The organism is Actinomyces timonensis, assembly GCF_040702965.1.
Taxonomy (GTDB): domain Bacteria; phylum Actinomycetota; class Actinomycetes; order Actinomycetales; family Actinomycetaceae; genus Actinomyces; species Actinomyces timonensis_A.
This window is the reverse complement of record NZ_CP159989.1, coordinates 1-115343: the sequence shown is the minus strand read 5'-3', so window position 1 is coordinate 115343 and position 115343 is coordinate 1. Positions and strand designations below refer to the sequence as shown.

The 115343-nt window shown below is 70.2% G+C and carries 90 protein-coding genes and 8 pseudogenes (1 of these 98 running past the window's edge); 57 read left to right on the top strand and 41 right to left on the bottom strand.

The genetic code is table 11. From position 1 onward, the window contains the following. The 10 genes and pseudogenes from ABXS69_RS00490 to ABXS69_RS00445 all read right to left on the bottom strand — a co-directional run. Positions 1-289 carry the beginning of an ATP-grasp domain-containing protein gene (locus ABXS69_RS00490; protein WP_366180685.1) on the bottom strand. Its footprint begins 665 nt before the window's first position, so 289 of the gene's 954 nt are visible here — the first part of the coding sequence; it begins with the start codon at positions 287-289; its stop codon lies beyond the left edge, outside the window. Positions 290-298: 9 nt separating this feature from the next. Beyond that, a complete protein-coding gene (locus tag ABXS69_RS00485; protein ID WP_366180684.1) occupies positions 299-1606 on the bottom strand; it encodes a PLP-dependent aminotransferase family protein in 1308 nt (435 codons plus the stop codon). Between the two features lie 246 nt (positions 1607-1852). Next, a complete protein-coding gene (thrC, locus tag ABXS69_RS00480) occupies positions 1853-3286 on the bottom strand; it encodes a threonine synthase (RefSeq protein ID WP_366180683.1) in 1434 nt (477 codons plus the stop codon). A gap of 299 nt (positions 3287-3585) precedes the next feature. Then, on the bottom strand, positions 3586-3912 hold the full coding sequence (gene trxA / locus ABXS69_RS00475; protein WP_366180682.1) for a thioredoxin: 327 nt from the start codon (positions 3910-3912) through the stop codon (positions 3586-3588). Between the two features lie 47 nt (positions 3913-3959). Beyond that, positions 3960-4886, bottom strand: a complete 927-nt coding sequence (gene trxB / locus ABXS69_RS00470) for a thioredoxin-disulfide reductase (protein WP_366180681.1) — start codon at positions 4884-4886, stop codon at positions 3960-3962. Between the two features lie 182 nt (positions 4887-5068). Continuing rightward, positions 5069-9028 carry a murein biosynthesis integral membrane protein MurJ gene (locus tag ABXS69_RS00465; RefSeq protein ID WP_366180680.1) on the bottom strand — a complete coding sequence of 1320 codons (3960 nt, stop codon included), beginning with the start codon at positions 9026-9028 and terminating at the stop codon, positions 5069-5071. Continuing rightward, a complete protein-coding gene (locus ABXS69_RS00460) occupies positions 9025-9630 on the bottom strand; it encodes a DUF6049 family protein (protein WP_366180679.1) in 606 nt (201 codons plus the stop codon). Before ABXS69_RS00460 ends, ABXS69_RS00465 begins: the two co-directional genes overlap by 4 nt. A 160-nt stretch (positions 9631-9790) precedes the next feature. Further along, positions 9791-10990 (bottom strand): annotated as a pseudogene (locus tag ABXS69_RS00455) (DUF6049 family protein); the annotation flags it as partial. Next, a complete protein-coding gene (locus ABXS69_RS00450; RefSeq protein ID WP_366180678.1) occupies positions 10872-11531 on the bottom strand; it encodes a DUF6049 family protein in 660 nt (219 codons plus the stop codon). The pseudogene ABXS69_RS00455 and the gene ABXS69_RS00450, both read right to left, overlap by 119 nt. After that, positions 11528-12037, bottom strand: coding sequence for an NUDIX hydrolase (locus ABXS69_RS00445; protein WP_366180677.1), 510 nt, complete (start codon positions 12035-12037; stop codon positions 11528-11530). Before ABXS69_RS00445 ends, ABXS69_RS00450 begins: the two co-directional genes overlap by 4 nt. 173 nt (positions 12038-12210) lie before the next feature. Here ABXS69_RS00445 and ABXS69_RS00440 point away from each other — a divergent pair, with 173 nt between their 5' ends. The 7 genes from ABXS69_RS00440 to ABXS69_RS00410 all read left to right on the top strand — a co-directional run bounded on the left by ABXS69_RS00440 (position 12211) and on the right by ABXS69_RS00410 (position 20886). Further along, on the top strand, positions 12211-13746 hold the full coding sequence (locus ABXS69_RS00440; RefSeq protein ID WP_366180676.1) for a CCA tRNA nucleotidyltransferase: 1536 nt from the start codon (positions 12211-12213) through the stop codon (positions 13744-13746). A gap of 116 nt (positions 13747-13862) precedes the next feature. Further along, on the top strand, positions 13863-14009 hold the full coding sequence (locus ABXS69_RS00435) for a hypothetical protein (RefSeq protein WP_366180675.1): 147 nt from the start codon (positions 13863-13865) through the stop codon (positions 14007-14009). A gap of 224 nt (positions 14010-14233) precedes the next feature. Beyond that, on the top strand, positions 14234-14374 hold the full coding sequence (locus ABXS69_RS00430; RefSeq protein WP_366180674.1) for a hypothetical protein: 141 nt from the start codon (positions 14234-14236) through the stop codon (positions 14372-14374). 181 nt (positions 14375-14555) lie between these two features. Then, the gene (locus ABXS69_RS00425) at positions 14556-15344 is read left to right on the top strand and encodes a restriction endonuclease (protein WP_366180673.1); all 789 of its coding nucleotides are present in this window, start codon (positions 14556-14558) and stop codon (positions 15342-15344) included. After that, entirely contained in the window at positions 15227-19543 is a 4317-nt protein-coding gene (locus tag ABXS69_RS00420; RefSeq protein WP_366181600.1) for a type ISP restriction/modification enzyme, read from the top strand. Before ABXS69_RS00425 ends, ABXS69_RS00420 begins: the two co-directional genes overlap by 118 nt. Positions 19544-19616: 73 nt before the next feature. Further along, complete coding sequence (locus ABXS69_RS00415) at positions 19617-19910, top strand: type II toxin-antitoxin system RelE/ParE family toxin (protein WP_366180672.1); 294 nt, start codon at positions 19617-19619, stop codon at positions 19908-19910. Between the two features lie 28 nt (positions 19911-19938). Next, on the top strand, positions 19939-20886 hold the full coding sequence (locus ABXS69_RS00410) for an ImmA/IrrE family metallo-endopeptidase (protein WP_366180671.1): 948 nt from the start codon (positions 19939-19941) through the stop codon (positions 20884-20886). Between the two features lie 325 nt (positions 20887-21211). On the opposite strand, the gene ABXS69_RS00405 is transcribed toward ABXS69_RS00410, so the two are convergent. The 4 genes and pseudogenes from ABXS69_RS00405 to ABXS69_RS00390 form a co-directional block, all read right to left on the bottom strand. Next, positions 21212-21397, bottom strand: a complete 186-nt coding sequence (locus ABXS69_RS00405; protein ID WP_366180670.1) for a hypothetical protein — start codon at positions 21395-21397, stop codon at positions 21212-21214. Positions 21398-22505: 1108 nt separating this feature from the next. After that, the gene (locus tag ABXS69_RS00400) at positions 22506-22955 is read right to left on the bottom strand and encodes a TipAS antibiotic-recognition domain-containing protein (protein WP_366180669.1); all 450 of its coding nucleotides are present in this window, start codon (positions 22953-22955) and stop codon (positions 22506-22508) included. Positions 22956-23040: 85 nt separating this feature from the next. Then, positions 23041-23316: pseudogene (locus ABXS69_RS00395) on the bottom strand (MerR family transcriptional regulator); the annotation flags it as partial. Between the two features lie 104 nt (positions 23317-23420). Next, complete coding sequence (locus ABXS69_RS00390) at positions 23421-23555, bottom strand: LuxR C-terminal-related transcriptional regulator (protein WP_366180668.1); 135 nt, start codon at positions 23553-23555, stop codon at positions 23421-23423. 90 nt (positions 23556-23645) lie between these two features. Between ABXS69_RS00390 and serC the strand changes: the two genes are divergently transcribed. The 15 genes from serC (at position 23646) to ABXS69_RS00315 (ending at position 40080) form a co-directional block, all read left to right on the top strand. Next, a complete protein-coding gene (gene serC / locus ABXS69_RS00385) occupies positions 23646-24734 on the top strand; it encodes a 3-phosphoserine/phosphohydroxythreonine transaminase (RefSeq protein WP_366180667.1) in 1089 nt (362 codons plus the stop codon). A gap of 43 nt (positions 24735-24777) precedes the next feature. Continuing rightward, positions 24778-25959, top strand: coding sequence for a phosphoglycerate dehydrogenase (locus ABXS69_RS00380; RefSeq protein WP_366181599.1), 1182 nt, complete (start codon positions 24778-24780; stop codon positions 25957-25959). A gap of 179 nt (positions 25960-26138) precedes the next feature. After that, positions 26139-26861, top strand: a complete 723-nt coding sequence (locus ABXS69_RS00375) for an FCD domain-containing protein (protein WP_366180666.1) — start codon at positions 26139-26141, stop codon at positions 26859-26861. Between the two features lie 193 nt (positions 26862-27054). Further along, entirely contained in the window at positions 27055-27300 is a 246-nt protein-coding gene (locus ABXS69_RS00370) for a hypothetical protein (protein ID WP_366180665.1), read from the top strand. 259 nt (positions 27301-27559) lie between these two features. Then, positions 27560-28297, top strand: a complete 738-nt coding sequence (locus ABXS69_RS00365; protein WP_366180664.1) for an aspartate/glutamate racemase family protein — start codon at positions 27560-27562, stop codon at positions 28295-28297. Positions 28298-28378: 81 nt separating this feature from the next. Next, entirely contained in the window at positions 28379-29320 is a 942-nt protein-coding gene (arcC, locus tag ABXS69_RS00360) for a carbamate kinase (RefSeq protein WP_366180663.1), read from the top strand. A gap of 93 nt (positions 29321-29413) precedes the next feature. After that, positions 29414-30910, top strand: a complete 1497-nt coding sequence (locus tag ABXS69_RS00355; protein WP_366180662.1) for an NCS1 family nucleobase:cation symporter-1 — start codon at positions 29414-29416, stop codon at positions 30908-30910. A 107-nt stretch (positions 30911-31017) separates the two neighbouring features. After that, positions 31018-32376, top strand: coding sequence for an allantoinase AllB (gene allB, locus ABXS69_RS00350; protein ID WP_366180661.1), 1359 nt, complete (start codon positions 31018-31020; stop codon positions 32374-32376). 92 nt (positions 32377-32468) lie between these two features. Further along, entirely contained in the window at positions 32469-33464 is a 996-nt protein-coding gene (locus ABXS69_RS00345) for an aspartate carbamoyltransferase (protein ID WP_366180660.1), read from the top strand. 68 nt (positions 33465-33532) lie between these two features. Next, complete coding sequence (locus tag ABXS69_RS00340; RefSeq protein ID WP_159624225.1) at positions 33533-33943, top strand: DUF3830 family protein; 411 nt, start codon at positions 33533-33535, stop codon at positions 33941-33943. Positions 33944-34003: 60 nt separating this feature from the next. Next, a complete protein-coding gene (locus ABXS69_RS00335; protein WP_366180659.1) occupies positions 34004-34825 on the top strand; it encodes a transketolase in 822 nt (273 codons plus the stop codon). Then, the gene (locus tag ABXS69_RS00330; RefSeq protein WP_366180658.1) at positions 34822-35775 is read left to right on the top strand and encodes a transketolase C-terminal domain-containing protein; all 954 of its coding nucleotides are present in this window, start codon (positions 34822-34824) and stop codon (positions 35773-35775) included. Before ABXS69_RS00335 ends, ABXS69_RS00330 begins: the two co-directional genes overlap by 4 nt. Positions 35776-35835: 60 nt before the next feature. Next, positions 35836-36759, top strand: a complete 924-nt coding sequence (locus tag ABXS69_RS00325) for a TIM barrel protein (protein ID WP_366180657.1) — start codon at positions 35836-35838, stop codon at positions 36757-36759. A 31-nt stretch (positions 36760-36790) separates the two neighbouring features. After that, entirely contained in the window at positions 36791-38581 is a 1791-nt protein-coding gene (gene gcl / locus ABXS69_RS00320) for a glyoxylate carboligase (protein ID WP_366180656.1), read from the top strand. After that, positions 38578-40080 carry an NCS1 family nucleobase:cation symporter-1 gene (locus ABXS69_RS00315; RefSeq protein ID WP_366180655.1) on the top strand — a complete coding sequence of 501 codons (1503 nt, stop codon included), beginning with the start codon at positions 38578-38580 and terminating at the stop codon, positions 40078-40080. Before gcl ends, ABXS69_RS00315 begins: the two co-directional genes overlap by 4 nt. Positions 40081-40182: 102 nt before the next feature. Here the strand turns inward: ABXS69_RS00315 and ABXS69_RS00310 are convergent, their stop codons facing one another. Continuing rightward, complete coding sequence (locus ABXS69_RS00310; RefSeq protein ID WP_366180654.1) at positions 40183-41493, bottom strand: hypothetical protein; 1311 nt, start codon at positions 41491-41493, stop codon at positions 40183-40185. Between the two features lie 825 nt (positions 41494-42318). Between ABXS69_RS00310 and ABXS69_RS00305 the strand changes: the two genes are divergently transcribed. From ABXS69_RS00305 to rplI, 5 genes are all read left to right on the top strand, one after another. Next, on the top strand, positions 42319-44736 hold the full coding sequence (locus tag ABXS69_RS00305) for a transglycosylase domain-containing protein (protein WP_366180653.1): 2418 nt from the start codon (positions 42319-42321) through the stop codon (positions 44734-44736). A gap of 223 nt (positions 44737-44959) precedes the next feature. Then, entirely contained in the window at positions 44960-45247 is a 288-nt protein-coding gene (rpsF, locus tag ABXS69_RS00300) for a 30S ribosomal protein S6 (protein ID WP_017177877.1), read from the top strand. 23 nt (positions 45248-45270) lie between these two features. Then, complete coding sequence (locus tag ABXS69_RS00295) at positions 45271-45852, top strand: single-stranded DNA-binding protein (protein WP_366180652.1); 582 nt, start codon at positions 45271-45273, stop codon at positions 45850-45852. Positions 45853-45937: 85 nt separating this feature from the next. Further along, the gene (rpsR, locus tag ABXS69_RS00290) at positions 45938-46174 is read left to right on the top strand and encodes a 30S ribosomal protein S18 (protein ID WP_017177879.1); all 237 of its coding nucleotides are present in this window, start codon (positions 45938-45940) and stop codon (positions 46172-46174) included. A 15-nt stretch (positions 46175-46189) separates the two neighbouring features. Continuing rightward, positions 46190-46645 carry a 50S ribosomal protein L9 gene (rplI, locus tag ABXS69_RS00285; RefSeq protein WP_366180651.1) on the top strand — a complete coding sequence of 152 codons (456 nt, stop codon included), beginning with the start codon at positions 46190-46192 and terminating at the stop codon, positions 46643-46645. A 352-nt stretch (positions 46646-46997) separates the two neighbouring features. Here rplI and ABXS69_RS00280 read toward each other — a convergent pair. After that, positions 46998-48408: pseudogene (locus ABXS69_RS00280) on the bottom strand (MATE family efflux transporter). Positions 48409-48885: 477 nt separating this feature from the next. On the opposite strand from ABXS69_RS00280, the gene dnaB reads away from it, so the two are divergent. Next, positions 48886-50307 (top strand): replicative DNA helicase, encoded by a 1422-nt coding sequence (gene dnaB / locus ABXS69_RS00275; RefSeq protein ID WP_366181598.1) that lies wholly within the window; start codon positions 48886-48888, stop codon positions 50305-50307. A gap of 69 nt (positions 50308-50376) precedes the next feature. Here dnaB and ABXS69_RS00270 read toward each other — a convergent pair whose 3' ends face one another. From ABXS69_RS00270 to ABXS69_RS00225, 10 genes and pseudogenes are all read right to left on the bottom strand, one after another. Then, positions 50377-51354, bottom strand: a complete 978-nt coding sequence (locus tag ABXS69_RS00270) for a siderophore-interacting protein (RefSeq protein ID WP_366180650.1) — start codon at positions 51352-51354, stop codon at positions 50377-50379. Beyond that, on the bottom strand, positions 51351-52220 hold the full coding sequence (locus tag ABXS69_RS00265; protein ID WP_366180649.1) for an ABC transporter ATP-binding protein: 870 nt from the start codon (positions 52218-52220) through the stop codon (positions 51351-51353). The genes ABXS69_RS00270 and ABXS69_RS00265 overlap by 4 nt, the downstream gene beginning before the upstream one ends. Before the next feature lie 8 nt (positions 52221-52228). After that, positions 52229-53272, bottom strand: coding sequence for an iron ABC transporter permease (locus ABXS69_RS00260; RefSeq protein ID WP_366180648.1), 1044 nt, complete (start codon positions 53270-53272; stop codon positions 52229-52231). Then, a complete protein-coding gene (locus ABXS69_RS00255; protein WP_366180647.1) occupies positions 53269-54312 on the bottom strand; it encodes an iron chelate uptake ABC transporter family permease subunit in 1044 nt (347 codons plus the stop codon). The genes ABXS69_RS00260 and ABXS69_RS00255 overlap by 4 nt, the downstream gene beginning before the upstream one ends. Then, complete coding sequence (locus tag ABXS69_RS00250) at positions 54309-55352, bottom strand: iron-siderophore ABC transporter substrate-binding protein (RefSeq protein WP_366180646.1); 1044 nt, start codon at positions 55350-55352, stop codon at positions 54309-54311. Before ABXS69_RS00250 ends, ABXS69_RS00255 begins: the two co-directional genes overlap by 4 nt. 196 nt (positions 55353-55548) lie before the next feature. Then, positions 55549-56545: pseudogene (locus ABXS69_RS00245) on the bottom strand (ROK family protein). Between the two features lie 203 nt (positions 56546-56748). Next, positions 56749-57600: a thioredoxin domain-containing protein gene (locus ABXS69_RS00240; RefSeq protein WP_366180645.1), complete on the bottom strand. Its 852-nt coding sequence runs from the start codon at positions 57598-57600 to the stop codon at positions 56749-56751. Positions 57601-57671: 71 nt separating this feature from the next. Next, complete coding sequence (locus tag ABXS69_RS00235; protein WP_366180644.1) at positions 57672-58139, bottom strand: CrcB family protein; 468 nt, start codon at positions 58137-58139, stop codon at positions 57672-57674. After that, on the bottom strand, positions 58136-58606 hold the full coding sequence (locus ABXS69_RS00230) for a CrcB family protein (protein ID WP_366180643.1): 471 nt from the start codon (positions 58604-58606) through the stop codon (positions 58136-58138). The genes ABXS69_RS00235 and ABXS69_RS00230 overlap by 4 nt, the downstream gene beginning before the upstream one ends. Position 58607: 1 nt before the next feature. Continuing rightward, a complete protein-coding gene (locus ABXS69_RS00225) occupies positions 58608-60203 on the bottom strand; it encodes a DUF2079 domain-containing protein (protein ID WP_366180642.1) in 1596 nt (531 codons plus the stop codon). 165 nt (positions 60204-60368) lie between these two features. Between ABXS69_RS00225 and ABXS69_RS00220 the strand changes: the two genes are divergently transcribed. From ABXS69_RS00220 to ABXS69_RS00200, 5 genes are all read left to right on the top strand, one after another. Beyond that, positions 60369-61796, top strand: coding sequence for an amino acid permease (locus ABXS69_RS00220; RefSeq protein WP_366180641.1), 1428 nt, complete (start codon positions 60369-60371; stop codon positions 61794-61796). Between the two features lie 369 nt (positions 61797-62165). Then, positions 62166-63026 (top strand): hypothetical protein, encoded by an 861-nt coding sequence (locus tag ABXS69_RS00215; RefSeq protein ID WP_366180640.1) that lies wholly within the window; start codon positions 62166-62168, stop codon positions 63024-63026. Between the two features lie 442 nt (positions 63027-63468). Next, a complete protein-coding gene (locus ABXS69_RS00210; RefSeq protein WP_366180639.1) occupies positions 63469-64299 on the top strand; it encodes a thiopeptide-type bacteriocin biosynthesis protein in 831 nt (276 codons plus the stop codon). Between the two features lie 82 nt (positions 64300-64381). Then, entirely contained in the window at positions 64382-65242 is an 861-nt protein-coding gene (locus tag ABXS69_RS00205) for an ABC transporter ATP-binding protein (RefSeq protein WP_366180638.1), read from the top strand. Positions 65243-65244: 2 nt separating this feature from the next. Beyond that, complete coding sequence (locus tag ABXS69_RS00200) at positions 65245-66030, top strand: ABC transporter permease (RefSeq protein WP_366180637.1); 786 nt, start codon at positions 65245-65247, stop codon at positions 66028-66030. A gap of 24 nt (positions 66031-66054) precedes the next feature. On the opposite strand, the pseudogene ABXS69_RS00195 reads toward ABXS69_RS00200, so the two are convergent. The 3 genes and pseudogenes from ABXS69_RS00195 to ABXS69_RS00185 form a co-directional block, all read right to left on the bottom strand. Next, positions 66055-68949, bottom strand: a pseudogene (locus ABXS69_RS00195) (lysylphosphatidylglycerol synthase transmembrane domain-containing protein); the annotation flags it as partial. A gap of 49 nt (positions 68950-68998) precedes the next feature. After that, positions 68999-71494, bottom strand: a complete 2496-nt coding sequence (locus ABXS69_RS00190) for a heavy metal translocating P-type ATPase (RefSeq protein WP_366180636.1) — start codon at positions 71492-71494, stop codon at positions 68999-69001. Further along, complete coding sequence (locus ABXS69_RS00185; protein WP_366180635.1) at positions 71491-71760, bottom strand: heavy-metal-associated domain-containing protein; 270 nt, start codon at positions 71758-71760, stop codon at positions 71491-71493. The genes ABXS69_RS00190 and ABXS69_RS00185 overlap by 4 nt, the downstream gene beginning before the upstream one ends. A gap of 198 nt (positions 71761-71958) precedes the next feature. Here ABXS69_RS00185 and ABXS69_RS00180 point away from each other — a divergent pair, with 198 nt between their 5' ends. Both ABXS69_RS00180 and ABXS69_RS00175 read left to right on the top strand, forming a co-directional pair. Then, positions 71959-73563 (top strand): TrkA C-terminal domain-containing protein, encoded by a 1605-nt coding sequence (locus ABXS69_RS00180; RefSeq protein WP_366180634.1) that lies wholly within the window; start codon positions 71959-71961, stop codon positions 73561-73563. Between the two features lie 184 nt (positions 73564-73747). Next, on the top strand, positions 73748-74734 hold the full coding sequence (locus tag ABXS69_RS00175; RefSeq protein WP_366180633.1) for a CAP domain-containing protein: 987 nt from the start codon (positions 73748-73750) through the stop codon (positions 74732-74734). Here ABXS69_RS00175 and ABXS69_RS00170 read toward each other — a convergent pair. After that, on the bottom strand, positions 74706-74879 hold the full coding sequence (locus ABXS69_RS00170) for a hypothetical protein (RefSeq protein WP_366180632.1): 174 nt from the start codon (positions 74877-74879) through the stop codon (positions 74706-74708). The genes ABXS69_RS00175 and ABXS69_RS00170 overlap by 29 nt on opposite strands. 280 nt (positions 74880-75159) lie before the next feature. Here ABXS69_RS00170 and dcm point away from each other — a divergent pair, with 280 nt between their 5' ends. Continuing rightward, the gene (gene dcm, locus ABXS69_RS00165) at positions 75160-76389 is read left to right on the top strand and encodes a DNA (cytosine-5-)-methyltransferase (RefSeq protein WP_366181597.1); all 1230 of its coding nucleotides are present in this window, start codon (positions 75160-75162) and stop codon (positions 76387-76389) included. A 200-nt stretch (positions 76390-76589) separates the two neighbouring features. Here the strand turns inward: dcm and ABXS69_RS00160 are convergent, their stop codons facing one another. The 4 genes from ABXS69_RS00160 to ABXS69_RS00145 all read right to left on the bottom strand — a co-directional run bounded on the left by ABXS69_RS00160 (position 76590) and on the right by ABXS69_RS00145 (position 79718). Then, on the bottom strand, positions 76590-77402 hold the full coding sequence (locus tag ABXS69_RS00160) for a hydroxymethylpyrimidine/phosphomethylpyrimidine kinase (RefSeq protein WP_366180631.1): 813 nt from the start codon (positions 77400-77402) through the stop codon (positions 76590-76592). 74 nt (positions 77403-77476) lie between these two features. Continuing rightward, the gene (gene mtnN / locus ABXS69_RS00155; RefSeq protein WP_366180630.1) at positions 77477-78304 is read right to left on the bottom strand and encodes a 5'-methylthioadenosine/S-adenosylhomocysteine nucleosidase; all 828 of its coding nucleotides are present in this window, start codon (positions 78302-78304) and stop codon (positions 77477-77479) included. Between the two features lie 9 nt (positions 78305-78313). Then, a complete protein-coding gene (locus ABXS69_RS00150) occupies positions 78314-79210 on the bottom strand; it encodes an alpha/beta fold hydrolase (protein ID WP_366180629.1) in 897 nt (298 codons plus the stop codon). A 52-nt stretch (positions 79211-79262) separates the two neighbouring features. Beyond that, positions 79263-79718, bottom strand: coding sequence for an S-ribosylhomocysteine lyase (locus ABXS69_RS00145; protein WP_366181596.1), 456 nt, complete (start codon positions 79716-79718; stop codon positions 79263-79265). Positions 79719-79815: 97 nt separating this feature from the next. On the opposite strand from ABXS69_RS00145, the gene ABXS69_RS00140 reads away from it, so the two are divergent. From ABXS69_RS00140 to ABXS69_RS00095, 10 genes are all read left to right on the top strand, one after another. Further along, complete coding sequence (locus ABXS69_RS00140; protein WP_366180628.1) at positions 79816-80670, top strand: alpha/beta fold hydrolase; 855 nt, start codon at positions 79816-79818, stop codon at positions 80668-80670. Between the two features lie 44 nt (positions 80671-80714). Next, positions 80715-81968 (top strand): AI-2E family transporter, encoded by a 1254-nt coding sequence (locus ABXS69_RS00135; protein WP_366180627.1) that lies wholly within the window; start codon positions 80715-80717, stop codon positions 81966-81968. Positions 81969-82070: 102 nt separating this feature from the next. Further along, positions 82071-83603 (top strand): DUF3375 domain-containing protein, encoded by a 1533-nt coding sequence (locus tag ABXS69_RS00130; RefSeq protein ID WP_366180626.1) that lies wholly within the window; start codon positions 82071-82073, stop codon positions 83601-83603. Positions 83604-83740: 137 nt separating this feature from the next. Further along, complete coding sequence (locus ABXS69_RS00125; protein ID WP_366180625.1) at positions 83741-84511, top strand: DUF4194 domain-containing protein; 771 nt, start codon at positions 83741-83743, stop codon at positions 84509-84511. Beyond that, positions 84508-86799 (top strand): ATP-binding protein, encoded by a 2292-nt coding sequence (locus ABXS69_RS00120; protein WP_366180624.1) that lies wholly within the window; start codon positions 84508-84510, stop codon positions 86797-86799. The genes ABXS69_RS00125 and ABXS69_RS00120 overlap by 4 nt, the downstream gene beginning before the upstream one ends. A 140-nt stretch (positions 86800-86939) precedes the next feature. Next, positions 86940-88052 carry an SbcC/MukB-like Walker B domain-containing protein gene (locus tag ABXS69_RS00115; protein ID WP_366181595.1) on the top strand — a complete coding sequence of 371 codons (1113 nt, stop codon included), beginning with the start codon at positions 86940-86942 and terminating at the stop codon, positions 88050-88052. Beyond that, positions 88049-89254 carry a DUF3322 domain-containing protein gene (locus ABXS69_RS00110; RefSeq protein WP_366180623.1) on the top strand — a complete coding sequence of 402 codons (1206 nt, stop codon included), beginning with the start codon at positions 88049-88051 and terminating at the stop codon, positions 89252-89254. The genes ABXS69_RS00115 and ABXS69_RS00110 overlap by 4 nt, the downstream gene beginning before the upstream one ends. A 21-nt stretch (positions 89255-89275) precedes the next feature. Beyond that, the gene (locus ABXS69_RS00105) at positions 89276-89881 is read left to right on the top strand and encodes a methylated-DNA--[protein]-cysteine S-methyltransferase (RefSeq protein WP_366180622.1); all 606 of its coding nucleotides are present in this window, start codon (positions 89276-89278) and stop codon (positions 89879-89881) included. Between the two features lie 71 nt (positions 89882-89952). Continuing rightward, complete coding sequence (locus ABXS69_RS00100) at positions 89953-91998, top strand: alpha-amylase family protein (RefSeq protein ID WP_366180621.1); 2046 nt, start codon at positions 89953-89955, stop codon at positions 91996-91998. A gap of 383 nt (positions 91999-92381) precedes the next feature. Further along, on the top strand, positions 92382-93518 hold the full coding sequence (locus ABXS69_RS00095; RefSeq protein WP_366180620.1) for a CAP domain-containing protein: 1137 nt from the start codon (positions 92382-92384) through the stop codon (positions 93516-93518). A gap of 469 nt (positions 93519-93987) precedes the next feature. Here ABXS69_RS00095 and ABXS69_RS00090 read toward each other — a convergent pair whose 3' ends face one another. Continuing rightward, a complete protein-coding gene (locus ABXS69_RS00090; protein ID WP_366180619.1) occupies positions 93988-94335 on the bottom strand; it encodes a cyclophilin-like fold protein in 348 nt (115 codons plus the stop codon). Positions 94336-94540: 205 nt separating this feature from the next. Then, on the bottom strand, positions 94541-95536 hold the full coding sequence (locus tag ABXS69_RS00085; RefSeq protein WP_366180618.1) for an alpha/beta hydrolase: 996 nt from the start codon (positions 95534-95536) through the stop codon (positions 94541-94543). A gap of 94 nt (positions 95537-95630) precedes the next feature. On the opposite strand from ABXS69_RS00085, the gene ABXS69_RS00080 reads away from it, so the two are divergent. From ABXS69_RS00080 to ABXS69_RS00065, 4 genes and pseudogenes are all read left to right on the top strand, one after another. Beyond that, positions 95631-96086: a MerR family transcriptional regulator gene (locus tag ABXS69_RS00080; RefSeq protein WP_366181594.1), complete on the top strand. Its 456-nt coding sequence runs from the start codon at positions 95631-95633 to the stop codon at positions 96084-96086. 255 nt (positions 96087-96341) lie between these two features. Beyond that, positions 96342-97874: pseudogene (locus ABXS69_RS00075) on the top strand (DUF262 domain-containing protein); the annotation flags it as partial. A 192-nt stretch (positions 97875-98066) separates the two neighbouring features. Continuing rightward, complete coding sequence (locus tag ABXS69_RS00070; RefSeq protein WP_366180617.1) at positions 98067-98759, top strand: HipA domain-containing protein; 693 nt, start codon at positions 98067-98069, stop codon at positions 98757-98759. A gap of 35 nt (positions 98760-98794) precedes the next feature. Further along, complete coding sequence (locus ABXS69_RS00065) at positions 98795-100657, top strand: glycoside hydrolase family 13 protein (protein ID WP_366180616.1); 1863 nt, start codon at positions 98795-98797, stop codon at positions 100655-100657. 124 nt (positions 100658-100781) lie between these two features. Here ABXS69_RS00065 and ABXS69_RS00060 read toward each other — a convergent pair whose 3' ends face one another. Together ABXS69_RS00060 and ABXS69_RS00055 are read right to left on the bottom strand one after the other, a co-directional pair. Next, positions 100782-101639 carry a polyphosphate polymerase domain-containing protein gene (locus tag ABXS69_RS00060; protein ID WP_366180615.1) on the bottom strand — a complete coding sequence of 286 codons (858 nt, stop codon included), beginning with the start codon at positions 101637-101639 and terminating at the stop codon, positions 100782-100784. Between the two features lie 62 nt (positions 101640-101701). Continuing rightward, positions 101702-102394, bottom strand: coding sequence for a DUF4956 domain-containing protein (locus tag ABXS69_RS00055; protein WP_366180614.1), 693 nt, complete (start codon positions 102392-102394; stop codon positions 101702-101704). A 592-nt stretch (positions 102395-102986) separates the two neighbouring features. On the opposite strand from ABXS69_RS00055, the gene nrdH reads away from it, so the two are divergent. The 3 genes and pseudogenes from nrdH (at position 102987) to nrdE (ending at position 105799) form a co-directional block, all read left to right on the top strand. Then, positions 102987-103232 carry a glutaredoxin-like protein NrdH gene (gene nrdH, locus ABXS69_RS00050; RefSeq protein ID WP_366180613.1) on the top strand — a complete coding sequence of 82 codons (246 nt, stop codon included), beginning with the start codon at positions 102987-102989 and terminating at the stop codon, positions 103230-103232. A 14-nt stretch (positions 103233-103246) separates the two neighbouring features. Beyond that, positions 103247-103657, top strand: coding sequence for a class Ib ribonucleoside-diphosphate reductase assembly flavoprotein NrdI (gene nrdI / locus ABXS69_RS00045; RefSeq protein ID WP_366180612.1), 411 nt, complete (start codon positions 103247-103249; stop codon positions 103655-103657). Next, a pseudogene (gene nrdE, locus ABXS69_RS00040) lies at positions 103642-105799 on the top strand (class 1b ribonucleoside-diphosphate reductase subunit alpha). Before nrdI ends, nrdE begins: the two are co-directional and overlap by 16 nt. Before the next feature lie 222 nt (positions 105800-106021). On the opposite strand, the gene ABXS69_RS00035 reads toward nrdE, so the two are convergent. Continuing rightward, complete coding sequence (locus ABXS69_RS00035) at positions 106022-107512, bottom strand: RNA-binding domain-containing protein (protein WP_366180611.1); 1491 nt, start codon at positions 107510-107512, stop codon at positions 106022-106024. Between the two features lie 175 nt (positions 107513-107687). On the opposite strand from ABXS69_RS00035, the gene ABXS69_RS00030 reads away from it, so the two are divergent. Together ABXS69_RS00030 and ABXS69_RS00025 are read left to right on the top strand one after the other, a co-directional pair. Beyond that, positions 107688-108278 carry a DUF1349 domain-containing protein gene (locus ABXS69_RS00030; protein WP_366180610.1) on the top strand — a complete coding sequence of 197 codons (591 nt, stop codon included), beginning with the start codon at positions 107688-107690 and terminating at the stop codon, positions 108276-108278. 120 nt (positions 108279-108398) lie between these two features. Then, entirely contained in the window at positions 108399-109514 is a 1116-nt protein-coding gene (locus ABXS69_RS00025; RefSeq protein ID WP_366180609.1) for a hypothetical protein, read from the top strand. Between the two features lie 5 nt (positions 109515-109519). Here the strand turns inward: ABXS69_RS00025 and ABXS69_RS00020 are convergent, their stop codons facing one another. Next, positions 109520-109840, bottom strand: coding sequence for a thiamine-binding protein (locus ABXS69_RS00020; protein WP_073452474.1), 321 nt, complete (start codon positions 109838-109840; stop codon positions 109520-109522). A 75-nt stretch (positions 109841-109915) separates the two neighbouring features. Next, positions 109916-110618: pseudogene (locus tag ABXS69_RS00015) on the bottom strand (phosphoribulokinase). Positions 110619-110963: 345 nt separating this feature from the next. Here ABXS69_RS00015 and ABXS69_RS00010 point away from each other — a divergent pair. Together ABXS69_RS00010 and nrdF are read left to right on the top strand one after the other, a co-directional pair. Continuing rightward, positions 110964-114158, top strand: coding sequence for a glycoside hydrolase family 2 TIM barrel-domain containing protein (locus ABXS69_RS00010; RefSeq protein WP_366180608.1), 3195 nt, complete (start codon positions 110964-110966; stop codon positions 114156-114158). A gap of 163 nt (positions 114159-114321) precedes the next feature. Continuing rightward, positions 114322-115296, top strand: a complete 975-nt coding sequence (gene nrdF / locus ABXS69_RS00005) for a class 1b ribonucleoside-diphosphate reductase subunit beta (RefSeq protein WP_366180601.1) — start codon at positions 114322-114324, stop codon at positions 115294-115296. Positions 115297-115343 lie beyond the last annotated feature (47 nt).

The window sequence follows — 115343 nt, the reverse complement described above, 5'->3', positions numbered from 1 at the left end:
CGTCCGAGTGTGTGCCGATGTAGGGAAGCTGAAGCCCGATGAGCACATTCTGGAGTCCGCCATCCTCCCCGTGTCCACCGTGAACCAGCGGCCACACAACATCGGGGCTGAAGGCGCGCAGGGAGGAGATCATGCGGGCATCCACGTCGAGGACGATGACGCTGTGGCCGAGGTGGCGGAGCACCTGCGCCACACGGTTCCCTGAGCGCTGGGACACTTCTCTCTCATGGCTGAGGCCGCCAGCGAGGACGGCGATACGCAGGGGCTCGGGTGATGTCGCGATTGTCATGGAACTACCTCAGATCTGGTCGGGGGCGGGAGCGGATACGCCGGGGCTCGGCTCAGAACGCGCCGGGCCGAACAGCTGGACGAGTTCAAGATCGCGGGCCACGACTTCCGAGAGTCGGCGGACCCCTTCTCTGATCTCCTCCGGTTCGGGATAGCAGAAGGAGAGCCTGAGGTGATCCTCGCCGGATCGGCCACCCGCGAAGAAGGCGGTCCCGGAGACATAGGCGACGAGATTCGTGACGGCCCTGGGAAGCATCTCCTTCGCATCGAGCCCCTCGGGCAGACCGAGCCAGACATAGAAGCCGCCGTCGGGAGTGTTCCACGTGCAACTGGGGAGATACTCCTCCAGGGCTGAGATCATGGCGTCCCTGCGACGGCGGTACATGCCGCGGAACTCGGAGATCTGCGCACGCCAGTCGAACTGCTCGAGGTAGGTGGAGATCGAGTACTGTCCCATGGAGGAGGGGCAGAGGATCGCTGCCTCTGAGGCGAGTTTCATCTTGTCTCTCACTGCCGGCGGGGCCACCGCCCATCCCACGCGGTAGCCCGGGGCAAAGATCTTCGAGAAGGAACCGAGGTAGACCACATCATCCGGTGCGATCGTCTTCAGGGCCGTATAGGTCTGCCCCTCGAAGCCGAGAAGGCCGTAAGGATTGTCCTCGACGATGAGTACATGGTGGCGACGGCAGATCTCGATGACCTGGGGACGCCTCTCCTCCGAGAGCGTGACTCCTGCGGGGTTGTGGAAGTTGGGGAGGCAGTAGAAGAACTTCACGGTGCGCCCCTGGCGCTTGAGCGATTGAATGCGCTCCTCCAAGGCCTCGGGGATGATGCCCTCGGCATCGATGGGTACCTGTTGCACGTCCGCCTGGTAGGTGGCGAAGATGGACAGGGAGCCGACATAGGTGGGTGCTTCCGCGAGCACCACGTCTCCCGGGTCGATGAACAGCTCGGTGATGATATCGACGGCCTGCTGGGAGCCGGTGGTGATGATGACATCCTCGGGATCAGCGTCGATCCCCTCCAGCGCCATCACCTCGGGGATCTGCTCCCGAAGACGGGGTAGGCCCTGCCCGTTGCCGTACTGCAGGGCCTTGCCACCGTCCTTGCGGAGCATGGTCGCGGTGGCGTCGGCGAGCCGTTCGAGGGGCAGGTCTTTGAGATTGGGCATGCCGCCGGCGAGTGAGACGACCTCGGGGCGGGCCGCCACGGCGAACAAGGAGCGTGTCTCTGAGGCGCGCAGACCATGGGCGCGCGCTGCGTAGTTGTCGAGCCAGGGATCGAGCCGGTTCCCTTTCACATGCTGCGGGTCAGTCACGTCATCGTCCTTTCCGGGCGGGCAGCCCTGCTGTGCTCCAAGTCTGCCACGCCCGGTGTTGACCTCAGATTCCCTCCTCCGGATGAGCGACGGGGCGGTGTTTCACGTGAAACACCGCCCCGAAGTGAGAGCGCGACGGACTGAGTGCTCGAAAGTGAATCGACTCGGAGGAATCGCCGTGTTTCACGTGAAACACCGCCGGGCGTTTCACGTGAAACAGGTCCCTTAGAACTGGGTCCTCCGGGCTCAGCTTCGATGAAGCGCTGAGCGCGTGATCAGCGCGCGCAACTCCTCCTCGCTGTTCGGGATCTCGATGACGTGCTGCTCCTTGCTGAGGAGCTCCCGCACGGAGACCGGTGGTTCAGGCGCCTCACCGAGGGCCTCTTCCACGGTCTCGGCGAACTTAGAGGCGAGAGCGGTTTCCATGACGAGCGTTGGGTATCCCTGCTCCATGTGGCGTAGAGCCACCGTGACGCCGTCAGCGGTATGAGGATCGATAAGCGCACCGGCCTCCGCATGGACGCGCGCGATCGAGGCGAGACGATCCTTGTGCGTTGACGTGCCAGAGACGAAGCCGAAGACCTCATGCATGTCCCCGAGGCGGTCGGTGAGATCGAGGGAGCCGGACTCCTCCAGCGAGGTCCAGCGAGCGATGAACTCCTCAGGACCAAGCAGCTGCCACACGAAACGCTCCAGGTTCGAGGCCCGTGAGATGTCCATGGAGGGGCTCGAGGTGGCCAGGGTCTCGGCGGCCGAGCGAGGGCGGTAGACGCCGGAGGTGAAGAGCTCATCAAGGACATTGTTCTCATTCGTCGCCAGGATGAGCCGGCGGATCGGGAGGCCCATGCTCCTGGCGAGGTGACCGGCGTAGATATTGCCGAAGTTCCCAGACGGCACTACCACGTCCACGTGGAACGCCCTCCTCTCCTCTGCCACAACGCCGTCGGAGGATCGCAACCACGTCCAGACGTAGTAGACCGCCTGGGCGACAATACGGCCGATATTGATCGAGTTCACCGCGCCGAGGCTGTGCTCAGCCTTGAAGGCGGCATCGTTGCTGAGGGCCTTGACGAGGGCCTGACAGTCATCGAAGACCCCGTCCACCGCGATATTGTGGATATTTGGATCGACTAGGGAGTACATCTGCGCGCGTTGCACGTCGCTCATCCTCCCCGCGGGCGAGAGCATGAAGACGGAGACTCCCTCCCGAGCGCGGAACGCGTGCTCGGCGGCCGAGCCGGTGTCGCCGCTCGTCGCACCGAGGATGTTGAGAACTCTCCCATCGCGTTCGAGCACGTAAGGGATCGCTTGCCCTAGGAACTGCATGGCCAAGTCCTTGAACGCCATCGTGGGCCCCTCGGACAGCCCGACCAGGGCGAGGCCGGGAGCGACGCCGTCGAGCGGTTTCAGCGGAACCACGGGACTCGGGAAGCGATCCGCTCCATAGGCCGCCGAGACGATCGCGTGCAGATCGGCCTTCGGGATGTCGGTCGCGAAGAGACCGATGACGGTCGCTGCCAGCGCGGCGTAATCGAGAGAGCGCCACTCCTCGAGGATGTCCGCGGTGATCGTGGGAATCGTGGCGGGAACAGCCAGCCCACCATCGGGTTCGAGTCCCATGAGGAGAGTTTCAGTGAAACTGGTGGAAGGTGCCTGGCCGCGGGTGGAGATGAACTGCATGCTGCTCCTCGCTGGTCGGAGTGGGATGGAAGTCGTGCTCATCGTAGGACGACGGCGCTCGTCGAGGTATCGGCGCCCATCGCGCAGGAGGTGTTTCACGTGAAACGCCACGATGCGGCAAAAGAACAGTGCTCTCAAAATAATAGGTAGCACCAATTAATATAGTGTGGAAAAGATGCTCCGTATCGACAATAGAACCGTGCCCCCCACCCCACGAGGGGCGGAGGGCACGGCACTGGATCGCGTGATGCTGAGACGACGCGCAGCCGGAGCGGTGAGCTCTCCTGCGCGCCCGGTCGTCAGCCGAGGGCCTTCTCGATCTCCTTGAGGAAGGCGGGCTTGGGACGGGAGCCGGAGAACTGGTGGACGGTCTGACCACCCTTGACGACGGCGAAGGTCGGGATGGAGGTGACGCCGAAGGACTGGGCGACCGACGGGTTCTCGTCGATGTCGACCTTGACGACCTTGAGCTTGTCACCGAGCTCATCCGCGACCTTGTCCACAACCGGGGCCATCTGGCGGCAAGGACCGCACCAGGGCGCCCAGAAGTCGATGAGGACGGGAAGCTCGGAGGCGGCGACCTCGGCCTCGTAGGTGGCGTCGGTGACGGTGAGTGCGCTGGACATGAAATCTCCTAATGAATGGTCGATGAGAATGGAAAGAAAGTAGATGGTCAGGCGGTGAGTGACGCGATGTAGTGCTCAGCGTCCAGCGCGGCGCGGCAGCCCGAGCCAGCGGCGGTGATGGCCTGCTGGTAGGTGGCATCGGCGACGTCGCCACAGGCGAAGACCCCGGGGATGGCCGTGCGCTGGCTGGGCGCGTCGACGACGATGTAGCCGGCGTCGTCGAGCTCGAGGACGTCCTTGACGAGCTCGGAGCGCGGGATCTGGCCGATCGCGACGAACAGGCCCTCGGCGGGGATCTCGCGGCGCTCCCCGGTGACGGTGTCCTCCAGGGTGACGGACTGAAGAGCATCCTGCCCGCCCAGCGCGACGACCTTGGAATTCCAGGCGAAGGAGATCTTCGGGTCCGCTTCGGCGCGAGCAACCATGGCGGCGCTCGCCCGCAGCTGGTCGCGGCGGTGGACAATGGTGACGGAAGAGCCGAAGCGGGTCAGGAACGTGGCCTCCTCCATCGCGGAGTCGCCGCCTCCAACGACGACGATCGGCTTGTCCTTGAAGAAGAAGCCGTCACAGGTGGCGCAGTAGGAGACCCCGTGGCCGGAGAGCCGGTCCTCGTCGTCGATCCCGAGCTTGCGATACTCCGAGCCCGTGGAGATGATGACGGTGCGAGCCTCGTAGACGGCGTCGTCCGTGGTGACTCGCTTGATGTCACCGGTCAGGTCCAGCGCGGTGACGTCCTCGTAGCGGATGTCCGCGCCGAAGCGCTCAGCCTGCTCCTGCATGTGATTCATGAGCTCGGGACCCATGATGCCCTCGTCGTACCCAGGGTAGTTCTCCACCTCCGTGGTGTTCATGAGGGCGCCCCCGGCTGTCACGGAGCCAGCGAGCACGATGGGGCTCAGCTGTGCGCGCGCGGTGTAGATGGCGGCCGTGTAACCGGCGGGTCCGGAGCCGACGATGACGACGTCGTGGATCATGACTCTCCTGTGTGCGAGAAAGTGGGCAGCGTCAGCCGTTGCAACCAACGATGAAAACCGCTTGTTCCCGCCCTGTCGCCTATCGAAGGGTGATCTCGGTGATAGTGGCCTTGTTCTTGCCGTCGTCGGGGGCCACCGGCAGCTCGGTGATGACGATGACGACCGTGTCCGTCGTGGTGGCGTTAAAGGAGAAGGACGTGGCGCCCGAGGTGAAGGGGCCCTCCGCCAGCAGGGTGCCCCCCTCGGGGTCCTGCGCGCTGGTGGCGCGGATCTGGACGTGACCGCCCTGACCGGTTCCCTGGAGGTTGATCCCGGAGACGGGGGTGGCCTGCTTCAGGGTGACGGCGATGCTCACATTGCCCAGTCCTGTGGGCTGGTTGGACCACTGGGTGTACCAGTCCTTGGAGGTGTCCCCGTCGACGAGGCGGCCCTCGAGCTTCCGGATGCTGGCCGCTCAGGCTCTTCGCGCCGGTGATGGTGATCGGAGCCCGGGAGCGGGGCGCGTCCCCTGCCTGGCCACCAGCGCCGGGGGCGGCCGCGGCGGTGGATGGCACCGTCCGCGCGGCGGGCACCTCCTTCTCCACGAGGGGCACGCCCAGGAGCTGGAGGATATTGGTGATCGCGAAGTAGGCCACGACGAGCACGACGGCGAGCAGCCCGACGATGATTCTCGTCGAGACGCGGCTGTTGGTCTCCGAATCCTCATCGTCCTGCGAGCCGTCATCGATGTCGTCGATGATGCGGGGCAGTGAGCCGGAGGTGTCGAGGGGCTCCAGGAGCGTCGGCGCGGGGCGGGCTGGCGGGATCGCCTGGGTGGGTGGCGCCACCGCGGGGGGCGGCGGGGCGGCCGCCGCACTGGCCGATGCCGCCGGGACCGTCGGCGGGGGCGGGGCCGCGCTCGCGGCGGCCGGCGTGAGCGGCGCCGCCGTGGAAGTGGCGGGTTCTGGCGCGCTGGAGGCGGCCTCCGCGGAGGCCGCGCTCGCCGCCGACCTCGCGGCCAGGGCGCGATTGGCGGACAGGCCGCGCAGGCGGCCGAGAACGGTCTTGGCGGCCTCGGCCGGCGCGGGAGGCGTCGCGGACCGGGCCGATGACGCGGGAGCGGCAGAGGAGGCCTGCGCGGGAGCCTGCCCCAGGGCCGTGGGCGCCTGCGGAACGAGGCCCAGGAGATTGGCCGTGTCCCAACGGCCGAGCTGGTGGGCGACCTCGGAGGCGGAGATCGGCGCCTGGTCGGTGAAGGACCTGGCGGCGAGATCGTCGAGCTCCTTCTCCGAGGCGAGCGCGGGAACGAACGACGAGGGGCGGGCGGGCACGCCCTCGGAGGTGGGCGCGGGCGCGATGCCGGCGCGCTTGCCCGGCCAGCGGCGCGTCAGCCCGAAGTAGAGGAGCTCGACGAGCGAGCGGGCGTCGGCGCGATCGCAGTCGAGCGGATCACCGCTGGACTTCTCCAGGTCGAGTGCCGCGGCCTCGATGCCGACGCCGGAGATCCGTACAGTGCCATCGGGCAGCACCCGCACGGACTCGGGGGCGAGGTTGAGGTGGTGCAGTCCCCTGCGGGAGGCCGCTTCCAGCGCCTGGGCCGCCTCCCCGACGATGGCGCGGACCTGGGCGGGGCTCAGGCCCTCGCGCACGAGCGAGCCGAAGGAGCGGCCCGCCACGGACTCGGTGACGATGAAGGCCGGATTACCGTGCTCGACGTCGTAGACCCGCTGCAGGCGGGCATCCTCGATGAGGGCCGCGCGGGAGGCGGCATCGAGGATCTCGTCGCGATGCGGTGTGGCGCCACTGAGAGTCAGGACTACGACCTCGCGCCCCAGGATCGCGTCGCGGCCGAGATGCCGCACGATACGGGGCAGGGTGGCGGGCATCGCGGCCGTCAGCGCGTAGCGCCCCGACCCGATGGGCTTCGCCTGATCCATGCCGTCCATGCGGACACTGCCTCCCGTGCTGTCGGCTATCTGTGTGTTTGAACTTATCGTAGCGGCCCCCGGGGTGCTGACAGCGAAAGAATCGGGACCAGATGGGGAGGCCTGCCCTGCCGGGGCTCCGGATTGCGGGATCGCCGCGGGCGCTAGCGGGCCTGGGAAGGCGAGCGCTGGTCCGGTGGCGAACGCGTCGGCGCTCCCCGCCGGGGCGATGGACGGCGGGAGGGCGGCGGGGGGCTCGCTCGCGGCGGGCGCGCCCCCCACGGGGATGATGGGCGGCTGGACGTGGGGCTGGTCCTGCGCGGGAGCCGCGGGGGTCGGTGCCGCCGTGACGGGCGTGGGGCGCGCCGGGGCCATCCTCAGTGACCCGCCCAGGCGGGTGAGGGCCCGGCCGGCGCCACCGGGGAGCACGCTCCCGGCCTTGGTCACGATGCCGGCCACCGGGTTCATGAGGATCGAGAGCTCATCAATCCGCAGGGCGCGGGCCGCGGCGAGGTACGCCAGGGTCATGATCGCCCCGACGGTGAGGACGACGAAGATGGCGTCGAGGGCGGCGGCCCCCATGAGGTGCCCGTCGGCGTCGCCCAGGAGCTCGCGCACCCCGATGCCCACGACGACCGCGGGGATGACCGCGGCGATGAGTCGCAGGTGCGTCGAGATGACCCGCGGGCTGTCGAGGTCGGGCAGGTGGCGGCGCATGAGCGGAACCACGACGGCCACCGCCCCGGCCTGCGCGACCGGCGACGAGATCGCCGCCCAGAGCATCCAGTGCTGGGGCTCGGCCAGGAAGTACGTGAGGAGGCAGAAGACCACCGGGATGACGCCCACGGTGATGTCCGCCCGCACGAGGCGGCGGGTGTCCCCGTAGGCGAGCAGAACCCGCTGCGTGGTGAACCAGATCCCCTGGACCACGATGCCCATCGCCAGGGCCACGAGGATCGGCGCGGCCGCGCGGGCCTGCGCCAGGGATACCGAGGGCACGAAGGCCTGGAGCGCGGGCGTGGCCAGGACCGCGATCCCGGCGCTGGCCAGCACCGTGAACACGGCCACCGAGCGCAGCCCCAGGGAGAGGTCATCGCGCACGCCGGCGCCGTCGCCCGCCGCGGCCTTCTCGCTCATGCGGGTGAACAGCGCCGTGACCACGGAGGTCGTCACCAAGGACTGCGGGAGGATGTAGATGAGGAGGGCGTTGTTGTACATCGTCGTCGAGGGGACGATGACTCCCTGGTCGGCGATCTTCTCCGCCGCGGACACGGCCCGTGACCCCAGGTTCATGACGGCCCAGTCGCCCAGGGCGGCGACGATGATCCCGATGAGCGCCCACCCGGCGATCTTGGAGGTGTCACCCAGGCCCAGGCCCCGAACCCCGAAGATGATGCGCGGGGTGAAGCCCGAGCGGCGCAGTGGGATGTAGAGGACGAGCGCCTGGATGACGATGCCCAGCGTCGTCGTTCCCGCGATGAGCGTGATGCGCATGGCGTCCCACTCGGCGGGGCCGCCGTCTGATCCCGCGTAGCGGCCGTAGATCGCCATGTAGGCGATGAGCGAGGCGATGGAGATGACGTTGTTGACCACGGGCGCCCACATGTAGGGCCCGAAGACGTGGCGGGCGTTGAGCACCTGCCCCCACAGGGCGTAGAGCCCGTAGAAGAAGACCTGCGGCATGCACCAGAACGCGAAGGCGTAGCCCACTGGGAGCCACCGCCCCAGACCGCCGCCGTAGAGGTAGATGATCAAGGGCGCGGCGAGGGTGAGCAGCGCCGTGACGGCCAGGATGAGGGCGCCGGCGGCGGTGAGCAGCCGGTTGACGACCTCCTCGCCGTTCTCGCGCCGTAGCGCCCGCACGATCTGCGGGACGAGGACGGCGTTGAGGATGCCTCCTACCAGCATGTTGTAGAGCTGGTTGGGCAGGGTGTTGGCGATGTTGAAGGCGTCGGCGGCGCCGGAGGCCGTGGCCCCCAGGGCGGCGATGAGCAGGGCGTTGCGCACGAGCCCCAGGAGGCGGGAGGCCATGGTCCCGACCATCATGACCACCGAGGAGCGCATGATCGACGTCGGCTTGGGGGCCTTCCGGCCCTGGCTCGGCTCAGGGGCGACCTGGGGAGCCCGGGCCCGCCCGCCGGGCCGATCCGGCGCGACCGGCCCGGTGACCGCGATCGGCCGGCCCCCCTGGCGTGGTCGGGGCGCCGTCGGGGCGTTCTGGGCGTGGGCGGGGGTCATGCGTCTCCCTCCAGCTCGGGGTCGCCCGCGAGCGGGGCATCGGGCACAGCGCGCCTGCCGCGCCGGACGGTTCGGTAGATGCCGGCGGCCAGCAGGATCACGAGGACGCCTGTGACGATCCGGGTGCCCCGGCCCTCCCAGTCGGCGCGCACCCGCATGCGCAGTCTCGCCGAGGTACCGACCTCGGTGCCGTCCGAGGACAGGATCCTCGCCGTGAGGCTCGCGTTACCCGAGCCGACGGCGGTCACGGGCACGGAGGCGACGGCCTGGCCCCCGGCGGGGACCACCACGGAGACCGTCTCCTTGGTCTGGAGCCGTGGTGAGCCGGAGATGACCTCGACCACCACGGTGGAGTCCTGCGTGAGGGACGAGGAGACGCGGATCGGCAGCTGCGCCTTGTCGCTGATGAGGTTGATCGTTGAGGTCGGGGTGATCTGCAGGGCGTTGACCACCGAGTTCGCGGCGGCGTCGGCGCCGGCGATGAGCGCCGCGCGGCCGGCGGTGTCCGACCTCCAGGCTGCGGCGGACACGGAGGAGACCAGTTGGGCGCGCGTGCCCATGATCGCCGCGGGGTCTTGGAGGACGGAGCTCGTGGCGCTCACGCGCTGCGCGGTGGCGCGGGCCTGGGAGAAGCTCGGGATCGCTCAACTCGGTGTCGGTGATCTTGATGTCCGGTAGCGCGGCGCGGCCGGGCTCATCGTCCTGGGCGGCCTGATGGTCGGCGTCGGCGCTGAGATCGGCCAGGCCGGCGGGCGTCGTCCAACTGCTCTTCCTCAGCGCGTCGACCCGGGCCCCCAGGACCGTCGGCGAGGTCGTCGAGGCGGTCCGGCGGTCAATGGCGATCACCGCGTCCCTGCCCAGGTTCGGGGCCTGGCGAGTGAGGATCGCCGTCTGGGCGCGCAGGTACTGGCGGGTGTCGATCTCGCTCAACGACTGCGTGGAGGACTGCGTCTCCAGGCTCCCCGCGATCCCGGCGCTCAGCGCGGCATCCGGCAGGAGGACCGTGCGACCCCCCAGCGAGGCGATGCCCGACGGCGTGTAGGTCAGCGGCTCCGTGACGCTCATATCCCCCGGGGAGGCGACGACGACGCTCGTCGACTCCGGCAGGGCTGACAGCGTCTGGGCATCCAGGGGGCCCGCGGGCCAGGCCAGGGAGGTGCTCGCGCTCGCGCCGGCCAGCAGCGAGCCGCTCGCCCGGGTCGTGGCGGTGGTCATGAGCTCCGTGGCGCCCAGATGGGTCAGGGCGGAGACATCGGCATCGCCCCAGGGAAGGGCGACGACATCGCCCTTGCCCTTCGCTCCCGATCCTGTCAGAGCCCGGTACAGGGAGCCGGCGAGCTCGGTGAGGTCGTCCTCCGCCAGATCCCGCGGGGCCGCCGATGGCGAGGCCGTGGGGCTCGGCGAGCCACTGGGGCCGGCGGACGCGCTGGGCGCGGGGGCTGGCGGCGGCCCCGATCCCCCGGAGCCCGCCGTGGCGGCGGCCTGGAGGCGCTCAGGAGTCATTCCGAGCGCGTCGATGAGGGCCGGGTCGATGGCCAGGACGACGCCCTCGCCGGCGAGGTTGAGCATCCCCGTCACGCGCTGGCGCAGGGCGTGGATGGAGGGCCCGGAGCCCGGCGAGGCGACCGGGGGTACGGAGTCGGGCCCGGCGGAGGGGCTCGGCGAGCCCGTCGCGATGGGCGCGGCGCTGGAGCCCGGGTCTCCCGACGGGGCGGCGGAGGCTGAAGCGATGGGGCTGGCCGTCGGGGTGCTCGTCGCCTTCGCGGCGTTCTCAGCGGCGTCCTCAACGGCCTGCTCCGCCTGACGTTGCTCGGTGGTTCCCAGGTCCGCCAGGAGCGCGAGCTCAGCGGGGCTGGCGGTGACCGGGATGACGACGGTGACGCGGCTGGGATCCACGGACGCGCCGCTGTCCCACAGCGAGATGGCCCGGTCCTGGGCGAGCGTTGAGCCGTTCTGCGCCAGGGTCACCTGGATGCCGCGAGGGCCCCATTGATCGGTGTCCGCCAGGGGGAGGTCGGAAGCTCTTGACGGTCACGGAGAAGCGCTGGGAGGTGCCGGGGGCGACGTCGGAGCCGAGCGCCTCATCCATCGCGGTGACGAGCGACGTGCTGCGCTCACCGGCGAGCCAGGAGCTGAGGCCCCTTGTGGAGACCTCCGTGGAGCGCTGCGCCTGGACGACGATCGAGGCGCCGGACAGGTTCGTCGTCGTGCCGTTGGCGATGGTCCCGGTGATGCGCAGGTCCTCCCCCGAGTGCAGGATCTCAGGGGCCATGGCGTCCACCGTGAGGGTGATGGCGCCGGCGGTGATGGCGGGGGCGGTCGGGCTGGGGGCGCTGGGAGCGTGATCGGCGGGCAGGACCTTGACCGCCTGGGCTCCTTCCCGCGCCAGCGGCCCCGCCGGTGACACGGGCGCGGCGAGGGCCGGCCCGGCGATGATCATGGCCGCGCTGGACAGGACGGCCGCTGCTGAGGCCAGCAGGCGCCGCGCGCGACGCGGGCTCATCCATCCCCCACGAGGATGTCGCGGGCGGCGGCAACGATCCTGCGCTCATTGGGATAGGCCAGGCGCTTGCCGACGTCGTCGAGCGGCACCCAGGCGACGTCCTCGGCCTCATGATCGGGGTCGTTCTCCGTGGTCAGGTCACCGCCGACGGCCTCGAGCAGGAAGTGGTGGACGACCTTGTGGACCCGGTGGGCGTCGCCCGCGAACCAGTAGTCGATCGTCGCCAGGTGGCGCAGCACGCGGCCTGTGATTCCCGTCTCCTCGGCGATCTCGCGAACGGCCGCCTCCTCGGCGGTCTCCTCACCCTCCAAATGCCCCTTGGGCAGGCACCACTCCAGGCGTCCGCCGCGGTTGCGGCGCGCGATGACTGCGGTGAAGGCGCGCCCGCCCTGGACGTCGACGACGAGCCCGCCGGCGCTCGTCTCATCGACGACGGGCAGGCCGCGCGCGCTCGAGCGCCGCGACGAGGAGCCGGCGCGGGGCTTGCGAACGCGGTGAGAGGGCATGGGGACACTCTAGGCTGTCCGGGCCTCTCGGTCGGCGCAGTGCGCGCCGAGGCGGGCCAGGTGCTCCTCACACGGATCTCACACGGGCTTCCGCGATCGGCCTGGGGACGGCCCTGCCCGCCCCGGGGCTTCCACGGGAGCCGGCCGGGCGGGCTCATGGCAGGCTTGTCCCGATGACTACCTCCCCAACCAGCGCCTCCTGTCCGGCCCACCCCACCCCCTCCCTGACGCCCACCGCGCGCGACGCCCTGGCGGGCCTGCCGCCGTCGCTGGCCGCCCTCGGGCACGCCTTCTCGCGGGCCGGCCACGAGATCGCGCTGGTGGGGGGGCCTGTGCGCGACGCCTTCCTGGGCGTGGCCCCCCATGACCTGGACCTGACCACCTCAGCCCGCCCCGAGCAGACCGAGGAGCTCCTCAAGGCCTGGGGGGATCAATGCTGGGACGTCGGCCGCGAGTTCGGCACCATCGGGGCGCGCAAGGGGGGCGTCGTCGTCGAGGTCACCACCTACCGCACCGAGGCCTACGAGGTGGGTTCGCGCAAGCCCGCCGTCTCCTACGGGGACACGCTGGAGGGGGACCTCACGCGCCGCGACTTCACCGTCAACGCCATGGCTCTGCGCCTGCCCGATCTGGAGCTCGTCGACCCCCACGGGGGCCTGGCGGACCTGGAGGCCGGGATCCTGCGCACCCCGGTCACGGCCGTCCAGTCCTTCGACGACGACCCCCTGCGCATCATGCGGGCTGCCCGCTTCGCCGCCCAGCTCGGATTCGACGTCGAGCCCGATGTCATGAGCGCCATGGAGGAGATGGCCCACCGCCTGGAGATCGTCTCCGCCGAGCGCGTGCGCGCCGAGCTGGAGCGCCTGCTGCTCGCCCCCGCGCCCCGCCGCGGCCTGGAGCTCATGGTGCACACCGGCGTGGCCGACGTCGTCCTGCCGGAGCTCGCCGCGCTGCGCGATACAGTTGATGAGCACAAGCGGCACAAGGACGTCTACGAGCACACCCTCGTGGTCCTCCAGCAGGCCATGAACCTGGAGACCGGGCCCGACGGGCCCGTGCCCGCCCCGGACCTCGTGCTGCGCCTGGCCGCGATCATGCACGACATCGGCAAGCCTGCCACCCGCCGATTCCTGCCCGACGGCACCGTCACCTTCCACGCCCACGACATCATCGGCGCGCGCATGGCCAAGAAGCGGCTGACCGCCCTGCGCTTCGACAAGCAGACCATCAAGGACGTCGCCCGCCTCGTCGAGCTGCACCTGCGCTTCCACGGCTACGCCGACGCCGCGTGGTCCGACTCGGCCGTGCGCCGCTACGTCGCCGATGCCGGGCCCTTGCTCACGCGCCTGCACCGCCTCACCCGCGCCGACGTCACCACCGGCAACCGCCGCAAGGCCGCCATGCTCTCCCACGCCTACGACGACCTGGAGCGTCGCATCGACGAGCTCGCTCAGGCCGAGGAGCTCGCTGCGATCCGCCCGGACCTGGACGGTGGTCAGATCATGGCCGAGCTCGGCCTGCCGCCCGGGCCCATGGTCGGCAGGGCCTACCAGTTCCTCATGGATCTGCGCATGGAGAGGGGGCCGCTCGGCGAGGACATGGCGCGCGAGGCGCTCCACGCCTGGTGGGCCGCCGTTCCCGCCGAGGCCGGGCGCCGGGACAGGGGCCGGGACGCCAAACGGGGGAAGAAGGGCGAGAAGGGCTCATAGGGCCCGGAATGCGGGGAGCTACAATGAGTTGTGACGGCGCTCATGGACGGAAGGTGAATCCCATGGAACCTCGGCCCACTCCCCGCTCGCGCCCGAGTGCCTGGCGGGAGCCGCAGGTGAGGATGCTCGTCGCATGGTGCCTCGTCAGCTCTCTGTGCTACGCGTTCCTCCCGCACGGCTGGCTCGACTCCGTCCGGTGGCTCCTCATCGCCGCGCTCGTGGCCATCATCGGCTGGATCGTCGCTCTGCGGCTGCGCCGCTGATGCCCCGCCGCGCCTCGGCCGCAGTGGACTGCTCAGTGAAACCGACGCGCGCGTGCTGGCCCACGACCCCACTGGGGGAGGGGCACCCTCCTGCCAGCGCCTGTTCCCGAGCTCGCTTGCCGGTGCCGCGGGCGGGTCGCGGCTCGGGACGGCGCGTCTAGTATTGAAACGTCCTTTATGCGCAGGCCGGGGAACGCGGCTCGCGCACTGGCGAGCGGAACCTCATGAGCACTGACTCCCCCTACAACGACAACGGGGGCCATCCGCGCCGGTACGACATCGATCCCTGGCGCAAGTGGGCCTACTACGGCGGTGTGGCGCAAGGGCCTGGCCGGTGCGGGCATCATCCTGTCTCCTCAGGGTGAGGTGCGTGACGCCGAGCCCTGGAACCGCTCGAAAGGAGCTCAGGACCAGCAGCGTCATGAGGAGGTGCCCGCTTTGGGTGGGCTGGGTGCTGGCCGTGGTGCCGGAGGTGAACCGCAGATCCGCGTGAGCCAGCCTGGATGATCGGCGACGGCGCCTCCGCCGCGACCGTATGCTCCCGCTGTGAGCACGCAGAGCATCGATGCGATCCTGGACGCCCTGTACTACGAGGCCAGGACCGAGCGCGGTAAGGGAACGAGCTTCGAGCGGCTGGTGCGCCAGTTCCTCCTGACGGATCCGCGCTACGCCGAGCGCTTCGACGAGGTGTGGATGTGGACCGACTGGCCCGAGAGGGGTAGCCGGCCGGACCGCGGTATCGACCTCGTCGCCCGCGAGCGGCAGACGGGCGAGCTGTGTGCCGTCCAGTGCAAGTTCTACGACCCCCAGCACTCGGTGACGAAGGCGGACGTTGACACCTTCCTCGCGGAGTCCGGCACCGGCGAGTTCTCCTCGCGCCTGTTCGTCTCGACGACGGAGCGCTGGAACCGGGCGGCAGAACAGACCATCGCTCACCAGGCTGTCCCGGTCTCACGCATCGGACTTCAGGATCTGTTCAACTCGACAATCGACTGGGACTCCTTCAGCCTTCAGACGCCGGAGGTCATGGTCCGCACCGGGCGCAAGAGCCTGCGCGAGCACCAGAAGCGGGCGCTGACCGCTGTGACTGAGGGGCTGCGGGCGGCCGACCGGGGTAAGCTCATCATGGCCTGCGGCACTGGAAAGACCTTCACCTCGCTGCGTATCGCTGAGGCAGTTGCGGGCGCCGGGGGGGGGTGCTGTTCCTTGTCCCTTCGATCGCGCTGCTGTCGCAGACGCTGCGTGAGTGGAGCGCCGAGGCTGGGGTGCCGTTGCGCTCCTTCGCGGTCTGCTCGGACGCGAAGGTCGGCAAGGGGCGTGGCGCTGACAGCCTAGGCGAGGACATCTCGGTGGTGGACCTGGCGATCCCAGCCACCACCGACGCTGACGCCCTCGCGCAGCGCCTGACCCGGCCGGCGGCGAGCGTCGACGGCACCGACGCGATGACGGTCGTGTTCGCGACGTACCAGTCGATTGATGTTGTTGCGCGCGCCCAGGAGGCGGGTGCCCCAGCCTTCGACCTCATCATCTGCGACGAGGCGCACCGCACCACCGGGGCGACCCTGGCCGGCACGGATGAGTCCGCCTTCGTCCGCGTCCATGATGACGCCTACGTTCGCGGGGCTAAGCGCCTGTACATGACGGCTACGCCCCGCATCTACAACGACTCCACTAAGGCTGAGGCCAGCCGCAAGGACGCGGTGCTCGCCTCCATGGATGATGAGGCGACGTACGGGGCTGAGCTGTTCCGCCTCGGCTTCGGTGAGGCGGTCTCACGCAGTCTGCTCACCGACTACAAGGTGCTGGTCCTCACGGTCTCGGAGGACCAGGTCGCGTCCCGGCTCCAGTCCTGCCTGGCCGAGGACGGCCAGCTCAAGCTCGACGACGCCGCCCGCATTGTCGGCTGCTGGAACGCCCTGGCTAAGCGCAGTGTGGAGGCGGGGGACTTTGGGGCCGATGCCCAGCCGATGCGCACGGCAGTCGCCTTCGCGCGGGACATTGCCACGTCCAAGCGCTTCGCCTCCTCCTTCAACGGGGTGGCTGAGGACTACCGGCGCACCCTGGAGGAGCCCGGTGGTGGTGCCGCGTCCGGGCTCGCCTCGGTCGAGGTGCGTCATGTGGACGGCTCGATGAACATCCTGGAGCGCACGGGCCTGCTGTCGTGGCTGTCCGACGGCGATGGTGGTGCCGGGCGAGCTGGCGTGGGGACCGATGGTGCGGGTGATGAGGCGCCCACCGGATGCCGGATCCTGAGCAATGCGCGCTGCCTGAGCGAAGGGGTGGACGTGCCGGCGCTCGATGCCGTGATGTTCCTGTCCCCGCGCAAGTCACAGGTGGACATTGTCCAGTCCGTGGGGCGGGTGATGCGCCTGGCTCCGGGCAAGAACTACGGCTACATCATCCTGCCGGTGGCGATCCCGACTGGGATGGCGCCCGAGCAGGTGCTGTCGGACAACGATGTCTTCCGGGTCGTGTGGGAGGTCCTTCAGGCGCTGCGTGCTCACGATGAGCGCTTCGACGCCATGGTCAACAAGATCGACCTCAACCGCTCCAAGCCGGACAAGATCGCCATCATTGACCCCTTCGCGGACGGCGGTGCCGACGGCGGTGCCGGCGGCGGGGCGGACGGGGCGTCGCCGTCGGCCGCGGTGCAGGGGGCCTTCGATCTGGACTCACTGGGCCAGTGGAAGGAGGCGATCTACGCCAGGCTCGTGCAGAAGGTGGGCTCGCGCCAGTACTGGGAGCAGTGGGCGACGGATGTCGCTCGGATCGCTGAGAGGCATCGCACGCGCCTGGCCCAACGGGTGGTGGACCCGCGGGTGGCCGACGAGTTCGAGGCTTTTGTGGCGGCGCTGCGGGCCAATCTCAATGACTCGATCACCCCGGACGCGGCGATCGACATGCTCTCCCAGCACCTCATCACCAAGCCGGTCTTCGACGCCGTGTTCGACGGCTACGACTTCGGTGCCGAGAACCCTGTGGCCCAGGTGATGGGCCGGATGCTCACGGTGCTTGACGGCTCCCACCTTGAGGCTGAGACCGAGGCGCTTGAGGGCTTCTACGCCTCGGTGCGTGAGCGCTGCGCCGGCATCGACAATGCTGAGGGCAAGCAGCGGGTCATCACCGAGCTGTATGAGAAGTTCTTCTCCCTGGCCTTTAAGAAGACCGCCCAGTCCCTGGGCATCGTCTACACGCCGGTTGAGGTCGTCGACTTCATCCTGCGCAGCGTGGACTGGCTGTCACGTCAGCACTTCGGGCGCGGCATGACTGATGAGGGGGTGCATGTGCTCGATCCCTTCACGGGGACGGGCACCTTCATTGTGCGGCTGCTGCAGTCGGGGCTGATCCGTCCCGAGGACCTGGCGCGCAAGTACGCATCCGAGCTGCATGCCAACGAGATCCTCCTGCTGGCCTACTACATTGCGACGGCGAATATTGAGGTGGCGTACCGCGACCTGGCCGGCTCGGGCGGCGCGGGTGAGGCGGACGGCGGCGGGTATGTGCCCTTCGATGGCATCGTCCTGACAGACACCTTCCAGATGGGTGAGGACGACGACGTCCTCGACCGCAGCATCTTCGTGGCCAACAATGACCGCGCCGAGGCTCAGAGGGCGCTGGATATCCGTCTCATTGTGGGTAATCCGCCCTACTCGGTGGGGCAGGCCTCGGCGAATGACAACAACGCCAACCAGCCCTGCCCCTGCCTGGACCGGCGTATTGCCGCCACCTACGCTGCGCGCTCAACGGCCACGAACAAGAACTCCCTGTATGACGCCTACCTGCGGGCGATCCGTTGGGCGAGCGACCGGGTGGGTGACGCCGGGGTGGTCGGTTTTGTCACCAACGGTGGGTTCATTGACGCCAACACGGCCGACGGCGTGCGGCTGAGCCTGGCGGAGGAGTTCGCGCATGTGTATGTCTTCAACCTGCGGGGGAACCAGCGCACCGCGGGCGAGCTGTCCCGCAAGGAGGGTGGCAAGGTCTTCGGTGCGGGCTCCCGGGCCACGGTGGCGGTGACCTTCCTCGTCAAGGACCCCGCCCACACGGGGCCGGCCGTCATCCACTACCGGGACGTGGGCGATTACCTCAGCCGTGAGGACAAGCTTGCCATCGTCGCGGGCTCGCACGTGGAGGCGATGGACTGGGACGAGCTGGTTCCGAATGAGGCTGGCGACTGGGTCAACCAGCGCGACCCCAGGTACGCCACCTGGCAGCCCATCGGCGGCGACAGGGAGAGCAATGGCGTATTCCAAATGCGCAGTCGCGGTCTCGCAACGGCAAGAGACGCATGGGTCTACTCCTACTCTCTCCCTCAGCTGTCGCAGCGTGTCTCCGACATGGTGGAGTACTACAACGCCCAGGCGCAGGCCGGGGTTGAGCCGGACTTCCTCGACCCCACCCTGTTCTCCTGGAACCGGGTGGACAAGGCGAACGTCAGAAAGCATCGCACCTACCGATTTGATGCGGGGCGCCTGTACACCTCGGTCTACCGGCCCTTCGTCAAGCAGCACGTCTGCTTCGATCGGCAGCTCAACGACATGGTGTACCGGCTCTACGAGTGCTTCCCCACGCCGGCGCACGACAACCTGGGGTTCTACGTCGTCGGTTCAGGTTCTGATGTTCCTTTCTCCGCACTTGTGACAGATCTGGTTCCGAATCTGCATGTGACGGGTGCGGGGAGTGGAGGCCAGTTCTTCCCGCGGTGGCGATGGGAGAAGGTCTCGGGCCGCCACGCCGCCACGGGCGACGCCTTCGACCTCGACGCCCTCAGGCAGCCGCAGGGTGGGGCGGGCTCCGCCGTCGGACAGGAGGGTGAGGTCATGGGCAACTACCGGCGCGTGGACAACATCACCGACGCCACCCTCACCACCTACCGCGCCGCCTACGGGCCCGAGGTGGACAAGGCTGACGTCTTCTACTACGTCTACGGCCTGCTGCACCACCCGGAGTACCGCAGCCGCTACGCCGCGGACCTGAAGAAGTCCCTGCCGCGTATCCCGCTGGTGGCCACCCGTGAGGACTTCACCGCCCTGGCCACGGCCGGGCGGGCCCTGGCGGACCTGCACCTGGACTACGAGGAGGTCGAGCCCTGGCCGCTGACCCTCACCGTGGACGGGGCGCCGGTGCCGTGGGCGCAGCGCGACAGCCTCGACCCGGCGCTGCTGCGCGTGGAGAAGATGCGCTACGCCAAGGCGCGCATGGACGGCAAGAAGGTCGATGACAAGACCTCGATCGTCTACAACGAGCACATCACGCTCTGCGGCATCCCGAAGCAGGCGCAGGACTACCAGCTCGGCTCACGCAGCGGCCTGGACTGGCTCCTCGACCGCTACCGGGTGACCACCGACAAGGCCTCCGGCATCGTCAACGACCCCAACGCCTGGATGGACGAGGGCGCCGGCGCCGAGCCGGGATCCGGAGCGCAGCCGCTCTACCTGGTCAACCTCATCGCCCGCCTGGCCACCCTCTCGGTGCGCACCCAGCAGATCGTGGAGCAGCTGCCCACCCTGGTGGTGCGGGAAGGGACTGAGTGATCTGCATGACAGTAGACGAGGTTCCGTACCCTCTACCCACCACAGGTTGTTACCGTATGGGTAACATACGGTCGTGGAGGTGAGGTACGCGGACCGCAAGGTCGAGAAGGTCTGCATCAACCAGCGTCAGATGAAGCGCGCGCTCGATGCCGCCGTGGCCAAGAAGCTCCGGCTCCGCATCGCCGAGCTCCACAACGTCGAGTCCTTCGCTGACCTGTTGCGTGGCACTGGACGCTGGGAGCAGCTGACCGGTGATCGGGCTGGCCAGTGGTCAGCCCGGCTCAGTGCCAACTGGAGGCTCATCGTCATCGACGAGGGTGGTACACCCGTCGTCGCCTGCGTCGTTGAGATCATCGATTACCACTAGCCCAACCACGTCCCCAAGGAGGGCAGTCATGAATCAGTACCCCGACTACATGGTGCCCACCGGCGACTATATTGCGGAGTGGATGGAGGACGAGGGCGTCAACGCCGCAGAGCTCGCCCGTCAACTCGACGTGAGTCGCAAGCACGTGAGCAAGCTTCTCCACGGCGAGGCCCCACTGAGTCACGACATGGCACTCAAGCTTGAGAACGTCACCGGTGTGCCTGCGCGCATCTGGAATCTCCACGAGGTCGGCTATCGTGAGGCGCTCGCTCGTCGCAAGGCCGATCGCGTCCTTGAGGATCAGTATGAGCAGGTCAAGGCTTTCCCGCTGAAGTACTTGCGCGACAACGGCTTCATCGCCGCTGGCGCAAGGGACAAGACTGGCACGGTGCGTGACCTGCTGAAGTTCTTACGCGTCTCCTCCGTCGACGCTTTTGTGAGGACCTGGGGGGAGGGGGCGGTTGCCTATCGACGCTCCGCCGTGGGGCATCAGGATTCTCCGTCACTGGCAGTATGGCTGCGCGCCGGTGAGCTGGACGTCAATGACGAAGACATGCCGCCTTACGACCGGACCCGACTTGAGGAAGCGATTACGGATCTTCGAGCGTTGACTGTCGAGGAGTCGGCTGTGGGTGTTCGTAGAGCGCAGGATCTCCTGCGTGAGTGCGGTGTCACTCTTGCTCTGATCCCGGCGGTTCCAGGTCTTGGGATCCATGGTGCGACTCGGTGGTTCGGTGGCCATCCCCTCATTCAGCTGTCCGGACTGTGGAAGAGCGATGACCAGTTCTGGTTCGCGCTGTTCCATGAGATTGGGCACGTCCTGCTCCATGACGTGAAGGGTCTCTACCTTAGCGACGCCAAGGACGAGATGGAGCAGGAAGCCAACGAGTACGCCTCGCATGTACTCGTTCCTGAGGGATGTGAGGATCGACTTCCCAGCGGGAGGAATATTTGGGCCATTCGAGAAGCTTGCTGACGAGATTGGCATTGCGCCGAGTATCGTCCTGGGACAGGCTCAGCGTCGAACTGGTGACTACCGCTGGGGCCACGATCTCAAGCGTAAGGTCGATCTAAGAGCGATCTCCTCGCAACAGGAATGCTGACGCAGATATTGGGCTCTGACCACCACGCCTAGCCCAAGCCCGTGTTCATCGGTCTGCGACCACGTCCGACTTGGCCGCTGTGATTGGCGTGTCTCCCGTGGCATTCCTCCCCCCCTGACGAAGAACCGCGGCATCACGTTCAGGGACCTGACCCCGTCCACGAAGGCGCAGCCGCGACCCGCACCCCCGGCACCTGCGCTACATGCGGGCGCCGCAGCCGGAGCAGAAGGTGGCGTCCTCGGTCTCGAGGTACCCGCAGGACCGGCAGCGCACACGGATCTGCGGCTCGGCGCCCCCGCCCAGCCCGCCCAGTGCGGGCACCTCCTCAAGCCGCTGCTGGTCCTTGGCTCCCTGCGCGCGGCTCCAGGGCTCAGCGTCGCGCACCTCTCCCTGGGGGACAGGATGACGCCTGAGCCAGCCAGGCCCTTGCGCCCGATCTTCTGCAGCGTCTGGCCGCCGATCATGAGGAGGATGCCGACGAAGGCGAAGGGGAAGGCGTTGACCGTCCGGTTGAAGTGTGTGTCGAAGGCGCTGTGGTTGCCGGCCACCGAGTGGAAGCTCGTGAAGAAGACGACGAAGACGGAGACGAAGGCGAGGAACCCCACGACCTGCAGTGCGATACCACCGTAGTAGGCCCACTTGCGCCAGGGCTCGACGTCGTACTGGCGTTGCCGGCCCCCGTTGTCGTTGTAGGGGGACTGTGAGTAGTCGGTGCTCATGAGGCTCCATTCATCGCTGCGGTCACCAGCTGTGAACTGGCGCACGACGCCCACAGGATATGCCGTCAGCCGCCACAGCGCTGATGAGGGACGCGAGACACGAGCGATGTCACGCGTCAGGTCGGGCGTCTTGCGCCCAGTGGGACGCCTACAACCCCTCCATCCAAGCGCCTTCATCAGCTGACTCAAGACCCGCTTCTACAGCGGCCTCGACGCCGCCTACGGACTCCTCCAGCACGCCCCTCACGCGTGATCACCGCCGACCGCCCGGCCACCGCCTGGCCACCGCCGGGCCCGCGCGGTCATGACCGACGCGGTCCCACCCAGCGGGCACGATCGCTGGTCATAGGTGGGTCCCGTAGCCATGGTTGCCTCCCGCGGTGGCAGGTGCTGTCGGGGGACGCGCGCTCATGCACGCTCACGCTCATCGGGCTCTGACAGAATCCGCGGAATCCTGCGGTTTTCTGGCTCGGCGGTTTCAACTCCTTCGGCTCCCATGTGCATGAGCAACCGTCATGCACATGGGAGCCTCAGAAGCGGTTTTGGGCAAAAGGGCCCAAACGGCGGAATATCAACGAAAAGTCCGAATTGGCTAAATCGCGCCAGTCACTTGAGCGTGCAGTCCCCGCCCGGCGCCCCGGCCCGGGCACACTCATGGCGGGCTCCAGGCCGACCTCGCGACCACGCCCACTCGCACCCGCAAGGCCAGCGCACCACCGAACGGCCTACCGCCCCGCCGACGTCGACTAAGGCCGGGCCGCCCCCGAAGGGCCTCACTCCCAGGCGGCGGTCGCCGGGTCGACGCCGTGGGTGGCGGCGTTGGCGTCGATGACCTCCTTGATCCAGGCGGCCAGGCCGGGCTCAACGGCGTCGTAGTAGGCGGTGAAACGGGGGTCGGTGACGTAGCCGCGGGCGATGAGCACCTGCTTGGAGTGGCTCGTGTCGAACCAGTAGGCGATGCTCGCGCGGTGCTGCTCGGCCAAGGCGTTGGCGCGCTCGCTGCCGGGCTGGACCCCCTGGCGCATGGCGGCGGCCAGGTCGGCCACGAGCTGGTCCGAGTCCTCCTTGACCTGCGTCCAGTCGGAGGCGTTCATGGAGGCTCGGCGCTTCTCGGACTGGACCCACTCGTCGGTGTCGCCCCAGCGCTGCTGGGCCTCCTCCTCCCAGGCGGGGTCCCAGTCGGTGCCGAGGATCTCGGCGCGCTGCTCGGGCGTGGTGCTCATCAATGTCTCCTTCTCCGTGCAGCTCCTCAACCGCGCGGACCATCCGCTGCAGCCTGGTGATGCGCTCTTCCAGGAGCACGTGCTGGCGCCCCAGGTGCTCCAGCGCGCTCGTGCCGGGCGCGTCCAGCAGCTCGCCGATGCGGGCGAGCGGCATGCCGGTCTCCCGGTAGACGAGGACCTGCTGGAGGCGGGCGACGTCGTCGGGCGAGTAGAGCCGGTAGCCGGCCCAGGTGCGGCCCGAGGGGGCGGCGAGCCCGAGCGCGTCCCAGTGGTGCAGGGTGCGCACGGACACTCCGACGAGACGCGCCACCTCACCGACAGTCAGGTCTTGCCCGGCTCCGGGCAGGTCGCGCTCACGCATGTGCTCAGCATCCCAGTGGTGTCTCACGGGTGCGAGCCTGGAGCCTGACGCCGCGTGAGGGTCAAGGGCGCCGGGGAACCGGACCGGGCCGTGATCAGGCACCGTCAGATGAGCCCTGCGCGTGCCGCGAGGACGGCGACCTGGGTCCGGTTGCGCGCGCCGAGCCGCCCTTGCGCACTGCTCAGCAGGGTCTTGACGGTGGACGCGGAGACGTGGAGCCGCGCCCCCGATCTCCTCATTGCTCAGCCCGGCCAACGGCATCGCCTCGCCCGCTCCCCAATGGCGGACTCGTGACGCCCGCGTGGCGCGCCCACGGGCATACTGGCCCCATGCGCGTGCACAACTTCTCCGCCGGCCCCGCCCAGCTCCCCCTGCCCGTCCTGGAGCGGGCCGCCTCCGAGCTCACCGACTGGCGCTCCTTCGGGATGTCCGTGCTCAAGGTCTCCCACCGCGGCAAGGACTTCACCGCCTGCGCCGCCGACGCCGAGGCCACCATCCGCCGCCTGACCGGCGCGAGCGACGACTACGCCGTCCTCTTCCTCGCCGGCGGCGCCACCGGCCAGTTCTCCGCCATCCCCGCCAACCTCACCGAGCGCGGTGACACCGCCGCCTTCCTCAACACCGGCCAGTGGTCCGCAAAGGCCATCAAGGAGGCCAAGCGCCAGGGGGTGGACGCCGTCGTCGTCGCCGACGAGGCCGACTCCTCCTACACCACCACCCCCGACACCGGCTCCTTCACCGTTCCCGAGGGCGCCCGCTACCTCTACTACTGCGCCAACGAGACCATCGGCGGCGTCACCATGCCCTACGTTCCCACCGAGGAGGCCGCCGGCGTGCCCATCGTCGCCGACGTCTCCTCCATGTACCTCTCGCGTCCCATCGACGTCGACGCCTTCGGCGTCATCTTCGGCGGCGCCCAGAAGAACCTCGGCCCGGCCGGCATGGACATCTCCCTCATCCGCAAGGACCTGCTCGGCCGCGCCCGCTCCGACGTCCCCGCCATCTGGGACTGGAAGGTCATGGCGGACAACGATTCGATGCTCAACACGCCGCCCACCTTCTCCATCTACCTGCTGGGCCTCATCCTGCACTGGATCGAGGACGAGGGCGGCCTGGCCGCCATGGGTGAGCGCAACGACGCCAAGGCGCAGCGCCTCTACGACGCCATCGACGCCTCCAGCTTCTACGCCAACCCGGTTGAGAAGCGCTCACGCTCCGCCATGAACATCCCCTTCACCCTTGCCGACCCCGCCCTGGACGCCGACTTCCTGGCCGGCGCCGAGGCTGCGGGTCTGACCAACCTCAAGGGTCACCGCTCCGTCGGCGGCATGAGGGCCTCCCTCTACAACGCCATGACCGACGACGGCGTGAGCGCCCTCATCGACTACATGGCGGAGTTCGAGCGCACCCGCGCTTAAGAAGCGTCACCGACATCCCGACCCGCGTCACCGACAGAAGGACATCACGTTGACCAAGCAGTTCCGCGTCAGGACCCTCAACGCCATCTCGGGCGCGGGCCTGACCCGCTTCCCCGCTGAGACCTACGAGGTCGGCGAGTCCGTCGCCTCCCCGGACGCCCTCCTCGTGCGCTCCGCCAAGCTGCACGACACCCCGATCCCGGACAGTGTCCTGGCCATCGCCCGCGCCGGTGCCGGCACGAACAACATCCCCGTGGCGGCCATGACCGAGCGCGGCGTGCCCGTCTTCAACACCCCCGGCGCGAACGCCAACGCCGTCAAGGAGCTCGTCCTCGCCGGCCTGTTCATCGCCTCGCGCAACCTCATCCCGGCGGCCCGCTTCGCCCACGAGCTCGAGGGCGACGACGCCGCCTTCTCCAAGGCCGTTGAGGCGGGCAAGAAGCAGTTCGTCGGCTTTGAGCTGCCCGGCAAGACCCTCGGCGTCATCGGCCTGGGGGCCATCGGCGTCCAGGTGGCCAACGCGGCCCTGGGGCTGGGCCTGAAGGTCATCGGCTTCGACCCGGCCATCAGCGTCGACCACGCGTGGAACCTGTCGGCGGAGGTCGAGCGCGCCCGCACCATCGAGGACGTCTTCCGCCAGGCGGACGTCCTCACCGTCCATGTGCCCCTCATCGAGGCGACCCGGGGCCTGGTGTCCACCCAGCACCTGGCGATGATGAAGCACTCCGCCGTCATCCTCAACTTCGCCCGCGCCGAGATCGTCGACGAGGCCGCTGTTGTCTCCGCCCTCGACCAGGACTACCTGCGCGGCTACGTCTGCGACTTCCCGTCGACGGCGGTGCACAAGCACCCCAAGTGCATCTCCCTGCCGCACCTGGGTGCCTCGACGAAGGAGGCGGAGCGCAACTGCGCGGTCATGGCCGTTGATGAGCTGCGCGGCTTCCTTGAGGACGGCCAGGTGCGCAACTCCGTCAACCTCCCCGAGGCCGTCATGGCCCGCGCTGAGGGAACCCACCGCCTCGTCATCATCAACCGGAACGTGCCCAACATGGTCGGCCAGGTCTCCACCCTCGTCGCCGAGCACGGCCAGAACATCGCCAACCTGCTCAACAAGTCCCGGGGCGACCTCGCCGTCACCCTCGTCGACGTCGAGGGCGATCCCGCTCCCGGCGTCCTGGACGAGCTCCTCGCGATCGACGGCGTGCTCTCCGCTCGCTGCGTCTGACCTCCCCCGGGAGGCCGCCCCGCCCGTATTAGGGGATCGGGGCTCGCGTGCGCGATACTGCTTATCGTGGCATCGCCCGGACACCTGATGCCCGAGCGTGATCTGCATGTTCATGGCGCGGCCCGCATCGGACCGGCCAACGGCCGGGCGCCGTCGCGCCCGCGATGAGAAGGCGCAAGATGGCTCACGACATGGTTGCCAACGCCGTCGAGAAGATCCTCGACGCGGTGGTCGACAAGACCTTCGTGGAGGACATCCCCCTCCCCGGCGAGTCCGAGCTCGCCCGATTCCTCAAAGTCTCACGGCCCACGATGCGCGAGGCCGTGCGCAACCTCTCCATGGGGGGCGTCCTCAACGTCGTTCACGGGCGGGGCACCTTCCTCCTTCCCCGCTTCCGCTGGCGCGAGCTCCCCTACCTCATGTACGTGGCCGCCCACGAGGGCCGGGTCTCCGAGGTCGAGGTGGACGTGCTCGGCGTGGAGGAGATGCTCGAGGTCGGCGCCGTCCGCCTCGCCGTCCAGCAGCGCACAGAGGAGCACCTCGCGGAGATGCGCCGCTGCCTGGAGGAGTTCGACCTGGCGCAGAAGACCGAGAACGTGCAGGCCCTCGTCGGCCTCGACCACGCCTTCCACGACGCCATCGTGGACACCACCGGCAACCAGTTCGTCGCCTCCACCCTGCACCCCCTGCGGGACGCCCTGCTCGGCGTCCGCTTCCGGGCCTTCGAGTCCCCCGAGGCCAGGCGGCGCACGAGCGAGCAGCACCATGCCCTGCTGGAGGCCATCGAGGCCCGTGACGAGCAGCGCGCCGTCTCCCTCATGCTCGAGCACATGGGCACCACGCGCGCCGACATCCTCTCGGCGCGGGAGCGCGAGGGCAGTGAGCTCGACGAGAACCTCTGAGCGTCCAGTTGACTGTGACCCATTCGTGTGAGCAAACCAATTCCCCAGAGGTCTGAGTACGCCCCTGACGTGCCGTAAACTCGTTCTGCCCCCAACTGGGGCGCAGAGCCGTACGGAGTCGTGCAGGAGCGCGACAGCTCCTGCCGGCACATCAAGAAGGAGAGCAGGAGAAATGTCCGCCATCACCGCGCCCATGAGCGAGTCGTCCCTCCCGGCGGCGGCCGGCGTCATCGCCCCCGCGCAGCCCCATGAGCGGGCGGCGGGCGTCGCCGACATCGCGATCATCACCGTCGCCTTCGCGATCCTGGCGATCCTCGGCATGTTCACCGCCTTCGCCGCCATCGCCGGTTCGATGCCGGCGGTCGTCATCGGCTCGCTCGTCTCGGTCGTCCTGTCCGTGGCCACCGCTTTCACCCAGCTTCACCGCGCCGGGCTCTGATCCCGCCGCGACCCCGAGCGCCGGCGGACCGCCAGTCCCCGGCCCTTTGCTCAACCAGCGCCCCGCCGCCCAGTGCCGCGGGGCGCTCGCGCGCTCGCGGCGGCCACTCGCGCCCCCGGCCAATCAGATCGTGACAGGGTCTTGCGCCCGCATGTGACATGGCTTACGCTTAGTTCACACAACTTAGAGCACTGACCTCTGAGGAGTGTGGCTCGCAATGATGCAGAGCCGGACAGTGACCGCGGGGCGGAGCGAGAGCATGAGAATCCTTGTCGTCAATGTGAACACCACCGAGTCGATGACCCAGTCGATCGCCGAGGCGGCGCGCGCCGTCGCCGCCCCGGGCACCGAGATCATCGGGCTCACCCCCACCGTCGGCGCGGACTCCGTCGAGGGGAACTTCGAGTCCCACCTCGCCGCCGTCGCCGTCATGAGCGCGGTGACCACCTGCCCCGAGCCCTTCGACGCCGTCGTTCAAGCCGGGTTCGGGGAGCACGGCAAGGAGGGGCTCATGGAGCTCCTGGACGTCCCCGTCGTCGACATGACCGAGGCGGCCGTCCACCTTGCCATGCTCCTGGGCCGCTCCTTCAGCGCCGTCACCACCCTGGACCGCACCGTCCCCCTCATCGAAGAGCGCCTGGCGGCCTTCGGGCTGGCTGCCCACTGCGCCTCGGTGCGCTCCACCGGCATGGGGGTCCTCGAGCTCGAGGACGTCGACGCCGCCCGGCGCGCCATCATCGCCCAGGCCCGCGCCGCCCTCGATGAGGACCGCGCCGAGGTCATCGTGCTCGGCTGTGGGGGGATGGCCGGGCTCGACGCTGAGCTCAGCCAGGAGCTGGGCATCCCCGTCGTCGAGGGCGTCGCCGCTGCCGTCAAGCTCGCCGAGGACCTCGTCAGGCTCGGCCTGAGCACATCGAAATCGCGCGCCTACGCCGCGCCGCGCCCCAAGGAGGTGCGCGGCTGGCCCCTCCCGAGCGCCCGGGGCGCGGCCACCTGAGGCGGTCACCGCCGCCGATCGCCAACCGCCTTTCCCCGCCCCTGACCAACCCACACCGTTCCACCCCTGAAAGGACGAGCCATGAGCACCCGAGGAGTCGTCGTCGCCGTTGGCGGCAATGCCCTGGTCAAGAACAGCGATGAGATCTCCGTGGCCCACCAGGCCGCCGCCGTGGCCGAGTCGGCCGCGAGCATCGCCCGTCTGGTCGAGGCCGGATTCACCCCCGTGGTCACGCACGGCAACGGGCCGCAGGTCGGCTTCCTGCTGCGGCGCGCGGAGCTGGCCCTCGGCGAGCTGCCGCCGATCCCCCTGGACGTCCTCGGCGCCGACACCCAGGGCGCCACCGGCTACATGTTCGCCCGTGGCCTGCGCAACGCCCTGGCCGAGCGCGGCATCTCCAAGGACGTGGCCGCGATCGTCACCCAGACCGTCGTCGATCCCGCCGACCCCGCCTTTGACGACCCCACCAAACCCATCGGCTCGTTCATGAGCGCCGAGGAGGCCCAGCGCCACGAGCGCGAGGAGGGGTGGGTGCTGCGCGAGGACTCCGGCCGCGGCTACCGCCGGGTGGTCGCCTCGCCCCAGCCCCTCGAGATCGTCGAGGCGGGCACGATCCAGGCCCTCACCGACGCCGGCAGCATCGTCATCGCCTGCGGCGGCGGAGGCATCCCCGTGCGGCGCGACGACGCCCGACTCACCGGCGTGGAGGCCGTCATCGACAAGGACCTCGCCTCTGCCCTGCTCGCCAACCGCCTCGGCGTCCAGGACTTCATCATCTGCACCGCCGTCGACGCCGTCTGCCTCGACTTCAACAAGCCCACCCAGGCCGAGCTGCGGTCCCTGACCATCGCGCAGGCTCGCGAGCACCTCGAGGCGGGGCAGTTCGGCGCCGGCTCCATGGCCCCCAAGATCCAGGCGGCCGTCTCCTTCCTCGAGCGCGGCGGGAAACGGGTCATCATCACCTCCCTCCCCCGCATGGTCGACGCCCTCGCGGGCGCCACCGGCACCACCATCACCCCCTGAATCCCGCCACCCCGCTGAACCGCATCCCGTGCCTGAGCGCACGAATCACATCCGAGGGCGATGACGCCCACCCCTGACGGAAGAGGTCGCACCATGGCACCACAGCAGACGGCCGCCCCGAGCGCCGAACCAGAGATCAGCAACAGCCTCGTCAACGACGACCTCCTACCGCCCAAGGAGCGCGACTGGGGGTTCTTCTCCCTCTTCGCCATGTGGATGTCAGACATCCACTCCATCGGCGGGTACACATTCGCCGCCGGGCTCTTCGCCCTCGGCCTGGGCGCCTGGCACGTCTTCGGCGCCCTGAGCATCGGTATCGTCGTCGTCTTCTTCCTCATGAACCTCGTCGGCTTCGCCGGGCAGGCCACCGGCCTGTGCTACCCGGTGCTGGCCCGCATCACCTTCGGCACCGTGGGCTCCAACCTGCCCGCCCTGCTGCGCGGCGCCGTCGCCATCTGCTGGTACGGCATCCAGACCTGGCTCGCCTCCAAGGCCGTCATCGTGCTCCTGGGGGGCCTGTGGCCAGGCATCACGAACCTCGGTCAGACCCGCTTTCTGGGTGAGACGCTGCTCGGCTGGGCCGCCTTCCTGTTCATGTGGTGCCTCCAGATCCTCCTGCTGCGCCGCGGCATGGAGACCATCCGCAAGTTCCAGGACTGGGCCGGCCCCGCCGTCTGGGTGGTCATGTTCCTGCTCACCGCCTACGTCCTCTACCTGGCCGACTGGCACATCTCGCTGAGCCTGACGGCGGAAGCGCCCCAGTGGGGCACCGGCTACGCCCTGCTCGCCGCCATCAGCCTCACCGTCACCTACTTCTCCACCCTCCTGCTCAACTTCTGCGACTTCTCGCGATTCGCCCCCAACCGGCAAGCCGTGTGGATGGCGAACCTGTGGGGCCTGCCCGTCAACTTCATCGCCTTCTCCGTGGTCTCCGTGCTCGTGACGGCTGGCTCCTACCAGATCTACGGCGAGTACATCTACGACCCCGTGGACCTCGTTGCCAAGATCGACCACCCCATCGCCATCGTCCTGGGAGCCATCACCTTCACCGTGGCCACCCTGGGGATCAACGTGGTGGCGAACTTCGTCTCCCCGGCCTACGACCTGGCCAACGCCTGGCCGGCGAAGATCGACTTCAAGCGGGGCGGGTTCATCGCCGCCTGCATCGCCCTGGTCATCACGCCGTGGAACCTCTACAACAACCCGGTCGTCATCAACGTGTTCCTCGCCGCGCTCGGCGCGGTGCTCGGACCCCTCTTCGGCATCATCATCGCCGACTACTACATGCTCCGGAAGGGCCAGGTCCAGGTGTCCGAGCTGTTCAAGCGGGACGGCATGCACACCTTCGCCTCCGGGTGGAACATGCGCGCCGTCTGGGCCTTCCTCATCGCCTCGGCGCCCTCGATCATCGTCGCCGTCGTCCCGGTCGCTTTCTGCAAGTTCCTCAGCCCGTTCTCCTGGTTCATCGGAGCCGTGCTGGGCCTGGTGATCCACCTGCTCATGTCCCGGGCGGACCCCTACGTCCTCAGGGCCGTCCGCCAGGCCCGGACCGTCGACCTCGACGCCGACCGCGACTCCGTCGCCCGCTGAGCGCGTCCGGCATCGGGCCCGCCCTGAACCCCCCGCCAGCGCTAAATGCCCCTGACCAGCACTCATCAACCCTGACCGCCCCACTGCGGCGGCGAGAGGAGAGCATCATGACCACCGCACCGACATCATCGACCGGGCTGGCCCATGACCTCGTCGTCACGGCCAACCGCGCGGTCCTGCCCGACGGCATCCGGCCCGCGGCCGTCGTCATCGACGGCGAGCGCATCACCGCCGTCGTCGAGCCCGGGACCGCCCCCATCGCCCGCGAGCGCATCGAGGTCCCCGACGACCACGTCCTCATGCCCGGGCTCGTGGACTCCCACGTCCACATCAACGAGCCCGGCCGCACCCAGTGGGAGGGCTACGAGACCGCCACCCGCGCGGGGCTGGCCGGGGGCGTCACCACGATCCTCGACATGCCGCTCAACTCCTCCCCGCCCACCGTGAGCGTGGCGAGCCTCGAGCTCAAGGAGGAGGCCGCTCGCGGCAAGCTCTCCGTGGACGTGGGCCTGTGGGGAGGCGCCGTCCCCGGCAACACCGCCGAGCTCGCGCCCCTGTGGGAGCGCGGCGTCTTCGGCTTCAAGTGCTTCACCGCCCACTCCGGTATCGACGAGTACGGCTTCCTGGGATACGACGGCGTGCGCGAGGCCCTGGGCGAGCTCGCCCGCGTCGACGCCCCGCTCATCGTCCACGCCGAGGACCCTGGCGTCCTGGCGAGCGCCCCGCAGGAGATCGGCCGCGACTACGCCGGGTACCTGCGCTCGCGGCCCGACGCCGCCGAGACCGCCGCGATCTCGGCCGTCATCGAGGCCGCCCGGGCCACCGGGGCGCGGATCCACATCCTCCACCTCGCCTCGGCCCAGGCCCTGCCCCTCATCCGCGCCGCCAAGGAGGAGGGCCTCCGCATCACCGCCGAGACCTGCCCGCACTACCTCACCTTCGCCGCCGAGCAGATCCCCGACGGCGCCACCGAGTACAAGTGCGCCCCGCCGATCCGCTCCGAGGCCAATCGCCGTGAGCTGTGGGCGGGACTCCTCGACGGCACGATCGACCACGTCGCCTCCGACCACTCGCCGTGCACCATCGACCTCAAGCGCCAGGGCACCGGCGACTTCTCCCAGGCCTGGGGAGGCGTGGCCTCCGTGCAGCTCGGGCCCGCCGCCGTGTGGAGCGCCGGCGCCGAGTTCGGGGCGACCCTGAGCGACCTCGCCCGCTGGTACGGATGGGCCCCCGCCGCGACCTTCTCCATCCCCGGCAAGGGGGCGATCGCCGTCGGCAATGACGCGGACCTGATCGTCCTCGATCCCGAGGCCGCCTTCACCGTGGACGTGACCGCGCTGGAGCACCGCAACCCGATCTCGCCCTACCAGGGGCGTGAGCTGCGCGGCGTCGTCAACCGCACCATCCTGCGCGGCCGGAGCGTCGACCGCGACTCCAAGGCCGGGCGGCTGCTGCGCCGCCGCTGACCGCCCACTCCGGCCGCCCTATCGGTGGCGGCCCACCGCCCGCCATCCGCCGAACCACTCACCCACCACCGCTTCCCGAAGGAGGAAGGAACATGTCTGAGCACATGCGATCGCTCAAGGGGCTCGTGGACGCCGTCGACAACGTCGGCAAGAGCTTCATCTCCATCAACGACCTGTCCGACACGCAGCTCTACAACCTCTTCGAGCTGGGCAAGAGCCTCGAGCTCTTCAACCGCACCCGGGCCGAGATCCTCACCGACAAGATGATCGCGCTGATGTTCTTCCAGCCCTCGACGCGCACCCGCATGAGCTTCCAAACCGCCGTCGAGCGGCTCGGTGGCATGACGATCGTCGAGGCCAACCCCAAGGTCACCTCCTCGGTGGCCAAGGAGGAGAGCATCGAGGACACGATGCGCTGCGTTTCCCAGTACGCCAACCTCATCGTGCTGCGCCACTACGACGAGGAGGAGGCGCGCCGCGGCGCCGAGGCCGCCGAGTGCCCCATCATCAACGGCGGCTGGGGCCACTGGGAGCACCCCACCCAGGCCCTGCTCGACCTGTACACCATGTGGCGCCGCTTCGGGAGGATCGAGGGTCTCAACGTCGCCGTCGTCTCCCCGGACATGATCGAGGCCCGCACCGGCCACTCCATGGCCTACGGGCTGGCGCGCCTGGGCGCCAACGTCACCATCTGCTCCGACTCCGACCGGCGCACGCCCACCGAGGTCACCGACCGCATCCGCGCAGAGTCCAAGGCGGGCCTCAGCGAGGAGTTCGACTTCGAGCAGGACACCTTCAACGACTTCGTGCGCACGCAGGACCTCATCTACCTGCCCGGCTGCTCCGCGCCCGCAGGCGCCAAGGCCGAGGAGTTCAAGACCCTCATGGATCGCTACTTCGTGCGCTACGAGACCCTCGCCGAGGAGGCGGAGAAGGGCCACCAGATCTACGTCACCCACACCCTGCCCCGCCGCGCTGGCGAGATGGACCTGCGGATCGACGACACCCCGCACCAGCTCTACTTCCGGGCGATCCTCCAGTCCGTCTCGATCCGGATGGCCCTGGTCACCTCGATCCTCGGCCTATGAGGCGCGCCCCGTCCCGACGGTGCCGCCCCACCACCATCACCACCCACCCCCACGAAAGGACACGAACCATGCTTGAGATCACTGCGGGCGGCTACACCTTCAAGGCCCGCTACGAGGAGGAGGCGGCGCCGCGCACCGTGGCGGCCTTCCGCGAGAAGCTCCTGCCCCTGGACTCCCGGATCATCCACGTGCGCTGGTCCGGCCAGGCCGGATGGATCCCCTTCGGGGACCTCGACCTCGGGATCGAGCCGGAGAACGGCACCTGCTACCCGCACCCCGGCGAGATCGTCATCTACCCCGGAGGCGTGTCGGAGACAGAGCTGCTCATCGGCTACGGCTACGTGAACTTCGCCTCCAAGGCTGGCCAGCTCGCCGGCAACCACTTCGCCACCATCGTCGAGGGCAACGAGAACCTCCCCGCCCTGGGCGAGAAGTTCCTGTGGGAGGGCGCCCAGGAGATCTCCTTCCGCGAGATCTGAGACCACACGAGGGTCGGCCCCGCTCATCCCGGAGCGGGGCCGCCCGGGGAGGAGGAGCGAATGCTCACCGACGATGAGCTCTCACAGCTCACGGACGTCGCCCGCCAGTGCCGGCGCGACATCGTCCGCATGACGAACAAGGCGGGCAGCGGTCACCCGGCCGGATCACTGTCCGCGATCGACGCCCTGGTGGTCCTCTACCTGCACCACCTGCGGGTGCGTCCCGAGGAGCCCGACTGGCGCGAGCGCGACCAGTTCTTCCTGTCCAAGGGGCACTGCACGCCCGCCTACTACGCGGCCATGGCCGCCCGCGGGTTCTTCCCCCGCGAGGAGCTCATGACCTTCCGGGCCCTGCCCACCCGGCTCCAGGGCCACCCCTCCAATACCCACCTACCGGGGGTGGACTCCTCCTCCGGCTCACTGGGCCAGGGGCTGTCCGTGGCCAACGGCGCCGCCATCGCCGCCAAGCACGACGGCCTGGACTCCCGCTACTACGTCATGATCGGTGACGGCGAGAGCCAGGAGGGTCAGATCTGGGAGGCCGCGATGACCTCCTCCGACCGGGGCCTGGACAACGTGTGCGCCCTCATCGACGCCAATGGCATCCAGCTCGACGGCACCGTCGACTCGGTCAAGTCGCTCGGCGACCAGGGGGCCAAGTGGCGGGCCTTCGGCTGGGAGGTCATCGAGATCGACGGCCACGACCTGCGAGCCATCGACGGCGCCCTGACCCGGGCGGCGCTTACCAAGGGCGCGCCCACGGCGATCATCGCCCGCACCGTCAAGGGCAAGGGCGTGAGCTTCATGGAGAACACGGCGAAGTACCACGGCCTGGCGCCCACCGACGCCGAGCTGCGGATCGCGTTGGAGGAACTGCGATGAGCCAGACCACCCGGATCAGAGAACCGCGTGACGGCTACGCCGAGGCGCTCATCGAGCTCGGCCGTGCCCACGAGGACGTCTTCGTCATCGACGGCGACTGCTCCAAGGCCAACTACACCTTCCGCTTCGGGGAGGCGATCCCCGAGCGATTCATCAACCTGGGCATCGCCGAGTGCGACATCGTGGGCACTGCCGCGGGCCTGGCGGCCATGGGCAAGGCCCCTTTCGCCAACGCCTACGCAAACTTCCTCACCGGGCGCGGCTTCGACCAGATCCGCGTCTCCGTGGCCTACTCGGGCCGGGCGGTGACGATAGTCGGCCACAACGCCGGCACCACCGCCGCGCAGGAGGGCGCCACCCACCTGCCCCTGGAGGACGTGAGCCTCATGCGCTCCATCCCCGGGATGACGGTTCTCGTGCCCTGCGACGCCGTCGAGATGGGCAAGGCCGTCCGCGCCGCCTACGCCCACCCCGGGCCCGTCTACCTGCGGGTCGGCAAGCTCGGCGTGCCTGTGCTCACCGAGGAGGCCACCCCCTTCGCGATCGGTCGCGCCGTCACCCTGCGCGAGGGCGCCGACGTCTCCCTGCTGACCACCGGCGCCATGGCCTCCGAGGCCCTGGGGGCCGCTGAGCTCCTGGCCGCCGAGGGCATCAGCGCCGAGGTCGTCCACCACCACACCATCAAGCCCCTCGACGCCGACTCCGTCCTGGCCAGCGCCGATCGCACGGGCGGACTCGTCACCGCCGAGGAGCACTCGATCATCGGAGGCCTGGGATCCGCCGTCGCCGAGACGCTCATCGAGGCCCGGCCGGTGCCCATGGAGCGGGTGGGGACCCGGGACGTCTTCGGGGTGTCCGGAACCATGGACGAGCTCTTCGACCACTTCGGGCTGCGCGCCGCCAATATCGCCGACGCCGCGCGCCGCGTCATCGGGCGCCGCAGGGGCTGACCCCTCCCCGCCTCACCATTCGCGCCTCCGGCGCATCCATCCACTCAAGGAGCGAGCATCATGAAGGAATCCCTCCACGACTACATGAAGGTCGGCATCGTCCACTTCATGGCGGACCCGGCCGCCATGACCGGAGAGGGCGAGATCGCCGCCAGCGTCGCGCGCATCGCCGCCGACGACTTCTTCGACGCCATCGAGGTCACCCACGTCAAGGACCCTGCCGAGCGGGCCGACGTCGCAGCGGTCGTCTCCAGCGCCGGGATGACCGTCGGCTTCGGTGGGCAGCCCCTCATCCTGCGGGGCAGGCTCAACCTCAACTCTACCGATGACGCCGAGCGCGCCGCCGCCATCGAGACCCTCAAGGGCGGCATCGACCAGGCCTACGAGCTGGGCGCCGGCAAGTTCGGCTTCCTGTCCGGCCCCAATCCGCCCGCCGACCAGCGTGAGACCGCTCTGGGGCTCCTGGCGGACTCGATCGTCCAGCTCGGCCGCTACGCGGCCTCCAAGGGGGATCTGACGCTCTCCCTGGAGACCTTCGATGACTCCACCGACAAGTGCGCCCTCATCGGCACCAACCGGCTCGCCTGCGAGCTGGCCCGGGAGGTGCGCAAGGCGATCCCCGGCTTCGGGCTCATGGTGGACCTGTCCCACCTGCCCATGCAGGGCGAGACCGTCCACCAGGCGCTGAGCGAGACCGCCGAGTTCATCAACCACGCCCATATCGGCAACTGCGTCATCCGGGACCCCTCGGACCCCGCCTACGGGGACAAGCACCCCGCCTTCTCCCACCCCAAGGGGGAGAACAACGTCCCCCAGGTGCGCGAGTTCCTGCGCGGCCTGCTCGACATCGGCTACCTGCGCACCGACGCCGCCGAGCGCCCCGTCGTCGCCTTCGAGGTCCAGCCGCTTGGCGCAGGGGAGAGCACCCAGACCGTCGTCGCCGACGCCAAGCGGGTCCTCCGCGAGGCCTGGCGCACCCTATGAGACCACTGATCCGAGAAGGAGTGAGCTTGTGATGGCTCGTATGCGCGCAGTGGACGCGATCGTCCTCATCCTCGAGAAAGAAGGTGCCACCCAGGCCTTCGGCGTGCCGGGCGCGGCCATCAACCCGCTGTACTCGGCCATGAAGAACCACGGGGGCATCCGGCACGTGCTCGCCCGCCATGTCGAGGGCGCCTCCCATATGGCCGAGGGCTACACCCGCGCCGCGCCGGGCAACATCGGCGTGTGCATCGGCACCTCCGGCCCCGGTGGGACCGATATGGTCACCGGCCTCTACTCCGCCTGGGCCGATTCGATCCCGATCCTGTGCCTCACCGGTCAGGCGGCGGTGGCCATGCTGAGCAAGGAGGAGTTCCAGGGCGTGGACATCGCCTCCATCGCCTCGCCCGTGACCAAGATGGCCGTCACCGTCCTGGAGCCCGCCCAGATCCCCGGCACCCTGGCCACGGCCTTCCAGCTCATGCGCTCAGGGCGCCGCGGGCCGGTCCTCATCGATCTGCCCTTCGACGTGCAGGTCGCCGAGATCGACTTCGACATCGACGCCTACGAGCCCCTGCCCGTGGCGATCCCCGCGATGTCCCGCTACCAGGCCGATCGGATCCTCGACATGCTCGATGGCGCCGAGCGCCCGGTCATCATCGCCGGTGGGGGCGTCATCAACGCCGACGCCGCGGATGACCTGGTGGCCCTGGCCGAGTTCCTCGGGGTGCCGGTCATCTCCACGCTCATGGGCTGGGGCTCCATCCCGGATGACCACCGGCTCGCCCAGGGCATGGCCGGGATCCAGACCTCCCAGCGCTACGCCAACGCCACCTTCCTGGCCTCCGACCTCGTCATCGGGATCGGGAACCGCTGGGCCGCCCGCCACACCGGCAACCTGGAGGTCTACCGGGAGGGCAGGCGCTTCGTCCACGTGGACATCGAGCCCACGCAGATCGGGCGCATCTTCCCACCGGACTTCTCCGCGGTCTCCGACGCCGGGCTCGCACTGCGGGCGCTCCTGGCCGCGGCGCGCGAGCGCTACACCGAGCCCGTGGAGCGCCACGCGCCCTGGGTGGAGGAGTGCCACGAGCGCAAGGCCACGCTCCTGCGCAAGACGCACTTCGACGTCGTCCCCCTCAAGCCGCAGCGCGTCTACGAGGAGATGTGCCGGGCCTTCGGCCCCGAGACCCGGTACGTGACCACCATCGGCCTGTCCCAGATCGCCGCGGCCCAGATGCTCCACGTGTTCAAGCCGCGCCACTGGGTCAACGCCGGCCAGGCAGGGCCCCTGGGCTGGACGATCCCCGCCGCCATCGGGGCGGTCGTCGCCGACCCGGGCACGCCCGTGGTGGCCCTGTCCGGGGACTACGACTTCCAGTTCCTCATCGAGGAGCTGGCCGTGGCCGCCCACCACCGGATCGCCTACGTCCACGTCGTCGTCAACAACGCCTACCTCGGGCTCATCCGCCAGTCGCAGCGCAACTTCGACATGGACTACCAGGTGCAGCTCTCCTTCGAGAACATCAACGCCCCGCGGACCGGCGGCTACGGGGTGGACCACGTGGCCGTCGTCGAGGGCCTGGGCTGCCACGCCATCCGCGCCCGCACGCCCGAGGAGCTCGCCGACGCCCTGGGCCGCGCCCGCGAGCTGGCGCACAGGGATCAGGTGCCCGTCGTCGTCGAGGCGATCCTGGAGCGGGTCACGAACATCTCCATGGGCACGGCCCTCGACGCCGTCAACGAGTTCGAGGCGATCGCCGAGGACCCGGCGGCCGACGCGCCCACGGCCATCTCCCTATGCGCGGGAGCGGGGTCATCATGAGAGCCGCCGACGTCTCCAACGACACCCTGCGCGCCGGTGACCCCGATGGGCGCCTGTTCAACGAGGACCTGGCCCCCGCGCGCCCCGATGACCGCAACTGGAACTCCTACTCCCTGTTCTCCCTGTGGATGAACGACGCCCACAACGCCTCGAACTACACCTTCGCGGCGGCGCTGTTCATCGGCACGGGGACGCTCATGGGCATGACCCCACTGGCCATCGTCATCGGGGTGCTCGTGGCCACCCTCATCATCTTCGGCGCCTGCTGCGCCTCCGGCTACATGGGCTATGAGACAGGCGCCCCCTACCCGGTGGTCTCGCGCATCACCTGGGGGGTGTGGGGGGCGAACTTCCCGGCGGCGGTGCGCGGGATCGTGGCGATCGCCTGGTACGGCATCCAGACCTACCTGGCCTCCATCTCCCTGGAGCTGCTGCTCATGCGGATCGTCCCGGGCTTCGGGGATCTCAGCGCCTCCGTCCTCGGCCTGCGCCTCAGCGGCTGGATCGCGTTCCTGGCGCTGTCCGCCATCCAGCTCGTCATCGTGTGGCGCGGCATGGAGGCAGTCCGTCATTTCCAGGGGATGGCCGGTCCCATCATCTGGGTCATCATGATCGGCCTGGGCGTGTGGATGCTCAGCCAAGCCGACTGGCGCTTCGACTGGCTCGCCAACGCCGACGGCGTCACGCCGGGGCTCGGGCAGCAGCTCTACCAGATCGCTGTGACGGTGGGCCTGACGGTGGGGACCCTGGCCACACTCATGCTCAACTTCTCCGACTTCGCCCGCTACGCGCCCAGCGCCAAGTCCCTCGTTCTGGGCAATGTCCTGGGCCTGCCCCTCAACTGGACGGCCTTCGCCATGACCTCCGTGCTGTGCTCCGCCGCGGCGATCGAGGTCTACGGGGAGGCCTTCCACGACCCGGGCGAGCTCCTGTCCCGGATCGACAACAACATCATCTTCTACGTGGTGAGCATCGGGTTCATCGTGGCGACGGTGGGGGTCAACATCGTGGCGAACTTCGTGTCCGCCGCCTTCGACCTGTCCAACATCAACCCCAAGCGGATCTCCTTCCGGGTGGGCGGCATCGTCGCCGTCGTCGCCTCGATCCTCGTCACGCCGTGGAACCTCTACGGCAACCCGACTGCGATCACCTACTTCCTGGGTTCGCTCGGGGCGCTGCTGGGTCCCTTCTTCGGGATCCTGGCGATCGACTACTTCTGGTACAAGCGTCATGAGGTTGACCTGGAGGCCCTCTACTCGCCCCGGCCCGGCGGCCGGTACTACTACCGGGGCGGCCTCAACATGAGCGCCGTGGCGGCTTTCATCCCCGCCGCCGCGGTCTCCCTGTGCGTGGCGCTGCTGCCGATCAAGGCCCTCCAGTCACTGGCCTCCTTCTCCTGGTTCATCGCGGCGCCACTGGGCGCGATCTGCTACTGGGCGGTCATGCGGAGCCAGGGCGTGCGCCCTCGGGTCAGGACCGGCGCGGCGCGAGGCGGCTGAGCCTCTCACGACCCACAACGCCGCCGCCGGGCGCTGGTGCTCAGGGTTTGAGCGCCAGTGTCCGGCGGTGGTGGTGGTGCGCGTGTTGTGCGCGGGTGGGGGTCAGGCGATCCAGGCGCCGGAGGCGTTCAGGAAGTACCAGGTGCCGGCGTCGTTGACCCAGCCGGTGGCCATGGAGCCGTCGGGCAGCAGGTAGTACCAGGTGCCGGCGTCGTTGAGCCAGCCGGTGGTCATGGCGCCGGTGGTGGGGTCGAGGTGGTACCAGCGGCCGTCCTGGGCGATCCAGCCGGTGTTCATGGCGCCGGAGGAGTCGAGGTGGTACCAGGTGCCGTCGAGGGCGATCCAGCCGGTGCGCATGGTGCCGGTGGCGTCGAGGTAGTACCAGGTGCCGGCGTCGTTGAGCCAGCCGAAGGCCTTGGCCCCGGAGGGCTGGATGTAGTTCCAGTCGGTTCCGTTCTTGACCCAGCCGGTCTTGGGCGCCTCGGGCTTAGCCGGCTCCGACGGCTTGGGGGTCTCGGCGGGCTTGGTCGGGTCCGCGGGCTTGGTGGTCTCCGACGGGGCGGGGGTGGTGCTCGCGGGCGGCGTGGGCTTGGCCGACTCCGACGGCGTGGGCTTGGCCGAGTCTGACGGCTTGGTGGGGTCTGCGGGCTTGGTGGGGTCTGCCGGGGCGGGGGTGGTGCTCGCGGGCGGCGTGGGCTCAGCCGACTCCGACGGTGCGGGGGTCTCGGCGGGCTTGGTGGGGTCTGCCGGCTTGGGGGTCTCCGACGGGGCGGGGGTCTCGGCGGGCTTGGCGGTCTCCGACGGCGTGGGCGCGGGCGGCGTGGGCTTGGTGGTCGGCTTGGTGAGGGTCAGCTCCTGGGGATCGCCCAGCTTGATGAACCGCTCCTTGGTCTCGCCGTCAACCACGCTGGCGGGGTTGACGTAAGTGCTCGGCGCGTAGCGCTGCTCCGCGTCGAAGTAGTAGGCCTGAACATGGATCGGCTTGCCGTAGACCTCATCGTCGATCTTGCCGTCCTCCCCGAAGACCAGCTCGACGTTGATCGTGGTCTCACCGTTGACGATGTGCTCGGAGTAGACATCGGGCAGGGCCGCCTTGGAGCCGTCGGGCAGCAGGGCGACGAAGCGGTAGTTCTTCTGGGGGTCCTTGGTGGCCCCGGAGATAGTGACGTCATTGTGGGTGCCGATCGCCGTCTCCGTGACCTTCGCCGTGACCTTCGGAGTGGCCGGCAGAGCGGTCTCGCACATCTTGTCCGGCGCCTGGCAGGGCGCGGCGCTCGCCGAGGCGGTGGGGCTCTTCGGGCTTGCGTCGGTCCCGGCCTCGCCAGCCGCCATGGCGATCGGGGCGATGAGGGCGGAGGTGGCCACGAGGCCCACCAGGGCCGGGAGGCGGTGCCCACGAGAAGAGGAAGACATGAGGGTAGGACTTTCTGCATGAGGGAAAAGGGGATGGGCGCGTGACCCATGGCCGACCTTATCTGACGGCGGTCTCCGTTCTCAGAATGAGAGCTGAAGCGATATGGAAGCGATATGGAATCGATGCACTGGATCTGAGTGTCAGTATCATGCGCGCTGCTCAGGACCTATTTTGACGGGTAGACCGCATGTCATCGGCCGCAAGGCGCTCCAACCGTGAAATTGCGATGTCACAAAATTGCCCTCACCTGGGAGGCGATCAGGAACGGTTCATGAGGGGGCTGACAGGATCGCGCTTCTGGTGACGGGATCCGAGGGCGCGGGCGGGGTCGTCACCAGAAGCGCGAGGCGGTGGACGGGGGCGCCCGCTGTTGGGTCGGCTCGGGCTGGAGCCTGAGGGCGCCCGCGAGGCCCTCGATGGCGCCGTCGGCCATGATCTCCAGCAGGGCCGCGCAGGGAGGGGGCGGCGGGCTCTGATGGGTTGCGCGGGATCCCCTGGAGGGCACGGTAGGACTCGACGCATGGGGGGGTGGAGGGCCCCTGACCTATTCCTGTGAGCTTCCTCTGAGCCCGTCCGGACCCGATGGGAGGCTGACGGGTGTGACCCATGCCTGAGTGATAGGCGCCATATTGCAGCCTGGCCTGTGATGATGCCGATCAGTGGGGCCGCGGGACCCGTTGAGTTGACGCCGAGTCGCGATCCAGCCGCATTCCCCTTGCCCTGAGGGGGCACTTCCCGGCCATACTTGGCACTGCACGATGGCTCGTTGGGCCCCCAGCCCTGAATCCCAGCGAACCGACCGGCACTGCAGGAATGAGGAGCGCGTGACACTGAACGCGAACCCAGGAGGCAATCGTCCCCATGGCGGCAGGCTCGCCCAGGCGGCCATCTCCGGAAGCCAGGAGCAAGGCCGACAGGCTCCCAGGGGCGGCCGCGACAGGCGCGCCGCCCGGGCCGCTGCCGCCAGCCCGGCCCCCACGGGCATGAGGAGGATCTTCAACTACCCCAGGCGCGGCAAGGGCCCGATCCACCGCTGGACCCCGAGCTGGCGCTTCTGCCTGGGCTCCTTCCTCCTCGTGACCGCGGCGGTGCTGGGCCTGTTCGTCTACGCCTACTCGACGATCAAGGTGCCTGAGCCCAGCGAGTTCGCCCAGGCACAGACGACCACCATCTACTACTCCGACGGCACCACCCCGATGGGGCAGTTCGCCGAGGTCAACCGGACTATTATCGATGCCTCGACGATTCCCTCCCACGTGGGCAACGCCGTCGTCGCCTCCGAGGACCGCTCCTTCTACACCAATAGTGGTGTGGACCCGAAGGGAATCCTGCGGGCCCTCGTCAACAATGCCAGCGGCGGGGGGACCCAGGGCGCCTCCACCCTCACCCAGCAGTACATCAAGAACTACTACGTCGATACGACGAGCTCCTACGCCGGCAAGTTCCAGCAGGCCATCATGGCCCTCAAGATCGACCGGTCCAAGACCAAGGCGGAGATCCTCGGCTCCTACCTCAACACGGTGTACTTCGGGCGCTCCGCCTACGGCATCGAGGCCGCCAGCCAGGCGTACTTCGGCCACCCGGCCTCCGAGATGACCTACTCCGAGTCTGCGCTCCTGGCGGGGATCCTGCCCGCGCCCAGCGTCTGGGACCCGGCGATCGACAAGGATCAGGCCACGCTCCGCTGGAACCGCGTGCTCGACCTCATGGTGGCCGATGGGTACATCACGCAGGCGGAGCGCGACTCCGCGACCTTCCCAACGACGATCGACAGCACCAATGACGAGACCTACCAGGGTCCCAAGGGCTACCTCCTCCAGATGGTCCGGGAGGAGCTCACGACGACGGCGGGGCTCACCGACCAGCAGATCGACACCGGCGGGCTGTCCATCGTCACCACGATTAACAAGGCCAACCAGGACGCCGCCGTCGCTGCCGCCCAGAGCCTGCCGGAGGGCCACTCGCCCAACCTGCGGGTGGGGCTGGTCTCGATCGACGCCAGTAGTGGCGGCATCCTCTCCCTCTACGGCGGGCGCGACTACCTCACCGGCGGGCTGAACTCCTCCACGGGGGCCGTGGCCCAGGCGGGCTCGACCTTCAAGCCCTTCGCGCTCGTGGCCGCCCTGGAGAATGGCGCGACCCTGGCCAACGGCTATCCGGGGGCCTCGCCCATGACGATCGAGGGCAACCGGTTCGTCAACTTCGGGAACGCCCAGTTCAGGTGGGCCGACCTGGTCAAGGCCACCGCGTACTCGGCGAACACCCCCTACGTCCAGCTCAACAAGGACGTCGGGCCGGAGACCACCAAGGAGGTGGCCACGAGGGCCGGCTACCCGCAGGACACGGTGGGCCTGGAGCCCGCGAACCTCCAGAACGTCCTCGGCTCGGCCTCGCCGCACACGATCGACATCGCCACGGCATTCGCGACCTTCGCCTCCCAGGGGACCCGCCACAAGACGCATATCGTCGCCTCGGTCAGCGGGAAGAACGTCTCCTACACGGCGCCCACCACTGGTGAGAAGGTCTTCTCCGACGATGTCATGGCCGACGCCACCTACGCGATGCAGCAGGTGGTCAACGAGGGATCGGGCACCACGGCGCTGCGCCTGGGCCGGCCGATCGCCGCTAAGACGGGCTCGTCCTCGGACAACAAGTCGGCACAATTCGTCGGCTACACCCCGCAGGTGGCCACCGCCGTCACCCTCTACCAGACCGGTCCGAACGGGGAGGAGGAGTCGATCACCCCATGGGGTGAGTACTCCGAGATCACCGGCTCCACCTACCCGGCGGACATCTTCACCATCTACATGGAGTCCGCGCTGAACGGCCTGCCTGTTGAGCGGTTCCCGGGCCGTACGGCTGGCTCCTACACCCCGGGCACCCTGGGCGGCACCCCGGCGCCCGCCCCCTCGAGGGGCTTCTCCCCGGCGCCTGCCCCGGAGCCCTCCTTGACGCCGGTGGAGCCCACGCAGAAGACGGAGTCTCAGCAGGAGGCGCCGATTCAGCCGGAGTCTCCCGAGGACCAGCAGAAGGGACGCACCCCCGGCGAGTCGCAGGACCAGAACTCCCCGAAGCCCGACATGCCGCGAGGGAATGGCAACGGCGATGACGGTGATGATGCCAAGAAAGAGAAACGTGAGAACGGTCGGCTAGGCGCAGGGAACGAGCATCTTCAACAGATTCCCGACTGGCGGAGGCTGCTCGAAGATCCCCGCTGGTTCCCCCGTTACCACTGGCAGTAGGCCTGGTTGGGCGCCGGCCCGACGCCGGGGCGTCGTCCGCCGCGCGTGTCGCACTGCACGGCCGGTGCCCCGCCCCCGTCTTCCGGGCGGCGCCTGCCCTGGAGTAGGCTCGTGCTCCGGCGCTCCCTTGGGCGATCCCGCCCCGGCGGCGCGCCGCACGCATCAACCCTCCTGTCACGGAGAGACCGTGACCGCTTGAGACCAGAGGAGGTGGGTACCAAGCATGCGTCATTACGAGATCATGATCATCCTCGACCCCGAGACGGACGAGCGCACCATCGCGCCGTCGCTCGAGAAGCTGCTGCAGGTCGTCCCCAGCAACGGGGGCACGGTCGACAAGGTCGACGTCTGGGGCAAGCGCCGTCTCGCGTACGACATCAAGAAGCGCTCCGAGGGCTTCTACGTCGTCGTCGACATGACCACCACGCCCGAGATCGCCCAGGAGCTCGACCGCCAGCTCGGCCTCAACGAGACTGTCCTGCGCACCAAGCTCCTGCGTCCCGAGGCCTGAGCCCACCGAGGGAAGGAAGCGAAATGGCCGGCGACACCGTCATCACGATCATCGGTAACCTCACCGCGGATCCGGAGATGCGCTTCACCCCGTCGGGTGCGGCGGTCGCGTCCTTCACGATCGCGTCCACGCCGCGCACCTTCAACCGCCAGACCAACGAGTGGCAGGACGCGGAGACGCTCTTCATGCGCTGCTCGATCTGGCGCGACGCCGCGGAGAACGTCGCGGAGTCCCTGACCAAGGGCATGCGCGTCATCGCCCAGGGCCGCCTCCAGCAGCGCTCCTACACGGATCGCGAGGGCGCCCAGCGCACGGTCGTGGAGATGCAGGTCGACGAGATCGGCCCCTCCCTGCGCCGCGCCAAGGCCCAGGTCACCCGCACGGGTGGCCAGGGAGGCTACGGCGGGAACCAGGGTGGTGGCGGCTACCAAGGCGGTGCCCAGAACCAGGGCGGTCAGGGCGGCGGCTCCTGGGGCAACCAGGGCGGCCAGGGCTTCCAGGGCCAGGGCGGCCAGTCGGGCTACAACGCCCCCCGGGGCGGCGCCGCGGACGACCCGTGGGCCACGGGCGGCTCCACCTCCTTCGGTGACGAGCCCCCGTTCTGATCCCCGGGAGCCAGGCGCTCCGTTCCCACACCCATAACCCAATCTCGTATGAGCGCCGTCGGCGCTCGCAACAAGGAGTACCACTATGGCGAAGCCTCAGCTTCGTAAGCCGAAGAAGAAGGTCGGCCCTGTCAAGGCGATCAAGGTCGGTGTCATCGACTACAAGGACACCGCCACGCTGCGCAAGTTCATCTCCGACCGCGGCAAGATCCGCGCCCGCCGCGTCACCGGCGTCTCCGTCCAGGAGCAGCGCAAGATCGCCAAGGCCGTGAAGAACGCCCGCGAGATGGCCCTGCTGCCCTACACGAGTTCTGCTCGCTGAGAAGGAGGCACGGATATGACCACCAAGCTCATCCTCACCCACGACGTGGCCAACCTCGGCGCCGCCGGGGAGGTCGTCGACGTCAAGGACGGCTACGCCCGCAACTACCTGGTCCCGCGCAAGCTCGCCACGCCCTGGACCAAGGGCGCGCAGAAGCAGATCGACCAGATGGCCGAGGCCCGCCGTCGTCGCAGCATCGAGTCCCTCGAGCACGCCCAGACCGCTCGCGCCTGGCTGACTGACAACGTCGTGACGATCACCGCGAAGGCTGGCGCCAACGGCCGCCTCTTCGGCTCCGTCACCACCGCCGAGATCGCCGATGCCGTGAAGGAGGCCGGTGGCCCCGCCATCGACCGCCGCAAGATCACCATCGCCCCCCCGATCAAGTCGACCGGTCGTCACAGCGCCTCCGTTCGCCTGCACGCCGACGTCGTCGCCCCGGTGGAGCTGTACGTCGTCGCCGCTCGCTGAGCGCTCGCGCTGAGGGCCCGCCCAGGACTGCCTGGGCGGGCCCTCGCGTCACCGGTGGCCCGGGAGTGGCGAGGTTTGAGGATTGCTCGTGATCTGGAGGCGCTCCGCTTGCTTTTTTCCTCCACCTCCAGGCTCTTGACCTGGGGCGACACAGGAGGTGACGCTATGTCAGAAAAATGAATCCTCAAACCTCGCCACTTTCGCGCGACGCGACCCGGGGCCTGACTCGGGAATGGGCCGGAGCGGGCGTGGACCGAACACGGCGACTGTCCTCGCGCAGGGCGCCACCGACGGCATCCGCGCGCTGAGGTCCGCCGACCCCACCGAGCGCATCGAGGTCGGTTGACCGGGGTCAGGCGAGCCAGGCACGGGCGCGCGGGGCGGTGGTCGCGGCCCGAGCGCCCATGAAGACCCAGGCGAAGGCCAGCCAGAGCAGCTCAAGCCCATGATCGCTGAGGCTCGACGCCGTGCCCAGGCGCCCGACCGCAACCGCTAAGGGGGCGTAGGGCAGCAGGGTCAGCACCCCCGCGCGCGCCAGGTAGCGGCCCTCGCCCGCGCCCATGAGGACGCCGTCGAGGAGGTAGACGACCCCGGCCAGCGGCATCGCCGAGGCCGTCACGAGCAGTGCCGGGGCCGCCAGGCCGACGACGCCCGCGTCCGAGGTGAACAGGCGCGGCAGCCACGGGGAGGCCGCCGCCATGACGGTCCCCAGGACGACGCCCGTCAACGCCCCCCAGGAGACGGTCCGTCTCACCACCGCGCCCGCGGTGAGCGGAGGCGCGTCTCCGGCCCTGGATGGGGTGCTCGCCCCACCGTCGGAGTCCGCGGCATCGGCCTGTCCGAGCGCCGTGCCGATGAGGGCCTGGGCGGCGATGGCCAGGGCGTCGAGGGCGAAGGCGGCGAATGCCCACAGGGAGTTGACCACCTGGTGCGCCGCCAGCGGAGTCTCTCCCAGCGCCGTCGCCGCCCAGACCGTGAGCAGGATCGCCGCTCTCAACGAGACGGTGCGCACGAGCAGGGGCAGGCCGGAGCCGAGGGAGGCGCGCATTCCCTCACGCCTCGGGGCGAGCCCGACGCCCTCGAGCCGGGCGGTGCGCAGTACCGGCAGTGCCAGCGCCACCGCCATGGCGCTCTGGCTCAGCGCCGTGCCGAGCCCCGAGCCGGCGATGCCCATGCCGACGCCGTAGAGGAGGAGGGCGTTGAGCCCGATGTTGAGCGCCGCTCCGGCGGAGGCGACGATGAAGGGCGTACGGGTGTCGAGCAGCCCGCGCAGAGCTCCCGGTGGCGGCGAAGACGACGAGCATGCCGGGCAGTCCCGGCGCTGAGGCCCGCAGGTAGTCGATGGCCGCGCTGGCCACCGCGCCGCGGGCGCCCAGCAGCTCGGCCAGGGCGGGGGCGGCCCCGGCGAGGATCGCGGCCGCGCCGAGGCCCAGCGCCAGGGCGAGCCACAGCCCGTCGATCCCCGCGCGCAGGCCGCCCGCCCGGTCGCCCGCCCCGAAGAGCCGCGCCGTCGTCGCGGTCGTCGCATAGGCGAGGAAGACGAACAGGCCGACGACGGTGGTCAGCACCGTGGAGGCGAGTGACAGGCCCGCTAGCGACGTGGCTCCCAGATGCCCGACCATCGCGGAGTCCGTGAGCACGAACAGCGGCTCGGCCACGAGCGCGCCGAGCGCCGGCAGGGCCAGCCCCAGGATGGAGCGGTCGAGGCCACAGCGGCTCGCTGTGCCCGCCGAGCAGCCCCGGTCCCGATCGGACGAGTCCAAGGGACCGTCATCGCGCGCTGGTCTGGTCACGTCATCTCCGGGGTCGTGGGGGCGCCCAGTCTCTCATGCCTCCCGCGGGGGCCGATGTCGCCCGCCCGCTGGCGCCAACCGCGTCCGAGCGGTCCAGACCTGAAGGTGAGGATGAGGTTATTCCACAGGGAAACACGGTTATCCACAGATTTTGTGCAGACTTTGTAGCACGCTCTTGTGAGCTTCTGAGCATGGACTCCATGTCGAGTTAACGGCGGTATATCAACGATCCTCGAAAACGTGCAGGTCGTCACCCCGACGTTATCCACAGGCTATGCGGCGCGTCGCCCCCAGGTTATCCACCGCTTTCCACAGGTGTCGGTGATGTGCCCACAGCGTCCCCCCAGGGCGCGTTTGCCGCGCCCTGGGGCGGGGGCTAGTGTCGCGCGCGCGCCGCCTGGCGCCGGAGGGGAGAGAGCCGTGACCGACGTCATCGACCGCGCTGTCGTGAGCGCCGCGCGGGAACGCGGCGGCCAGGGCTCGCCCGGCCCTGCGGCGGCCCGCTTCGACGGCGTCTTCGACCGCGTCCCCCCGCACGACGACGAGGCGGAGATGGCTACGCTCGGCGGCATGCTGCTGAGCAAGGAGGCGATCACCGACGTTCTGGAGATCCTGCGCGGCAACGAGTTCTACCAGCCCGCCCACGAGTCGATCTTTGATGTCATCGTCGACGTCTACAACCGCTCCATGCCGGCCGACCCCATCGTCGTCTCCGACGAGCTGGCCAAGCGCGGCGAGCTCGACCTCGTCGGGGGCGCCCCCTACCTCGCCTCCCTCATGGCGAGCGTGCCCACTGCCGCCAACGCCGCCTACTACGCGCGCATCGTCCGGGAGAAGTCCCTCATGCGGGGCCTCGTCCAGGCCGGCACCCGTATCACGCAGCTCGGATACTCCCAGGACGCCGGGGACATCGCCGAGCTCGTCACCCTGGCCGAGGCCGAGGTCTACTCCGTCGCCCACTCCGAGGGGGAGAAGGAGGACTACGTCGCCATCTCCGAGCTCCTGGGCGAGGCCAACCTGGAGATCGAGGCCGGGCAGAGCCGTGAGCAGGGCGCCATGACGGGCGTTCCCACGGGCTTCATGGACCTCGACGAGCTCACCGGAGGCCTCCACGCCGGCCAGATGATCATCATCGCCGCGCGCCCCGCCATGGGCAAGTCCACGCTCGCCGTCGACTTCTGCCGCTCGGCCTCCATCCACCACGGCATCCCCTCGTGCTACTTCTCCCTGGAGATGGGGCGCATGGAGCTCATGATGCGCATCCTGGCCGCTGAGTCCGGGGTCTCCATGAACAAGCTGCGCGGCTCCAACCAGATGGACGAGCGCGACTGGCAGGACGTCGCCCTGGCGTACAACCCCGTCTCCAACGCCCAGCTGTACATTGACGACTCCCCGAACCTCACCATGCCGGAGATCCGCTCCAAGGCCCTGCGCCTCAAGCAGCAGAACGGCCTCGGCCTGCTCGTCATCGACTACCTCCAGCTCATGAGCTCGGGCAAGCGGGTGGAGTCCCGCCAGCAGGAGGTCAGCGAGTTCTCCCGCTCGCTCAAGCTCCTCGCCAAGGAGCTCGAGATCCCGGTGATCGCCGTCGCCCAGCTCAACCGCGGCCCCGAGCAGCGCACCGGCAACAAGCCCCAGATGTCCGACCTGCGCGAGTCCGGCTCCCTGGAGCAGGACGCGGATATCATCATGCTCCTTCACCGCCCCGAGTACTACGCGATGGAGGAGCGCCCCGGGGAGGCCGACATCATCGTCGCCAAGCACCGCAACGGGCAGACCAAGACGATCCCCGTGGCCTTCCAGGGCCACCTCTCCCGCTTCTCCAACATGGCGCGCGACATCACCGCCGAGCCCGACTACGAGGGCTGAACGGCCTCCTTGGGCGGAGCGCTGATGCGGTCCCCGGTGGCGCGCCGGCTCCAGCGCGCTGATCCGTCGTCAGTTCTCGGGGCGGCCCAAGCGCCAGTAGCCCATGAACGCCACGGCGCGCCGATCGACGCCCCGCTCTGAGACCAGGTGGCGGCGCATCGCGCGCACCGCTCCCGCCTCACCGGCCAGCCAGGCGTACAGATCCGTTCGTGACAGCGCCGCCCCGCCGCGCGCCGTGCGCGGCACCTCCCACAGGAGGGTGGAGTCGACGTCGATCTCCTCCACCCGGGTGGGCCGGCCCGGCGGGCACAGCTCGGCCGCCGACTCAACGACCGCCGCCGTCAGCAGCTCGCCATGCGCCCCGCCCTCGCGCCCCAGGAAGCGCAGCTCGAAGCCTGGATGCGCGGGAAGGTAGGCGCGGTCGGCCTCCCGGGGCATCTCGACGACGGCGATGCCGCGCGCGCTCGTGGGCAGGCCCTCCAGGATCCGGGAGATCGCTGGGGCCGCCGTCTCATCGCCGCCCAGGAGGTAGGCGCCGGTGCGCGCTGGTGGGATGAAACCGACACCACCCGGCTCGCCGTCGAAGGAACGACGGGGCCCCAGCAGCACTGCCCGGCTCCCGACGACGGCGCCCCCGATCCAGTGCGCCGCCGGCCCCAGCCCGGCGCCGGGCCCGCCAGTCGGCGCGGCCGGATGGGCCACCATGTCGACGTCCACCTCCGTCGCGCCCCCGCCGTGGGCGGCCCGGCGCACCGCGCGCGTCGTGTAGGTGCGGATCGGGCAGCGGTGCTCAGGCGGGCAGGCGAGCCAGGCGGCGTACCAGTCCGGACCGTCCACCAGGTGCTCGTAGCCACCCGAGGGCGCGGGCAGGACGAGCTTGATGCGCTGGTCCCAGCCCGGGTCCGCGAAGTCGGCGAGAGGGTCGCCGCCCTCCTCGGGAGCCCCGGCGCTGACGAAGGTGAAGCGCCTCATGGAGGGGGAGACATCGAGGATTCCCGCCACTTCGACTGAGAAGAAGCCAAAAGGGGCCCTCCTCGCGCCGCTCACGCCCCCTCCTGCCCGGGCGCCTGATCCCTACCGCCGCCGCTCACGTGGTAGCGGCCCTTGGGGACGATGAGCGGCGTGCCGGAGACCGGGTCCGGGATGACATCCGCCTCCAGATCGAAGACCTCCCGCACCAACTCGCTCGAGACGATCTCCGATGGCGCTCCGGAGGCGACCACCCTGCCCTGGCGCATGGCGATGATGTGGTCCGCGTAGCGGGCCGCGAGATTGATGTCGTGCAGGACCATGACGATCGTCGTGCCGCGCTCGCGGTTGAGATCCGTGAGAAGGTCCAGCACCTCCACCTGATGTGCGAGGTCGAGGAAGGTCGTGGGCTCGTCGAGGAGGAGCACGTCGGTGCGCTGGGCCAGCGCCATGGCGATCCACACGCGCTGGCGCTGCCCCCCGGAGAGCTCGTCGATGGAGCGATCCGCCAGGGCCTCGGTGCGGGTGGCCAGCAGCGAGGCCTCCACGATCCGCTGGTCGGCGGCGCTCGTGGCCCGGAACAGCCCCTGGTGGGGGCTGCGCCCGCGCCCCACGAGATCCGCCACCGCGATGCCCTCCGGGGCGATCGGCTGCTGCGGCAGCAGGCCGAGGCGCCGGGCCAGCCGACGGGTGGGGAGCGAGCGGATCTCCTCGCCGTCGAGCAGGACCTGACCGTCCACAGGGGCCAGGACTCGCGCCATCGTCTTGAGCAGGGTGGACTTCCCGCAGGCGTTCGCCCCCACGATGACGGAGATCCGGCCCACCGGGATGGCGACATCCACGCCGTCGACGACGATGCGGCCGCCGTACCCCGAGCGCAGGGCGCGAGTGGCCAGTTCGGCGGGGCGCGCGCGATCCTGGGTCGCAGGGGCGGCTGTGCTCATGGACGGGGTCATGCGGAGGCTCCCAGGCGGTTGATTCGCAGCAGTTGGAGGATGAGGTAAGGGGCGCCGACCACACCGGTCACCACGCCCACCGGGAGTGTCGTGGGGAAGGCGTGCTGGCCCAGGAGGTCGCCTCCGAGCACGACGATGGCCCCCATGAGGGCGGCGGGCAGGAGCAGCGTGCGATGCGTGCGCCCCACGAGGCCTGCCGCGAGAGGCCCGGCCAGGAAGGAGACGAAGGCGATGGGGCCGGTGGCCGCGGTCGCGAAGGAGGCCAGCGCCACCATGGTGAGCACAAGGGCGAGCCTGGCACGACCAGTGGCCACCCCCAGGCCGACGGCGGTCTCCTCGCCCAGGGCGAGCAGCGGGAGGTCCCGGCCGATCGCCCCCATGATCAGCGCGCAGGCGCCCACGGCGATCGCCAGGATCCCCACCTGGTCCCAGGCGGCGTCGTTCAGGGATCCGGACAGCCAGCGCATCGCCTTGGGGACGTCGTAGATGGCGGCGCGTAGTTGCAGGTAGGCGATCAGCGAGGACAGCATCGAGGACACGCCGATCCCGATGAGGATGAGCCGGGCGCCCTGCGCCCGGCCCGAGCCGGACAGCGCGTAGATGGCGGCCGCCGTCGCCAGGCCGGCGACGATCGACAGGATGCTCACGGCCGGCCCGGACCAGCCCAGCACGAGGATCGAGAAGACCGCTGCCGTCGAGGCGCCTGAGGTGATTCCGATGATGTCAGGGCTGGCGAGCTGGTTGCGCAGCATGGTCTGGGACGTGGTGCCGGCCATGCCGAAGGCCAGCCCGGCGAGGAGCCCGACCATCGCGCGCGGCAGGCGCAGACGGCCCACGGAGAACGATGCCCCGGGCACGCGCTCGCCCATCATGACGCGGATGATCTCCTCCGGGGAGTACCAGGTCCTCCCGATGAGCACGGCGGCCCACCACAGGGCGACCACGCAGACGAGCAGCGCCGCGCTCACCCCCCAGTAGCGCGCCGCCCGGGAGCGCCTGCCCCGGTCGGTGAAGCCGAGGGCGAGGGCCGGGGCGCTCATAGCTCGCGCACTTTCGCGCTTCGGGCCACGACGATGAGGATGGGGGCCCCGACGAAGGCGGTGATGATGCCCACCGAGATCTCGCTCGGCCTCGCGATCACCCGGCCCAGGGTGTCGGCCGCGGTCAGCAGGGCGCCGCCGCCGAGGAGGGACAGGGGCAGGAGCCACCGGTGGTCGGGGCCCGTGAGCATCCGTACCGCGTGGGGGACCATGAGGCCGACGAATCCGATCGGCCCGGCCAGCGCCGTCACGGCGGCGCATAGGACCACCCCCGCGGCGGCGGCGAGGAGCCTCGTGAGCGGCGCGTTGACGCCCAGCCCGGTAGCCGCCTCGTCGCCGAGGGCCAGCGAGTTGAGCGGGCGCGCCATCGCCAGGCCCGCGGCGGTGGCCAGCGCGATGAAGGGCAGGACCGCCCCGAGGGAGTCCCAGGTACCCCTCCCCAGGCTCCCGACCTGCCAAGCGCGGAAGTCCTCCAGGCCTTGAGCGCGGGGCAGCATGATCGCGCTGATCGCCGAGGACAGCGCCGCGCCCGTGGCCACCCCGGCCAGGGCGAGCTTGACCGGCGTCGCCCCTCCCGGCCCGAGCGAGCCGACGGCGTAGACCACGATAGCGGTGAGCATGGCACCGGCCATCGCGACCCACAGGTACTGGAAGAGCGAGTGGATGCCCAGGAAGGCGATGCCGGTGACGATCGCCAGGGACGCCCCCGTGTTGATCCCCAGGATCCCGGGATCGGCGATGGGATTGCGGGTGATGGCCTGCATGAGGGCGCCCGCCAGCCCCAGGGCCGCGCCTGCCACGAGGGCGGTGGCGGTGCGCGGGAGCCTCTCGCTGACGGCGGTCGCCCCGATGGTCGAGTCATGGCCGACCACGCCATCGAGGATCTCGGAGAGGCTGACCGCGCGCGCCCCGAAGGCGATCGAGGCGATGACCGCCAGGGCGAGCAGTGACAGGATCGCGACGAGCACGGCGGGGGCGGGCAGGGCCGTGGGGTCGCGATCGTCTGCCCTGCCCGCGCCGGGCGCGGCCGGGGCGGTCACTGGACCTTGTCTGCGGCGGCAGCGATGAGCGCCACGTAGTCGGCCAGCCCCCAGGGCAGGGAGAGCGGCCCGGGATTGGTGGAGGCCGACAGCGCCGAGCCATTGCCGACGAAGGCGATGGCCCCGTTCTTGACCGCCGGGATCGTCCCGATGAGGGGATCGGCTTGGAGGGTGGGCAGGTTCTCCGCGGTGCCGTACATGACCATGATGTCGACGTCGTTGACCATGTCGGCGTTCTCGGCGGAGAGGTTGTGGGAGAAGGTGGAGGGGTCCGCCTCGGCCTGCTTGCGCACCGAGGCCGGGATGGTCAGGCCCAGGTCCTCCATGAAGGCCGTGCGCGGGTCGCCCGTCGTGTAGAAGCCGATGGAGGACTGGTCGCCCGCGCCCATGTAGAAGAAGGCGGCGGTCTTGCCGGTCAGCTGCGGGTGCTTGGCGGTCTCGGCGGAGATGGAGGACTCCAGGGTTGCGATGAGCGCCTGGCCCTCCGTCTTCTTCCCGATCGCGGTGGCGTCCATGGTGATCATCTCGCGCCACGGGGTGACCCAGGCGGCCTTCGGGTAGGCGATGGTGGGAGCGATCTCGCTGAGCCGGTTGTAGTCCTCCTGGGTCATGCCGGAGTAGGCGCCCAGGATGATATCGGGCTTCGTGTCGGCGATGGCCTCGAAGGCGATGCCGTCGGTCTCGTCGAACAGGACGGGCGCCGCGGCGCCGCCGGCGACGAGCTCGTCCACCTTCGTCTTGGTCCAGGGCAGCATCCCGGAGCCGTCCTCGACGCCGAAGACCTGCTTGGCGATCCCGACGGGCATGACGCCCAGGGCGAGGGGGACGTCCTGGTTCGCCCAGTTGACGGTCGCGATCCGCTCCACCGAGGCGGGGAGCTCCGTGGTGCCGAAGGCATGGGTGATGGCGCCGGGGGCGCCGCCGGTGGAGGAGCCGCTGGCGCCCCCGCCATCGCTCTTCTTGCTCCCGCAGGCAGCCAGGAGCGCTGACAGGGACAGTGCTGAAGTGCTCGCGAGGAAGGACTTGCGGGAGACTGACATGGGTTCCTCTTCGTGGTCGGGGGCGGTCGCTCGCGGTGAGCGCCGGAGGCAGGCAAGGGGAACCTTAGTAAGGGCAGGGTGGTCTATGGAAGAGCGGCATGTATGGCGTGACGCATCTTCGACGGCACGGCGGGTCATCATTCGCCGCGCCGGACGGCCCGGCCCCGGCGGGGCCCGGTGGGAACCCGGACCGGGCTCAGCCCTGGCGGGCGAGGTCCGCCGCCCCCACCAGACCGGCCTCCTGGCCGCCCGCAGCCAGGACGAGCGGGATCGGCGGTCGATGGGCTCCCGCGGTGAGAGCGGCCTCGAAGGCCTTCCGCGTGGGCTCCAGGAGGATGTCGCCCGCCTCGGCCAGGCCCCCGGCGATGACGATGACCTCAGGATCGAGCACGGCGCACAGGTCCGCGAGGCCCCGACCCAGCCAGTGGGTGAGCTGGGCGTAGCACTCCAGCGCGCAGGGGTCGCCCTCGCGGGCCGCCGCGGTGACCGCCTTGCCGGAGATGCTGCTCGCGTCCCCACCCGAGAAGCTCGATGATGCGCGCGGCGTAGGCTGGGCGGAAACGGGCCTGCTCCCAGCCGTTGACGCCCAGGGCCGTGCCCGCGGCGTAGCGCTCGAGGCAGCCGTTGAGGCCGCAGCCGCAGGGGCGCCCATCCGGCACCACGTTGATATGCCCGATCTCGGCGGCGAAGCCCCGCGCGCCGCGCAGGAGCCTGCCGTCCACGACGATCGCCCCTCCCACACCGGTGCCGATCGCCACGACCAGGGCGTTGCGCTTGCCCTGGGCGGCGCCGAAGCGCACCTCCGCCCAGCCGAAGGCATTGGCGTCGTTCTCCACGACGACCGGCAGGCCCACGCGCTCGGAGATGGCGTCCGCCAGGCGCAGGCCGGTCCAGTCCAGGTTCGTGCCGTGGGCGATCGTGTTGCGGTCCTCGGCGATGAAGCCGGCCGCGCCGATGCCGACCGTCGCGCAGGTGGGGAAGTCGTTCTTGAGCTCGCGCACGACCTCGACGATCGTGTCGACGATGGCCTGGCGCTGCTTGGCGGGGGAGTCACGGCGGATCGTGGCGAGGACCTCGCCGTCGACGCCGACGACGCCGCCTGCGATCTTCGTGCCGCCCACGTCCACGCCGATGCTCAGCGCGCCCCGTGAGCTCTGCGCCTTCTCAGTGGTCGCCTCGGTCTGATCCGCCATGAGTGCTCCTTCGCCATGCCTCGGGTGATGCGGTGCTGGGTGGGAGCGCGCCCACCGATGGGCGCGATACCGAGGCGCGCCCATTGTGGCAGGGAACGCAGGCCTCCCGCGACCGGATGACGACGGCCCCGTGGGCCCCGTGGGTGATCCCCGCCGTCGCAGGGCCTTGGTGGGGAGCGCTGATCATCCCCGGTTATCCCCGGCTACTTCGCCGCCTTCTCGGTGATCGCGGCGCGCACCGCCCCCGCAGGGGCGAAGCCGTTGATGTAGGCGTCGTTGATCATGAGGAAGGGCGTTCCCGTCACCCCGATCTGGTAGGCGTGCTCCTTGGCCTGGGACACCGACTGAACGGTGGCGTCAGCGGTCATGTCCGCCTTGAACCTCTCGATGTCCGGCACTCCGGCGCTCCGCGCGAAGGCCGTGAGGCTGTCCTGGGTGTACTCGGGGTGGCCAGTGGGGTCGGCGGCCGCGTAGACGGCGTCGTGGAACTCCCAGAAGCGGCCCTGGTTCCCGGCGGCGATGCCTGCCTGCGCGGCCAGCGGCGAGGAGGGGGTGATCTGCGCGAGGTCGCGCCACTCGATCCGCAGGGTGCCGTTGTCGATGAGGTCGCGCAACTCGGGCTCGGTCTCCTGGGCGAACTTCGTGCAGTACGGGCAGGCGAAGTCGGAGAAGACCGTCATCACGACCGGCGCGTCCGCGCTTCCCTTGGCGCGGGGGTCATTCGGGTCGCGCTTGGGCTCGTCGCGCAGGATCCGCAGCTGCTCGGGGCTGAGCGAGGGGACTGCGCGAGCGGCTCCGGCGGCTGCCTCATCGGCGCTCTGGGACGAGGCGGCTGTTCCCGCCGCGGAGGCCGTCGGGGTCGCGCTGGGCGAGGAGTCCTTCGTGGTGCGCAGGACGAGCGCTCCGGCGATCACGGTGAGGAGCATGGCGATGATGACGAGCAGGATGACCACGGCCCGGTTGTTCCGCCGGACCGGAGGCGCCCCGTCCGGGGTGGGGCTGATGGGCGCGTTCGGCCCTGTGGGCGCGGCGGAGGGCTCGGGCGAGTCGGTCATGCCCGCAGTCTGGCAGAGATCGTGGGCTCGGAGCCGGTCATCGGCCCATCGCGATGGATCTGCGACGCTCCTCAGCCTGCGAGCCTGGCGCCCAGCGCCATCCCCAGCGCCCCCGAGGCCAGGCAGGCGGCCATCATGCCCAGGGCGTGGGCCGCGGCGGCCCGCCAGCGCCCGAGCGCGGCGAGCCGCGCGCCCTCCGCGCTGGCTGTGGAGAAGGTCGAGTAGCCGCCCATGAGGCCTGTGCCGAGAACACGGGTCAGGCTCGCGGCGCCCGCTGCGGCCTCCGCTTGCGCCCAACCGGTGAGAACTCCCATGATCAGGCAGGCCGTGATGTTGACGACGATCGTCCCCATCGGCACTGGCGGCTCGCCGACGGCCCCGCCGGCAGGACCGGCCTGCCCGTGGCGGGATGAGGCGGCCGCCTTCCTGGCCGCGGCCCTGTTCGCCGCTGTGGTCACGCGGCCGTCGACGACGTAGCGGGCGACGGCCCCCGCGCCTCCGGCCAGGGCCATGAGGGGCCATGCCCATGCCGCGCTCACGCTGTCTCCGGGCCCGCGGCGCCGGCCCTCGCGCCGTCGGTGGGACCGGCGTGACGCGGATGACCGAGGAGCCTCGACAGCCGCAGCCCCAGGCCCGCGAGCGCCAGGCCCGCGACGAGGGATCCCAGGAGGTACACCGCCCCCAGGAGCGCGCGTCCCTGGTCGATGAGGCGAAGCGCCTCGCTGATCATCGTCGAGTAGGTGGTGAGCGCCCCCATGAGTCCCGTGCCCGCCCCCAGGCGGATGAGCCGGTGCCTGCCCGCCTGGCGCCCGGGCGCCGCGAACCGGCCCAGGATGAGGCCCAGCAGGAGCGCGCCGACGAGGTTCGCCGTCGCCGTCGCCCAGGGGAGGCCCGACGGCGAGGGGCCGATGAGCTCGGCGAGACCGGCCCGCAGTGAGGTGCCGACGGCTCCGCCGAGGCCCACCACTGCCAAGGCGGGCCAGTCGAGGGCGGGGGAGTGGCGCATGTCAGCGGGCGCCGACGAGCCGGGCGACCTGGAGATCGTCCTTGTTGAAGATGAGGGCGTAGTCGCGGCCCGTGCGGCCCTCGATCCAGGCCGCGGCGTCGCGAGGGGCGTTGCCGCCCCATGCCGATGAACGGGCGTCGATGACCACGTACTGCGGCGCCTCGCTGCCCGTGCCCACCCAGGCGACATCCGCCCGCGGGACCAGGTAGGCCATGAGGGACAGATCCGTCTCCACGGTCGAGCCCTCTGGGATGAGGCCGTAGACCGCCTCCACGGAGGCCATGCGCTCCGGTGCCTTGCCGAAGTCCCGGTTGTTCATCTGCCACAGCGGCAGATCGGAAGCCGTGACCACGCCCAGGACCATCGGGGTCGCCAGGCCGAGCAGCGCCAGCCAGCGGGCCCATAGCGGAGCCTCCAGCCAGCCCGAGCCCTCCGGCCGGCGCGCGCGCCGCCGCTTGAGGGCGGCGACGACGTCGAGGAGCGCCCCCACGGCCACCGGGATGAGCACGGCGTTGTAATGCCAGTTCCTCCACTCCCAGTAGAAGGCCACCGAGCCCAGGAACCGCCAGGCCAGGGTCGGTGCCACCACGGCGATCCACGGTGATCCCAGCCCGATGCCGCCGGCGGTGAGCACCAGCACGACCAGGGTCTGGACCTTGACCTCCGGGGAGAACAGGCGGGTGATCAGGTCCTGGTGGGCTCCGCCGTCGGCGCCCGATCCGATGGAGTAGGCCCATGTGCCTTCCGGGTTGAGCATCGGCAGGAGCACCATGGTGGTCAGGAAGAACATGACGACGCCGAAGGCCGCGAGCACGAGCCCGAGCTGCCAGGTGGTGAGGCGGCCGACCGGGCGGGTCAGGTGGCCCCGCTTCAGCTCGCCCAGCCCTCGCACGGCCACGGCCAGGCCGATCATGAGGATCGTCAGGCCGAGGTCCTCCTTGACCAGGGCCAGCGGCGCGGACCAGCAGGCCACGGCCAGCCACCTGCGCTCGACGAAGGCCGCCGAGGCGAAGGCCAGCATGGGAACTGCGAAGGCGATCTCATGGAACTGCGCGGCCACCGCGCCCTGGAAGCCCCAGCTCAGCACGTAGGCGAGGCCCAGCGCGAGCGCGACAACCGGGTGGGTCAGGCGCTGGGCCAGGCGCACGATGGGCCAAGCGGAGACCGCCAGGAGGAGGTCCTGGACGATGAGGAGGGTCAGGCCCGAGGGGAACAGAGCCCACAGGGGGCCCAGCAGCACGAGGATGGGGTGGAAGTGGTCGCCGAGGAGGTTGTAGCCCGGGCCCTTGATCGGGACGATCGGCGCGTCCAGGCGCGAGTAGGCCTTGGCCGCCTCGGAGAAGATGCCCAGGTCCCAGCTCGGGACGGTCATGGCCCTCCACTGGCCCACGGAGTACGCGATGAGGACCCAGGCGCCGATGAGGACGGTGAGCGCGGCGGGCAGGAGATCGCGCAGATCTCGGAAGGATCGCGGCGGGGTCAGGCGGAAGGGCGGTGCCTCCTCCGCTTCCGGGGCGATCGCTCGGGCGGTCCCGGCTCCCCTCCTCGGTGCCCCAGCGTCGGGCGGTGGGTACTGCCCCTGCGGCAGCGGGGGCATGGGCGGGGCGGCTGGCAGAGACGGGATTGGATACGCGGCGGCTCCATCCTGGGGAGGAACGGCGTCGTCGGGGCTGGGCGCTGGACTCATCGCGGACGAGCCTAATGCTCGAAATACCCCTCGGCGTAGGCTGCCCCAGTCACACCCACCCCTGAGGAGACATAGATGACTGCCAACACGGGCGAGCGCGATCTCGACGAGATCGTCGAGCGCGGCGAGCACCTCCAGCGCCGCCTCACCAATCGACACATCCAGCTCATCGCCATCGGCGGGGCTATCGGAACCGGCCTCTTCATGGGCTCCGGTAAGACGATCTCCCTGGCCGGCCCCGGCGTTCTGCTCGTGTACGCGATCATCGGAGGCTTCCTCTTCCTGGTCATGCGGGCCCTCGGCGAGGTCCTGCTGTCCAACCTGGAGTACAAGTCCTTCGCCGATGTCGCCCATCACCTCATCGGCCCCTGGGCCGGCTTCTTCACCGGGTGGACCTACTACTTCTGCTGGCTCGTGACCGCCATCGCGGAGGTCATCGCCATCACCCAGTACGCGCAGTACTGGTGGCCCGCCGTGCCCCTGTGGCTGCCCGCCGCCCTCACCGTCGTCCTGCTGCTGGCTCTCAACCTGACCACGGTCAGGGCCTTCGGCGAGATCGAGTTCTGGTTCTCCATCATCAAGATCGTGGCGATCATCGCGCTCGTCGTCGTTGGCGTCGTCCTGGTCGCCATCGGCTTCACCGCGCCCAATGGCGCCGTCGCCTCCCTGAGGAACCTGGGGGACCCGGGCGACCCGATCGGCAGTCTCTTCCCCCATGGCTTCTCCGGCTTCACCGGCGCCTTCCAGATCGCCGTCTTCGCCTTCGTGGGCACCGAGCTCATCGGGACCGCCGCCGCGGAGGCCAAGGACCCAGAGGTCACCCTCCCCAAGGCCATCAACGCCATCCCGGTGCGCATCCTCCTGTTCTACCTGGGAGCGCTCACCGCGATCATGGTGGTCACCCCCTGGCGGGAGGTCACCGAGTCCAGCCCCTTCGTGGCCATGTTCTCCCTGGCCGGATTCGGCCTGGCGGCGTCGCTGGTGAACTTCGTCGTCCTCACCGCCGCCGCGTCGAGCGCGAACTCCGGCATGTACTCCACCTCCAGGATGCTCTACGGCCTGTCCTGGTCCGGCCACGGCCCCTCCGTCTTCAAGCGCCTGACCTCCCGCTCCGTTCCGGGGCCAGCGCTCGTGATCACATGCGCGGCGCTGCTGACGGCGATCCCGCTGCTGTACACGACCGGGTCGATCATCGAGGCGTTCACGGTGGTCACGACGGTGGCGAGTGTGCTGTTCATCCTCGTGTGGATCATCATCATCGTCTCCTACCTGCGCTTCCGCTCCGTGCATCCCGAGCTCCACGAGGCCAGCGCCTTCAAGATGCCGGGCGATCGGGCGGCGGCGTGGGCGAGCATCGTCTTCTTCGTCTTCGTGATCTGGACGCTCACGCAGGCCCAGGACACCAGGCTGGCAGTGCTCGCCTCGCCGCTGTGGCTGGTCGCGATGGCGGCCGCCTGGCGGGTTCACTCCAGCCGTGTCAAGCGCCTGGCCGAGGAGGGCTGACTCGGCCCTTCACTCGGCATCGCCCCTTCTGCGGCGCCCCGCTGTGGCGCGGTTTGAGGATTGCTCGGGCCCCGAGAGGGGATGGGTGCGCCGTTTGCCTCGAGAGATGGACTCTAGCCTGGGCAAACGCAAGGCGTGACAATATGTCAGAAAAAGGAATCCTCAAACCTCGCCAAATCTGTGGTGCGCGGGTCTCGGCGGGCTGCCTGAGTGCCGTGAACCACAGGTGACGCCGTCCCCGCCGACTCACCCGCGCTGTGAAGGCATCTCCTCGACGGGCCTGGAGATCTCCCACAATCCGGCTCGTGGGACAACGCGAGGTGGAGGCGAGCAGAATCCTCCGGGAAGCTTCGGGCGGGCCATGGGGCCTTGCGCCGTCGGGACCTGCGCCTGGGCCGCACCGGCCAGCGAGCGCTGGCCGACCTGCTGACCGCGGGCGACGTGGTGAGGACGGGCGGCGCGATCCACCTGCCGGATGCGCCCCAGGCGATTGTCGTCTGCCGGTCGCTTGGCGGCGTGCTGACGGCCGAGTCTGCTCTTGAGCATTACGGGCTCCCTCTGGTGCGCCGCCCGCGCTCGCTGCATGTCGCGGTGCCGGCGCGTACCGGTGCGATCCGGGCGCCCGGTGGTGTGATCGTCCACCGGGAGGCCCATCTCGGCCGGGTCGATCCGCTTGAGACGCCCGTCGCCCCTCCTGAGCTCGTCCTGGCGCGGATGCTCCGGTGCTCGCCGGAGATCGATGCCGTCGCGGCACTGGATGCCGCGCTCCGCGAAGGCGTCGTCCTGCTGGACAGCGTTCATGAGCTCCTCGGGGGTGATGGGTACCGGGCGGCTGTCGCGCGTCGGAGGGCGGGGCGGGCCAACCCGCGCGCTCGCTCCCTGATCGAGAGCCGGCTCCGCATCGAGCTCGAGGACGCGGGCCATCAGGTGGATGTCGGGGTGATCGTGCATGGCGTTGGTGAGGTCGATCAGCTCGTGGATCGGCGCTTGTTCGTCGAGACGGATGGCTTCGCCTACCACTCCTCCAGGGAGGCGCTCTCCAGGGATCGGGAGCGCGACCAGCGGATGATCTCGATGGGGTTGCCGGTCGTCCGGTTGACCTACGAGGATGTCATGCGAGGGTGCGGCGTCATCATCGTTGAGGCCGCGCTGAGAGGGCTGGACAGGGTGCCGGCGCCCCTGAGAGTCGATCGCGATCCTTCCATCGGGGCTCCGAGGCTCATGTGGTGAGTGTGAGGTGGCGCGGTTTGAGGATTGCTCGGGCCCCGAGAGGGGATGGGCGCGCCGCTTGCCTCACAAGATGGCTTCTGGCCTGGGTGAACGCAAGGTGTGACGGTATGTCAGAAAAAGGAATCCTCAAACCTCGCCATTGAGGGGCGTGGCGCGGATGATGAATCCGGATACGGGGTCATGCCATGGGCTGAGCGCTTCGTGCTGCCGGAGGTCCCGCTCAGGGTGATCGCACACGAATCGGAACCAGCCGTCGCTCCACAGGGGAACCAGTGCGGTGAAGAGGCGCTTTGTGGCACTGGCTCGACAGGCGGACCCGGGCGATCCGGATCGCCGAGGCGCTACCCGCCGTCGGGGAGCACCCCTTCCATGATCCCGCAGGACGGCCCCGCGTGAGCGAGTTCGCGGTGTCGCTGCGCTGGCCCAGGCAGGAGGCCTGGCAATGACTACGCGCTTGGACTGGTTGTACCTCAAGGTCTACTCTGGCGACGGCGATGATGTCGGTGCCCTGCTGCCGGCCGTGCTCGAGTGGAAGGGATCCTTGCGGGGAGTCGACCGCTGGCACTTCCTGCGCTACACGGACGCCGTCGGCCACCACCTACGTGTGAGACTGCGTGGCAGCCCCGAGGACGTCGACATCTGGTACGGCGAGCTGCCCAGGCTCGAGGAGCTCATCGGGCGAGGTCAGTCGCGGGCGATGCGCAGGATCATCCCCGACCCGTTGGTCTCCTCTGCGGGGACGGGACGGGGCGTGACCGCCTCGCTCTACTCCCCGGAACGCGCCAAGTACGGGGGCGTCCGTGGAGTCGAGGACGCCGAGATCTATTTCGAGAAGAGCTCGCAAGCATGTGTCGACAACGAGGTCTGGGACTGGTCGCCGCTCCAGCGCTTGGCCTCCGCCATCGATTTCATTGGAGCCGTCGAGCGCGAGAGCGGTTATGAGGCAGGAGTCTTGTCAGGCCGCATCGCCGACCGGTGGGCGGAGCGCCTCCGGTACGGAGGCCTCGAGCCAGTTAAGATCCGGCGCGAGGCGGCTGCCCTCAATGAGCGCGTAAGAGCGCAGGCCGAGCCATCCGCCGACTGGGCGGATCTCGCTTCAGCGGTCTCCAGGCTTGTGGCCGACCACGGGGACACCGCACCGCCCCAGTTCCCTCTTGATCTCGTCCACATGCACATCAATCGAATCGGGCTCAATCCGCTTGAAGAAGCCCTCGCGGCGCACCTCAGCAGTGCCCGGGGCAACGATCACCTCTCACTGAAAGGTTTGTCATGAACACAGAGAACCTCGCGCTCGAGCTGCGAGACATCTGCAAGCGGTACGACACCCCAGGGGGCGGATCGAGGCCCTGGCGGGGATGACGCTCAGCGCTGAGCAGCACAAGATCCACGCCTTCCTCGGTCCTAACGGCGCCGGGAAGACCACCTCCCTGGAGATGGCCGTGGGTCTGCGGGCCCCCGACTCCGGGACTGTGCGCACGCTCGGCCTCGACCCGATCACGGCTCACCAGGAACTCAGCCAACGCGTGGCGATACAGCCCCAGGAGGCGAAGATCTTCGAGCACCTGCGAGTCCGTGAACTGGTGGAGTTATGGGCTTCGTTCTACGCCCGGCCGTATCCTACGGGCGCCGTCCTGGAGTCGCTGGAGCTCACGCACGTCCTCGACAGGCAGGTCACCAAGCTGTCGGGCGGCACCCTGCAGCGGCTCAACGTGGCCCTGGCCATGGTGGCGAATCCCGAGGTCCTCATCCTGGATGAGCCCTCAACCGGGCTCGATCCGCGGGCGAGGGAGCAATTGTGGTCCGTTCTCAGCTCTTGGCGGGACCGGGGTACCACGATCATTCTGTCAACGCACTCGATGGAGGAAGCCACGGCACTGGCCGATTCCGTGTTCATCGTGGACGCGGGGCGATGCGTCAAGGCTGGTGCTCCGGAGGAGCTCATCTCCTCGCTCGCCGGAGGTCCCTCGGTGACCTTCCAGGTCGCTGAGCCCCTCACCGAGGTCGATCGCGCGCAGCTGCGGGCGCTCGGCGAGCTCGATATCAAGCCCGACCGGACAGCCACGCTGAACACGCCGCGCACGGACGAGGCCCTGCAGCTGCTCTCCCGCATCGGCGGGTGCCACAGCCTCAGCATCCACCACCCCACTCTGGGCGACGCCTATCGCGCTGCCACGGGCATTGACCTCATCTCGACCTCCGACACGACAGGAGCCTGACCATGAGCACCATCGCCGCCGCGACCCCGGGTCGACTGACCAGACCGCTCCTCCTCACGCACTGGAGGGAGCTGTCCCGGAGCCGGGCGAACTTCTACTTCGTCCTGGCCTTCCCATTCCTCATGTCGGGCATGTTCCTGGCGATGAACTCGCTTCTCGCCTCCTCGATGAGCGGGCCCGGCCCCGACTTCACCAGCCTGGTGGTCCCCCTGGCCCTCTGCCTGGCCCTGACCGGCACGTGCACGACCCTCACGTCGGGGCCGATCGCCGAGTACCGGCACCAAGGAACCCTCCGAGTACTGGGCACCACCCCGGTCTCACGCTCACAGTTCATCATGACCCACCTGGCTATCCGGGTAGCCCTGGCGATCGTCTTGGCCGTGCTCGTCATCCTGTTCGGCGCCGCCTTCGACGCCGTGAGCCTCGCGGCGGTGTGGAAGGCCGCCGTCGTGGCAGTTCCCTCCTCGGTTCTCATCCTCGGCCTGGGCTACATCATCGGCTCACTAGTGGGTTCCGGGCAGGCGGCGACGAACATCGCGACCTTTGCCCAGCTCTTCACGATGTTCACGGGGGGAGTCGCCTTCCCGCAGAGCCTGCTGTCCGACTCGGTGCTGCGCATTCTCGACATCCTCCCCACGACCTATTTCGGGGACCTCCTCTACTGGGTGGCGGGCAGTGATGTCCAGCGTCACAGCACCGTCATCGACTTCGCAGTCGTCGGGGTCGCCGCTGTCATCATCGTGCCACTGGCTGTGCGCTTCTTCCGCTGGGAAAGCGTCAGGAGCTGAGGGAGCGAACGATGGCTCACAGCTCCCCAGCTTCTGGAGGCGCTGGAGGCTGAGCCAGCCGATGGGGATCGGGATCCAGAAGGTGACCAGGCGGTAGACGATGGCGGCCGACAACGCGGTGCCGCTGGGGATCCCCGCGGTGATGAGGCCCGCCGTCAGGGCGAACTCCACCGGCCCGATCCCGCCGGGGGAGGGCACTACGGACCCCACCGTGTTGGAGGCGAAATAGGCGATCGCCAGCACGGAGAAGGGAAGCGTGAAGCCGAAGGCCCACAGGCTCGCCCCGAAGGCCAGGATGTAGGACAGGCTCAGGAGCACCGCCCCTCCCACGCCGGCGAGCAGCCGCGCGGGGTTGGACAGGATCCACACGAGCCGGGGCTGGACCTGCCGGTACGTGGGCTCGATCTTCTCCCAGATCCAGATGCGCGCCCGCGGCACGGCCAGGACCATGGCGACGAGCGCGGCCAGCAGCACGGCTCCCAGCAGCACCCAGCCCGAGGGCAGGGTCAGCCCTGTCGACTGCCCCGTCGCGGCGGCCAGGATGACGAGCAGCACCAGGGTGACGAGGAACTGCACGACCTGCACGAGCGCCACCGTGGCCACGCCGACCGCCGTCGGCACGCCCTTGCGGGTCAGGAAGCGCAGGTTGATCGCCGCCCCTCCCACGCCGGCGGGCGCCACCAGCGCGACGACGGAGGAGGCCAGGTGGACCTCGGTGGAGCGCCACAGGCTCAGGCGCTCCGGGGTGAAGGCCACCAGGATGATGCCCGCCCCCAGGTAGGTGGCCAGTGAGAAGACGAGCGCCCCCAGGATCCACCAGGCGTTGGCCTGGGCCACGGCGTGGGAGACCTCTTCGAAGTTCAAGCGGGCCAGGAGCGTCCACATCGCCGCGAGGAAGATGACGGCCATGACCACGGTGCGCGCCTGGAAGCGGTTGATGCGGGCCGGTTCGGCGTGGGCGGTGGGCGTGAGCGCCACGAGGGCGTCCCTCAGCTCCTGGAGGACCCGTCCACGGCGGCCCATGGCTCGGCGGGTGTCAGCGGGCAGGACGACGCGCTGGAGCATGGGGGCGATGGAGGCCAGCTGGGGGGTGGTCAGGACCCGGGAGGCTGACGCGATGGCGCGCTCGACTCCCACGGAGCCCGCCAGGAGGGCGAGGGCCTGGGCGAGGTCGACGCGCCGGGACAGCTCTGATGAGATCGTCTCCCCGGAGTCCCATCCGAGCAGCCACACGCGGCGCGCCTCATCCACCACGACGCTGTCCCCGCTCAGGCTGCGGTGCGCCAGGCCGGCAGCGTGAGCGCGGCGGAGCTGGTCCCACAGACCGGTCAGGACCGCGTCGGGAACATCGGCGCCGAGCTCTGACAGGGCGCGCGAGCCCGCGATGTGGTCGGTGACGAGCAGCACGGACTCAGGGGTGTCGGCCATCCCGCGCAGGGCGGGCGTGCGCACCCCGGCGCGGCGCGCCTCCAGCGTCATGAGGGCGGCGTGCTCAGCCTCGGCGCGGATCGACATGCCCCGCGCGGGGGACAGCCCCCGGATCCGGATCCGGTCCCACAGCGTGGCCAGGTAGCCGGCGACCTGCCGGTCGGCGTCGATGATCGTCAGATCGTGGCGCGCGCCCATGCGGTCCCAGACCGCGTACACGCGGTGGGCGCTGGACCTCCCCGGGGACAACGAGCGGGCCTCGGCGATGAGCGCCAGGGAGTCGATCGCCGGCGCCGGCGCGATCGTCGACGACGGCGCGGCGGCGCGGCCCTCACGCGCGGGGGGCAGGGCGGCCGTGTCCGGATCCGTGCCCGGCCCCCCGACGGGCGACCCGTCGGGCGGCGCCGCATCCGGAGGCGTGGGAGCCGTCATCGCCCATGCCGCGGCGGGGGAGCCGACGGCGTCACCACTGGTGGCCGACGCGGGCGAGGCGCTCGTGGGCCCCAGGGGGCTCTCCCTCACCTCCTCGGTGTAGCCCAGTGGGGCGTCCGTGGTCACCCACCAGGCCGTCGCCCCGGGCGCGCTGTCCACGCGGACCACCCGGACGGCGTCGACCCCCGCCCGGCGCAGCGCCCGCACGAGGGCGATGCCGTGGACGGAGCGGTCCTCCACCCCGAACAGGCAGCGCAGTGCCAGGCCCGCCAGGCGGCCCAGGAGGAGGGAGAGCAGCGCCCCGGGAAGAGTGATGGCCGAGCGCAGCACGGTGAGCCCGACGATCGTCCAGATCGCCACCCAGCCGTAGCGGACAGTGGCCGACGAGCGCCGCTCTCCCGCAGCCGTGAGCAGGCCCACCAGGGCAGCGAAGACAACGGATACGCCCAGGCGCGGAAGGCCCGAGGCGGTGACGGTCAGGCCGGCGGAGAGGGCCGGCGGCGCCCAGGCCTCCAGCGCCCACAGGGCCGCGATGGTGAGGGCCCAGCCGACGACGGCCCCGGCGGCGCTCTCGGCGGCGCCCCGCCAGCGCCCCCGCAGGAGCTGGTCGAGGAGGATGAGGATCGGGATGAGGAAGGTCGCCAGGCCCTCAAGGGTCTGCAGGGGGAGGATGAGCACCTGGCGCAGCACTGAGGACAGCACCACGCGGACGTCCGCCGTGACGCCCGTGGTCGTCTGGTGCGCGTAGGTGGCCAGGATGAGGACCGACAGGATGCCCGTGCTCACCAGGGCGAGGCTCAGCAGGTCCTCGGCGCGGCGGCGGCGGCGGGGGGCCTCATCGACGAGCAGCGTCGCCGAGCGGGGGCCGGGCTCCGGCGCGGGGGCCGCCTCCACCACGGGTGTCAGGCCGATGCGGGGGATGCCGACTGGGGAGGTCGCGGGCATCGGAGGCGCTGGCGGGACATCGGACGCTGGCGGCACAGGCGCCGCGGACTGGGCTGGCGCAGCGTCGGCGGGCGCGCTGCCCGAGGTCGAGGGCTCGGCGTCGGCATCGGTCATGACGGGATTCTACGGGGATCGGCGTGCTCCCCCGCTGCTTCTCAGCGCCTCATCCGGCTCTGCGCAACCGCAGCGAGTTGACCACGACGATGACGCTGGAGCAGGCCATCGCCCCACCGGCGATCATCGGGTTGAGCATCCCCGCCATGGCCAGCGGGATCGCCGCCACGTTGTAGGCGAAGGCCCAGAACAGGTTCTGCTTGATGATCCGCAGGGTGGCCCGGCTCACCCGCACGGCGGCGACCACCGCGTCGAGATCGGCCCGCACGAGGGTGATGTCGGCGGCCTCGATGGCCGCATCCGTCCCCGAGCCCATGGCCAGTCCGAGCCCCCGAGTGCCCGCCTGGGCGAGGGCCGCGGCGTCGTTGACCCCGTCGCCCACCATGCCGACGACGGCGCCCGAGGCCTGGAGCTCGGCGACGACGTCGCGCTTGTCGGCGGGCAGGACCTCGGCGCGCACATCAGCCGGATCAATCCCGACCTGACCCGCCACATGCGCCGCCGCCCGGGCGTTGTCCCCGGTCAGCAGGATCGGGCGGATCCCCAGGGCACGCAGCTCGGCGATCGCTGTGGCCGAGGAGGCCCGCACCGTGTCGCGCACCGCCAGCACGGCGGTCGCCCGGCCGTCGATGGCGACGACGACCCCGGTGGCCCCGGTCGACTCGGCGGCCTCCAGCGCGTCGGACAGGTGGCCGGGCAGGGCGATGCCGCGCTCGGCGATCCAGGAGGCCCGGCCCACGGCGACGTCGTGCGTGCCTCCCGGCCCCGAATCGGTGCTGGTCACCCGGCCCGTGACGCCCCGGCCCTCGTGGTTGCCGAAGCCTTCGGCCGCCGGGAGCCGGGAGCCCTCAACCTCCGCGCGCTCGCGGGCGGCAGCCGTGATGGCGGCCGCCACCGGGTGCTCGCTGGAGGCCTCGAGCGCGCCCGCCAGCATGAGGGGGTCGATCGCGGGGGTTCGGCCCTGCCACCCCGACTCGCTCCCGATCCCGGCGCTGGCGGCGGTGTCGAGGCTCATGCGCGCCGTCGTGACGGTTCCGGTCTTGTCCAGGACGATCGTGTCCAGCGAGCGCGTGAGCTCCAGGACCTCCGGGCCCCGGATGACGACGCCGAGCTGGGCGGCCCGGCCCGAGCCCACGAGAATCGCGGTGGGCGTGGCCAGGCCCAGGGCGCAGGGGCAGGCGATGACGAGCACCGCGACCGACGCCGTCAGGGCGTCCTGGGCCGAGGCCCCGACCGCGAGCCAGCCGACGAGCGTCAGGGCGGCGATCCCCAGGACGGCGGGCACGAACACCCCGGAGACGCGGTCGGCGAGGCGCTGCACGGGCGCCTTGCCCGCCTGCGCCGCGGTCACCAGCGCGCCGATCCTCGCCAGGGTGGTGCCCTCGCCCACGCGCGTGGCTCGCACGAGCAGGGCGCCGGAGGCGTTGATCGTCCCACCGGTCACTTCGTCGCCCACGCCGACCTCCACCGGCACGGACTCGCCGGTGAGCAGTGAGGCGTCCACGGCGCTGGCACCCTCGACGACGACGCCGTCCACGGCGATCTTCTCCCCGGGGCGCACGGCGATGAGGTCCCCGGCGGCCAGGTCATCGACGGCGACCCGCTCCTCGTGGCGCGTCGCGTCGGGGCGGGGGGCGCCATCGTCGTCGAGCACGTCGATGGCGTCGGTGGAACCGGAGGGAGCGGTGAGCCGGAGGCGGGCGGCCTCCTTGGCGCCGAGCTCGAGAAGGGCGCGCAGGGCGTCCCCGGAGCGGTACTTGGCGCGGGCCTCCGCGTAGCGGCCGGCCAGGAGGAAGGTGGTCACCCAGGCGGCTGACTCGAAGTACATGTGCGGGTGGTGCCCGCCCGCGTGGGCGCCGGTGAGCATCCCGGCCAGGCTCATGGGCATCCTCACGCCGATCTCGCCCGCGCCGCCCCAGATGAGGGCCCACAGGCTCCACAGGGTGGAGGCGGTCACGCCGAGCGAGACGAGCGTGTCCATGGTGAAGGACCCATGGCGCAGCCCCGCCAGGGCCGCGCGGTGGAAGGGCCAGGCGCCCCAGGTGACCACGGGCAGTGTGAGGGCGGCCAGAGCCCACTGCCAGCCGGGGAACTGGAGGGTCGAGCTCATTGAGACCGCCATGACCGGGACCGAGAGCAGGAGGCTGAGGACCAGGCGGCGCCGCAGTTCCTCGGCGCGCACGAGGTGGGAGGCGCCCAGCGAGCCGCGGGCGCCCCTCTCGCTCACTGGCGCCGTGGCCGCGGGAGCGGCGCTCGCGGCGGGGACGCCACCGGTGGACTGGGCCGATTCCCCCTCAGGGGAAGGCGGCGGTGCCGGCTCCGCCGCGGAGGGGCCGGTGAGGGCCGCCGAGTACCCGGCCCGGGCGACGGTGGCGATGAGCTCGTCATCCGTCACGGAGTCGGGAACGGTGAGGTGAGCGGACTCGGTGGCCAGGTTGACGCTGGCCTCGACGCCGTCGATCCTGCGCAGCTTCTTCTCCACGCGCGCCACGCAGGACGCGCAGGTCATCCCGCCGACAGCGAGATCGACCTCGCGGGTGCTCAAGAGATGCGGACGTCGCGCTCGACGGCGTCCAGCGTGTAGTCACCGGCCTCGTCGATCGCCTCGGCCAGGGCGGCGTCCTCGAGAACGACGTCCGAGACGACCGTGACGACGGACTGCCCGCCCTTGTTGAGGACGACGGAGACGTCCTTGACGCCCTTGAGCGCCTCGAGCTCCTCGGTGACGTGGGCGACGCAGTGCCCGCACGTCAGGCCGGACACCTTGAGAGTGGTGGTGCGGTCGATGCCGTCGTCGGTGAAGTCGGCCATGGGAATGCTCCTCGCTGCGGTGCTGCTGCGTGTCCGCCTCGGGTATGAGGCACTGCGAACGTACTCCCGGCCGCGGTGGCGCACCAAGCCGCCTTGCCTCCGGGCGAAACCGGGAACAGGCGGGCGGGAGCGCCGGTCCCCTGGTCGGCATCGAGGCGGCAGTGGCCTACCCTGTCCGATGTGCCTGGAGCTATTCATATGACCTATCCGGTCGCGGCGGGGCTCATCCCTGACGGCGTCATCGACGTCCTCGCCGCCACCCCCCTGCTCACGGTCTTCCTCGTCATCGGGCTTGGGACCGCCGTCGGACAGATCCCCTTCGGGCCGATCCGCTTCGGCGCCGCCGGGGCGCTGTTCGTGGGGCTCGCCGTCGGCGCGCTGGATCCCAGGCTCGGCGCCGACCTCGGGATGCTGCGGGCCCTCGGGCTCGGGCTGTTCTGCTACACGGTGGGGCTCGGCGCGGGGAACACCTTCTTCCGCAACCTCGGGCGGCAGATGCCCCTCATGGCCCTGTGCGTCGTCGCGCTCATCGCCGCCGGAATGGCGGGGGCGGGCTTCTCGCGCCTGACCGGGGTGACGCCCGCGATGGACGCCGGCGCCTACGCGGGTGCGCTGACCTCCCCGGTGCTCGACGCCGCGATCGAGGCCGCGGGGAACCAGGAGCCCTCCATCGGCTACGCTATCGCCTACCCCGTGGGCGTGGCCGTGGCGATCATCGTCGTCGCCATCGTCATCGGCCAGCGCTGGCCAGGTCGCAAGGACCCCCGTCCCGCCAGCGCCGACGGCATCACCGCCACCAGCGTCTACGTGCTCACCCGCGTGCGGCTGGACCAGATGGAGGCCTTCACCCGCGCTCACATCCGCATCTCCTACCTGGAGCGCGACGGCGTCACGCGCGTCGTCGACCCCGGCGAGGAGCTGGCGCCGGGGGACAAGGTCGTCGTCGTGGGGGCGCCCGCCGCCGTCGAGGAGGCCATGCACGAGCTGGGCACGGGGCTGCGCTCCTGCCTGGCCAAGGACCGACGGGCCGTGGATCACCGCCGGCTCACCGTCTCCTCCACCCGCGTGGCGGGGCGGACGATCGCCGAGCTGGACATGCCCGGGCGCTTCGCGGGCGTCATCACCCGCGTGCGGCGCGGGGACCTCGACCTGCTCGCCCGCGACGACCTCGTGCTCGAGCTCGGGGACAGGGTCCTCGCCGTCGTGCCCAGCGAGAGGCTGGAGGAGGCCGCCGAGTGGTTCGGCGACTCCGAGCGCGAGATCTCGCAGATCGACGCCTTCAGCGTCGGCATCGGCATGGCCCTGGGCGTGCTGCTCGGCCTCATCGCCGTCCCGCTGCCCGGCGGCATCGTCCTCAAGCTGGGGGTCGCCGCGGGGCCGCTGGTTGCCGGGATGATCCTCGGGCGCCTCGGGCGCACCGGCCCCTTCCTGTGGGGGCTGCCCCATGCCGCGAACGCCACGATCCGCCAGCTCGGGCTCCTGTTCTTCCTGGCCGCGATCGGCCTGGCGTCCGGCCCGCAGTTCGCGGCCGCCGCCTTCTCCTCCGCGGGCCTGGCGGTGGGCGGGCTGGCCGCGATCGTCGTCGTCGTCAGCGCTGTGGTGCTTCTCACGGGGGCGAGATTCGCCGGGGTCTCCGCCGCGCGAGCCGCCGGTGGGCTGGCGGGCCTCGTGGGGCAGCCGGCGATCCTCTCCTACGCCCTGTCCCGCAGTGAGGACGTGCGGATCGAGGCCGGGTACGCGACCCTCTTCGCGCTGGCGATCGTGGTCAAGATCGTGATGGTTCAGATACTCGTGGCCCTGTGAGTCACCTCCCAAACCTGTCGCGACGAGGCGCGTCCCGAAGAAGTTTCTGAGCCCGTCAGGTAACGCGAAGGTCACGGGATGGGTATTATGAAGGCGCGGACCCCATTCGCGCCTGATGCTCCCGAGCCCCTAGCGCCCCGGTGAGTCATCGACAGAACTGACTACCCATGGAGATTTCAGCCCTGTGAAGATCGCCCGCCCCATCGCCGCCGCCGCAGTCACCGCGTCGCTCGTGGGGATCGCCCCCCAGGCCGTCGCGGCGCAGGCCCCGGTGCCGCCGGTCAGCCCCGGCGCCTCGGGGGTCCTCCTGCCCGCTGCGACCTCCGCGGACAGCGCCGCCGCCCAGCAGATTCTCACCCGCGTCAATGAGCTGCGCCAGAGCGTCGGCCTCAAGCCGCTGACCCGGCTCGTCGTGCTCGACAACGTCTCCCAGGAGTGGTCGGGGCGGATGGCTGCCGAGAGCGACCTGTACCACCGGCCCAACCTGCGCGACGCCTTCCCCTCGGGATGGACGTGGGTGGCGGAGAACATCGCGATGAACGGCAAGGACCTGTCCGGCGCGGATCTCGGCAACGCCCTGTTCCAGCAGTGGGTGGACTCTCCGGGCCACTACCAGAACATGGTGGATCGCAACGCCACGGCTATCGGTATCGGCATCGCCCGGTCGGCCAACGGCTCCGTCTACGCCACCCAGAACTTCGCCGCCTACCCCGACGACGTCCAGGCGGGCTTCGAGGTCTCCGGTGGGGGCTCGTCCTCCTCGCCATCGAAGACGCCGAGAAGCTCGGGGGCGCCCAGGGGCGGAGCCCCGGCGGAGACCGCCCATCCCGAGCCCGAGGCGAGCCCGACGCCGGACGCCGTCGCGACCCCTGACGCCACGGCGACCGCCGATCCCACCGCGACGCCGAGCGCCTCGGCGAGCGCGACGGCCACCGCCGCTCCCGTGGCCGTTCCATCGGGCGGCACGACTGCCTCGGCCGGCGCCCCGAGCACGGCCTCCGAGGTCGTGGCCGCCCCGGCGGAGCCCGTCAGCACGCCCCGGTCCACGCAGGAGAGGCTGCTGGGGAAGCTCGGCATGACGGGCGCCAACGCGACCCTCGTGCTCTTCGCGATCGTCACGCTGGGCGCGGGCGGCGTCGTCCTCATCCTGCGCCGCGGCCTGCGCGACTGACGGCCTTAGCGGCGAGAGCGCGCTCGTCGGCGCGCTCCCAGATGCGCAGGACGGTCCAGCCCTCGGCCTGGAGCATGGCGGTGGTCTCGCGGTCGAGCTCGGGGCGCGTGTCCTGCCGCCGGTTGCCCCGCATCGCGCGGGCCATGGCCGCCGAGGAGGCTCAGGACTCAGAAGACGACGGCATGGGGGAGTGTAAGGCGACGACCGTCATGTCGGCCTGTGCCGAGGCGAGTCTTCGCGGGCACGTGATGCGTGGCGCTGTGCCGTGAGTGAATCGGCGCCCCAGGGGCTAGCTTCTGGCCTGAACATGTGCTTAGCTTGAACTATGCCCTCCACCTTCACCTTCATCGACCTCTTCGCCGGCATCGGCGGCTTCCACGCCGCGCTGTCCGAGATGGGGGGGCGAGTGCGTCTACGCGGTCGAGATCGACGCGGACGCTTCTCGGGTATATGAGCAGAACTGGGGCATCAATCCGCTGGGTGACATCACGGTCGATGCCGGTGAAGCCGGTGTGAGCCCACGGATACCTCGTCATGACGTGCTAGCGGCGGGATTCCCCTGCCAGCCGTTCTCGAAGTCGGGCGCGCAGCGCGGCATGGAAGAGACCCGAGGAACTCTCTACTTCAATATCCTTCAGATCGTTCGCAAGCATCACCCGGCAGTCCTCCTACTTGAGAATGTGCGCAATCTCGCCGGCCCGAGGCACAGGCATGAGTGGGATGTCATCGTTCGGACGCTCCGTGATGAGGGCTACAGGGTGGCCGACACCCCTGCCATCATCTCGCCGCATCAGATCGGGCGGGAGCGGGGCGGACGTCCTCAGGTGCGCGAGCGGGTCTTCATAACTGCCACCTACGACCCGAAGCAGCTGGGTGACGGCGTTCCTGAACCGGTCGCGCGACCGCGCCATCAGTACGGCGAAGACACCGACTGGAACATCGAAGACTATCTCGATGAAGATACGCCGGGGTATGAATTGACTCCTTCCGAGGTCGAGTGGGTGGATGCTTGGGACGAGTGGGTCCGGCGCTTCCGGAAATACAACGCCGGGGTCAAGCCGCCGGGCTTCCCTGTCTGGGCCGATGAATGGCGCACCGTTGAAGAGCTCGAGGCGCGCATTGATGACGGAGACTATGACGGCGCGCCGGCGTGGAAGATGAACTTCCTTCGCAAGAACGCCGAGCTCTTCGAGCGCAACCAGGGTTGGTGCAGGGCATGGCTCACCGAGTATCGGGTCGCTTCGTTCCCGCCTTCGCGGCGGAAACTGGAATGGCAGGCCCAGGACCTCGACTCGTTGTGGGACTGCCTCATGCATTTTCGTCCCTCGGGCCTGCGCGCTAAGCCTCCCACCTACGTGCCCGCGCTCGTGGCCATCACGCAGACGAGCATCATCGGCCCGCGCCGTCGACGGTTGACCCCCAGGGAGGCCGCTCGGATGCAAGGGCTGCCAGACGCGTTCACCTTTGACGGCCAATCGGACGCGGCCACGTACAAGCAGCTGGGCAATGGTGTGAACGTCGGGGCGGTCCAGAACGTTCTAGCGATGCACTGCGAGCGCGATAGGTCGATTCTCGAGGCGACGGCGTCGGGTCGTCGTGTCCTTCAGGCGGCTCATCACTGGAAGTCGTGGGACCTCGACGCCGCCCGCATCTGACGACGCATCCACTCCCGCAGGCGCCCGGTGGTGAGGGGAGATGGCAGGATTTGAGGATTCCTTTTTCTGACGCGATGGCAGATCATCTGTTATCGCAGGTCAGGGGCTTGTGAGGTGCGGGGTGACAGGCCTGGTGGGCGCTGAGGGCCCGAGCAATCCTCAAACCTCGCCATTCTGGGCGGACTGCCTCGGATGCGCGCTCAGCCCCGGTAGCCGCCCTGCCAGACGTAGGTGAAGGGGATGTTCCCGCGCATGCCGGGACTGACCGACGCCGAGACCACGTTCTTCGCCGTCACCGCCGCCTCCAGGGGCGTGGCCCCCTTGGCGAGCTCCGCCGTCACCGCGGCGGCCAGCGTGCAGCCGGCGCCGTGCATCCGCTCCGCTCCCGCCGCCGGGAGCTCCAGGACCTCCAGGGTCGAGCCGTCGTAGAAGACGTCCAGCGCCGTGCCGGTGCCCAGGCTCGGGCCCGCTTTCGCCAGCACGTTGGGCACGCCGAGGTCGAAGATCCGCTTCGCCGCGTCCTTGAGCGCCTCCACCGAGGTGATCTCCTCGACGCCGGCCAGCGTCGCCGACTCGAAGAGGTTCGGGGTGACCATCGTGGCGCGCGGAAGGATCTTCTCGCGCAGCGCGTTGTCCACGGCCATCGCCGAGGAGAACTCCTGGCCCTTGCAGATGAGGACCGGGTCGAGCACCACGATCGGGAAGCCGTAGCGCTCCAGGGCCGCGTCGACGGCGTCGATCGTGGGCCGCGTGCCCAGCATCCCGACCTTCACGGCGTCGATCCTCGCGTGGACGGTGGCGCAGGCCTCGATCTGATCCGTGATCACCTGCGGGTCCACCGGCACGAAGCGGTGGTCCCAGTTCGCCCTCGGGTCCATGGACACGATGCATGTCAGCGCTGCGCAGCCGAAGACGCCGAGCTGCTGGAAGGTCTTGAGGTCGGTCTGCGCGCCAGCGCCGCCGGAGGCCTCGGAGCCGGCGATGGCCAGGGCGATGGGGGGAGTAGTGCTCATGGGACAAGCCTGCACCCAGCGGGCCCCATCGCGCAGCCCCGGCCCGCCGCGCCGTGAGCTCGCGCGGGGCGGCCTCAGCCGAGCGCGGCCAGGGCGGCGATGACGACGGCGGCGCTGCGGGCCGCGGCCTCGTCGGCGCCGATGTGGAAGTCCTGGCCCGCCTCGGGCCCGCACAGGTCGGAGATCCCGCGCGCCGAGACGAAGGGGATGCCCGCGACGGCCGCCACCTGCGCCAGCGCCGTGGACTCCATGTCGGTGCTCACCGCCTCCGGGAACGCCTCGCGCGTGTCCGCCACGTTCGCCGCCGTCACGAAGGAATTGCCGGAGAGCATCTGCCCGGCATGGACGCGCGCCGATGACGATGCCGCCGGGGCGGCGGCGGCCAGCGCCGCGGGGCCGTGGATCTCCATGGCGTCGCGCAGCCCGGCGGCCGACCCGAAGGCGGGGGGCTGGCCGGGGACCTGGCCGCGGGCGTAGCCGAAGGCCGTCGCGTCGGCGTCCGTGAAGGCCAGGGTCGTCGAGACGCACACGTCCCCCACCTCGACGTCGCGGGCCAGGCCGCCGGCCGTTCCGGCCGAGACGATCATGCGCGGCGCCACCTGCGTCAGCGCCGCCGCCAGCGCCGAGGCCGCCGCCACCAGGCCGATCCCCGTGCGGATGAGGATGAGCTCGCGGGAGGCCCCGGGGCCCGTGCCATCGGCGCCTCCTGGGACGGCGGGGGGCAGCGTGAGGCTCGCGGCCCATGCGTCACCGTTCAGCGTGAGGGGGGCGGCGCCGTCGAGCGCGGGGAGGCGATCGAGGAAGGGGTGCGCCTCCTCCTCCATCGCGGTCAGGACGATGGAATGAACCCGGCGGTCCGGGCGCGCGGGCCGCTGGGGCCGTGGGAGCTGAGAGGGCGTCATGCCGCGAGCCTACGCGGCCCGCTCGGCCCGCCGCCCGCGCGCGATGACCATCTCCATCCATGGGTCGGACACCGCGTGGAATCGCTCGGGGAAGGTGCGGCGCACGCAGTGCGGGGCGTCCACGATCACCGAGGTGGAGATGAGGGGGTTCTTGCGCGAGAGCAGGCTCAGGTAGTGGTCGCCGCGCAGCACCACGCCGTCGGTGCCGGTGATGATGAGCGCGGGGACGGCCAGGCCGTCGACCACCTCCTCCCACGGCGTCGGCGGGGACACGCAACCCAGGCCGATGAACCGCAGGTCGACGCCACAGGACGCCTCCACGCTCGCGCGCGCCTCCCGGCGCGACCACGTGGGGTTCTCGGTGGTCTCCGCGGTGAGGCGGGCCTCGGGGTCCTTCGCGATGCCCCTCATCTCGGCCACCTGCCGGAAGGCGTTCGCGCGCAGGAGGGCCCGCCATGCCGGGGTGACGAAGGCGGGGTCCTCCGCGACGACGCCGTCCACCAGGTCCGGGCGGTGGTAGGCGACATCGAGGCTGGTCACACCGCCCATGGAGTGCCCCACGAGCAGCAGCGGCGCGCGCAGGGGGCCGGCCGAGGGCTCCTCGGGCGACGCGCGCAGGCCGTGGGAGCGCAGATCCTCCAGGGCGTCGGAGAGGTCGGCGGCCAGGCGGCGCCCGGCGGTCTCCTGGTTCTTCAGGTCGGCGTCGTCCCAGCGGGGGAAGCTCCCGTGGCCGCGCGCGTCGAGCGCGACGATCCGGTGGCGCGGCGCCCAGTGCTCGACCGCCTCGATCCAGCAGGCGGCCGAGTCCGTGATCCCGTGGGATAGGACGAGAACGGGCGCCTCGGCGTCATCGAGCCGTCCGGCGAGGTGCCGGGCGAGGGGCGCGGGAGCGGGATCGGAGGTCATGCCCTGATCGTAGGCCCCGACGCCGTCGCCCGGTCCTCCTGCCCCCCCTCGCTCATGAGGCGGGGAGGACGGCCTCCCACTCCTCGCGCTTGGCCAGGAAGGCTCGTGCGGCGTCCTGGGCCTGGTCCAGCGAGTGGTTCGCGCCCCAGCCGCACTGGACCTCATTAGCCGCCGGCACCTCGGTGGCCGCGAGGATGTCGCGCATCGTCGCCTCCAGGAGCCCTAGGAACTCCTCGGTCTCAACGCCCAGCATGAGCGCGTAGAAGCCTGTCTGGCACCCCATGGGGGAGAAGTCGATGAGCCGGTCGGTGTGGTTGCGCATGAGCTCGGCGCTCAGGTGCTCGATGGAGTGGACCGCCCGCATCTCGAGGTGCTCCGCGTTGGGCTGGCAGAAGCGGACGTCGTACTTGATGAGGGTGTCCCCGCCCGGCAGCTCCTTGCGGTCGGCGATACGGACGTAGGGGGCCCGCACCCTCCGATGGTCCAGGTTGAAGGACTCCACGTTCATCCGTCCGTACAGCGCTTCCTCGCTGGTGACAACCTGTTGCTTATTCGTATTTCTGTCCCCTGTCATGGGTGCAGCCTAATGGGGGAGGATGGCGCCCATGCACTCCTCCCTGGCGCAGATCACCGTGGGCTGCGACGACGCTCCCACCCTTGTCCTCCTGCACGGCATCACCTCCTCGGCCGCCTCCCAGGCCGACGCGATCAACCACTGGGCCCGGCGCGGCTACCGGGTCATCGCCGTCGACGCCCGTGGGCACGGGCTCTCCCCCTCCTGGGAGCGCTCGCAGCTCGAGCGGGCCGGCGAGCAGCTCGTCGACGACGCCCTGGGCCTCCTCGCCGATCTCGACACCCAGGCCCGGGGCCGTGCCGCCCTGGGACTGACCGCGGCGCCGGCCCCGATCGTGCTGGGCCACTCCATGGGCGGGGCGACCGCCATGGTCGCCGCCGTCCGCCGCCCCGAGCTCGTTAGCGGCCTCATCCTGGAGGACCCCTCCCTCTACGGCACCCGCAGTCCCTCCGAGCTGCTCGCCCGTGGCGCGGCCCGGGAGCGAGCCCTGGTTGCCGAGCTCGCCAACCCCGCCGGCGCTGTCCTGCGCGCCCTCGCCTCGGCCATCATGCCCGAGGTCGAAGCCCTGCCCTCGGTCTGGGCCAGCCAGCGCGTGGATCCGAAGCTCCTGCGCACCGGCGTGGTCGCCCCCGAGGTCCCCTGGCGCGAGACCCTGGCCGCCCTTACGGTCCCCACGCTGCTGCTCAGCGGGGACCAGCCCGGCTCCGCCCGCCTCGGGGCGACCGGCCTGGAGGAGGCCCGCTCCCTGGGCAACCCGCTCATCACCCCCGTGCTCATCAAGAGCGCGGGGCACCTCATCCGCCGCAGCCGGCGCCGGGCCTACTACGCCGCCGTCGACCCGTGGATCGAGCGCCTCCTGGGCCCCGCCCCACCGCCGGTTGAATGAGAGCGGCTAGCCGGTTGGCGCGAGATCATCGGAGGATACGGCCCATGAGTACTGACAGCGCTACAACGGGGCGGCCGACGCCCTTCCCGCCAGAGACGACAGCCGATCCGGCGGAGCCCGCCTCCCCGGCGCCGCCGCCCTCCGCGCCCGCCGGTGACCCCGGTCGCAGCCAGGGGGAGACGATCGCCTTCACGGTGGCCGCGCTCACGGTGTGCTGCGCAGGCATGTACTACGCGAGCGGGCTCATCGGCCCCGTGTTCCTCGCCCTCACCCTGGTCATCACCGTGCGGCCCCTGATCACCTGGGCCTCGCGCCATCGCATCCCGAGGCCGGTCTCCGCTCTCGCCGCGATCATGATCATCTACACCTTCGTCGTAGGCCTGTTCGCGTTCCTCGGCATCGCCGTCATGCAGCTCATCGACACCCTCCCGGGCTATTCGGGCCGGTTCGCCGACATCTGGAAGCAACTGCAGGACAGCCTCACCCGGCTGGGCATGTCCCAGGCAGACCTCGTCTCCCAGGCCTCCAAGGCCGTCGACACCTCCAAGGTCGTCAACTTCGCCCAGGCGCTCCTGGCGCAGATCTCCGGCATCGGATCCACGCTCATGGTCATGGGCCTGGCCGTCATCTTCCTCATGTTCGACATGGCGCGCATCGAGAGGCGCACCCGCGCCCTCGTCGTGCTCAAGCCGAGTCTCGCCTCGGCGCTGGCCGGCTTCGCGGAGTCCGTGCGATCCTACTGGCTGGTCTCCACCGTCTTCGGCCTCATCGTCGCCGTCCTCGACACGATGGCCCTGTGGTGGCTCGACGTGCCCATGGCCGTGACCTGGGGCGTCGTCGCCTTCATCACGAACTACATCCCCAACATCGGATTCGTCATCGGCGTCATGCCGCCGGCGCTCCTGGCCGCGGTGGACTCCGGGCCCTGGACGGCCCTGTGGGTGATCGTCATCTACTCATTGCTCAACTTCGTCATCCAGTCCATCATCCAGCCCAAGTTCACCGGCGACGCCGTGGGCCTCAACACCACCGTCACCTTCATCTCCCTGCTGTTCTGGTCCCAGGTCGTCGGCGCGCTCGGCGCGATCCTGGCCATCCCGCTCACCCTCTTCGCCAAGGCCCTCCTCATCGACACCGATAGGCGCGCCGCCTGGGTGAGCATCTTCCTGTCCGCCGGGGACAATCCACCGGAGCCCATCGCACAGGTTGATCTCGACGACCTCGACCGCGCCGACCTCGACGGCGACGGCCCGGATCCCGCCACCCCTGAGGCCGACGAACCGCTCATCGCTCAGTAGCGGGAGCCCCTGGGCGCCTGCCAGCCTTCAGCCGAGTGTCAGGGAGGGCGGGTACCGTGCGGCGCGTTCGCCACCGCCGCTCCCCGCCCTGAAGGAGGCGCCATGCCCCGGTCCCCAGGCGTCGTCGCCGCCGCCCTGAGCGCGAGCCGCCTCCTGGCCGGTCCTGAGGCCGACGCCGGTCTGCGCCTCCTGCGCTTGGACCAGGCCGCGATCGCCGTCGCCGTGCTCGGCTCCCACCTGGGCGGCCACAGGCGCCGCATGAGCGTCGCCGACCTCCACGAGCTGATCGACGAGGACCTCCTCTCCCTGCGCGAGGCCGGCATGGAGCTGGGGGAGAAGACCACTGCCCGCACCTACTGCGACCGTTGGCGTGCCGAGGGCATCCTCGTGCGCTCCACCGCCCCCGGCGAGCGCGAGGAGTCCTACGAGCTCTCCGCCCCCGCCGAGGCCGCCCTGCGCTATCTCTCCCAGGTCGAGCGGCCCCGCGCCGCCGCCACCCACTCCCGCCTCGCCTCCATCGCCAGTCAGCTCGACCGTCTCGTGCGCGACTCCGATCCCTCCACGGAGCGCCGCCTGGCCGGCCTGCGCGCCGAGCGCGACGCCATCGACGCCCAGATCGCCCGAGTCGAGACCGGCCAGGACGAGCCCCTTGACCCCCGCGACGGCGCCGAGCGCCTCGAGGAGATCATCGCCCTGGCCGAGCAGATCCCCGGCGACTTCGCGCGCGTGCGCTCCGAGATGGCCGACCTCAACCGCGCCTTGCGCGAACGGATCGTCGAGGCCCCCGGATCTCGCGGCGAGGTGCTCGACGACGTCTTCCGCGGCGTCGACCGCATTGAGTCCTCCGAGGCCGGCCGCTCCTTCCTCGGCTTCTTCGAGCTTCTCCAGGACCCCGAGTCCTCCGCGCTCCTCGACGACCGCATCGACGAGGCCCTGAGCCGCGGCTTCGCCGAGATGCTCGACGAGGCGGACCGCCGCTTCCTGCGCGACTGGCGCTCCACCCTCGTGACCGAGGCCGGCGGGGTGCGCCAGACCATGACCGGTTTCTCCCGCTCCCTGCGCGGATTCGTGGCCAGCCGCGCCTTCGAGGAGCACCGCCGCCTGTCCGACGAGCTCGCCAGGGCCTCCGTGCTCGCTGCCAGGGCCGCTGAGCGAGCCGCCCCGATCGCCCCCATGGGCATGAGCCTGGAGCTCACCGGGCTGCCACTGGCCAGCGTCGGCTCCTGGCGGCTCAACAACCCCGCTGACGCCGACGTCGCCGAGGAGATCGTCACGCACAGCGCCTCCGGCCTCGACCTGGACTCCATGCTCCAGGCCGTGCGCGCCTCCGAGGTCGACATGATCGAGCTGGCCGAGGCGGTCGCCGACTCGATGGCGCGCCGCGGCGCCGCGACCCTGGGAGACATCCTCGCCGACCACCCCGCCACCCAGGGCCTGGCCAGCGTCATCGGCCTGCTCCTCATCGGGAGGCGTGACGGCGCCCTCGCCGGCGGCGAGGAGGAGATCACCTGGTCGACGCCGGGGGGACAGGCTCGTCGCGCCACCATCCCCCGGCTCGTGCTCACCGCGCCCGTGGCCGCCCCGTCCACCGACTCCGCCACATCAGCCCCGCGCCCCGAGGGAGACGACGAATGAGCCCCGAGAGCCCGTTGGAGGAGACGACCCTCGAGGTCCCGCCCCCGCCGCCCGGCGGGGTCGGCGCGATACCTCCGCCACCTCCGCCACCGCCGGCACTGTCATCGTCGTCGCCCGCCACGGCCGACGGCCGGGCCGTGCTCCCTGAGCCCGCGGCGCCGGCGGATCACGGAGCGCCCACGGACCCGGCTGAGCCGGCGTCGGAGACGCCCCCGGGGGCGCTGTGGGACGGCGACGCCGGAACCCTGCCCCGCGGCACCCGCCGTGCCATCGTCCGGCTCGTCCAGGGCCCCTACCTCTCCGCCGCCCTCCACCCCGAGCTCTGGCAGGCCCTCATGGCCGACCTCGACGCCGTCCGCCACCACCTGGCCAATATGTTCCTCGGCCTCATCGTGGACCGCGAGGCCGGCTTCGCCTTCGTGCGCAACGCCGACGACCCCACTGGCCAGGCCCCCTCCGTCGTGCGCGCCATGCCCCTGACCCTCATCGACACCGCCCTCCTGCTCCACCTGCGCACACTCCTCCTGCGCACCATGGGCGCCGGTCAGCGCGTCTTCGTCGACCGCTCCGAGCTCATCGACCACCTCGCCATCTACCGGCGGCGCGCCTCCACGGACCTGTCCGGCTTCGAGCGGCGCGTGAGCGCCTCCATCACCAAGATGGTCAAGGCCTCGCTCCTGCAGGCCACGAGCGTCGACGAGCGCTATGAGGTCTCCCCGATCCTCCCCCTCGTCTTCGGCGCTGACCAGGTGGCCGCCGTCGCCGCCCAGCACGAGGCCATGCTGGCCGAGGAGGGCGATGACGAGCCCCGGCCCGGGGGAGCGCGGGGAGCGCGAGGCTCTGAGCGTCCGCAGGACCCGCGGCGCTCCCCATCCACCCGGAGCGCTGACTCCGAGGAGCGGCCATGAGAACGACGACGCCCCCTGCCCCCACCCGCGAGCGCCGCCGCGCCGCTTCCCCGGTGCCCCCGGCGCCGCGCTCGGCCCGCACGCGCTCGCGGCTGCGCGAGGCAGACGCCCAGCACCGCCTGTCCCGTATCCAGGTCCACAACTGGGGGACCTTCAACGGCTACCACGACCTGCCCGTGCCCCGCGACGGCCTCCTCCTCACCGGCCCGTCCGGCTCGGGCAAGTCCTCCCTGCTCGACGCCCTGTCCGCCGTGCTCGTGCCCGCCAAGAACCGGCGATTCAACGCCGCCGCCCAGGACTCCGGCTCCACCGACCGCGCCCGCACCATCCTCAGCTACGTGCGCGGCGCCTACCGGCGCACCACCGATGGCGCCACCGGCGAGGTCGTCACCGACTTCCTGCGCGCCGGCGCCACCCGCAGCGGGGTCGCCCTCACCTTCTCCCAGGGCGGCGAGGCCGCCGAGTCCCTCACCCTCATCGTCCTGTTCCACGTGCGCGCCGCCACGAACGCCAGTGACGCCGTCGCCCAGCTCCTCCTCATGGCCGACGGCTCCCCGGATCTCACGAGCCTCCTGCCCTACCTCGCCCACGGCATCGACCGGCGCGCCATCCGCCGCGACCATCCCGAGGGCCTGCGCCTGTTCGACAAGTACGAGGCCTTCGCCACGGCCTTCCGCCGCCGCCTCGGCCTGTCCAGCGAGGTCGCCCAGCGCCTCCTCCACCGCACCCAGGCCGCTAAGTCCCTGACCAGCCTCGACGCCCTGCTGCGCGACTTCATGCTCGACGAGCCCGAGACCCTGCGCCTGGCCGACGCCGCCGTTGAGCAGTTCGGGGAGCTGCGCCAGGCGCACGCGGCCGTCGTCGAGGCCCGCGAGCAGGAGAAGGTCCTCGCCCCCCTGCCCGAGCTCAGTCGCACCATCATCGACGCCGGAGCCCAGCAGGCCCACGCCGAGGCGCTCGCCGCCGCCGTGCCCGGCTACGTCCACCACCTGCGCCTGGCCCGTCTGGAGGAGGAGCGCGACCGCGCCGCCGCGGCTGTCACCGGCCTGGAGGCGGAAGTCGCCCAGGCGGCCGCCCGCGAGGACTCCGCCGTCGCCGACCTCGACCTGCTGCGCGCCGAGCGCCACGGGGCCGCCGGCACTGAGCTGCCCGCCGCGACCGCCCGCCTCGAGGCCGCCCAGGCGGAGGCGGCCCGTCGCGCCGACGCCGTCCGCGCCCTGGAGCGCTGCTTGAGCGAGCTCGACGCCACCGCCCCCGCCGATGCGCGCGCCCACTACGAGCTCCAGGCGGTCCTGGCCGCCGAGGACTCCTGCCTGCGGGGCCAACTGGCCTCCCTGCGCGCCGAGCGTGACACCGCCGGCCTGGCCGCACTCGACCTCAAGCGCCGCATCGACGCCCTGACCACTGAGCGCGAGCAGATCCTCGCCAGCCGCTCCGCCATGCCCTCACGCCTGCTCGGCGCCCGCGACCTCATCGCCACTGTCATCGGCCAACCCGCCTCCGTCCTGCCCTTCGCCGGGGAGATCCTGCGCGTCGTCGACGGCGAGGAGGACTGGCGCGTCGCCATCGAGGCCGTCGCCGGGAAGCTTCGCCACCCACATGCTCGTCCCCGACCGCCTCTACCGGGACGTGCTCGCCGCCGTCGACACCCTCCACCTGGGCGCCCGCCTCCACTTCGACCGCCTCCTGCCCGCCGCTCAGGCCGCCCGCGGCATCCCCCGCGTCCCCGGCGGCGCCCTGGCCCGCAAGATCGAGCCCATCCCCGGCACCGATCACGCCGACTGGCTCAACGTCGAGCTCATGCGGCGCTTCGACCACCTGTGCGTCGAGGGCGTCGAGGAGCTCGCCGCCGTCGACCGCGGCGTCACCCGCGCCGGCCAGGTCAAGTCGTCGCGCACCGCCTACCTCAAGGACGACCGCCGCGACCTGGCCGACCCCCGCGCCTGGGTGATCGGTGTCGACGCCCGCGAGAGGCTCGACGCTCGTCGTCGATGAGCTCGCCGCCCGCGCCCGGGAGAAGGCCGAGGCCGACGCCCGCCTCGACGGCCTGGAGGCCCGCGAGGCCGTCCTGCGCGATCGGCTCGCCGCCTGCCAGCGCGCCACGGAGTTCACCTGGGAGCAGATCGATGTCGCCTCCGCGGCCTCCCAGGCCGAGCAGTGGGCGCGGCGCTGCGAGCAGGCGCGGTCCGCCCAGCCGGGCCTGGCCCAGCTCGACGCCCGCATCGAGGCCGCCCGCCGGGCGCTCGCCCGGGCCCGCGAGACCCTGCGCGGGCTCAGCGCCTCCCTGACCCGGGAGGCCGAGAACCGCGATGCCGCCACCGCCGAGCTCGACCGCCTCCGCGAGCGGGAGCGGGCCCTGCTCGCCAGCGCCCTCACCCCGGGCGACGAGGAGGAGGCCCTCATCCTGTCCGCCCCCGAGTCCGGGCGCATGCGGGCCGAGCTGGACGAGCGCTTCCGCACCCAGAGGCGCCGCCGCCCGAACCTGGAGGAGATCAGCGAGGTCGCCGCCCGCGTCTCCAAGGAGATCGTCGAGGAGCGCGAGGCCGCCGCCCGTCGCGAGGCCCGCGCCGTGGCCAGCGCCGTGGTCACGATGTCCACCTTCGTCGCCACCTGGCCCGAGACCCGCGGCCAGGTCCTGCCCGAGATCGACTACCTCGACGAGTTCCTCGCGATCCTGGCCCGCCTCCAATCCGACGACCTGCCCCGCCACGAGCGCCGCTTCGCCGCCCTTCTGCGCTCCCAGTCCCGCCAGAACATCGGCCAGCTCACCTCTGAGATCCGCCGCGCCGTCAGCCAGGTCAGGGCCCGGATCGGGCCCGTCAACGACGCCCTGGCCACCACCGAGTACTCGCCCGGCCACCACCTGCGCATCAAGGTCGAGGAGCGGCGCCTGCCCGTGGTCAACGACTTCCTGCGGGACCTGGCGACCATCGCCTCGGGCAGCCTCGAGCTCGACGAGGAGTCCCCCGATCGCGCCGAGGAGCGCTACGCCCTGCTCGGCCGCGTCATGAGCCGGCTCGGCTCCTCCGAGCCCCGCGATGCGGCCTGGCGCCGTCAGTGCCTTGACACCCGCCTCCACGTGGCCTTCCGCGCCGAGGAGCGCAATGCCGACGGCGTCGTCGTCGATGTCTACGAGGGCGCCTCGGGCCTGTCCGGCGGGCAGCGCCAGAAGCTCGTCGTGTTCTGCCTGGCCGCCGCCCTGCGCTACCAGCTCACCGACCCCGGTAACCAGCTGCCCGGCTACGCCCTCGTGGTCCTCGACGAGGCCTTCGACAAGACTGACGCCGACTTCACCCGCGCCGGCCTGGAGGTCTTCCGCGGCTTCGGCTTCCAGCTGCTGCTGGCCACTCCCATGAAGATGCTCCAGACCCTCGAGGAGCACGTGGGCGGCGCCGCCATGGTCACCAACACCCCCGAGGGGGACGCCTCCGCCCTGTCCATGGTGCTCTTCGACGCCGACTCCCTGCCGCGCCGGGGCGCCTGGGCCGGCCCCGAGCAGACCGGCGACCTCTTCGAGGGCTTCAACCTGGAGGCGCTGTGAGGGGCCCGGCCGAGCTCGCCGCGCGCGCCGCCGTGCGCTACCAGCGCGTCTACGCCGCCTGGGCCGCCAACCCCGACCAGGCGCGCGCCGAGGTGCTGCCCCTGGCCCTCGACCCGCCCACGCAGGACCTCGCGCTCGCGGACGTCGACGGCGTCGCCGCGTGGATCGCCGCCTGGCGCCAGTGGGAGCGCTCCGCCCCCGGCACCGTCATCTGGGAGGGGCGCCGATGGGCGTCGCTGGGAGCCCAGCACCTGCCCGTACGCGCCCAGCTCGTGGGAGCCGATGCCATCGCATCGGCGGCGGGCCGCGCCGGCCACTGGGGGCTGGCGAGCTCGCGGGCGGGGATGATCGCGGGCATGCTCGAGGCCCTGGGCGTGGGGCCCACCGGCCTGTCTGGCCAGGACGGCGCGGCCGAGGCGGTGGCCGCCGTCATCGGCGAGGTCGTCGAGTACGAGGACGACGACGTCGAGCGCCTCGTCGCCGCCGTGGCCTGGCTGGCCTCGCATCCGGCATCCGGCCTCTACCTGCGCCAGCTGCCGATCGCCGGTCTAGACACCAAGTGGCTGGAGCGGCGCCGCCGCGTGGTGGTGCGCCTGCTCGGAGCGGCCCGGGGCGGGGACCGCCTCGTGGAATCCGAGCTGGGCCTGCGCCGTCCTCCCTCGACCGTGCGCGTGCGGATCCTCGACCCGGGCCTGGCTGCCGGGGGCCTGCGCGACGTCGAGGCCCCGGTGGAGGAGGTCAGCCGCATGTGGGCCGATCGGGCTGGGTTCATCGATGTCGTCGCCGTGGAGAACCTGGCTACGTTCCTCGCCCTGGAGGAGCGGCCGCGAACCGTGGCCGTGTGGGGCGCGGGCGGCAAGGTCATCCAGACGCTCCCCCTGCTCTCCTGGGCGCGCCGCGCGCGCCGCGTCGTCTACTGGGGGGATCTCGATGCCGACGGCATGAGGATCCTGGCCTCCCTCACCCAGCGCCTCCCGGGGATCGTGCCGGTGCTCATGGACGCCCCGACCCTGGAGCGCTGGCGCTCCCTGGCGGTGGCCGACCCCGGCACGCGGGCGGGCCGCGACGGCCCGCAGCCCGAGGGCCTCGGCTACGAGCAGATGCGCGCCTGGCGGATGATCATCGACTGGGGCCTGCGCCTGGAGCAGGAGCGCCTGCCCTGGGACGAGGCGACGTCCGCCCTGTCCCTCGCACTGGCATGAGGGGCGCGGGAGGATAGGGGCATGGCGCGACCTCAGCGGGACCGGGACGACGACGGGCTGGCGGCCTCCGTCGCCACGGTCCCCACCCCGGATGGGCCCTTCACGATCATCGTGGGCAGCGCCGTGCTGGCCTCGGGGTGGACCGAGGATCCCGCCGGGCTCCTCGCGCTCATCCACCCCGGCCTGCGCCCCGGGCGCCTGGAGGAGGCGTCTGCGGGATCCGTTCCCGGGGCCCTGGCCCAGGCGCTCTCCGCCCTGGAGGCCTATTACGACGGCGAGCTGGGCGCCCCCGCCCGGGTCCCGGTCCTCCAGCGCTCGGGCCCCTTCCGCGAGCGGGCCTGGGAGGTGCTGCGCGGCATCGGCCCGGGGCGCCTGGTCAGCTACGCCGAGTACGCCGCTCTGTGCGGCAGCCCCCGGGCGGCGCGGGCCGCGGCCGGCGCCTGCGCCTTCAACGCCGCCGCGCTCTTCGTTCCCTGCCACCGGGTGGCTCGTGCCGACGGCTCCCTGGGCGGCTTCCGCTACGGTCCGGCGACCAAGGAGAGCCTGCTCGCCCGCGAGGGCCGCCGGGCCCAGGGGGCCGACGCCGGCCGCCTCGCCGATGACCTCGTCCAGCGCGTGCGCGCCTGAGTCCCGCGGTCGTCCGAGGTCGAATCGAGGATCGGCTGTTGCGAGGGCCCGGCGTAGGGAATCATGGTCGCATGACCTCCCAGCGCCGCGCCCCCGAGACACAGCCCGTGCCCACCCCGCTCGTCGGCATCCCCGACGAGGTGTCCCAGGCCGTCGTCACCCCCTTGGCGGGGCTCGGCCCCACGGAGCGGGAGATCTTCACGACCCGCCTGGAGCGCTGGTACCCCGATGTCATCGACGGCCTGGTCACCCTCTACGGCGAGCCCGCGGCGACTCGGGCGGCCACGATCCTGCTGACCGAGGCGGCGGCCGCCTACGCCCAACGGAGCCCCGAGCTGCGCCACCTGGACCTTCAGCGCATGCTCAACCCCTCCTGGATCCAGGACCCCTCTCGCATCGGCTACGCCTGCTACACCGAGCGCTTCGCCGGGAACCTGCGCGGCGTCGAGGACCGCATCCCCTACCTGCGCGAGCTCGGCGTCAACTACCTGCACCTCATGCCGCTGCTCACCCCCCGTCCAGGGGACTCCGACGGCGGCTACGCCGTCGCCGACTACCGCTCCGTCCGTCCGGACCTGGGCACCATGGACGACCTCGAGCACCTGGCCGGCTCCCTGCGCGGGGAGGGGATGAGCCTCGTCGTCGACCTCGTCCTCAACCACGTGGCGGCCGAGCACGAGTGGGCACGGCGCGCCCGGGCGGGTGAGGAGCGCTACCAGGACTACTTCTTCCTCTTCCCCGACCGCGCCGAGCCCGACGAGTACGAGCGCGATCTGCCGGAGGTGTTCCCGGACTTCGCCCCCGGCAGCTTCACCTGGAACGAGGAGCTCGCCTCCTGGGTGTGGACCACTTTCAACTCCTTCCAGTGGGACCTCAACTGGCGCAACCCCGACGTCATGGAGGAATTCGTCTCCATCGTCCTGGAACTGGCCAACCGCGGCGTCGAGGTGCTGCGCCTGGACGCCATCGCCTTCACCATCAAGCGCAAGGGCACCGACTGCCAGGGCCAGCCTGAGGTCCACGCCATCACCCAGGTGCTGCGCGCCGTCACCCGGGTCGCCTGCCCCGCCATCATCCTCAAGGCCGAGGCGATCGTCGCCCCCACGGAGCTCGTGCAGTACCTCGGCCAGGGCCGGTACACGAACAAGGTCTCCGATCTCGCCTACCACAACTCCCTCATGGTGCAGGTCTGGTCCATGCTCGCGGCGCGCAACGCGGTGCTCGGCGCCCACGCCCTGCGCAACCTTCCCGCCGAGTCCCCCAGCTCCACCTGGATCACCTACCTGCGCTGCCACGATGACATCGGCTGGGCGATCGACGACGGCGACGCCGATGCCGTGGGCCTGTCCGGCTACTGGCACCGCGTCTTCCTCTCCGACTGGTACGCGGGCCTCTACCCGCTGTCGGACGCGCGGGGCCTGGTCTTCCAGCACAACCCGGTCACCGGGGACCGGCGCATCTCCGGCACCGCAGCCTCCCTCATCGGCCTGGAGTCCGTGGCCGAGGCCTGGGAGGGGATCAACGACCTCACGCCCGAGCACGAGGTCGACTCCCTGTGGCAGTGGCGCGAGGAGCGCATCAACGCCCTGCGCATGGCCAACGCGATCCTCTACGGATGGGGCGGCGTGCCCGTCATCTGGTCCGGCGACGAGCTGGCCCAGTTCAACGACCCCAACTGGGACACCGAGCCCGGCCACGAGGCCGACTCCCGCTGGGCGGGCCGCCCCCGCCTCGATGAGCGCCTCATGGCCACCCGCTGGGACCGCTCCACCATCGAGGGCCGCGTCTTCACCGACCTTGCCCACATGGGGCGGGTGCGCGCCTCCCTGCCCGTGCTCAGCGCCGACGTGCGCACGCAGGTGGCCCCCCTGGACGACGACGGCGTGCTCGTCACCTTCCGCGACCACCCGCTGGGCAGTTTCGTGGGCGTGTACAACGTGACGCCGGAGTGGAGGCGGATCCCCGCCTGGCGGCTGGCGGAGCATGGCGTGCTCGGCGCCGTCGACGCCCTGACGGACACGGTCCCCTCGGGCTCGGCGACTCTCGAGGGTGACGGCGACGGCATGGTCCCCGTGCCGCCCTACGCCGCCTGGTGGCTCGTGCGCGCCACCGACTGAGCGCCCGGTGGAGCGCGTCGCGGGCGGCGCCGCGTCCGGCCTGTCTCAACGCGATCACGGGGCGCTGCGGGAAGCGCCCGCGCGGCGCGCTCGCGGTCCCGCAGCGGCCCCGGCGCCCGCCCAGGTCATCGGTGAACCGTGACGAATACGAGTCCGCCCCGCGATGAATGGGGGGTCAGGAATGCCGCCGGGCGCCGTAGGCAATTCGTTATCCTGGCCCGCGTCATCACGGGGAAATATCGATATTCGAGCTGCCTGAGCGCTGCTACCATCGTCCGCGCCAGGTCGTCCAGAACTCAGGAATCCGGCTCCTCGCTACCGCTCGTCCTCCATCCCCCTCCCCGCTCCTGAGATCCCTTCCCCTCCGTCCCTGAGAGATCCCCATGCCCTTCTCCTTGAAAGAACCCCAGAGCATCGCGCTGCGCGGAAAGCGACTGGTGAACGCGCTCGCCTCCGCCCTCCTGGTGGGATTGGCCGTGGTGCCGGGCGCGGCAGCCTCGATCGCGGCTGCCGACGGCTCCCGCCCATGCGTCCAGAGCTGCGGTGATCCGCTCGGCTTCACCGACACCCCTGGGACGGTCGGCGCCCTTTCCGCCCCCGTCGTGTCGGATTCCAGCCAGACCGATCCCAAGGATCATCGTGCCACCACGGTGATCTCGGGGGAGGGCTCAACCGCCAAGAAGGTGACGGTCTCGCCCTCCGTCAACGATGTCCCCGAGGGCACGGTCTCCGACGATGACGCGCTGGGGTGGTCGCCGTCCGCCATCGCCGTCTACGAGCAGCAGATCCTTGACCGTGTCAACCAGCTCCGGGTCGAGCAGGGACTCAAGCCCCTCAAGCGCGCGGTCAAGCTCGACGCCGTCGCGCGAGACTGGAGCGCCCATATGGCCTCCTATGGCGTGGGATCGAATAATCTTCCCAAGGGGTTCCACCACCACCTGACCAAGAAGGGCGCCCCGGAGAACTTCTGGGATCTGTACCCTTCTGGCTGGGGCGGTGGATCTGAGAATATCGCCTGGCAGTACTACTATGGGCACAAGAACGGCAATCAGGGATACTCCCTATTCAATCAGTGGCTGCATTCCCCGGGGCATTTGGGTGCCATGCTCGACCCGTCTTTCACGCATATCGGCATCGCCGTCCACTATTCCGTCGCCACTCACTCCTGGTACGCTACCCAGAATTTCGCGCTGTACCGCAATCCCGCGAGCGTCGGCGCTCTGACTCCGGCGGCCGGCTCCCGGGTCGGGGCGTCGAGCAACTCCTTCTCCGGCTCCCGGCCGGCAGCCGCCGCGGCCCCGGGGCGCCCCGCGACCGCCGCCCCCCGGGCGACGGGCTGGGTCCGCTCGGGCTCGACCTGGTACTACATCGACCCGTCGACGGGCGCCAAGGCCACCGGCTGGCGCTTCATCGGCGGCTCCTGGTACTTCCTGCGCCCCGGTGGGGTGATGGCCACGGGCTGGGTGTCCGACGGTGGGAAGTGGTACTTCATGGACGCCTCGGGCGCCTGGGCGCGCTGAGCCGTATCGCCGCCATACTGCCGACCCCGTGCCTGCCGCCCGAGGGGGCGGCGGGCACGGGGCCCCTCTGTCTCCGCCGGAGATAATTGAGCCCGAATCGTGATTCAGTCACGATGTCAGACGTGCTCGCAGATCAGTTGCCCAGTGTTATCGGAAGGTGATCACTTCGGGGGGATGAGGAGCGGGGGTAGTTGCTGCTTCGTGATTTTTCGGGTGTTCCTCGTCGGCGGTCTGTGCGAGCATGGCTACTGCTTCGGCGTGATCCCCCTCCTCGCCGCAGCGCATCCCTAACCTCTTCGATGATTGGTGATCGACGAGCAACCCGATGAACAAGGCCCGGGCGGCTGCGGCCATGGCCGCAGCCGCCCTCGGCGCCTGGATCGCCTGACCCCCGTCTGGCCTGACTTGCGACGCCTTGGTTTTCTGAGGTTCGCTGCTTGTCTTGCTTGGTATTGCGGCGCGCGATCGCTCACTCGCTACGTATGGTGACCGTCACGTCCCCGTTGCTGAGCGCCCGTCGCAGCTGGTCACCGTCGACGTCGGTGATGCGTCCGATTCGGGTGTAGGACCAGGCGTGGGTGTGGTAGAAGATGGAGAGCTGGTCGCCTTGATAGAGCAGTACGTCGCCTGGTCGAGTGGTGATCCGCTCGTCGCTGGTTGGTAGACGTTGGGGTAGTGCTCCCACTTTCTCGAAACCGCCGTAGTCTTCCAGGCTGAGCACGAGGCCGTCCCCCGTGACGAGATCGGCGAACGCGCGCGCTGACGGGTTGTCGGCGAGCTGTAGCTCAAGGTCGTGTCCGTTGACGGAGATGATCATGGTGGAATTCTCCTCAGCGTTGGTGGTCTTGTTCGATGCCGATGGCGCCGATGGCGCGGGCGAGGGCATCGCTGACTCGTTCGCACTGGACGGGGGTGACGAAGGTGCTGCGCACGCGACTAGCCCCGAAGCAATGAGCAGGGTGGTCGTGACCCTCGCGACCCTCGCTGTCTGCCGGCGGAGATGAGGGGTGCGATGCGCGTTATCACGCACGGTCGCGTCCGAGATAGGTGGTGAAGAACCGCTCGATCGTGTCGAAGGGGATGGCGTGCGCGTCGCCTCCGTCATAGAGGTCGACGTGGGTCGCACCCGGAACGATGACCAGCTCCTTGTTCTCACCCGTGAGAAGTGCGAAGGCGTCCTCGCCCATGTAGCGGGAGTGGGCGCGTTCGCCGTGCAGCACCATGACGGCGTTCTCGATCTCGTCGGCGAAGCGCAGCAGGTCGGTGTTCATCCACGACAGGTTCGACGTGGTGTTCCAGCCGTCCGTGGAGTTTCCGGAGCGCGCGTGGAAGCCGCGCTCGGTCTTGTAATAGGCGTGGTAGTCCACGAGGAACTGTGGCGCGTCTGCGGGTAGCTCGTCCGGGACGCCTCCGGCTCGGGCGTAGGTTCCGGCGGCGTAGTCGGCGCTTCGTTGTGCGGCGAGAGCCCGGCGGGCGGTCATGCGCTGGCCGGCGGAGTCCTCGGCGTCGTCGTATCCCTTGGTGGCCACGCGGGTCATGACGTACGGGGTGGATGCGAGCGTGGCCTTGATCCGGGGGTCGAGGGCGGCAGCGTTGAGGCCGATGCCGCCCCAGCCGCAGATCCCGATGATGCCGATGGCCTCGGGGTCAACATCGTCTCGGGTGGAGAGGAAGTCCACGGCCGCACAGAAGTCATCGGTGTTGATGTCGGGGGAGGAGACTCGGCGTGGCGTCCCGCCGCTCTCGCCGGTGTAAGAGGGGTCGAAGGCAACCGTAATAAATCCGCGCTCGGCCAACGTCTGGGCGTACAAGCCGGAGGCCTGCTCCTTGACCGCGCCGAATGGGCCGGACACGGCCAGAGCGGGGAGGGGGGCGGTGCCGTCTTTCGGGCGATAGAGATCGGCGGCGAGCTCGATGCCGAAGCGGTTGTGGAAGGTTGCCTTGCTGTGCTCGACCTGCGTGCTGAGAGGGAAGGTCTTGTCCCACTCGGTGGTCATCGTGAGGGTGTGGGATGACATGGTGGCTCCTACGAGGAGGTGGTGCTGTACACTGGCAGCATAGAAGTTGAAGTTAACTTCAAGTCAACCCCTGGAGGTGGTGGGCGTGGCTCTCATGATCGGAGAGGTGGCCAGGCGGCTCGGGGTGGCAACCTCGACCCTGCGCTACTACGAGTCGGAGGGGCTGCTCGCGGCTGTCGAACGCACCTCCGGCGGGCGCCGGCAGTTCTCCCAGCGGGATGTGGAGGCATGTCGTGTGATCGAGTGCCTGAAGCGCTCTGGACTCTCCATCAAGGAGATCAAGAACTTCATGGACATTGCAGCCGAGGGGGACGCATCTCTCGCAAGGCGGCTGGAGCTCTTTCGAGCCCGCAAGGAGAGCGTGCAGCGGGAGGTAGCGGAGCTGGAGCGCGTCGTGGCCGTCTTGGACTTCAAGATCTGGTATTACGAGCAGGCCGCTGAGGCGGGGGCTGAGAATCTGGTGCGGTCGCTACCTCTGGAGCAGATCCCTGAGCGGCACCGCCCTGCCCAGGCATATGTGGCCGGCGCCGATCTGAATGAGCCACTCTGAGTCGCAAGAGCTGGGCTGAGCTCGCCATGAGTTCCCCTGTGCCTGAACGTGGTGGAGGTCCGGTTCAACGCCTGGGGGTGAGAAGTGACCCGCGCGGTGCGTGGCCCATCGCCCGAAGATCATGTCGGCGCGGCCTGGCATCATGGGCGTATGGACGAGTCCTAGGCGCTCTCCCGTCCGGAGAGCTACACCATCCGCGAGCTGCACGCCCTCGTGCGCGCGGGGCGCATCCGTGTGCCTTAGTTCCAGCGCTCCTTCCGGTGGGAGGCCAAGGACGTCCTCGACTTACTCGACTCGCTCCTTCGAGGTTTCCCCGTGGGTAGCCTCCTGCTGTGGAAGCGGCCGGCCGAGGCCGCTCGCCTGCGGATCGGCGCGCTCGACGTAGATGCCCCGGAGGTGCCTGATGCCCTGTGGGTGGTCGACGGCCAGCAGCGCATCACGAGCCTCGTCAACGCGGTGGACCCGGACGGCGGCCGTGATCGACGCTTCGCCCTGGGGTGTTCCCTCAAGACCGGAAAGGTGGTGCGGCGGCGTGATCCAGAGGAGGACCTCGTGGTCCCCCTCCCCGACCTGTTCGACCTCGGCCGGGCGCTCGCCTGGCTGGGGGATCATCCGGAGGCGGCGGAGGCGGCCGACCGCCTTCAGAAGGCGGTCACCCGCCTGACTGGTGTGAAGATCGCGGCGACCATCATGGATGACGCTGACGAGAGCATCTTGAGGGAGGTCTTCGACCGCATCAACAATCGTGGCAAGCCGCTCAGCGACGCCGAGGTATTCGACGCGCTTCACGGCGGTCCGGGCAAGGGTCTGACGATTGAGGGTATACGGGCCTCTGTCGCCTCCCGCACGAGCTTCGGCCCGCTTCCCGTCGCCGCAGTCGTCCAGGCGCTCCTCGTGCGCCGGCACACGGATATCACCCGGGATCCGCACGGCGAGTTCTCCGAGTCCCGACGCCGGGTGAGCGACTTCCCAGGAGAGAGCGAGGAGGAGGCGTACCGGGGCACGGAGGCGGCGCTGCTCGCCGCTGTCCGCTTCCTCCAGGAGGAAGGCGTTCCGCACTGGACCTTCCTACCCTTCCGATTCCAGCTGCTGGTTCTCACCCGCTTCTTCGCTCTCTTCCCCAGCCCGCATGATCGCAACCTCGATTTGCTCGGCCGTTGGCTGTGGCGCACGAGCGTGGGCGCCGACGAGCTCGGGATCAGCGGATCGCAGAGCGACCTGCGGAGCATGGCCGCCTGCCTCGTGGCGGATCAGGAGTCGGACTCCGTCCAGCGCCTTCTCGCCGCTGCCCGCCTGGAGGATGAGGCGCCAGTGCCGGACGTGGACGTGTTCCGGGCCACCCGCGCCGACTCCAAGGTCATCGCCAGTGCGCTGTGGAGTCTTGAGCCCACCGATCTGCGCACAGGTGAGCCCATGACGGTTGAGGCCCTCGCGGACATGCTGGTGTCCAGTAGCACGCCGAGCGCCGCCCTCACGGAGCTCGTGCCCGCCGATGCCCTGGCCGAGGGCGTCTCAGTGGCGGCGAATCGGATGATCTCAGGGCTGGATCGACGGGACGTCATGGCGCTCCTCAGTGGCGGCGTCGAGCGCTTGGGCTCCCTCCTCCTGACCGAGGAGATCGTCGCGTGCCTGCAGAACAACGACGACGCAGAGGCGATCCGGCTTCGGCGCTGCCTTCTCGACGAGCATCTGCGCCGCTTCGTGGCTGTGCGGACCGCCTGCGACTACGAGGACTCCCCGCCATTGGATGCGATCCTCCACCCCGACGATCCCGCCGCTGCGGGGTGATACTCAGATGAAGGAAGAGATCTACGCGGTCGCTCTTCATGGACAGCGCGTGGGCGAGCTGCGGAGGCGGGGTGCCTTCACCAAGCTCGTCATGGATGCCGACTACTGGGACCGGCTCGGTCGGGGCGTGCTCGGGCAGTGGTTCGAGCAGCACCGACGGGCCCGCCCCCACGCGACGAACAGCGTCCCCGCATGGTTCTCCAAGCCAACGAGCACGCCACCATGTGCTTGGCCGGTCAGGTCGGCATCACCATTCCCGAGACCGCGCTGTGGGATCGCTCCTCCATCGATGATCTCGGTCCGGGGGCCTGGCCCGCTGGGGAGTCCCGGGCCTACGTCATCCGGCGCTTCGACCGCATTGAGCAGGGCCGCGTGCATATCGAGGACTTCGCCCAGGTTCTCGGGAAGCACGGCATCGGGGAGGGGAAGTACCGCTCCGCCGTGGAGATGACCGCCGCGATCGCCTATCGCGGCCACGACCGCGCCTCACTGCGGGAGCTCGTGCGCCGCACCGTCTTCAACCTCCTGGCGGGCAACGGGGACGCGCACCTGAAGAACTGGTCCCTCATCTATCCCGATCGCCGCACCGCCCGGCTCTCGCCCGCCTACGACCTCGTGTGCACCGCGTCCCACCTCCCCAACCCGGAGAACCCCGATCTCGCTCTCCCCTTCTTCGGCGAGAGGACTCTCGACGCTGTCACCCGGGGGCTCTTCGCCCGGTTGCAGAAGCAGCTCCGCGTCGGGGACGAGGACGTGCTCGACGTCGTCGATGAGACCGTTGAGCGCTTCCGCGAGGCCTGGGCCGCTGGTCCCGACATGCCCGACGCCGTGGCCGCCTGGATCGCTGAGCACCTGGACCCCACCTCGCGGCGGCTCTCAGCGTGAGGTCGGCGGCGCCGGGCTCGTGGCATCATCGCCCCGTGAGCACCCCGGCCCCCGCCGACGCCTCGACCGCATCGGCCCCCGACCCCGACTGGTGGCGCGACGCCGTCGTCTACCAGATCTACCCCCGCTCCTTCGCCGACGCCGACGGCAATGGTGTCGGGGACCTGGCCGGTATCACTGACCGCGCCCCCTACCTGGGCTCCCTCGGAATCGACGCCGTCTGGCTGTCCCCCTTCTACCCCTCGGCCCTGGCCGACGGCGGCTACGACGTCGACGACCACCGCGACGTCGCCCCCGAGATCGGCACTCTGGCGGACTTCGACCGCATGGTCGCCGCCCTCGCCACCCACGGCATCCGCGTCATGGTGGACCTCGTCCCCAACCACACCTCGAACCGCCACCCCTGGTTCCGCGCGGCCCTCGCCGGCGGCCTCGACGCCCCCGAGCGCGACCTCTACCACGTGCGCCCCGGGACCGGGGAGGACGGCGCCGAGCCCCCCAACGACTGGATGTCCATGTTCGGCGGCCCCGCCTGGGAGCGCATCGAGGACACCGGCCCGGACGGCCGTCCCCTCACCGGCCCCGGGACGGCCCGCCCCTATCAGTGGTACCTCCACATGTTCGCCCCCGAGCAGCCCGACCTCAACTGGGACCACCCCCAGGTGCGCGCCGACTTCCTGGCCACCCTGCGCTTCTGGGCCGACCGTGGCGTCGCCGGCTTCCGTGTCGACGTCGCGCCCGGCCTGGTCAAGGACCTGACCGAGCCCTTCCGCCCATTCGAGCGCATCCCCTGGTGGCCCCTCCCGGCCGACGGCTCCCACCCCCTGTTCGACCGCGACGCCGTCCACGCCATCTACTGCGACTGGCGCGCCCTCCTCGAGGCCTACGACCCGCCGCGCTTCGCCGTCGCCGAGGCGGGGGTCCGGCCCTCGCGCCGCGCCGCCTACGCCGCCAGCCTCGGCCAGGCCTTCAACTTCCAGCTCCAGGACGCCGACTTCACCGCCGCCTCCTTCCGCTGGGCCATCGAGGCGGGCCTTGCGGACCTGGCCGCCACCGGCTCCACCACCTGGGTGCTCGGCTGCCACGACGCCCCGCGCGTCGCCACCCGCCTCGGCTTCGACCTCGCCGACGACGACGCCCCCGGGGACTCCGACCCCGACTACCTCGGTGGGGTCGGCCAGCGCATCGCCCGGCGCTGGCTCACGAACGACGGCGCCGCCCCCGCCTGCGACGCCGCCCTGGGCCGCCGCCGCGCCCGCGCCGCCGCGATGGTCGAGATGGCCCTGCCCGGCTCCATGTACATCTACCAGGGCGACGAGCTCGGCCTGCCGGAGGTCCCCGATATCCCCGAGGACCGCCTCGCCGACCCCATCGCCCGACGCATGAGGGACAAGGAGAAGGGCCGTGACGGCTGCCGCGTCCCCCTGCCCTGGACCTCCGGGGGCGGCTCCTACGGCTTCGGCCCGGACGGCGGCGCCAAGCCCCACCTGCCACAGCCCGAAGGGTGGGGCGCCTTCGCCGTCGAGACCCAGGAGGCCCAGGCCGCCCAGCCGGCCGACGGCGGGAGGGGGCTGGGGGCAGCCTCCCCCGCCGCGCCCGCCTCCATGCTCTCCCTCTACCGCGCCGGCCTCGCCCTGCGGCGCAGCGCCTGGGCGAGGGCGGGCGACGAGCTGCGCTGGTTGGAGGCCGGCAACGGCGCCCTCGCCTTCGCCCGGGGCGCTCTCCAATGCTGGATCGCCTTCGAGGGGCCCGTCGCCCTGCCCGACGGCGACATCCTCCTCGCCTCCGCGCCCCTTCAGAGCCCCGTCTCCCCCGCGTCTCCCGGCGCGCGCGACGGCGCCGACGAGCAGGTGATCCTGCCCGCCGACGCCGCCGCCTGGATCCGAGTCCCCTCCTGAGAGGGGCCCCAGCCCCCGCTGCCGGGAGCTGCCGGGGTGCTCCCCGGGCCCCGCCATCAGGGCCGCAACGCCTCCGCCCGCTCGGCGGATGGCGCGGCTACGAAAATGCGGGGGCCGGTCGCGGTCAGCGCTCGGAGCCGCCCGCGCCGGCCAGGTCGTTCTTGATAACCCGGTGCCACTTATTGGCGGGCAGGTCGCGATTGAGGAGGGCCAGGCCGGTGGCGTACTTCGAGATCTTGACCGGCCGGTGCCCCAGGCCCCAGAGGAAGCGGTCGGCGGGCGACGGCGTCCCGGGGCTCTTCGTCTCGATGATCGCCTGCGGTCCCGCGGGCCGGTCGGCTCCACGGGCCGCGCCCGTGGCCGAGTGCGGGGAGGCCCACATGGGCGTCCAGGACAGGCGCGTGTCGATGGTGGAGCGCGCCTCCGCCTGCGGCAGGTGAAGGGTGGTGCGCTCGTAGGTGGTGCCCATGACGGGCGTGAGCGCGACGGCAGTCCGCTCGGCCTCGTCCCGCGCGCGGCACACGCCCGAGCCGAGCAGGAGCTCGGCGATGAACGCGCGCCCCTCCGGGGTGAGGCGGTCGGCGTCGTCGAGGGCCCACGGGATGCGCTCCTTGATGGTGGCGCCGCGGGGCCCCCGGGTCTTGACCTCGAGGAAGCACAGGTCGGAGTCGAGGTAGGAGCGGGTGCGCACCTTGAAGCGCCGCCTGCGCTTGCGGGCCGTGAGGTGATACGCGGCGAGATCGGGGGTGTCGAAATAGGTCGAGGTGTAGGCGAAGGATCGCTGCCCCTTGATCTCCAGCGCCCGGGACCTGCCCGCGATCCCCGAGGCGAGCGCGTCCAGAAGGCTCTGCGCCGCCTCGATGGGCACGATGTACTTGCGGTCCATGCGGGTCAGGAGGTCCGCGGTGTCGTTGAGCTCGTCGAGGCTGATCGCATCGAGGGCCCCCGTGCTCAGGGCCGGACGCGTGGCTGCGGCGGTCATGATCCTCTCCTTTCAGGGGCGTGGCGGCGGGGTGGGTGCGCTCAGTGCGGGGCGGTGGGGCGTCACTCCCCGGTCGCGCCGGTCGCAGCGGTGAGATGGAACGGCGCTCCGACGGGCGCGCCCGCGGGGGCCTGCGGGCTGGTCATGGGGGCGGCGGTCCCCACGGGCCCGGTCCAGCCGCTCAGGTGGGCCGTGGCCGCGCCGGAGCGGGGAAGGGTGTAGCGGACGTCCACGAGCGTCGTGTCATCGACGAGGTCGAGGCTCTGCACGGTGAGGCTGCGGACGGTGCCGCCCAGGAGCGCCTCCAGGTGGGCCTTGAGCTCGGCCTCGTTGGGGATGGCGCGGTCCACCGTGACGATCCGGTGGCGGTTGCGCCCCAGGAGCGCGGGGTGGTCGCCGATCCACAGGGAGACGACGACGAGCGCCATGAGGGCGGCGACCATCGCCAGTGACGCGGTCTGGATGCCGCCGAGGAGGCCGAGAGCCAGCGCCGCGAAGAAGTAGGCGACCTCGTGCTGCTCCAGCTCGGTGGAGCGCAGGCGGATGATGGAGAGAACGCCGAAGAGGCCCAGCCCCAGGCCGGCGGCCACAGACGCCGTCGAGAGCAGGAGGGTGACCGCCAGGACGCCGATGTTGACGCCGATGTACGCGGCGACGAGGTCTTTGCGGTGGTGCCGGCGGGAGTAGAGGGCGCCCACGAGGATGCTGAGCGCGGTGATGTCTGCAGCCATGTAGGCGAGGGACAGAGCGGTCATGAGAATAACTCCTAAGTACGGAAACTGCTGATGACTAGCGAAATTCCATGATCCCATGGGGAACCTGTGAGAACCATGAGAGCGCGCATCGGATCCGCTCCACGGGCCGGGGCCGCGATGGGCCCGGCCCGAGCCGTGGGGCACGGGAGGGGCGACACGCCGACGCCGCACTGCGGCGTAGATGACTTTTCGATCTCGATCCCCAGGGTGGGGAGGAGCCGGGCGCGCGGCGCCTCCCGCGGCTGTGGCTAACGCCCCCGGATTCGTGTCAGACCCCCGCGGCAGCATGGTGGCGCGGGTTCGAAGGGGTCGGGCCCCATCGACGCCGGAGCTGTCGGGCGGTGTCGTCCACCGGCTGTCCACAGGCCCCGGCCCGCTGTCCACAGGGAGGAGGAGTGCTATGCACAGCAGCGTGGTGGACACATCATCTTGGGGCGGTGGACCATCTCCACCCCTAGGGGTAGTGTTCAGAACTGCGAGGGACCCGTGCCCTCCCGAGAATGACAACCGTGTGGTTACGCCCGTGAAACCTCCTCATCGCAGCGAGGCCGGGGCGGCCGCAGGGGGCTCCGACCAAGAGGAAGGCCCAGCCATGCCGATCACCGTCTACAGCAAGCCCAACTGCTTCCAGTGCACCGCGACCTACCGCGCCCTGGACAAGGCCGGCCTGTCCTACAGCACGGTGGACATCTCCGTCGACGCCGAGGCCCTCGCTCAGGTCAAGTCCCTCGGCTACGCCCAGGCCCCTGTCGTCATCGCCGGTGGGGAGCACTGGTCCGGCTTCCGCCCGGACAAGATCAAGGGCCTCGTCGCGGCCGCTGAGGCCGTCGCCATCTGAGGTGGCGGCGAGTCGTGCCTGACGCGCCCCTCCTCGTCTACTTCTCCTCCGTCTCGGAGAACACGCATCGCTTCGTCGGGAGGCTCGGCTTCCCGACGAAGCGGATCCCCCTCCTTCCCAAGGAGTCCCCCCTGAGGGTCGACGACGAGTACGTCCTCGTCGTGCCGACCTACGGTGGTGGCGTCGTGAAGGGGGCGGTGCCCAAGCAGGTCATCCGCTTCCTCAACGACGAGCACAACCGATCCCTGTGCCGCGGCGTCATCGCGTCTGGCAATACCAACTTCGGCGAGGCCTACGGCCTCGCCGGGGATATCATCGCCAGCAAGCTCGGGGTGCCCTACCTGTACCGGTACGAGCTGCTCGGCACGCCCACCGACGTCGATCGCGTCGCACAAGGATTGGAACAGTTTTGGCAGACACGCTGACGGACACCGGTCTGGAGCCCTCCGGGGCCCCCGAGCTCGACTATCACGCGCTCAACGCGAAGCTCAACCTCTACGACGCGAACGGCAACATCCAGTTCGACGCCGATCACGCCGCCGCGCGCCAGTACTTCCTCCAGCACGTCAACCAGAACACAGTGTTCTTCCACGACCTCGAGGAGAAGCTTCGAGTACCTCACCGAGGAGGGCTACTACGAGAAGCACATCCTCGACAAGTACGCCCCGGCCTTCGTCAAGGGCGCCTTCAAGGCCGCCTACGCCCACAAGTTCCGCTTCGAGACCTTCCTGGGCGCTTTCAAGTACTACACCTCGTACACGCTCAAGACCTTCGACGGCAAGCGGTACCTGGAGCGCTTCGAGGACCGCGTCACGATGGTGGCCCTCGCCCTGGCCGACGGCGACGAGCAGCTCGCCCTCGACCTCATCGACGAGATGATGACCGGCCGCTTCCAGCCGGCCACCCCCACCTTCCTCAACGAGGGCAAGGCCCAGCGCGGTGAGCCCGTCTCCTGCTTCCTCGTGCGCATCGAGGACAACATGGAGTCCATCGCCCGCGGCATCAACTCCGCCCTCCAGCTGTCCAAGCGCGGTGGTGGCGTCGCCCTGCTGCTGACCAACCTGCGTGAGATGGGCGCTCCCATCAAGCGGATCGAGAACCAGTCCAGTGGCGTCATCCCCGTCATGAAGCTCCTGGAGGACTCCTTCTCCTACGCCAACCAGCTCGGCGCTCGCCAGGGCGCGGGCGCGGTCTATCTGCACGCGCACCACCCGGACATCATGCGGTTCCTGGACACCAAGCGCGAGAACGCCGATGAGAAGATCCGCATCAAGACCCTCTCGCTCGGCGTCGTCATCCCGGACATCACCTTCGAGCTCGCCAAGAACAATGAGGACATGTACCTGTTCTCCCCTTACGACGTCGAGCGCGTCTACGGGGTGCCCTTCTCGGATATCAATGTCACCGAGAAGTACCGCGAGATGGTGGACGACGGCCGGATCAAGAAGAAGAAGGTCAACGCCCGCGTCTTCTTCCAGACGCTGGCCGAGATCCAATTCGAATCCGGCTATCCGTATGTCATGTTCGAGGACACGGTCAACAAGGCCAACCCCATCAAGGGCAAGGTCGTCATGTCGAACCTGTGCTCCGAGATCCTGCAGGTCTCCGAGGCCAGTCGGCTCAACGAGGACCTCTCATACGCCCATGTCGGCAAGGACATCTCCTGCAACCTGGGCTCCCTCAACATCGCCAAGACCATGGACTCCCCGGACTTCGCGCGCACCATCCGCACGGCGGTGCGCGGGCTGACCGCCGTCTCAGACCAGACCCACCTGCCCAGCGTTCCCTCGATCGACCGCGGTAACCACGAGTCCCACGCCATCGGCCTGGGCCAGATGAACCTGCACGGCTTCCTGGCGCGCGAGTCCATCTTCTACGGCAGCGAGGAGGGACTGGACTTCACCAACGTCTACTTCGCCTCGGTCCTCTTCGCGGCCCTGGACGCCTCCTGCGACCTGGCGATCGAGCGGGGCCAGACCTTCGTGGGCTTCGAGGACTCCGCCTACGCCAGTGGTGAGTTCTTCACCAAGTACACCACCCAGGACTTCCTCCCCGTCACGGAGAAGGTCAAGGCCATCTTCGACGCCTCCAGCGTGCGCGTGCCCACCCGCGAGGACTGGGCGCGCCTGGCGGCCAAGGTCAAGGAGCACGGCCTGTACAACCGCAATCTCCAGGCGGTGCCGCCCACCGGATCGATCTCCTACATCAACGGCTCGACCTCCTCGATCCACCCGATCGTGGCGAAGATCGAGATCCGCAAGGAGGGCAAGATCGGGCGCGTCTACTACCCGGCGCCCTACATGACGAATGACAACCTGGAGTATTACCAGGACGCCTATGAGATCGGCCCGGAGAAGATCATCGACACCTACGCCGCGGCCACGCAGCACGTCGACCAGGGCCTGAGCCTCACGCTGTTCTTCCCCGACACCGCGACCACCCGCGACGTCAACCGCGCCCAGATCTACGCGTGGCGCAAGGGCATCAAGACGCTCTACTACATCCGCCTGCGCCAGGCCGCCCTCGAGGGAACCGAGGTCCAGGGCTGCGTGAGCTGCATGCTGTGAGCAGCCCTCAGGGCTGAAACGAGCGTTGAGCCCAGCCCGGCCTTCTGCGGGCCGACCTCGATCGCGATCGTGCGGCGGCGCGATCGTGCGGCGGTCCGCCGCGCCACGAGGAGGCTGATGCGGCGCGGTGCTCGAGGCACTGACGCAACCGACCGTTATCTCGCGACGAGGGCCAGTTATCTGATGGCGGAGGGCAGATATCTTAAAAATCTGCCAGTTATCTCATACCGGTTCGCGAGTGGTGACGGGGGCCGGCCGGGGTGCCAGGGCGTAGCGCGTGCCACGTCGCTGGCCCGTCTGGACCGCCAGTCCGCGGGCGACGAGGTCCTTGAGATCGGCTCGGGCGGCGGTCGAGTCCACCCCGGCGAGGCGTCGGTAGTCGCCGTTGGTCATGGGGCCGGTTGAGCGCATGCGCAGCAGGGCCTCCCGCTGCGTTCTGCTGAGTCCCGCCGTCTCGATGGTGCCCAGCCACTCCAGGTCTCCGTGCGGGTACAAGGCGTGGTTGGGGAACCTGACCGTGAAGCGCAGCCCGTTGTCGATGAAGTGCGGGGGCTCGAGGCCTGCCTCGGCCAGCGCCTGGCGCGTTGCGAGGATGCCGGTGCCCATGGCTTCGATGACGCGATGGTCCTGCCCGCCAACGTGCCGGCATATGCCGTACAGGAACTCGTTGACGGCGCTCTTGCCGTCCGGTGTGCCGAGCTGGTCGACGCTCAGCCCCCACAGGCCCCCAGGGCTGGTGAGCACCATCCCCTTGTGTGTCAGCCGCAGCTCGACACCGCGTCCTGCCGTGGCCTCCGACAGGTCGCGGTGAACGAGGGCGTTGGCCACGACCTCCCGCACGGCGACGAGCGGGATGGAGAACTCGGCGCTGGAGCGGCCGTCGGTGCTCACAACCAGGGTGCTGGAGACGTTCTGAGCCACCCACTCGATGGCCCCGTCGAGGATCATGGGCAGTGGACCGGTGAAGTCCTTGCGGTTCGTCGCACGGCGGGTCGTGTCGGCATCCTGGCCGAGGTCGACCGCCGCGGTGAGGCTGAGATGTGGAAGGTGCTGCTGCGGGTAGGTGCCCAGCGCGTAGAGCCCGGCGACTGTCGCCTCGCCGGAGCGCGTGAGGGCGTTCATCCGCAGGAGGATCTCGGCGTCGTGAGCGTCCTGGAGGGCGGGGGTGGAGCGTCTGACAGAGGCGGCGAAGTCGCTGACGGCGGTGGGGCTCAGGTCGTCGATGCTCGTGCCTGGGACGATGGCCCTGTCGTCACGGGGGCGTTCGTGGCGTCGGAGCAGCTGCTGCTGCTCGTGGAGGGACATCGTGTAGTCGCCGTCGTACTGGCGCATGTAGGCCCTGCCCTGCCACGTCACCGGCTTGTGGTTGACAGCGGCCTCCTCCACGTTGACGGCCACGACGGCGGTGCGGCCCAGGTGGATGGTCTCGGTGTGGACTGTCAGGGGCGGCGTGAACGCCTTGCGGGCGAGGCTCGTGACGCGTTGGGCGTAGCCGTGCGGGTCGTCGACGCCCACGAGGGGGTTGTCGCGGCGCTCATCCACCCCCAGCAGGACGACGCCTCCCCCGGGCAGGTTCGCCAGCGAGCACAGCGACGGGCCAAGGCTGTCCCGGGAGAACTGGGAGAAGGTCTTGGCCTCGATGCTGAGGGAGTCGCCCTGGTCCAGGGCCAGGCGCGCCAGCGCTCCCTGAAGCTCCTCCGGTGTCGTGATCACGTCCCCATGTTATCTCACGGACAGGGTAGTTATCTCATGGCGGAGGGTAGTTATCTTAAAAATCTGCCAGTTATCTCATACTTGGGGGCGTTATCTCATGCGCGGGCCTGGGGGCTCCCCGAGGCCGACGGCGGCGTCGCGACGGCGGTGGGCGCGCGCCCGGTAGGTTGGCGCCATGACTCGGATCGCTTGGGACCAGGGCCGCTGGACGCACGAGCCGGCGCATGTCGAGGCGAGCGGCAGCGGCCTCCTCGTCACCGCCGTCGAGGGCTCGGACGCCTGGCGGATCACCTCCTACGGATTCATCCACGACTCCGAGCACGCCCTGCTCGCCGTCTTCCCCGATGACTGCGCCGTCGAGGTCGAGTTCACTGCCGCTTTCCGCGAGCAGTTCGACCAGGCGGGCGTCTTCGTGCGCCTCGACGACGAGCACTGGGTCAAGGCCGGCGTCGAGTACGCCGATGGCGCGTGCCAGGTGGGCGCCGTCGTCACCAGCGGCTCCTCGGACTGGTCCGTCGCCCCCGTGCCCCTGTGGCGCGATCACAGGGTGCTCGTTCGGGTCTCCCGCAGCGGCGACGCCATGACCGTGCGGGCGGGGCTCGTTGGCGCCGACGGCGCAGCCGACCTGCGGCTCGTGCGAGTCCTTCCGATCCCCGCGGGCGCCGCGGCCGAAGCGGGCCCCCTCGTGTGCTCCCCGACCCGCGCGGGCCTGACCGTGCCGATTCACGCCTGGAGGCTCACCGAGCCCGATGCCTCCCTGCACTGAGCGCGAGCCAATTCCGCCGCCTCGGCCGCTCCCAGCGCGGGCGCGCGGCCCCCGCCCCGAGGGCGGCGGTGGGCATCGCGCCCCATCGCCGTCGTCGCGTCCAGTGGGCACCATGTCGTCATGGATGCCCCGATCCGCCGACGCCCGGTCTCCTGGACCACCCTCATCGCCGCGGCCCTCGTGGTCGCGCTCGCGGCTCTCGTCGTCAGCACCTGTGGGCCCGGTGGGACCCCGGACGACCCCTTCGAGGACCACGAGATGTCCTTCGACTGGAGGTCGGCCCCGGCCGCCGCCGACTCGTCGCCGGGGCGGGTGCCTGATCAGACGATGGGCCAGGCCCTCGAGGACGTCCTGGCCGAGCACACGGACGAGCTCACCTTCTTCCGCGTCCGAAGCTCTGGAGGATCCTCCATCTCCTTCAGCGCGCGCCTGGTCCCGCGCGAGGACCTGAGCACCGACGACGTCCTCTCCCTCGTCGACGACGTCCAGACCGCCTTCGCCCAGAACCTGCCTCGCGAGGCGGTGGGTGAGAACCCGAGCGACAGAGCGGTCCTCAAGGTCCTCGTCGAGATCACGGGCGTGACGGACGTGCCCACGGCCCTGGAGATCTTCAGCTCCGGGGAGCCCAGTGACCACGACGCCGAGGCGCGGTTCATCGACGCCGTGCGGAGCGTGGACACCCGCGGCGCCGAGAGCGCCGTCCTGGCCTCGCTGGGAGTCCTCGCCCTGACGTATCCTGACGAGGACTCCCTGCACGCTGGGATGGTTGCCGTCGCTGCTGCTCCGCCCACCGACGTGAGCGCCGTCGCCTTCCTCACCGAGACACGGCGGTGGAACGTCGACGTCATTCTTCAGCCTGGGGACCCGGCGCCCGAGGCCCTGCCGGGCATGGTGGGCAGGATCCTGGACGCCCACGACCCGTGGATCCCGCAGCTCGCCAACGAGCTCGAGCTCGACATGCATGGCCGCGCCCTGACGGTGAGCAATCTTCCCGGTGACGAGGAGGGGCCTGACGCGGACACGGCCGTTGACATCCTGCGCGCCGCCGACGACTGCGGCCGGACCCCTGTCATCCTGCACGCGGGTGACGCCACCCACCCGACCGGGTACGTCGCCTACACCTGCGCGGGCGGGCACCTGGAGGTCAACGAGAATGCCTCGCTCAGCAGCGCCTTCACCAAGCCCGTCAACAACACCCGGCTGGCCGCGGAGCTGCTGGAGAAGGCGCGCCGGTAACCGGCTCAGCCGACGTCGTCGAGCCCCCGGCGCAGGTGCTCCTCCACCCGCTCGACCTTCGCGGTCAACTGGCCGGTGAAGCCCGGCCGGATGTCCGCCTTGAGGACGAGGCTGACGCGTGGGCTCACCTCGCCCACGGCCTCGCAGGCGCGCTTGACCACCGCCATGCACTCGTCCCACTCGCCCTCCAGGGTGGTGAACATCGACGTCGTCTCGCATGGCAGGCCCGAATCCCGGCACACGCGCACAGCGCGGGCGACAGCCGCGGACAGCGACCCGTCGGGGTCGTCGGTGGTGGACGGGGACACGGAGAAGGCCACGAGCATGAGGCCAGCGTAAGCCGCTGCCCAGCGGGAGGGACCGGTCTCGATCGTCATATCGACCGGTTTCGACGCTGTTTTCTACCGGTCTCGGTGGGAGGACGGGGCGCAGGTCCAGAGCTCGTCGCACCGGGGGGCGCTGGCCTCCACCAGCGCGGCGTTGGGAAGATCGACGACGCGCACCCAGTGCGCCGCGGCCGCGCGGTCCCGCCCGAAGCGCATATGCCGCGCCACGAGCCTGGCGGCCAGCTCCTCGGGCCCCACCGCCAGCATGATGAGCAGGTCGATGCGCTCACGCGCGGCCTGCCAGCCGCCGTCCCCCAGCGCCAGGTAATTCCCCTCCGTGACGACGACACCGCCCCCGGACACCCGTGTGCCCGCGGCCACCGGCTCGTGCAAGTCGCGCCGGTACACCGGCGCCAGCACCTCCTCGCCGCGCCGCACCCGGTCCAGGGCCGCCAGGTAGCCGCCCACATCGAAGGTGTCCGGAGCGCCCTTGCGCCCATGGCGCCCCAGCTCGTCGAGCACCGCGTTGGACATGTGGAAGCCATCCATCGGCACCTCGCCCGCCAGCGCCCCCCGCCTTGGCCAGGAGCCCCGTCAGCTCGCGCGCCGCCGTCGACTTCCCGGATCCCGGAGCCCCGGTGAGCCCTACGACCACGCGCCCGCCCGGATCGCGCTCGACCTGCCGCGCCAGGCGCTCGGCCAGGTCGGCGACGAGCTCGGCGGCGGTTCCTCCGCGGGTGATCGGCGGGGCACTGGAGGCGTCGGCCTTGGGGGGCATGACTCGATTGTTCTCACGCCGATGGTGCGCCCGCAAGCCCCTGCCGGGCCCGCCCTTCGCCCGCCCGCGCGCTCGGGGGCGCCATCTCGTCATCCGCGCGCCCCGCGGCCGTCACCTCGGGGTCGGCGACCAGGCGCAGGCCCGCTCGGCACCCGGACGCCGCGCTCCAGTCCCCGGGCAGCGGCCCGGGCGGACATCGCCGGGCCCGATGCGCGGGCGCGAGCCGGTCATTCTCTTGCCTGCATCGCGGATCACATTTGCGATAACGTCAACGTTGAGGAACTCGGGCGGGCCGCATCGGAGCGGCCCGGCCTCAACGCCGCCAGTCGCAGGAGGCCGCAAGCGATGATCATCCCCCGGCACTATGAGGACCTTGGCGTCCTCCATGAGAACACCCTCCCCGCCCGCTCCTACTACGTCCCGGCCTCCACCTCGCCCGACCCCAGCCCCTGGAGGCGGCAGGACTCCGACCGCTTCCAGCTCCTGTCGGGCACCTGGCGCTTCGCCTACCTGCCGTCGGTCCACGACCTCTCCGTCCCCTTCTGGGAGGGTGAGGCCGCCCTCGGCGCAGAAGCCTCCTCCGCCCTCGACTTCGCCGAGGTGCCCGTGCCCAGCACCTGGCAGCACACCGGCTACGACCACCACCAGTACACGAACGTCCGCTACCCCATCCCCTTCGACCCGCCCCGCGTCCCCCAGGACAACCCCTGTGGCGCCTACCTGCGGGAATTCGACTACGTCCCCATTCCCGAGGCCCCCTGCGCGCACCTCGTCCTTGAGGGCGTCGACTCCTGCTTCTACGTCTGGCTCAACGGCGCCTACGTCGGCTACAGCCAGGTCTCCCACGCCACGAGCGAGTTCGACGTCACCGAGCACATCCGCCCCGGCGCCAACCGCCTCGCCGTCCTCGTCCTGAAGTGGTGCGACGGCACCTACATGGAGGACCAGGACAAGTTCCGCACCAGTGGCATCTTCCGCGACGTCTACCTCCTGGCCCGCCCGCGCGCCTCCCTCCTCGACTACGCCGTCACCACCACCCTCGGTGATGGGGGCGCCGCCGACGCCCCCGCCGCCGTCGAGATCCGGGCCTCCTACCGGGGCGGGGCCGTCCCCACCAGGGCGGTGCTCACGGACCGCGACGGCGTTAAGGTCGTCTCGGGCGCCCTCGAGCCCGACGCCGCCCCGGCGGCGGGCGCCACGGTCGCTGAGGCGACCGACGGCCAGGCCGACGCCCCCTACACCCACCGGCTGCGGCTGGAGGTCCCCCACCCGCATCCCTGGACCGCGGAGGACCCCTACCTGTACACCCTCACCCTCATCACTCCCGGCGAGTCCATCGCCGACCGCGTCGGCCTGAGGGAGGTCAGCGCCGACGGCGCCGTCGTGCGCCTCAACGGGCGGCCCATCACCCTGCGCGGCGTCAACCGCCATGACTCCGATCCCGTCACCGGGCCCGCCATCGACCTCGCCCATATGCGGCGCGACCTGCGGCTCATGAAGGAGCACAACATCAACGCGGTGCGCTCCTCCCACTACCCGAACGACCCCCGCTTCTACCAGCTCTGCGATGAGTACGGCCTCTACGTCATGTCCGAGGCGGACAACGAGAGCCATGGCGCCCAGGCCCGCTTCCTCGCCGACCCCTCCTGGGACAACCGGGTCGAGCGCTGGAACGAGCCCATCGCCGACAATCCCGAATGGATCGGGGCCACCGTCGACCGCATGCGCCTGTGCGTCCACCGGGAGAAGAACCGCCCCAGCGTCATCGCCTGGTCCGCCGGCAACGAGTGCGCCTACGGATGCGCTTTCGAAGCGGCGCTGGCCTGGGTCAAGGGCTTCGACCCCACGCGCCTGACCCACTACGAGAGCGCCTTCCACCGCGGTTCCAGGCGCGCCTACGACTACTCCGATCTCGACCTCTACTCGCGGATGTACCCCGGCCTCGACGAGATCCGCGCCTACCTCGACTCCGATCCGGACAAGCCCTTCCTCCTCGTGGAGTACTCCCACGCCATGGGCAATGGCCCCGGCGACCTCGAGGACTACTGGGAGATCATCCGGGCCGATGAGCGCATGTGCGGCGGATTCGTCTGGGAGTGGTGCGATCACGCCGTCGCCGCCGGCACCGCCCCGGACGGGCGCGCCATCTACCTCTACGGTGGGGACAGCGGCGAGCGGGTCCATGACGGCAACTTCTGCGTGGACGGCCTCGTCTCTCCGCATCGCGTGCCCCACTCCGGGCTCGCCGAGCTCAAGAACGTCCAGCGCCCCGCGCGCGTGGTCTCCTACGACGCCGAGACCGGCGCCCTCACCCTGCGCAACGAGCTCGACCACACCGACCTGGCCTCCTACGCCCGCGTGACCTACGAGCTCACCCGCGACGGCGAGAGCCTGGCCAGCGGGGACGTCCCCTTGACGGCGCCCATCCCGCCCCACGGCGAGGCCTCCCTCCCGCTGCCCCTGAGCATCCCGGACACCGGGCGCTGCCACCTTCTCATCACCTACCGCCTCGCCCGCGACGAGCCCCTTCTCCGCGCCGGCCACGAGCTCGGATTCGATGAGGTCGCCCTGCCCGGCGCGGATCGCCGCCACCGAGCGGTGGCTGCCCTGGATGAGCGTCCCGCCCCCCAGGGCCCCGTGACCGCCACGCGGAGCGGGGCGCGGATCGACGTCGTCGCCCCCGGGCTCACCTGCTCCTTCGACACGCGCACCGCCCTGCCCACGAGCATCCGCGCTGGCTCTGCCGAGCTCCTGGACCGCCCGGCCGAGCTCATCATCTGGCGCGCCCCCACGGACAACGACCGTCATATCCGCGCCGAATGGGAGCGAGCCGGCTACCACTGGGCGACGGCGCGCGCCGAGGGCCTGCGGGTCGTGGAGCCCACCGAGGAGGGCCGCGTGGTCCTGAGCGGTGAGATCTCCATGGCCGCCCCCGCCCTCCAGCCCGCCCTGCGCGGCACCATCACCTGGACCGTCCGGGCCGACGGCGATATCGACCTCTCGCTCGAGATGAGCCGCACCGAGGGCTTCCCCGCCCTGCCGCGCCTGGGCCTGCGGCTCTTCCTCCCAGCGGGGCTGGACCGGGTCTCCTACTACGGCCTGGGTCCCGGCGGGGCCTACGTCGACAAGCGCCGCGCCAGCCGCCACGGCGAGTTCACCGCCGCCCTGCACGAGCTGCACGAGGATCACATCAAGCCCCAGGAGAACGGCAGTCACGCCGACTGCGACTACGTCGCCGTCGTCAGCGGCGATGGGGAGGGAGGGCTGGCGCCCGGTGGGCGGCGCCCCGGCCTGACCGCCATCGGCCGCAGCCCCTTCTCCTTCAACGCCTCCCCCTACACCGTGGAGGAGCTGGCGGCCCGCCGCCACAACACCGAGCTCGTCGAGTGCGGCTCCACGGTCCTCACCCTCGACGCCGCCATGGCGGGCATCGGGTCGAACAGCTGCGGGCCCGTCCTCGCCGAGCGCTACCGGGTGGCCGAGCGCGACCTCGCCCTGGCCCTCACCCTCCGCCCGAGCCGCGAGGAGGGCCGGCGATGAGCGCGCCGAGCCCTCAGGGCTCATCGGCCGCAGCCGCACCGGTGAGCGCATCGACGGCCTCATGCTCCCCTGCGCCTCCCCGGGGGTGAGGGGCGGGCTCGCCGCCGCTAGCATGGGCCCACTGCGGCCGGCCCGCGGGCGCTCACCCCTTTCGGAGGAACCCATGCGCGAGCCCATCAAGCTCATCGACCGCGTTCAGGCGATCAACTGGAACCGGCTCGTCGACGACAAGGACCTTGAGGTCTGGGACCGCCTCACCGGGAACTTCTGGCTGCCCGAGAAGGTGCCGCTGTCCAACGACATCCAGTCCTGGGCCACCCTGACCGAGGCCGAGAAGAACATGACCACCCGCGTGTTCACCGGCCTGACCCTGCTGGACACCATCCAGGGAACCGTCGGCGCCGTCTCCCTCATCCCGGACGCCCGCACCCCCCATGAGGAGGCCGTGCTGACGAACATCGCCTTCATGGAGTCCGTGCACGCGCGCTCCTACTCCTCGATCTTCTCCACCCTCATCTCGACGGCGGAGATCGATGAGGCCTTCCGCTGGAGCGAGGAGAACGCGAACCTCCAGCGCAAGGCGCGCATCATCCTCGACTACTACCGCGGCGACGACCCGGAGAAGAGGAAGGTCGCCTCCACCATGCTGGAGTCCTTCCTCTTCTACTCCGGCTTCTACGCCCCCATGTACTGGTCCAGCCACGCCAAGCTCACCAACACCGCGGACCTCATCCGCCTCATCATCCGCGACGAGGCCGTCCACGGCTACTACATCGGCTACAAGTACCAGCTCGCCGTGCGCGAGTCCTCCCCGGAGCGCCAGGCCGAGCTGCGCGAGTACACCCTCGACCTGCTCATGGAGCTCTACGACAACGAGGAGCAGTACACCGAGGACCTCTACGACGAGCTGGGCCTGACCGAGGACGTCAAGAAGTTCCTGCGCTACAACGCCAACAAGGCCCTCATGAACCTGGGCTACGAGGCCCTCTTCCCCGCCGACGCCGTCGACGTCAACCCTGCGATCATCGCCTCCCTGTCGCCCAACGCGGACGAGAACCACGACTTCTTCTCCGGCTCCGGCTCCTCCTACGTGATGGGCACCGCCGAGGCCACCGAGGATGCCGACTGGGACTTCTGAGCCCGTGGGGGGGGGCGGGCGCGCCCGTGAGGCCCCGGCCGACGGCG

Coding starts and splice junctions, on each gene's coding strand:
- ABXS69_RS00365 (WP_366180664.1), top strand. CDS start 27,560: ATGAGAATCCTTGTCGTCAATGTGAACACCACCGAGTCGATGACCCAG.
- ABXS69_RS00330 (WP_366180658.1), top strand. CDS start 34,822: ATGAGCCAGACCACCCGGATCAGAGAACCGCGTGACGGCTACGCCGAG.
- trxA (WP_366180682.1), bottom strand. CDS start 3,912: ATGTCCAGCGCACTCACCGTCACCGACGCCACCTACGAGGCCGAGGTC.
- ABXS69_RS00025 (WP_366180609.1), top strand. CDS start 108,399: ATGGATGCCCCGATCCGCCGACGCCCGGTCTCCTGGACCACCCTCATC.
- ABXS69_RS00465 (WP_366180680.1), bottom strand. CDS start 9,028: ATGACCCCCGCCCACGCCCAGAACGCCCCGACGGCGCCCCGACCACGC.
- rpsR (WP_017177879.1), top strand. CDS start 45,938: ATGGCGAAGCCTCAGCTTCGTAAGCCGAAGAAGAAGGTCGGCCCTGTC.
- ABXS69_RS00105 (WP_366180622.1), top strand. CDS start 89,276: ATGGCGCGACCTCAGCGGGACCGGGACGACGACGGGCTGGCGGCCTCC.
- ABXS69_RS00010 (WP_366180608.1), top strand. CDS start 110,964: ATGATCATCCCCCGGCACTATGAGGACCTTGGCGTCCTCCATGAGAAC.
- thrC (WP_366180683.1), bottom strand. CDS start 3,286: ATGCAGTTCATCTCCACCCGCGGCCAGGCACCTTCCACCAGTTTCACT.
- ABXS69_RS00315 (WP_366180655.1), top strand. CDS start 38,578: ATGAGAGCCGCCGACGTCTCCAACGACACCCTGCGCGCCGGTGACCCC.
- trxB (WP_366180681.1), bottom strand. CDS start 4,886: ATGATCCACGACGTCGTCATCGTCGGCTCCGGACCCGCCGGTTACACG.
- ABXS69_RS00250 (WP_366180646.1), bottom strand. CDS start 55,352: ATGTCAGTCTCCCGCAAGTCCTTCCTCGCGAGCACTTCAGCACTGTCC.
- ABXS69_RS00310 (WP_366180654.1), bottom strand. CDS start 41,493: ATGTCTTCCTCTTCTCGTGGGCACCGCCTCCCGGCCCTGGTGGGCCTC.
- ABXS69_RS00340 (WP_159624225.1), top strand. CDS start 33,533: ATGCTTGAGATCACTGCGGGCGGCTACACCTTCAAGGCCCGCTACGAG.
- ABXS69_RS00230 (WP_366180643.1), bottom strand. CDS start 58,606: ATGCGCCACTCCCCCGCCCTCGACTGGCCCGCCTTGGCAGTGGTGGGC.
- gcl (WP_366180656.1), top strand. CDS start 36,791: ATGGCTCGTATGCGCGCAGTGGACGCGATCGTCCTCATCCTCGAGAAA.
- ABXS69_RS00430 (WP_366180674.1), top strand. CDS start 14,234: ATGAGCACTGACTCCCCCTACAACGACAACGGGGGCCATCCGCGCCGG.
- ABXS69_RS00130 (WP_366180626.1), top strand. CDS start 82,071: ATGCCCCGGTCCCCAGGCGTCGTCGCCGCCGCCCTGAGCGCGAGCCGC.
- ABXS69_RS00135 (WP_366180627.1), top strand. CDS start 80,715: ATGAGTACTGACAGCGCTACAACGGGGCGGCCGACGCCCTTCCCGCCA.
- ABXS69_RS00355 (WP_366180662.1), top strand. CDS start 29,414: ATGGCACCACAGCAGACGGCCGCCCCGAGCGCCGAACCAGAGATCAGC.
- nrdH (WP_366180613.1), top strand. CDS start 102,987: ATGCCGATCACCGTCTACAGCAAGCCCAACTGCTTCCAGTGCACCGCG.
- ABXS69_RS00410 (WP_366180671.1), top strand. CDS start 19,939: ATGAATCAGTACCCCGACTACATGGTGCCCACCGGCGACTATATTGCG.
- ABXS69_RS00140 (WP_366180628.1), top strand. CDS start 79,816: ATGCACTCCTCCCTGGCGCAGATCACCGTGGGCTGCGACGACGCTCCC.
- ABXS69_RS00260 (WP_366180648.1), bottom strand. CDS start 53,272: ATGAGCGCCCCGGCCCTCGCCCTCGGCTTCACCGACCGGGGCAGGCGC.
- ABXS69_RS00440 (WP_366180676.1), top strand. CDS start 12,211: ATGACTACCTCCCCAACCAGCGCCTCCTGTCCGGCCCACCCCACCCCC.
- arcC (WP_366180663.1), top strand. CDS start 28,379: ATGAGCACCCGAGGAGTCGTCGTCGCCGTTGGCGGCAATGCCCTGGTC.
- ABXS69_RS00020 (WP_073452474.1), bottom strand. CDS start 109,840: ATGCTCGTGGCCTTCTCCGTGTCCCCGTCCACCACCGACGACCCCGAC.
- nrdF (WP_366180601.1), top strand. CDS start 114,322: ATGCGCGAGCCCATCAAGCTCATCGACCGCGTTCAGGCGATCAACTGG.
- ABXS69_RS00325 (WP_366180657.1), top strand. CDS start 35,836: ATGAAGGAATCCCTCCACGACTACATGAAGGTCGGCATCGTCCACTTC.
- ABXS69_RS00225 (WP_366180642.1), bottom strand. CDS start 60,203: ATGCCCCCGCTGCCGCAGGGGCAGTACCCACCGCCCGACGCTGGGGCA.
- ABXS69_RS00150 (WP_366180629.1), bottom strand. CDS start 79,210: ATGACCTCCGATCCCGCTCCCGCGCCCCTCGCCCGGCACCTCGCCGGA.
- serC (WP_366180667.1), top strand. CDS start 23,646: ATGCGCGTGCACAACTTCTCCGCCGGCCCCGCCCAGCTCCCCCTGCCC.
- ABXS69_RS00210 (WP_366180639.1), top strand. CDS start 63,469: ATGACTACGCGCTTGGACTGGTTGTACCTCAAGGTCTACTCTGGCGAC.
- ABXS69_RS00220 (WP_366180641.1), top strand. CDS start 60,369: ATGACTGCCAACACGGGCGAGCGCGATCTCGACGAGATCGTCGAGCGC.
- ABXS69_RS00055 (WP_366180614.1), bottom strand. CDS start 102,394: ATGACCGCTCTGTCCCTCGCCTACATGGCTGCAGACATCACCGCGCTC.
- ABXS69_RS00095 (WP_366180620.1), top strand. CDS start 92,382: ATGCCCTTCTCCTTGAAAGAACCCCAGAGCATCGCGCTGCGCGGAAAG.
- ABXS69_RS00060 (WP_366180615.1), bottom strand. CDS start 101,639: ATGACCGCCGCAGCCACGCGTCCGGCCCTGAGCACGGGGGCCCTCGAT.
- ABXS69_RS00200 (WP_366180637.1), top strand. CDS start 65,245: ATGAGCACCATCGCCGCCGCGACCCCGGGTCGACTGACCAGACCGCTC.
- ABXS69_RS00085 (WP_366180618.1), bottom strand. CDS start 95,536: ATGTCATCCCACACCCTCACGATGACCACCGAGTGGGACAAGACCTTC.
- ABXS69_RS00185 (WP_366180635.1), bottom strand. CDS start 71,760: ATGGCCGACTTCACCGACGACGGCATCGACCGCACCACCACTCTCAAG.
- ABXS69_RS00145 (WP_366181596.1), bottom strand. CDS start 79,718: ATGAACGTGGAGTCCTTCAACCTGGACCATCGGAGGGTGCGGGCCCCC.
- ABXS69_RS00450 (WP_366180678.1), bottom strand. CDS start 11,531: ATGAGCCCGCGTCGCGCGCGGCGCCTGCTGGCCTCAGCAGCGGCCGTC.
- ABXS69_RS00070 (WP_366180617.1), top strand. CDS start 98,067: ATGGTTCTCCAAGCCAACGAGCACGCCACCATGTGCTTGGCCGGTCAG.
- ABXS69_RS00080 (WP_366181594.1), top strand. CDS start 95,631: ATGATCGGAGAGGTGGCCAGGCGGCTCGGGGTGGCAACCTCGACCCTG.
- ABXS69_RS00170 (WP_366180632.1), bottom strand. CDS start 74,879: ATGGCCCGCGCGATGCGGGGCAACCGGCGGCAGGACACGCGCCCCGAG.
- ABXS69_RS00240 (WP_366180645.1), bottom strand. CDS start 57,600: ATGACCGACTCGCCCGAGCCCTCCGCCGCGCCCACAGGGCCGAACGCG.
- ABXS69_RS00265 (WP_366180649.1), bottom strand. CDS start 52,220: ATGAGCACAGCCGCCCCTGCGACCCAGGATCGCGCGCGCCCCGCCGAA.
- ABXS69_RS00030 (WP_366180610.1), top strand. CDS start 107,688: ATGACTCGGATCGCTTGGGACCAGGGCCGCTGGACGCACGAGCCGGCG.
- ABXS69_RS00090 (WP_366180619.1), bottom strand. CDS start 94,335: ATGATCATCTCCGTCAACGGACACGACCTTGAGCTACAGCTCGCCGAC.
- ABXS69_RS00160 (WP_366180631.1), bottom strand. CDS start 77,402: ATGAGCACTACTCCCCCCATCGCCCTGGCCATCGCCGGCTCCGAGGCC.
- ABXS69_RS00370 (WP_366180665.1), top strand. CDS start 27,055: ATGAGCGAGTCGTCCCTCCCGGCGGCGGCCGGCGTCATCGCCCCCGCG.
- ABXS69_RS00295 (WP_366180652.1), top strand. CDS start 45,271: ATGGCCGGCGACACCGTCATCACGATCATCGGTAACCTCACCGCGGAT.
- ABXS69_RS00120 (WP_366180624.1), top strand. CDS start 84,508: ATGAGAACGACGACGCCCCCTGCCCCCACCCGCGAGCGCCGCCGCGCC.
- ABXS69_RS00390 (WP_366180668.1), bottom strand. CDS start 23,555: ATGAGGAGATCGGGGGCGCGGCTCCACGTCTCCGCGTCCACCGTCAAG.
- mtnN (WP_366180630.1), bottom strand. CDS start 78,304: ATGACGCCCTCTCAGCTCCCACGGCCCCAGCGGCCCGCGCGCCCGGAC.
- rplI (WP_366180651.1), top strand. CDS start 46,190: ATGACCACCAAGCTCATCCTCACCCACGACGTGGCCAACCTCGGCGCC.
- rpsF (WP_017177877.1), top strand. CDS start 44,960: ATGCGTCATTACGAGATCATGATCATCCTCGACCCCGAGACGGACGAG.
- ABXS69_RS00375 (WP_366180666.1), top strand. CDS start 26,139: ATGGCTCACGACATGGTTGCCAACGCCGTCGAGAAGATCCTCGACGCG.
- ABXS69_RS00100 (WP_366180621.1), top strand. CDS start 89,953: ATGACCTCCCAGCGCCGCGCCCCCGAGACACAGCCCGTGCCCACCCCG.
- ABXS69_RS00345 (WP_366180660.1), top strand. CDS start 32,469: ATGTCTGAGCACATGCGATCGCTCAAGGGGCTCGTGGACGCCGTCGAC.
- ABXS69_RS00115 (WP_366181595.1), top strand. CDS start 86,940: ATGCGGGCCGAGCTGGACGAGCGCTTCCGCACCCAGAGGCGCCGCCGC.
- allB (WP_366180661.1), top strand. CDS start 31,018: ATGACCACCGCACCGACATCATCGACCGGGCTGGCCCATGACCTCGTC.
- ABXS69_RS00335 (WP_366180659.1), top strand. CDS start 34,004: ATGCTCACCGACGATGAGCTCTCACAGCTCACGGACGTCGCCCGCCAG.
- ABXS69_RS00400 (WP_366180669.1), bottom strand. CDS start 22,955: ATGAGCACCACGCCCGAGCAGCGCGCCGAGATCCTCGGCACCGACTGG.
- ABXS69_RS00205 (WP_366180638.1), top strand. CDS start 64,382: ATGACGCTCAGCGCTGAGCAGCACAAGATCCACGCCTTCCTCGGTCCT.
- ABXS69_RS00180 (WP_366180634.1), top strand. CDS start 71,959: ATGACCTATCCGGTCGCGGCGGGGCTCATCCCTGACGGCGTCATCGAC.
- ABXS69_RS00445 (WP_366180677.1), bottom strand. CDS start 12,037: ATGCCCTCTCACCGCGTTCGCAAGCCCCGCGCCGGCTCCTCGTCGCGG.